This is a genomic window from Ferrimonas aestuarii, assembly GCF_005116665.1.
Lineage (GTDB): Bacteria > Pseudomonadota > Gammaproteobacteria > Enterobacterales > Shewanellaceae > Ferrimonas > Ferrimonas aestuarii.
Map to the genome: position 1 here is coordinate 56,588 of NZ_SWCJ01000005.1, position 115,343 is coordinate 171,930.

109 protein-coding genes, 1 tRNA gene and 1 other RNA gene (2 of these 111 running past the window's edge) are annotated in these 115,343 nt (G+C 51.7%); 77 read left to right on the forward strand and 34 right to left on the reverse strand.

All coding sequences use genetic code 11. The features are described from left to right. Positions 1-387, reverse strand: the 5' portion of a protein-coding gene (locus FCL42_RS09105) for a YqgE/AlgH family protein (protein WP_136863102.1). Its footprint begins 177 nt before the window's first position; only the first 387 of its 564 coding nucleotides appear in the window; the start codon lies at positions 385-387; the stop codon falls past the left edge of the window. A gap of 10 nt (positions 388-397) precedes the next feature. Further along, positions 398-727 carry a stress response translation initiation inhibitor YciH gene (gene yciH, locus FCL42_RS09110; RefSeq protein WP_205729246.1) on the reverse strand — a complete coding sequence of 110 codons (330 nt, stop codon included), beginning with the start codon at positions 725-727 and terminating at the stop codon, positions 398-400. 69 nt (positions 728-796) lie between these two features. Here yciH and FCL42_RS09115 point away from each other — a divergent pair, with 69 nt between their 5' ends. After that, positions 797-1,558, forward strand: a complete 762-nt coding sequence (locus FCL42_RS09115; RefSeq protein ID WP_136863103.1) for a sporulation protein — start codon at positions 797-799, stop codon at positions 1,556-1,558. Positions 1,559-1,657: 99 nt separating this feature from the next. On the opposite strand, the gene FCL42_RS09120 is transcribed toward FCL42_RS09115, so the two are convergent. After that, positions 1,658-2,194, reverse strand: coding sequence for a BPSL1445 family SYLF domain-containing lipoprotein (locus tag FCL42_RS09120; RefSeq protein ID WP_136863104.1), 537 nt, complete (start codon positions 2,192-2,194; stop codon positions 1,658-1,660). Between the two features lie 172 nt (positions 2,195-2,366). Between FCL42_RS09120 and FCL42_RS09125 the strand changes: the two genes are divergently transcribed. The 7 genes from FCL42_RS09125 to FCL42_RS09155 all read left to right on the forward strand — a co-directional run bounded on the left by FCL42_RS09125 (position 2,367) and on the right by FCL42_RS09155 (position 7,488). Further along, a complete protein-coding gene (locus FCL42_RS09125) occupies positions 2,367-2,936 on the forward strand; it encodes a DUF4136 domain-containing protein (RefSeq protein ID WP_136863105.1) in 570 nt (189 codons plus the stop codon). A gap of 189 nt (positions 2,937-3,125) precedes the next feature. Continuing rightward, on the forward strand, positions 3,126-3,731 hold the full coding sequence (locus FCL42_RS09130) for a DUF924 family protein (RefSeq protein ID WP_136863106.1): 606 nt from the start codon (positions 3,126-3,128) through the stop codon (positions 3,729-3,731). A gap of 17 nt (positions 3,732-3,748) precedes the next feature. After that, positions 3,749-4,342 carry an SOS response-associated peptidase gene (locus FCL42_RS09135; RefSeq protein ID WP_136863107.1) on the forward strand — a complete coding sequence of 198 codons (594 nt, stop codon included), beginning with the start codon at positions 3,749-3,751 and terminating at the stop codon, positions 4,340-4,342. A gap of 50 nt (positions 4,343-4,392) precedes the next feature. Next, the gene (locus FCL42_RS09140; protein ID WP_169308347.1) at positions 4,393-4,917 is read left to right on the forward strand and encodes an OmpA family protein; all 525 of its coding nucleotides are present in this window, start codon (positions 4,393-4,395) and stop codon (positions 4,915-4,917) included. Next, on the forward strand, positions 4,913-5,749 hold the full coding sequence (locus FCL42_RS09145; protein ID WP_136863109.1) for a mechanosensitive ion channel family protein: 837 nt from the start codon (positions 4,913-4,915) through the stop codon (positions 5,747-5,749). The genes FCL42_RS09140 and FCL42_RS09145 overlap by 5 nt, the downstream gene beginning before the upstream one ends. Before the next feature lie 120 nt (positions 5,750-5,869). Further along, positions 5,870-6,235: a glutaredoxin family protein gene (locus tag FCL42_RS09150; protein ID WP_136863110.1), complete on the forward strand. Its 366-nt coding sequence runs from the start codon at positions 5,870-5,872 to the stop codon at positions 6,233-6,235. A 77-nt stretch (positions 6,236-6,312) separates the two neighbouring features. Next, complete coding sequence (locus FCL42_RS09155; protein WP_136863111.1) at positions 6,313-7,488, forward strand: methyltransferase; 1,176 nt, start codon at positions 6,313-6,315, stop codon at positions 7,486-7,488. Between the two features lie 2 nt (positions 7,489-7,490). On the opposite strand, the gene FCL42_RS09160 is transcribed toward FCL42_RS09155, so the two are convergent. Next, entirely contained in the window at positions 7,491-7,742 is a 252-nt protein-coding gene (locus FCL42_RS09160) for a hypothetical protein (RefSeq protein WP_136863112.1), read from the reverse strand. 362 nt (positions 7,743-8,104) lie between these two features. Between FCL42_RS09160 and FCL42_RS09165 the strand changes: the two genes are divergently transcribed. Continuing rightward, a complete protein-coding gene (locus tag FCL42_RS09165; RefSeq protein WP_169308348.1) occupies positions 8,105-9,382 on the forward strand; it encodes a methyl-accepting chemotaxis protein in 1,278 nt (425 codons plus the stop codon). 530 nt (positions 9,383-9,912) lie between these two features. Here the strand turns inward: FCL42_RS09165 and FCL42_RS09170 are convergent. The 3 genes from FCL42_RS09170 to smpB form a co-directional block, all read right to left on the reverse strand. After that, entirely contained in the window at positions 9,913-10,140 is a 228-nt protein-coding gene (locus FCL42_RS09170) for a DUF2188 domain-containing protein (RefSeq protein ID WP_136863114.1), read from the reverse strand. 1,181 nt (positions 10,141-11,321) lie between these two features. Then, positions 11,322-11,687: a transfer-messenger RNA gene (gene ssrA, locus FCL42_RS09175) on the reverse strand. A gap of 65 nt (positions 11,688-11,752) precedes the next feature. After that, positions 11,753-12,241 (reverse strand): SsrA-binding protein SmpB, encoded by a 489-nt coding sequence (smpB, locus tag FCL42_RS09180; protein WP_136863115.1) that lies wholly within the window; start codon positions 12,239-12,241, stop codon positions 11,753-11,755. 95 nt (positions 12,242-12,336) lie between these two features. On the opposite strand from smpB, the gene FCL42_RS09185 reads away from it, so the two are divergent. Next, positions 12,337-12,771, forward strand: coding sequence for a type II toxin-antitoxin system RatA family toxin (locus FCL42_RS09185; protein WP_136863116.1), 435 nt, complete (start codon positions 12,337-12,339; stop codon positions 12,769-12,771). After that, positions 12,764-13,060 (forward strand): RnfH family protein, encoded by a 297-nt coding sequence (locus FCL42_RS09190; protein WP_324612875.1) that lies wholly within the window; start codon positions 12,764-12,766, stop codon positions 13,058-13,060. Before FCL42_RS09185 ends, FCL42_RS09190 begins: the two co-directional genes overlap by 8 nt. Before the next feature lie 59 nt (positions 13,061-13,119). On the opposite strand, the gene FCL42_RS09195 is transcribed toward FCL42_RS09190, so the two are convergent. The 3 genes from FCL42_RS09195 to recN all read right to left on the reverse strand — a co-directional run bounded on the left by FCL42_RS09195 (position 13,120) and on the right by recN (position 16,825). Further along, entirely contained in the window at positions 13,120-13,491 is a 372-nt protein-coding gene (locus FCL42_RS09195) for an outer membrane protein assembly factor BamE (RefSeq protein WP_136863117.1), read from the reverse strand. 187 nt (positions 13,492-13,678) lie between these two features. Next, positions 13,679-14,830, reverse strand: coding sequence for an L-threonine dehydrogenase (gene yiaY, locus FCL42_RS09200; protein ID WP_136863118.1), 1,152 nt, complete (start codon positions 14,828-14,830; stop codon positions 13,679-13,681). 333 nt (positions 14,831-15,163) lie between these two features. After that, complete coding sequence (gene recN / locus FCL42_RS09205; RefSeq protein WP_136863119.1) at positions 15,164-16,825, reverse strand: DNA repair protein RecN; 1,662 nt, start codon at positions 16,823-16,825, stop codon at positions 15,164-15,166. A 244-nt stretch (positions 16,826-17,069) separates the two neighbouring features. On the opposite strand from recN, the gene FCL42_RS09210 reads away from it, so the two are divergent. Continuing rightward, positions 17,070-17,762 (forward strand): SDR family NAD(P)-dependent oxidoreductase, encoded by a 693-nt coding sequence (locus tag FCL42_RS09210; RefSeq protein WP_136863120.1) that lies wholly within the window; start codon positions 17,070-17,072, stop codon positions 17,760-17,762. On the opposite strand, the gene nadK is transcribed toward FCL42_RS09210, so the two are convergent. Beyond that, positions 17,759-18,643 carry an NAD(+) kinase gene (gene nadK / locus FCL42_RS09215; protein WP_136863121.1) on the reverse strand — a complete coding sequence of 295 codons (885 nt, stop codon included), beginning with the start codon at positions 18,641-18,643 and terminating at the stop codon, positions 17,759-17,761. The two genes, FCL42_RS09210 and nadK, sit on opposite strands and share 4 nt — an antisense overlap. Before the next feature lie 172 nt (positions 18,644-18,815). Here nadK and grpE point away from each other — a divergent pair, with 172 nt between their 5' ends. Then, positions 18,816-19,406 (forward strand): nucleotide exchange factor GrpE, encoded by a 591-nt coding sequence (gene grpE, locus FCL42_RS09220; protein ID WP_136863122.1) that lies wholly within the window; start codon positions 18,816-18,818, stop codon positions 19,404-19,406. 94 nt (positions 19,407-19,500) lie between these two features. On the opposite strand, the gene FCL42_RS09225 is transcribed toward grpE, so the two are convergent. Beyond that, positions 19,501-20,223 (reverse strand): SDR family oxidoreductase, encoded by a 723-nt coding sequence (locus tag FCL42_RS09225; protein WP_136863123.1) that lies wholly within the window; start codon positions 20,221-20,223, stop codon positions 19,501-19,503. Positions 20,224-20,362: 139 nt separating this feature from the next. Here FCL42_RS09225 and FCL42_RS09230 point away from each other — a divergent pair, with 139 nt between their 5' ends. Then, positions 20,363-21,202, forward strand: a complete 840-nt coding sequence (locus FCL42_RS09230) for a LysR family transcriptional regulator (RefSeq protein WP_136863124.1) — start codon at positions 20,363-20,365, stop codon at positions 21,200-21,202. Between the two features lie 11 nt (positions 21,203-21,213). Here the strand turns inward: FCL42_RS09230 and FCL42_RS09235 are convergent, their stop codons facing one another. After that, positions 21,214-22,128, reverse strand: coding sequence for a DMT family transporter (locus tag FCL42_RS09235; protein ID WP_136863125.1), 915 nt, complete (start codon positions 22,126-22,128; stop codon positions 21,214-21,216). 246 nt (positions 22,129-22,374) lie between these two features. Here FCL42_RS09235 and dnaK point away from each other — a divergent pair, with 246 nt between their 5' ends. The 9 genes from dnaK to greA all read left to right on the forward strand — a co-directional run bounded on the left by dnaK (position 22,375) and on the right by greA (position 35,220). After that, the gene (gene dnaK, locus FCL42_RS09240) at positions 22,375-24,291 is read left to right on the forward strand and encodes a molecular chaperone DnaK (RefSeq protein ID WP_136863126.1); all 1,917 of its coding nucleotides are present in this window, start codon (positions 22,375-22,377) and stop codon (positions 24,289-24,291) included. 85 nt (positions 24,292-24,376) lie between these two features. Continuing rightward, positions 24,377-25,516, forward strand: coding sequence for a molecular chaperone DnaJ (gene dnaJ, locus FCL42_RS09245; RefSeq protein WP_136863127.1), 1,140 nt, complete (start codon positions 24,377-24,379; stop codon positions 25,514-25,516). Positions 25,517-25,604: 88 nt separating this feature from the next. Continuing rightward, the gene (locus FCL42_RS09250) at positions 25,605-27,545 is read left to right on the forward strand and encodes an alpha/beta hydrolase family protein (protein WP_136863128.1); all 1,941 of its coding nucleotides are present in this window, start codon (positions 25,605-25,607) and stop codon (positions 27,543-27,545) included. A gap of 63 nt (positions 27,546-27,608) precedes the next feature. Next, positions 27,609-28,406, forward strand: a complete 798-nt coding sequence (locus FCL42_RS09255) for a M48 family metallopeptidase (protein ID WP_205729247.1) — start codon at positions 27,609-27,611, stop codon at positions 28,404-28,406. Between the two features lie 96 nt (positions 28,407-28,502). Then, the gene (locus tag FCL42_RS09260; RefSeq protein ID WP_136863130.1) at positions 28,503-29,114 is read left to right on the forward strand and encodes an FKBP-type peptidyl-prolyl cis-trans isomerase; all 612 of its coding nucleotides are present in this window, start codon (positions 28,503-28,505) and stop codon (positions 29,112-29,114) included. A 79-nt stretch (positions 29,115-29,193) separates the two neighbouring features. Continuing rightward, a complete protein-coding gene (dapB, locus tag FCL42_RS09265) occupies positions 29,194-30,003 on the forward strand; it encodes a 4-hydroxy-tetrahydrodipicolinate reductase (protein ID WP_136863131.1) in 810 nt (269 codons plus the stop codon). Positions 30,004-30,207: 204 nt separating this feature from the next. Further along, positions 30,208-31,332 carry a glutamine-hydrolyzing carbamoyl-phosphate synthase small subunit gene (carA, locus tag FCL42_RS09270; RefSeq protein WP_136863305.1) on the forward strand — a complete coding sequence of 375 codons (1,125 nt, stop codon included), beginning with the start codon at positions 30,208-30,210 and terminating at the stop codon, positions 31,330-31,332. 22 nt (positions 31,333-31,354) lie between these two features. Then, on the forward strand, positions 31,355-34,576 hold the full coding sequence (gene carB, locus FCL42_RS09275) for a carbamoyl-phosphate synthase large subunit (protein WP_136863132.1): 3,222 nt from the start codon (positions 31,355-31,357) through the stop codon (positions 34,574-34,576). A 167-nt stretch (positions 34,577-34,743) separates the two neighbouring features. Further along, positions 34,744-35,220 carry a transcription elongation factor GreA gene (gene greA / locus FCL42_RS09280; RefSeq protein ID WP_136863133.1) on the forward strand — a complete coding sequence of 159 codons (477 nt, stop codon included), beginning with the start codon at positions 34,744-34,746 and terminating at the stop codon, positions 35,218-35,220. A gap of 131 nt (positions 35,221-35,351) precedes the next feature. Here greA and yhbY read toward each other — a convergent pair whose 3' ends face one another. Continuing rightward, on the reverse strand, positions 35,352-35,654 hold the full coding sequence (gene yhbY, locus FCL42_RS09285; protein WP_136863134.1) for a ribosome assembly RNA-binding protein YhbY: 303 nt from the start codon (positions 35,652-35,654) through the stop codon (positions 35,352-35,354). 132 nt (positions 35,655-35,786) lie between these two features. Here yhbY and rlmE point away from each other — a divergent pair, with 132 nt between their 5' ends. From rlmE to deoD, 23 genes are all read left to right on the forward strand, one after another. After that, positions 35,787-36,419 carry a 23S rRNA (uridine(2552)-2'-O)-methyltransferase RlmE gene (gene rlmE, locus FCL42_RS09290; protein WP_136863135.1) on the forward strand — a complete coding sequence of 211 codons (633 nt, stop codon included), beginning with the start codon at positions 35,787-35,789 and terminating at the stop codon, positions 36,417-36,419. A gap of 42 nt (positions 36,420-36,461) precedes the next feature. Next, positions 36,462-38,393, forward strand: coding sequence for an ATP-dependent zinc metalloprotease FtsH (ftsH, locus tag FCL42_RS09295; protein ID WP_136863136.1), 1,932 nt, complete (start codon positions 36,462-36,464; stop codon positions 38,391-38,393). A gap of 69 nt (positions 38,394-38,462) precedes the next feature. Continuing rightward, on the forward strand, positions 38,463-39,296 hold the full coding sequence (gene folP / locus FCL42_RS09300; protein WP_136863137.1) for a dihydropteroate synthase: 834 nt from the start codon (positions 38,463-38,465) through the stop codon (positions 39,294-39,296). Positions 39,297-39,467: 171 nt separating this feature from the next. After that, positions 39,468-40,250 (forward strand): triose-phosphate isomerase, encoded by a 783-nt coding sequence (tpiA, locus tag FCL42_RS09305; protein ID WP_136863138.1) that lies wholly within the window; start codon positions 39,468-39,470, stop codon positions 40,248-40,250. Positions 40,251-40,255: 5 nt separating this feature from the next. Next, positions 40,256-40,558: a preprotein translocase subunit SecG gene (secG, locus tag FCL42_RS09310; RefSeq protein ID WP_136863139.1), complete on the forward strand. Its 303-nt coding sequence runs from the start codon at positions 40,256-40,258 to the stop codon at positions 40,556-40,558. Positions 40,559-40,566: 8 nt separating this feature from the next. Next, positions 40,567-40,652: transfer RNA gene (locus FCL42_RS09315), tRNA-Leu, on the forward strand. Between the two features lie 484 nt (positions 40,653-41,136). Then, positions 41,137-41,592 carry a ribosome maturation factor RimP gene (gene rimP / locus FCL42_RS09320; RefSeq protein ID WP_136863140.1) on the forward strand — a complete coding sequence of 152 codons (456 nt, stop codon included), beginning with the start codon at positions 41,137-41,139 and terminating at the stop codon, positions 41,590-41,592. A 28-nt stretch (positions 41,593-41,620) separates the two neighbouring features. Further along, the gene (gene nusA, locus FCL42_RS09325) at positions 41,621-43,123 is read left to right on the forward strand and encodes a transcription termination factor NusA (RefSeq protein ID WP_136863141.1); all 1,503 of its coding nucleotides are present in this window, start codon (positions 41,621-41,623) and stop codon (positions 43,121-43,123) included. Positions 43,124-43,148: 25 nt separating this feature from the next. Next, entirely contained in the window at positions 43,149-45,797 is a 2,649-nt protein-coding gene (gene infB / locus FCL42_RS09330; protein ID WP_136863142.1) for a translation initiation factor IF-2, read from the forward strand. A gap of 38 nt (positions 45,798-45,835) precedes the next feature. Further along, the gene (rbfA, locus tag FCL42_RS09335; RefSeq protein WP_136863143.1) at positions 45,836-46,246 is read left to right on the forward strand and encodes a 30S ribosome-binding factor RbfA; all 411 of its coding nucleotides are present in this window, start codon (positions 45,836-45,838) and stop codon (positions 46,244-46,246) included. Continuing rightward, the gene (gene truB, locus FCL42_RS09340) at positions 46,246-47,190 is read left to right on the forward strand and encodes a tRNA pseudouridine(55) synthase TruB (RefSeq protein WP_136863144.1); all 945 of its coding nucleotides are present in this window, start codon (positions 46,246-46,248) and stop codon (positions 47,188-47,190) included. Before rbfA ends, truB begins: the two co-directional genes overlap by 1 nt. A 90-nt stretch (positions 47,191-47,280) precedes the next feature. Next, positions 47,281-47,550, forward strand: a complete 270-nt coding sequence (rpsO, locus tag FCL42_RS09345) for a 30S ribosomal protein S15 (protein WP_136863145.1) — start codon at positions 47,281-47,283, stop codon at positions 47,548-47,550. A 225-nt stretch (positions 47,551-47,775) separates the two neighbouring features. Beyond that, on the forward strand, positions 47,776-49,887 hold the full coding sequence (gene pnp, locus FCL42_RS09350) for a polyribonucleotide nucleotidyltransferase (RefSeq protein WP_136863146.1): 2,112 nt from the start codon (positions 47,776-47,778) through the stop codon (positions 49,885-49,887). Positions 49,888-50,087: 200 nt separating this feature from the next. Beyond that, entirely contained in the window at positions 50,088-50,987 is a 900-nt protein-coding gene (gene nlpI, locus FCL42_RS09355; RefSeq protein ID WP_136863147.1) for a lipoprotein NlpI, read from the forward strand. A 61-nt stretch (positions 50,988-51,048) separates the two neighbouring features. Continuing rightward, complete coding sequence (prfC, locus tag FCL42_RS09360) at positions 51,049-52,632, forward strand: peptide chain release factor 3 (protein WP_136863148.1); 1,584 nt, start codon at positions 51,049-51,051, stop codon at positions 52,630-52,632. A 71-nt stretch (positions 52,633-52,703) separates the two neighbouring features. Next, entirely contained in the window at positions 52,704-53,477 is a 774-nt protein-coding gene (locus tag FCL42_RS09365) for a TatD family hydrolase (protein ID WP_169308350.1), read from the forward strand. Between the two features lie 254 nt (positions 53,478-53,731). Further along, positions 53,732-54,973: a NupC/NupG family nucleoside CNT transporter gene (locus FCL42_RS09370; RefSeq protein ID WP_136863150.1), complete on the forward strand. Its 1,242-nt coding sequence runs from the start codon at positions 53,732-53,734 to the stop codon at positions 54,971-54,973. Positions 54,974-55,163: 190 nt separating this feature from the next. Beyond that, positions 55,164-55,967, forward strand: coding sequence for an outer membrane protein OmpK (locus FCL42_RS09375; RefSeq protein ID WP_136863151.1), 804 nt, complete (start codon positions 55,164-55,166; stop codon positions 55,965-55,967). A gap of 531 nt (positions 55,968-56,498) precedes the next feature. Continuing rightward, the gene (locus FCL42_RS09380; RefSeq protein ID WP_136863152.1) at positions 56,499-57,347 is read left to right on the forward strand and encodes a nucleoside-specific channel-forming Tsx family protein; all 849 of its coding nucleotides are present in this window, start codon (positions 56,499-56,501) and stop codon (positions 57,345-57,347) included. Between the two features lie 412 nt (positions 57,348-57,759). Next, positions 57,760-58,530 carry a deoxyribose-phosphate aldolase gene (gene deoC / locus FCL42_RS09385; RefSeq protein WP_136863153.1) on the forward strand — a complete coding sequence of 257 codons (771 nt, stop codon included), beginning with the start codon at positions 57,760-57,762 and terminating at the stop codon, positions 58,528-58,530. 163 nt (positions 58,531-58,693) lie between these two features. Next, the gene (gene deoA / locus FCL42_RS09390) at positions 58,694-60,019 is read left to right on the forward strand and encodes a thymidine phosphorylase (protein ID WP_136863154.1); all 1,326 of its coding nucleotides are present in this window, start codon (positions 58,694-58,696) and stop codon (positions 60,017-60,019) included. 8 nt (positions 60,020-60,027) lie between these two features. Beyond that, a complete protein-coding gene (locus FCL42_RS09395; protein WP_136863155.1) occupies positions 60,028-61,245 on the forward strand; it encodes a phosphopentomutase in 1,218 nt (405 codons plus the stop codon). Positions 61,246-61,272: 27 nt separating this feature from the next. After that, positions 61,273-61,977: a purine-nucleoside phosphorylase gene (gene deoD / locus FCL42_RS09400; protein ID WP_136863156.1), complete on the forward strand. Its 705-nt coding sequence runs from the start codon at positions 61,273-61,275 to the stop codon at positions 61,975-61,977. 51 nt (positions 61,978-62,028) lie between these two features. On the opposite strand, the gene FCL42_RS09405 is transcribed toward deoD, so the two are convergent. Then, entirely contained in the window at positions 62,029-62,649 is a 621-nt protein-coding gene (locus tag FCL42_RS09405; RefSeq protein ID WP_169308351.1) for an AhpA/YtjB family protein, read from the reverse strand. A 136-nt stretch (positions 62,650-62,785) separates the two neighbouring features. Between FCL42_RS09405 and serB the strand changes: the two genes are divergently transcribed. Continuing rightward, positions 62,786-63,631 carry a phosphoserine phosphatase SerB gene (gene serB / locus FCL42_RS09410; protein WP_205729249.1) on the forward strand — a complete coding sequence of 282 codons (846 nt, stop codon included), beginning with the start codon at positions 62,786-62,788 and terminating at the stop codon, positions 63,629-63,631. Between the two features lie 57 nt (positions 63,632-63,688). Further along, positions 63,689-64,633: an alpha/beta fold hydrolase gene (locus tag FCL42_RS09415; protein WP_136863159.1), complete on the forward strand. Its 945-nt coding sequence runs from the start codon at positions 63,689-63,691 to the stop codon at positions 64,631-64,633. On the opposite strand, the gene FCL42_RS09420 is transcribed toward FCL42_RS09415, so the two are convergent. Beyond that, positions 64,566-66,917, reverse strand: coding sequence for a PilZ domain-containing protein (locus tag FCL42_RS09420; RefSeq protein ID WP_136863160.1), 2,352 nt, complete (start codon positions 66,915-66,917; stop codon positions 64,566-64,568). The two genes, FCL42_RS09415 and FCL42_RS09420, sit on opposite strands and share 68 nt — an antisense overlap. Positions 66,918-67,068: 151 nt before the next feature. Between FCL42_RS09420 and radA the strand changes: the two genes are divergently transcribed. Further along, on the forward strand, positions 67,069-68,436 hold the full coding sequence (gene radA / locus FCL42_RS09425; protein ID WP_136863161.1) for a DNA repair protein RadA: 1,368 nt from the start codon (positions 67,069-67,071) through the stop codon (positions 68,434-68,436). Positions 68,437-68,458: 22 nt separating this feature from the next. Here the strand turns inward: radA and FCL42_RS09430 are convergent, their stop codons facing one another. Continuing rightward, a complete protein-coding gene (locus FCL42_RS09430) occupies positions 68,459-68,812 on the reverse strand; it encodes a PilZ domain-containing protein (RefSeq protein WP_136863162.1) in 354 nt (117 codons plus the stop codon). A gap of 130 nt (positions 68,813-68,942) precedes the next feature. Next, a complete protein-coding gene (gene ettA / locus FCL42_RS09435) occupies positions 68,943-70,607 on the reverse strand; it encodes an energy-dependent translational throttle protein EttA (protein ID WP_136863163.1) in 1,665 nt (554 codons plus the stop codon). A gap of 491 nt (positions 70,608-71,098) precedes the next feature. Between ettA and glyA the strand changes: the two genes are divergently transcribed. From glyA to yfcC, 12 genes are all read left to right on the forward strand, one after another. Next, positions 71,099-72,355 carry a serine hydroxymethyltransferase gene (gene glyA / locus FCL42_RS09440; RefSeq protein ID WP_136863164.1) on the forward strand — a complete coding sequence of 419 codons (1,257 nt, stop codon included), beginning with the start codon at positions 71,099-71,101 and terminating at the stop codon, positions 72,353-72,355. 198 nt (positions 72,356-72,553) lie between these two features. Beyond that, complete coding sequence (gene nrdR, locus FCL42_RS09445) at positions 72,554-73,003, forward strand: transcriptional regulator NrdR (protein WP_136863165.1); 450 nt, start codon at positions 72,554-72,556, stop codon at positions 73,001-73,003. A 3-nt stretch (positions 73,004-73,006) separates the two neighbouring features. Further along, positions 73,007-74,119, forward strand: a complete 1,113-nt coding sequence (gene ribD, locus FCL42_RS09450; protein WP_229359820.1) for a bifunctional diaminohydroxyphosphoribosylaminopyrimidine deaminase/5-amino-6-(5-phosphoribosylamino)uracil reductase RibD — start codon at positions 73,007-73,009, stop codon at positions 74,117-74,119. Beyond that, complete coding sequence (locus FCL42_RS09455) at positions 74,120-74,776, forward strand: riboflavin synthase (protein ID WP_136863166.1); 657 nt, start codon at positions 74,120-74,122, stop codon at positions 74,774-74,776. It begins immediately after the preceding gene. A gap of 13 nt (positions 74,777-74,789) precedes the next feature. Then, on the forward strand, positions 74,790-75,893 hold the full coding sequence (gene ribBA, locus FCL42_RS09460) for a bifunctional 3,4-dihydroxy-2-butanone-4-phosphate synthase/GTP cyclohydrolase II (RefSeq protein ID WP_136863167.1): 1,104 nt from the start codon (positions 74,790-74,792) through the stop codon (positions 75,891-75,893). Between the two features lie 165 nt (positions 75,894-76,058). Beyond that, positions 76,059-76,523, forward strand: a complete 465-nt coding sequence (gene ribH, locus FCL42_RS09465; protein ID WP_136863168.1) for a 6,7-dimethyl-8-ribityllumazine synthase — start codon at positions 76,059-76,061, stop codon at positions 76,521-76,523. 30 nt (positions 76,524-76,553) lie between these two features. Next, the gene (gene nusB / locus FCL42_RS09470; RefSeq protein WP_136863169.1) at positions 76,554-76,964 is read left to right on the forward strand and encodes a transcription antitermination factor NusB; all 411 of its coding nucleotides are present in this window, start codon (positions 76,554-76,556) and stop codon (positions 76,962-76,964) included. 235 nt (positions 76,965-77,199) lie between these two features. Continuing rightward, a complete protein-coding gene (gene thiL, locus FCL42_RS09475) occupies positions 77,200-78,165 on the forward strand; it encodes a thiamine-phosphate kinase (RefSeq protein WP_136863170.1) in 966 nt (321 codons plus the stop codon). Between the two features lie 9 nt (positions 78,166-78,174). Further along, complete coding sequence (locus tag FCL42_RS09480) at positions 78,175-78,657, forward strand: phosphatidylglycerophosphatase A family protein (RefSeq protein ID WP_136863171.1); 483 nt, start codon at positions 78,175-78,177, stop codon at positions 78,655-78,657. A 175-nt stretch (positions 78,658-78,832) separates the two neighbouring features. After that, on the forward strand, positions 78,833-79,894 hold the full coding sequence (arsB, locus tag FCL42_RS09485; protein ID WP_136863172.1) for an ACR3 family arsenite efflux transporter: 1,062 nt from the start codon (positions 78,833-78,835) through the stop codon (positions 79,892-79,894). 10 nt (positions 79,895-79,904) lie between these two features. Further along, positions 79,905-80,387, forward strand: a complete 483-nt coding sequence (locus FCL42_RS09490) for a phosphatase domain-containing putative toxin (RefSeq protein WP_136863173.1) — start codon at positions 79,905-79,907, stop codon at positions 80,385-80,387. Between the two features lie 192 nt (positions 80,388-80,579). Next, positions 80,580-82,109 (forward strand): putative basic amino acid antiporter YfcC, encoded by a 1,530-nt coding sequence (gene yfcC / locus FCL42_RS09495; protein WP_136863174.1) that lies wholly within the window; start codon positions 80,580-80,582, stop codon positions 82,107-82,109. A gap of 79 nt (positions 82,110-82,188) precedes the next feature. Here the strand turns inward: yfcC and FCL42_RS09500 are convergent, their stop codons facing one another. The 7 genes from FCL42_RS09500 to FCL42_RS09530 form a co-directional block, all read right to left on the reverse strand. Then, the gene (locus tag FCL42_RS09500; protein ID WP_136863175.1) at positions 82,189-82,560 is read right to left on the reverse strand and encodes a TIR domain-containing protein; all 372 of its coding nucleotides are present in this window, start codon (positions 82,558-82,560) and stop codon (positions 82,189-82,191) included. A gap of 60 nt (positions 82,561-82,620) precedes the next feature. After that, positions 82,621-83,322: an arsenate respiratory reductase iron-sulfur subunit ArrB gene (gene arrB / locus FCL42_RS09505; protein ID WP_136863176.1), complete on the reverse strand. Its 702-nt coding sequence runs from the start codon at positions 83,320-83,322 to the stop codon at positions 82,621-82,623. A 13-nt stretch (positions 83,323-83,335) separates the two neighbouring features. Continuing rightward, a complete protein-coding gene (arrA, locus tag FCL42_RS09510) occupies positions 83,336-85,906 on the reverse strand; it encodes an arsenate respiratory reductase molybdopterin-containing subunit ArrA (protein WP_136863177.1) in 2,571 nt (856 codons plus the stop codon). Between the two features lie 570 nt (positions 85,907-86,476). After that, a complete protein-coding gene (locus tag FCL42_RS09515) occupies positions 86,477-88,183 on the reverse strand; it encodes an aryl-sulfate sulfotransferase (protein ID WP_229359821.1) in 1,707 nt (568 codons plus the stop codon). Positions 88,184-88,213: 30 nt separating this feature from the next. Continuing rightward, on the reverse strand, positions 88,214-88,954 hold the full coding sequence (locus FCL42_RS09520) for a nucleoside-specific channel-forming Tsx family protein (RefSeq protein WP_136863178.1): 741 nt from the start codon (positions 88,952-88,954) through the stop codon (positions 88,214-88,216). Between the two features lie 50 nt (positions 88,955-89,004). Continuing rightward, entirely contained in the window at positions 89,005-89,619 is a 615-nt protein-coding gene (locus tag FCL42_RS09525) for a disulfide bond formation protein B (protein WP_136863179.1), read from the reverse strand. Between the two features lie 10 nt (positions 89,620-89,629). Further along, positions 89,630-90,241, reverse strand: coding sequence for a thiol:disulfide interchange protein DsbA/DsbL (locus FCL42_RS09530; protein WP_136863180.1), 612 nt, complete (start codon positions 90,239-90,241; stop codon positions 89,630-89,632). 237 nt (positions 90,242-90,478) lie between these two features. Between FCL42_RS09530 and FCL42_RS09535 the strand changes: the two genes are divergently transcribed. Then, a complete protein-coding gene (locus tag FCL42_RS09535; RefSeq protein WP_136863181.1) occupies positions 90,479-91,231 on the forward strand; it encodes a TetR/AcrR family transcriptional regulator in 753 nt (250 codons plus the stop codon). A gap of 60 nt (positions 91,232-91,291) precedes the next feature. Here FCL42_RS09535 and FCL42_RS09540 read toward each other — a convergent pair whose 3' ends face one another. After that, positions 91,292-91,885: a YjaG family protein gene (locus FCL42_RS09540; RefSeq protein ID WP_136863182.1), complete on the reverse strand. Its 594-nt coding sequence runs from the start codon at positions 91,883-91,885 to the stop codon at positions 91,292-91,294. 13 nt (positions 91,886-91,898) lie between these two features. Then, positions 91,899-94,700 carry a two-component sensor histidine kinase BarA gene (gene barA, locus FCL42_RS09545; RefSeq protein ID WP_136863183.1) on the reverse strand — a complete coding sequence of 934 codons (2,802 nt, stop codon included), beginning with the start codon at positions 94,698-94,700 and terminating at the stop codon, positions 91,899-91,901. Positions 94,701-94,829: 129 nt separating this feature from the next. Here barA and rlmD point away from each other — a divergent pair, with 129 nt between their 5' ends. The 14 genes from rlmD to rpoS all read left to right on the forward strand — a co-directional run bounded on the left by rlmD (position 94,830) and on the right by rpoS (position 109,024). Continuing rightward, positions 94,830-96,158 (forward strand): 23S rRNA (uracil(1939)-C(5))-methyltransferase RlmD, encoded by a 1,329-nt coding sequence (gene rlmD, locus FCL42_RS09550; RefSeq protein ID WP_136863184.1) that lies wholly within the window; start codon positions 94,830-94,832, stop codon positions 96,156-96,158. Positions 96,159-96,267: 109 nt separating this feature from the next. Further along, the gene (gene relA, locus FCL42_RS09555) at positions 96,268-98,475 is read left to right on the forward strand and encodes a GTP diphosphokinase (RefSeq protein ID WP_136863185.1); all 2,208 of its coding nucleotides are present in this window, start codon (positions 96,268-96,270) and stop codon (positions 98,473-98,475) included. Further along, positions 98,472-99,251 (forward strand): nucleoside triphosphate pyrophosphohydrolase, encoded by a 780-nt coding sequence (gene mazG / locus FCL42_RS09560; protein ID WP_136863186.1) that lies wholly within the window; start codon positions 98,472-98,474, stop codon positions 99,249-99,251. Before relA ends, mazG begins: the two co-directional genes overlap by 4 nt. 95 nt (positions 99,252-99,346) lie before the next feature. Further along, positions 99,347-100,984 (forward strand): CTP synthase, encoded by a 1,638-nt coding sequence (locus FCL42_RS09565; protein WP_136863187.1) that lies wholly within the window; start codon positions 99,347-99,349, stop codon positions 100,982-100,984. Positions 100,985-101,177: 193 nt separating this feature from the next. Next, positions 101,178-102,473 carry a phosphopyruvate hydratase gene (gene eno / locus FCL42_RS09570; RefSeq protein WP_136863188.1) on the forward strand — a complete coding sequence of 432 codons (1,296 nt, stop codon included), beginning with the start codon at positions 101,178-101,180 and terminating at the stop codon, positions 102,471-102,473. A gap of 190 nt (positions 102,474-102,663) precedes the next feature. Continuing rightward, on the forward strand, positions 102,664-102,954 hold the full coding sequence (ftsB, locus tag FCL42_RS09575; RefSeq protein ID WP_136863189.1) for a cell division protein FtsB: 291 nt from the start codon (positions 102,664-102,666) through the stop codon (positions 102,952-102,954). Positions 102,955-102,972: 18 nt separating this feature from the next. After that, entirely contained in the window at positions 102,973-103,662 is a 690-nt protein-coding gene (gene ispD, locus FCL42_RS09580; RefSeq protein WP_136863190.1) for a 2-C-methyl-D-erythritol 4-phosphate cytidylyltransferase, read from the forward strand. Continuing rightward, positions 103,659-104,135 carry a 2-C-methyl-D-erythritol 2,4-cyclodiphosphate synthase gene (ispF, locus tag FCL42_RS09585; protein WP_136863191.1) on the forward strand — a complete coding sequence of 159 codons (477 nt, stop codon included), beginning with the start codon at positions 103,659-103,661 and terminating at the stop codon, positions 104,133-104,135. Before ispD ends, ispF begins: the two co-directional genes overlap by 4 nt. After that, a complete protein-coding gene (locus FCL42_RS09590) occupies positions 104,128-105,180 on the forward strand; it encodes a tRNA pseudouridine(13) synthase TruD (RefSeq protein ID WP_136863192.1) in 1,053 nt (350 codons plus the stop codon). Before ispF ends, FCL42_RS09590 begins: the two co-directional genes overlap by 8 nt. A gap of 27 nt (positions 105,181-105,207) precedes the next feature. Continuing rightward, entirely contained in the window at positions 105,208-105,954 is a 747-nt protein-coding gene (gene surE, locus FCL42_RS09595) for a 5'/3'-nucleotidase SurE (protein ID WP_136863193.1), read from the forward strand. Beyond that, a complete protein-coding gene (locus tag FCL42_RS09600) occupies positions 105,954-106,592 on the forward strand; it encodes a protein-L-isoaspartate(D-aspartate) O-methyltransferase (protein WP_136863194.1) in 639 nt (212 codons plus the stop codon). Before surE ends, FCL42_RS09600 begins: the two co-directional genes overlap by 1 nt. Further along, positions 106,579-107,109, forward strand: a complete 531-nt coding sequence (locus tag FCL42_RS09605) for a YqaA family protein (RefSeq protein WP_136863195.1) — start codon at positions 106,579-106,581, stop codon at positions 107,107-107,109. Before FCL42_RS09600 ends, FCL42_RS09605 begins: the two co-directional genes overlap by 14 nt. Then, complete coding sequence (locus FCL42_RS09610) at positions 107,085-107,951, forward strand: peptidoglycan DD-metalloendopeptidase family protein (protein WP_136863196.1); 867 nt, start codon at positions 107,085-107,087, stop codon at positions 107,949-107,951. Before FCL42_RS09605 ends, FCL42_RS09610 begins: the two co-directional genes overlap by 25 nt. An 83-nt stretch (positions 107,952-108,034) precedes the next feature. Next, positions 108,035-109,024 carry an RNA polymerase sigma factor RpoS gene (rpoS, locus tag FCL42_RS09615; protein WP_205729250.1) on the forward strand — a complete coding sequence of 330 codons (990 nt, stop codon included), beginning with the start codon at positions 108,035-108,037 and terminating at the stop codon, positions 109,022-109,024. Positions 109,025-109,104: 80 nt separating this feature from the next. On the opposite strand, the gene FCL42_RS09620 is transcribed toward rpoS, so the two are convergent. Further along, a complete protein-coding gene (locus FCL42_RS09620; RefSeq protein ID WP_136863197.1) occupies positions 109,105-110,376 on the reverse strand; it encodes an O-acetylhomoserine aminocarboxypropyltransferase/cysteine synthase family protein in 1,272 nt (423 codons plus the stop codon). A 77-nt stretch (positions 110,377-110,453) separates the two neighbouring features. Next, complete coding sequence (locus FCL42_RS09625) at positions 110,454-110,681, reverse strand: DUF2798 domain-containing protein (RefSeq protein WP_136863198.1); 228 nt, start codon at positions 110,679-110,681, stop codon at positions 110,454-110,456. A gap of 84 nt (positions 110,682-110,765) precedes the next feature. Here FCL42_RS09625 and FCL42_RS09630 point away from each other — a divergent pair, with 84 nt between their 5' ends. Next, positions 110,766-111,647, forward strand: a complete 882-nt coding sequence (locus tag FCL42_RS09630) for a LysR family transcriptional regulator (protein WP_136863199.1) — start codon at positions 110,766-110,768, stop codon at positions 111,645-111,647. 42 nt (positions 111,648-111,689) lie between these two features. On the opposite strand, the gene FCL42_RS09635 is transcribed toward FCL42_RS09630, so the two are convergent. The 5 genes from FCL42_RS09635 to FCL42_RS09655 all read right to left on the reverse strand — a co-directional run. Further along, complete coding sequence (locus tag FCL42_RS09635; protein WP_136863200.1) at positions 111,690-112,592, reverse strand: manganese-dependent inorganic pyrophosphatase; 903 nt, start codon at positions 112,590-112,592, stop codon at positions 111,690-111,692. 119 nt (positions 112,593-112,711) lie between these two features. Next, positions 112,712-113,437: an LrgB family protein gene (locus FCL42_RS09640; protein WP_136863201.1), complete on the reverse strand. Its 726-nt coding sequence runs from the start codon at positions 113,435-113,437 to the stop codon at positions 112,712-112,714. Further along, complete coding sequence (locus FCL42_RS09645; protein ID WP_136863202.1) at positions 113,430-113,792, reverse strand: CidA/LrgA family protein; 363 nt, start codon at positions 113,790-113,792, stop codon at positions 113,430-113,432. The genes FCL42_RS09640 and FCL42_RS09645 overlap by 8 nt, the downstream gene beginning before the upstream one ends. A 251-nt stretch (positions 113,793-114,043) precedes the next feature. Continuing rightward, complete coding sequence (locus tag FCL42_RS09650) at positions 114,044-115,120, reverse strand: response regulator (RefSeq protein ID WP_136863203.1); 1,077 nt, start codon at positions 115,118-115,120, stop codon at positions 114,044-114,046. Between the two features lie 54 nt (positions 115,121-115,174). After that, positions 115,175-115,343, reverse strand: the final stretch of a protein-coding gene (locus FCL42_RS09655) for an MlaA family lipoprotein (RefSeq protein ID WP_205729251.1). 593 nt of this gene lie beyond the right edge of the window; only the last 169 of its 762 coding nucleotides appear in the window; the start codon falls outside the window, past its right edge; its stop codon occupies positions 115,175-115,177.

A 115,343-nucleotide genomic window follows, 5' to 3' on the forward strand; every position in this document is an offset into this window, starting at 1 on the left:
TCCCAAGGTGACGAGGTAATGCTCTGGGCTGTTGCCGTTGCCAAAGCTGTCTAACACGTCTTTGGAGCAGGTCACCACAATGTCATCGGTGATGTTACGACTGTTGGAGAAGTGCACCTCGCCGGAATGCAGCACAAAGCCGCGGTCCGGCGTTACTGGGCCACCCAATAGCACCTGATTGGCGATGGAGCTCGGCAGGACGAAATCGTCCTGCTGCAGCTTCATCTTTTTTAGTAGCTCATCCAGATCCAAACCCAGTGGGTGATTGATGATAAGCCCCATGGCGCCTTGGTCGTCGTGTTCACACAGGTAGATCACCGAACGCTTAAAAATCTTGTCCTGCAGTGAGGGCATGGCGATCAACAGGTGGTGTTTTAAACTTTCCATTATTGGGTTTCTAGCCTCCAGCCAGTTTTACTTTAAAGCCTTGCTGTTCCAGCAGTTGCTTCAGTTGGTCGCGCTTATCGCCTTGAATTTCAATATCGAATTCTTTTACGGCGCCGCCTACACCCATCTTTTTCTTCAGGGTTGCAGCCAACTTTTTCAGTTTTTTGTCTTCTAAGCCTAGTCCCTTAATCACCATCATACCCTTGCCCTTACGGCCTTTGCGGTCGAGGTGAATACGAACCCAGCCATCCCCTTCCGGTGGCTTGGCTTTTGTTTGTTCTTGGTCGATGCGACCTTGGTCGGTGCTATATACCAGTTGCGAGTCGTGATTAGAGATCATATCTTGCGGCTTATCAGGTTAGGGACCTGTCAGTTTAACAAATTCATATTTAAAAGGGATACGCTCTCTATGGCTTTGCTCAATCGCGCGTTAATGACTCTGGGGTTAGGTTCTTGTGAGGTGGATACTTTGCTGGAGAAAGAGCAGTTTTTGCCTGGAGAGCGCGTGTCGGCCTGGGTGAAGATTCAAGGGGGCAAAGTCGGACAAAAGGTGCGTGGTGTCTATTTCTCTCTGCACTGCAGTTATGAGCAGATGGAGGAGGGACAGATGCAGCAACAGCAGGTTGAGCTGGCTCATTTCCAGTTGCCACTGTCACTCACGGTCGATGCCGGAGAGCAGGTCAAGGTGCCCATTGAATTTGTCCTGCCGGAGTTTACGCCACTCACGCTAGGGAAAACCAAGGTGTGGTTGGCCACGGGGCTGGATATCAAGCAAGCCATCGACCCTAAAGATAACGATTATTTTGACGTGCTGCCTTCGCCTTTGGTAGCTAGCCTATTTGAGCGCCTGAAAGAGATAGGTTTTGATCAAAGCTGGGTACATACCGAAGCCATTTCGGTGACCGCCAAGGTGCATACTCCCTACCTGCAGATGTTCCACTATAAACCTAAGCAGGGCGAGTTTTTTGATCGCATCGAAGAGCTGGAGCTGGCTTTGGTGCCAACGGCCACCGGAATTTGCCTGCACACCGAAGTGACCCGGACTGGCAGAGGCATGGCGGCTGCGGTGAGCCGAATCATGGCGGACGGTGGCGAGCGGCAAAAGGCGCTGTTGACGCCGGAATTGGTGGAGCAGTTGCCGGATCGGTTACGAGAGTTGATTGTTGATTGATACCAATTCAACTAAAGATCTAGTCATTATTGCTTAATTGAATTGGTATGATACAAAAATGGGGCACCGTCTGGTGCCCCATTTTTTGTTGGCGTTTTTCTAACGATCCAGTTTAGTAAATTTGGATCCCTCAAAGGTGAGGTTATACATCAGGCCTTTGTTGGAAAAGATAAAGCCGATGATCGGCTGCTGCAGCGTGTTGCTGTCCAGAGCGCCACCGGCCCCCAGAGTTGCTAGAGCCACACTGCCATCCACACCCGCTTCCCAGCCGCCGCTGGACTTAAAGGCGTTTAAGGCATCAGCCGTCATGAACAGGATAACCTGACTCTTAATTTGCGCGCCCATTTGCAGCCCGATGGAAGCCGATGCTGTGGAGTAGTAGCCATCGGTACGGTTGTTGATGAGCAGCGCCCCTTCACCATACTCGCCACCGATACCAAAACCCGCTTTGATCACCTCTGGCATCACCAATACTCCATGAGAATTGGCGACGAGCTCTTTTGATGAGGGGATTTCGGTGTACAACTGCTTTAACGCGCCATTCACTTTGGCATCAATTTCGGCTTTAGACGCTGCCATTGCTGGTTGGAAAACGGTGCTGATTAAGAACAGTATGCTGAATATCGCCACTCTCATGGGGTATCTCCTGAAAAAGGGTTGTGGGTAATAAGTCTATAACGATAAGTCACATAGCACAGCATATTCCGTGAACCTGAACCGAAACTGTTCTCACTCTCGGAAAGGCTTAGGGAACTACTTAAGCTGTGATAAGGTCTGAAGTATCAAAGATGAACCCGTGGAGTTTGCTATGTGGAAGTACCTAGTAGGAGCCGTTGCTGCGCTGACATTGGCCGGTTGTGCCAGTGTTGATACCGATTACGACTATGACGAAAGTGCCGATTTCGCAGCGCTGAAAACTTGGGCCTGGATTGAGTCTCCAAAAGCCGAAGCTGGTGGCCAATATCAGCTGGATGGCCTCAATGACACCCGAATTCGAAACGCGTTGTCGTCACAACTGGCGTCACTAGGCATGAAGCAGGTTCCCGCTTCAGAGGCACAGGTGTTGGTCAACTATCTAACTCAGGTAGAGAAGAAGATTGACGTTGATACCTTCTACAGCGACTTTGGTTATTACCCTTACTCACGTTACCGTGGGCCCGCTTGGGGAGTCGGCGTACATGCAGACACTCGAGTACGTGAGTACAAAGAGGGTACCTTGATTGTGGACATCGTGGATGCTGGCAGTAAATCTTTGGTTTGGCGTGGAACTGGTACTGAGGTTCTGAAAAAGAATCAGACTCCAGCCGAGCGTACCGAGCGAGTGCAGCAGGTGGTTGGGGCCATTTTTGAAGGTTACCCACCTGGCAAGGTGAAGTAACATCTGATTACGTCAGGGTTGAATCATTAAGCGGGCCGAGTGCCCGCTTTTTGTTGCCTGATGAGCTGCTGAGGCGAGCTTTGGTCTGACGAGATGCGCCGAGGCGAAATTCTCACCATGAAAGGTGGTCAAGGGATAAGCAATTCGTGCTATAACAAGGTGTTGCTTTAAGTCGAAAGAGGATATGCCATGCACCCCGAGATCAGCCAAGTGCTCTACTTTTGGTTTGGAGAGCTAGAAAACGGCCTGCCGAAACAGCCTAAAGGCAAACTCTGGTTTGGTGCTGGCGAAGTGATTGATCAGGAGATTCGGACTCACTTTGGTCAGTTACATCAGCGCGCTGAGCGAGGGGAGCTAGACGATTGGGCTACCACTTCTCAAGGGCGATTGGCGCTGATTATCCTGCTGGATCAGTTCAGTCGTAATCTTCATCGCGGTGTGGCGCAGGCATTTGCTAATGATGACAAAGCCTTAGCGCTGTGTAAGCAGGGCATCGAGCAGGGCGATGACGCCGAACTGTCGATGTCAGAAAAACAGTTCTTCTATATGCCACTGCAACACTCTGAAAGCCTGGACGACCAACAGTTGGGCGTGCAGATGCTGACAAAGATGATGCAGGGATTAAGTGGACAAACCCTGAAAGAGGCTGAGGGAACACTGAAATTCCAGCAGCTACACCTTGAGATCATCGAACGTTTTGGTCGCTTCCCTCATCGAAACCAAGTGCTTGGCCGTAATAACAGCGCCGAGGAAGCTGAGTACCTGCAAGAGGGAGCGCCGAGATTCGGCCAATAGGCTGATAGGAGCTGTGGATGTGTGGTCGTTTTTTTAGTGAAGCCTGTGGTTACGACAGCCGCGAGCAAGTTGGTATGGATGGGCTTAGCTTTTCACTGCTGGCCGTTGAGCAAATTTACCCGACTCACCTTATTCAGGGGCTGAGCGTTCAGCAGGGGCAATTGGTGCTTTCAAGTTGGGAGTGGGGATTGTCTCACCCGAACTTGCCCAGACCGGTGATCAATGCCCGCATAGAAACGCTAGCCGATAAGCCGATGTTCAAACAGGCTTACCAATCTCGCCGTTGCATCATCCCCTGCTCAGGGTGGTATGAGTGGCGAAATGAAGGTCAACTAAAGCAGCCGTATCGCTTCCAAGGGGAGACGCCCATTGTCAATTTTGCAGGCTTGTATTGGCCGGCATCGGCTCAGGTGCCAAATGGCGCGGTGGTGTTGGTAACTCAAGCGGCTAGCAAACCTTTGAGCGCTTATCACCATCGAATGCCCCTATTGGTTCGAGGTGCTGGCGCTCGTGCGTGGCTAGAGCACGGGCACTCCTTTCCCCATGATGGCGAGTTTCGTATCTCCCCCTACTTTCGCTCAGATCAACCAAGACAGGGGCAACTGTTTTAGTTTGCTCATATTGGGCTATCTTTGATGTAGGTGGGCCTTGGGAGAATATGGTGAAAATTTTCAAACAGTTGTCATTCATTGCAATGATGATAGTCGCGTCGATATCCGTTCAGGCTCGAGATCGGGATGGCGACGGAGTGCCTGACGACAAAGACGCCTGCCCCAAGCAAGCGGGGGCGGTGACCAATGCCAATGGCTGCCCATCGGCGCATGCAGACAGTGAGCGAGTGCTGACCTTAAGGTTTGATACTGGCAAGTGGCAACTTACCTCAAAACAGATTGAGACGTTAACCGAGTGGGTAGGTTATTGGCACGGGCATCAACTGTTGGTGAAAGGCCATACCGACCCAAGGGGCGACAGTGAGCAAAACTTAGCGTTATCCCAAGCCCGTGCAAACAGTGTGGCGGAGACGTTAACGCTCAGGCTGAGCGTTGCACCCAATTTAATTACCGTGCATGCATTGGGGGAGTCCACGCCGTTACCTGGCGGCGATGATGACGCCAGTGATGCCATGAATCGGCGTGTTGAAGTGGTGGCACAGCCAATTGTTTTGCAATTAACTCAAGGAGATTGACTCGATGGAAGAGTGGCTAGCGAAATTACCAGATCTGGCAGTGACCTACGGGATGAGAGTGCTGGTTGCACTGCTGATCTTTATCATTGGTCGATGGCTGAGCAAGGTGATTGCCAAGGCGGTGGAAGCCTTAATGACCAAACGTGGGGTTGACCGTGCCGCCATTGGCTTTGTGGGAGGCCTAACCTCCGCCGGTATTATGGCCTTTACTCTGATTGCAGTATTGGCGCATTTGGGCGTACAGACCGCATCGCTGGTTGCGGTATTGGGTGCTGCAGGTTTGGCCGTCGGCTTGGCGCTGCAGGGCTCGTTGTCTAACTTTGCGGCTGGGGTGCTTCTGGTGGTGTTTCGCCCCATCAAGGCTGGCGACTACGTGGAAGCCGCCGGTGCAGCTGGCGTAGTTGAAGAGGTGTCTATCTTCTCCACTACCTTGATTACACCGGATAACAAAAAGATCATCGCTCCCAACGCGGCGGTGATCAATAGCGTTATTGTTAATTACAGTGCCAAAGACACGCGCCGAGTGGATCTGGTGATAGGTGTGTCCTATGACGCTGACTTGAAGCAAACTCGAGAGGTGTTGACCAAGGTGGTCACCGCATCAGATTATGTGCTCACCACGCCTGCACCAACCATTGAAGTATCGGAATTAGCGGACTCCAGCGTCAATTTTGTAGTGCGACCTTGGGTGAACAGTGCCGATTACTGGAACGCCTATTTCCAGTTGATGGCCAATATTAAAGTTGCATTGGATGAGGCGGGTATCGGCATTCCCTACCCACAGATGGACCTCCACGTCCAAAACTTACCGGAGCGTCCTCCGCAAAGTTAAACGTTAATGGAAGTGATGGCTAATTCAACCGGCGATAAACGCTCGATTTATCGCCGGATTGGTATCGGTTCTCAATCCAGTTACAATGTGGCCCTTGTTGTTTGACACTTGGAACTGTCTATGTTGGTAAAATTAGTTCGGGAAGGGCTGGGGCGCGTCATTATGTTGGGGAGCTGGTTAACCCGTCCGGCTCAAATGAAGCGCTCTCCCGAGCAGCAAGCTCAGATTGAGGACGAGCTTAAGTCTCTGTCTTTGTATCAATTTCAGGCTTGTCCTTTCTGCATCAAAGTGCGTAGAGCCTTACATCGTTTGAACCTACCGATGGAAACTCGCGACGTAAATCGCAACCCTGAATATCGCCAACAGTTGGAAACCAATGCCGGTAAGGTGATGGTGCCCTGTTTGCGCATTGATGGTGAGCAAGGCAGCCAATGGATGTTGGAGTCCAACGATATCATCGCCTATCTGGACCGCCGCTTCGGCTAATCATCGAACTGGCGAAACCTGACAATGGGCAGCGATATTGTTTACAATTCGCTGCCTTTTTTGTTTTGAGACCCGCCATGGATCATCGCCAGCAGTTCGAGCAGCTCAGTCGTTTGCTCATCGACCACAAAGCCTATTGGCAGTTTGTGCCCTTTGCAGAGATGGCGCTGCCTTGGCAAGGTGAGTTAGCCCAGTGGCTGGCGGCGCTCAGTGATGAGCAAGTGACTGTGCTTCGACAGGATGCGCAGGCGACTCAAATTGAGTTAGCTAAGATACTCCCCGTGGTTGAGGAGCTCGAAGCGCTATCCAAATTGACGCCAAGTGCAGCCTCACCAATGACCTATCCGTCACGATTGGACTGGCAGATCCCCGGTCGAAAGTGGCAACAGATTACTCAGTTTAATGAAGCGTTAACTGAGCGCCAGACCCCGTGGTTGGAATGGTGTGCTGGTAAAGGCCACCTGGGGCGTGCGCTGGCGGCTACCTCCAATCAGGGTGTAACCAGCTTAGAGTGGCAAGGCAAACTGTGTCAGCATGGGCAAGAGCTGGCGACTCGCTTTGATCTTGAAATGACCTTTGTGGAAGGGGATGCGTTTGCCCCAGACGCAGCTAACCATCTTTGCAGACATCAGCATGCGGTGGCCCTGCATGCCTGTGGCGATCTGCACGTCACCTTGATGCGCCATGGAGTCAGAGCCCAGACCGAACACCTGTCGATCTCCCCTTGCTGCTACCACCTGATTCAAGCTGAGTGTTACCAGCCCATCTCCTCATTGGGCCAGCAGTATGATTTGAACTTGTCCAAATTGGATCTGAAGTTGCCCCTTCAGGAGACGGTAACGGCGCCTAATCACGTTCAGGTGATGCGTCAGTTGGAGCTGAGTTTCCGATTGGGCTTTGACGTGTGGCAGCGTAGCCAACAGCTGTCGGATGATTATATGCCGGTTCCCAATGTGCCTAAATCGCTTCTAAAGCAAGGCTTTGAGGCATTTTGTCAGTGGGCGCTGGAGAAAAAAGGGTTATCGGCACCGTTGACAGGCTTAGATGAGGCGCTCAGGCAAGGGAAGCAGCGGGTACAGTTGGTGGAGCGCATGGAGTTAGTGCGGCAACCCTTTAGGCGTCCCCTTGAGCTGTGGTTGGTGCTGGATCGAGCCTGTTATCTGGAAGAGCAGGGCTATGACGTTCGTTTGTCGACTTTTTGTGACCGTGACATCACCCCTCGAAATATTTTGATTCAAGCCAGTCGCCGTTAGCGTTATTTCATTCTGACTTTGCCGCCGATGATCTTAATGGCGGCAGCGCCTCGGATTAGGGTTTGCCGACCAAATTGACTTTGGCAGCTGGGGCAGACTCCCACCTCCTCAGTGTAATCGGTACTGATGCGCTCAACGAAGCACTTCACAAGGGCACCCTTTCCCCCTTTTCGGTAGCGATAGAGCTGATGGCGGCAACGACTGCAGTAGATGTCCACAGAGCGCTGGGGTTGTTTGGGATTTGGTTTGGCCATGGTGAATTAACTAAGGTCTGTTTCTCTTTGGTGATGAAACTTTGGTCTAAGATAACAGCTTTTAATCAAGAAAAGCGATTGGTGGCATGGTGGTTCTACATTGAAATCGTTTGACTCAAAAATGAGCATGAAAGGTCAACAGACCCTAATTAGCTAGACGCTGAAGAGTAGCATGTTCTTCCATTAATCTTTGAACTTATCTGATCATATTGTATTTATTCTGCAGCTTCGCCATTGCTTGAAATTATCTCTGCTAACCTTGAATGACTGCCGGAGAACATATCATGGAAAGCCCGTTATGCAGTCGAGGCTTAGTTGAATGACTCCGGGGCCGAAGAATGATGTGGTTTGAGAGGGATCTCATGTTTAATCAAATTAGTATTCGCCAGCGCCTTGCGGTGATGGTGGCCTGTGTGTGTGGTATTCAGGTGATCACTGCTAGCCTGATCTTCATTAAGCTCGATAACCTAGATGCTCAATTATTGAGTTTGCTAGAGCAAGAGCTTCCGATACAAGCGCAGCAGCCGCTGCAGTTAATTGAATCCAATCTGGTTGGTTTAGAGTATTGGGCCATCGGCATGACGGCGCTGTCGTTACTGTTGGCCGTTGCCATTGCTGGTTGGTTTATTCGGGCGGTAATGAGGGGCATAGAAACCGGTCTTGATTCGTTGTCGTCGATGGCCAATGGTGATTTCAGTTGCCGCATTCCTCAAAACGAAGGGGGAGAGCTTGGACGCTTGCTGAAGTCGATGGAGGACACGCGAATTACCATTGCCAATCTATTGCTAGGCATTCGAACCTCTACTTTAGAGGTGACCACTGCGGCAACCATGCTTTCGGACAGTAGTGAGTGTGTGCAAACGAATGCCCAAACTCAGTCTGAAGAGGTGGTGCAGATGGCGACTGCGGCTCACCAAATGGCCACAACCGCTGACGAGGTAGCGCAAAGTGCGGCGTCAACTCAGATGGCGACCAGTGACGTGACCGAGCGCTCCCGCGAGAGCCAACAGGCCAATGAAGAGGCGATGGGGCACACCCAGAAGCTGGTGGATAGCCTCAGTCAGAGCAGCAATGCCATGGAGTCTCTGAATGAAAACAGTCGCAATATTGGTACCGTACTGGATGTAATTAAGGGCATAGCGGAACAAACCAATCTGCTGGCATTAAACGCGGCCATTGAAGCGGCGCGTGCTGGGGAGCAGGGACGAGGGTTTGCGGTGGTGGCCGATGAGGTTAGGCATCTGGCTCAGCGTACCCATGAATCCACCGAAGAGATTGAAACCATGATTGAGCAGTTTAGAAGCGGCGCTCGGGAGGCGGTGGTAACCATGCAGCACAGCTGTGAGCTTGGCGGCCACACTATTGAGCTGTCTGAGCGCTCCAACATGTTGATGGAAAAAGTTAATGAAGCCATCGCCAAGGTCAACGCCATGAACACCCACATCGCCAGCGCCGCAGAAGAGCAGCGCAGTGTGGTCAATGCACTGAATGACAATGTGGATAGAGTGAGTGGTGCCTCCGATTTGAGTCAGAGCCAGATTCAGCAGGTTTCCGCGTGCAGCACTCAGTTAACCGCGACCGCTACCATGTTGCAAAACGCCATTGATCACTTCCGGCTAGAAGAGATGCAAAGCGCTTAATAACATTAGCAAGTAAGGCGCGACAGCAACAAAAAAGGCTGACTTCTTTCGAAGTCAGCCTTTTACGATGTTTGGTGGAGTCGGGGGGAGATTCAAGTCTCAGTGGTAAAAATCACCCCATTTGTCTTGAAAAACATAATGTTACAACCAAACACCTATCTTAGGTGTACCCCAAGGTTGTAGCCCAGTTTTGCACTCCGCCAGCTATGTTAGCACTTATGACGATTTGATTGGAATCTTAAACATTCCACCGTTTCGTCGATAGATACGTTTACCCTTTATAGTGATATAAGGACGAAAGATAAAGTTGGTATCGTCTTCGTTAGAAGTAATCATAATTTACTTACCTAAATTAAGCTTAGGCAAGGCGTGCTGGATAAACGTCCACTATTGACCATCAAGTGTTCAAGTGTAAACTGAATTGGAGGGCTGCAACCTTCGAATTCATCCAGTGCCTTGCTGGTTGGGTTACAAGGGGAAGCTGCAACTTCCCCAAGAAATGCTTTCAGAGACCTGTGGTTTGCACAGGTCTATTTTTTGTCTCTAGGCGGGCATGGATCACCTCCGTGGCTTGCTGTTCGTTGAATCTTTCCATCTCGACCATGAATTAAGAATTCACTTTGTCGGCTGCGGCTCAGGTCTCTACCGATATCAACTGCATCGGATTTACGTTCCACTACTCGATGTGCTCTTTGAGAGCCTCCAGTCTTTACAGCCCATCCATCTGGGTGGGGTACTACGTGCGTTGTCTTACGCATTTGAATATCCTCAAATTAAGCAGGCTAATTCCTGCTCTATAAGTAGATAAAATAATCGGATGTAAGTCAACACCCGGAAAAATGATAAATGACACGAAGGCTGTTGATAATTGGATTTTTATCCACAAGCATGTGGTGGGGGCTCATCATGGTGATTAGGGGAGGAAATCAAAGTTCAATCATCTATTTTGGATGATTGTAATACATAGGTACTACATGTTGTGTCCGCTTGCCGCGTATTCATTGGTGATAAAAAAGTCAAGAACTTAACCTAAGAAGTTGCAGCTTCCTCATTTGACGTAATTCGACGTAAGTTGACGAAAATTGTGGATAAAATTCCGTTGTGATTTGCGGGTGATTTATCCACATGTTTATTCAGGAAATAAATAGATTATTTTTTGACAAACACTGATTCCTAAATTGAGAACAATCAAAAGATTGGTATTGGAAGGTTGCTATAGCTGTGGGGTCTTTTACGGTCGTATTTGAACCAGTCAGTCAGGCTCCTTAGGGTTGGCTCATAAACTAGCGCTGATACTCTTGGGCCTTAGCTCGATTCTCTCAGGCGTTTTTGAGCTTGCTCCTTCTTTTGCCGAGTCTCATCATTCGAGTAGACCGCAGAAAACCAAATCCAAGCCTTTAAAAACCACGGTTACGATGTGTTGTCTAGCAGAGTCGTTGAAGACACCATGTCTGGCTATGTAGAGGTTCGTAAGCGCATGGATTTTAATACCCAAATGACCATGAGCTAGAGGCTGTCGATGCGCTGGCGGTCCTTAAATTGGAGCATCTGTGGTTTGATAATATCGATGTACAGCAGAGCTAGAAAGAGGCGTGAAGATTCATTGCTTAGACTTATCCGTAACCACCTTGTCAGTGAGGAAGGAAATAGGGTGTTGCTGGTATTTTGCGCCTTTGCTGAATTTGAGCGTAACCACAGAAGAGCGCATATCAGATAGGGCTTAAAGAGAGCCAAGCCTCAAGGGAAGTGTAGGTGTTACAAGGCTTCGTGGGCAGGAATGGTTGGTATCAGGGTCTCGGCAGTATCAACAATCAATAGACAGCTCAATGTGAAAAGAGCGTAAAGTAATTTTTGAGCTTTCATAGTGCAATGGAACTAGCTATTTCGCGACAGCAACAAAAAAGGCTGACCTCTTTCGAAGTCAGCCTTTTACGATGTTTGGTGGAGTCGGGGGGAGTTGAACCCCCGTCCGAAAAACCTACATCCTTGGTACTACATGCTTAGCACACTCATTTAATTAACCCTTAGCAGCGCCGAGTGGCAGGCTATGTTAGGGCGAGCCAGATTGGTTTTAACGCTTCGTCTACTGGCGAAGACTCCACGCGATCCTACGAGGGTTGACTGTCAGGATCCTAGGCCAGTAGGCGGGGCCTTTGGTGACAGGCTCTCTTACTGCTTATTAGGCAGCGAGTGCGTAAGAATCGTCGTTTGCGATTACTTTAAAATGCGGCTTTTTTACGAGGCCAACCGCTCCTCGGCATGCACCTTGGGTTTCGAGAATCCCGTCGAATCCAAAATCGACCCCAGGAAACTGTAGTGTACACCCAATCTCGGTTGTCACCAAGCGTTGAGCGAACAAGGTTTACGCAGTTAGCGCTTGCCACCCTTCATTACGCGAGCTTTTTCGCGATCCCAATCACGCTGTTTGACGTCATCGCGCTTGTCGTGGGCTTTCTTACCCTTACCTAAGCCAAACTCCAGTTTCACCCACGCTTTCTTCCAGTACATGGCGGTGGGAATCAAACTGTAGCCTTGGCGCTCAACCTTACCAATGAGGCGGTCCAGTTCGCGGCGCTTAAGCAGCAGCTTTCGCAGACGCAAGGGATCCGCCACCACGTGAGTAGAGGCAGTATTAAGTGGAGTGATGGTGCAAGCGTGCAGGTAAGCTTCGCCATCTCTAATCTGAATAAATCCTTCGGTGAGGTTTACTTTACCCACTCGAAGGGCCTTCACTTCCCAACCCTGCAAGGAAAGACCCGCCTCAATCTTCTCCTCAATGTGATACTCATGACGCGCCTTTTTGTTCAGGGCGATGGTTGAGGAGGTGGACTGGGATTTCTTTGAATTTTTCTTAGCCATAGGCTTGGCATTATACCTAGCAATTACAGATTTGGTATGACCTTAAGCAAGGGATTGCTACAATGCCAGCAGTTTGTTTTAGGGAGAGTGTTTGAATGCCGCAGGTTAACCGCAGCGCCTTGGTTCGTTTTAGCGCTGGGCAGATGTTTGATTTGGTCAATGACGTGGCTGCGTACCCGCAGTTTTTGCCTGGCTGTACCGCCAGTGAAGTGCACAGTGAAGATGACACCCATATGGAAGCCACCGTGTGGGTGAAGAAGGCGGGCATCGCCCAAAGCTTTACCACTCGCAATACCCTAACGCAAAACGCCACCATCGAGATGAGTCTCAAGACAGGGCCGTTTAAATCTTTGGCGGGTACCTGGAAGTTCACTCCTTTGACTGACGCTGCCTGCAAAGTGGAGCTGAATCTGGACTTTGAATTTTCCAACCCAATGGTGCAAAAGGCGTTTGGTAAAGTGTTCAACGATCTGGCTCAGAACATGGTGATGGCGTTTTCCGACCGAGCTAAGGTGGTCTACCGTGATTGAAGTGTTTAAGTTAGACGTGGTCTACGCGCTGCCTGATTCCGCTACCGTGATTGCGGTGGAAGCGCAGGAGGGCGATACCATTGAACAGTTGGTTGAGCGCAGTGGCATTGTGCAGCGTCACCCAGAGATTGACCCAAAACAGAATAAAGTGGGCATCTTTAGTCGTCAGGTCAAATGGGACTATCAGATTCAAAAGGGCGATCGCATTGAGATCTATCGCCCTTTGATTGCCGACCCGAAAGAGGTGCGTAAGCGTCGAGCGGAGCAGGCAAAAGATAAGCGCAGTTAGTGGCGCCATTAGTAATAAAAAAGCCGGCTAAGCCGGCTTTTTTGATCTTGCTTTCGGGATTACTCGCCGGTGGTTTCCAGCGGAGTATTGAAATCTGCAGACAGCTCATAGTCGCCAGTAATCGAGGCAACTTTGCCCTGATCGAAATTAACGATCAGTTGCTTGTTGGTGAGCTCGTTGGTGCGGCCACTTTTGAACTGGTAGACGTAATACCAAGTGTTATCAGCAAAAGAATCTCGAACCACTGGGCGACCCAGAATGAACTCCACCTGCTCTTTGGTCATCTCAATCCGAAGTTTCTCAACTTGGTTTTGCTCGATAAAGTTACCCTGTGGGATGTCGATCTTGTACACCATCTTTTCCAGTACAGAACATCCGCTTAGGGTCACAGCAGCGACCGCTGCCAGTAACAAATATTGTAATTGCTTCATGCTAATGAGTAGAGTCCCCTGTAATTTGGCCTAGATGATACCTCAGCCCTAGCGACCAATCCACTGGCGCTCTCTAATTGCCGACAGTAAATCTCGATACTCTGTTCAAGACTCAAATGCCTTGAAAAAGTTCCATTAAAAAGGCCAGCGGATGCTGGCCTTAACTTAGTTAATCACATTTGGCGTGTTACAGAGCGCCTTTGAAGATTTCACAGATCTCTTCGTGAGTGGCTTGTTTAGGGTTAGTCAGGCCACAAGCGTCGTTCAGAGCATTGGTTGCCAGAGTCGGGATGTCTTCCTCTTTCACACCCAGCTCAGTCAGGTTGGCTGGGATACCGATGTCTTTAGACAGAGTGCGAATCGCATCCAGAGCGGCTTCAGCGCCTTGCTCGGCGGTCATGCCGCTGATGTCTACGCCCATGAACTTAGCGACTTGAGCCAGACGCTCTGGAACCACTTGGGCATTGTATGCCTGAACGTGTGGCAACAGAATCGCGTTACACACACCGTGTGGCAGGTCGTAGAAACCGCCCAACTGGTGCGCCATGGCGTGAACGTAACCTAGGCTGGCGTTGTTGAAGGCCATACCGGCTAGGAACTGAGCGTAAGCCATCTGGTCGCGAGCTTCGATGTTCTGGCCATCATTTACTGCGGTGCGCAGGTTGTCAGCGATCAAGGTAAAGGCTTTCTCAGCACATGCGTCGGTAATTGGGTTAGCCGCAATAGACACGTAAGCTTCAACCGCGTGAGTCAGCGCATCCATGCCGGTTGCTGCAGTCAAGCTTTTTGGCTTGCCCAGCATCAAGGTTGGATCGTTCACAGACAGCAGTGGTGTGGTGTTCTTGTCTACGATGGCCATCTTAATGTGACGCTCTTCATCGGTGATGATGCAGAAGCGAGTCATTTCAGAAGCGGTGCCAGCAGTGGTGTTGATCGCAACCAGAGGCAACTGAGGCTTAGGTGATTTGTCTACGCCTTCGTAGTCGCGGATGTCACCGCCATTGGCTGCAACTAGGGCGATGCCTTTTGCACAGTCGTGGGGGGAACCGCCACCTAGAGAGATAACGAAATCACACTGGTTCTCTTTCAGCAGAGCCAGACCGTCATTCACGTTACCTACGGTTGGGTTAGGCTGAGTACCATCAAAAATAACGGTCTCAAGTTTACGCTCGGCTAGCTTATCAACCACCTGAGAAACAACACCTACTTCAACTAGAACGCGGTCGGTAACTACCAAGGCGCGTTTGAAACCCAGTTGCTCAATGTCATCAATGGCGGCGTCTACAGCACCGGTGCCCAGAGTATTTACTGAAGGGATAAAAAACTTCGCTGCAGTCATGGGCTTTCTCCTTAAATAGAAATTAAATTCTGAAACTGAATTTAAAATAGATCTAACAAATCAAAAATTGTGTGAACTCTGCACACTTTTCGTAATTAAATTACGGGAAATTACCTTAACTGTACCTGGGTCAAAGACTGGGGAATTTGGTGAACTTGTTAACAAATGGCTTTCGAATGAGACTAGTAACAACCTTTTTGGTGCGATTTTTTGTGCGCCGACCCACGCAAAGGCTATAAAAACAACAGCTTGAGTTTGACTTGCACAATAAAAAGGGCGCCTTACTCGGCGCCCTCTAAGCTTAAAACCTGCGTTAGTTATTGTCTTTTATGGCTAATTTATCAGCAATTCTTTGGCGTTGGCTCGGGTAATGTCGGTAATGATGTCGCCCCCTAGTAACCGGGCCAGTTCATCCAAACGCGCTTCTTGGTTGAGTGCGATCATCTGGGTTTCTGTCTGTTTGCCTTTGCTGGTCTTACTTACAAACATCTGCTGGTGACCATTACCGGCGACTTGAGGTAGGTGGGTCACGCAGAATACCTGAGTGGCTTCCCCTAGCATGCGCAGCATTCGGCCTACGACCGCGGCGGTTGGGCCTGAAATACCCACGTCCACCTCATCAAAGATCAGCGTTGGTGTTGAGCATTTCTCGGCGGTAATCACTTGAATGGCCAAGCTGATTCGCGACAGTTCCCCGCCCGAGGCCACTTTACCTAGGGCTTGCAGAGGCTGACCTGGGTTTGTGGACACGGTGAACTGCAGTCGATCGCCACCATTGGGGGAGAGGCTGTCAGGGTTGAATTCGTTACTTATCTCAAATTTTGCATGGGGCAGAGCCAGTTGCCGCAGGTTGGCGGTGACCTTTTTCTCCAGTTCTTTGCTGTAGCGTTGACGGCTTTTACTGAGTTTCTGGGCGGCGGTGAGGTACTGCTGTTTGGCCTGCTCGAGTTCGTCAGCCAGCTCAGATTGGCGTTGATTGTTAGCACTAATGCCGGTGAGCTCTTGCGCCAGTTGTTGGTGTAGCTCGGCAAGATCTGCGGCTTTAACCTGATGCTTACGAGCCAAAGTCATCGCTTTGGACATTCGCTGTTCCAGCTCGTTAAAGCGCTCAGGATCCATCTCTAAGCTCTGGTGGTAGTTGGCCAGCTCTGATGCGCCCTCTTGAATTTGAATAAGCCCTTCGTGCAGCATCGCCAGAGTCGGTGCTAAGGCTTCGTCATCGGCGCCTAAACTTTCCACTTCACTGATGGCTTGCTGCAGCAGTGACAGGGCATTGGCTTCCTCCCCTTCGCTAAGCAGATAGCTGGCCCGTTGGCTCTGCTCCATTAAGGTGGTGCAGTTAGCCAAACGCTTGTGCTCCGCTTCAATCTGCTCAAACTCGCCCGGCTCTAGAGCAAACTCATCCAACTCCTGTACCTGATACTCCAATAGCTGTTTACGGGCTTGCTGCTGAAGCTGCAGCTCTTCCAGTTGCTTCAGTTCATTGGCCAGCTGTTTCCAGTGTTGGTAACTGCGGCCGCAGTTATTCAGCAGATTCTTGTGACTGGCGTATTGGTCGATCAATTGCAACTGAGTGGTGCTTTGCAACAGCCCTTGATGGGCGTGTTGCCCATGAATGGTCAGCAGCGTCTGCCCCAGCTGTTTGAGTTGAGTCAGGGGAACCGGATGGCCGTTGATCCATGCTTTAGAGCGGCCTTCGGCGCTGATGCTGCGGCGTAAAATGCACTCTTCGTTTTCGTACAGGTCGTTCTCTTTTAACCAGCTACGGGCAGCCTCAATGTTGCTGATCTCAAAGCAGGCGCTGATCTCGGCTCGTTCTGAGCCTGGGCGCACCATACTGGCTTCCCCTCGACTGCCTAGGCAGAGGGAGAGGGCATCAATGGCGATGGATTTACCGGCACCGGTTTCGCCGGTAATGGTGGTCATGCCGCCATGAAAATCCAGCTCGAGGAATTTAACGATGGCAAAATTTGAGACTGTCAGTTGAGTTAACATTATCCGTGACCTGTATGAATCGACATACTGTATGGGTAAACAGTATATGCGATTTTATTGTTCAGTAAAGCATCAGATAGCAAATTTGTGCGTACTCTCTATAGAGCGGCACAGGCACTAGAGATTTCAACCAGTAACGTAGGCGGTTATCGTAGTCGCTACGTTGTCGTGGAGGAATTCAAGCAGGATCAGTCATCTGTCCTAGGCTTGTAGTCAGGAAAATTGTTGGCGACGAGGTTTCACTATGTTGGCAGTGGTTACAGGCAGTAATCGGGGGCTTGGGTGGCACGTGGCGCACCAGTTGGCGGAGAAGGGATACCATGTGATTGCAGCAGCGAGGCAGCATCATCAAGCCCTCGAGGTGGCGCGCTCTATTCGGCAGCAAGGAGGCGATGCCAGCCCGTTTGCGCTGGATGTGGCCAACGGCGAGCAGATCATTGAGCTGGCCTCTTGGATCACCGAGCTGTTCGGGGGCGTTGAGGTGTTGGTAAATAACGCAGGCATCTTCGTGGATCAGGGGCAGTCGCTCACCGATATCGAACTTGAAGCGTGGAACAACACTTTAGCGGTGAATCTGACCGGTGCCATGCTGATGTGCAAATACATGTTGCCCTTGATGCGAAGCGGCGGTTATGGCCGCATTGTCAATGTGTCCTCTGGCTACGGCAGTCTGCAGGAAAGTGGCGGCCTACAGGCCGCGTATCGAGTGTCTAAAGCGGGCATGAATGGGTTGACTCGAGTGTTGGCTGCTGAGGTTGAGGGCGACAACATTAAGGTGAATTCGGTATGCCCAGGATGGGTGCGCACCGACATGGGCGGGAGCGAGGCCAGTCGTGACCCCGCAGAGTCAGCCCAGTGGATCACGTGGGCCGCCACCTTGGATGATGATGGCCCCAATGGCGAGTTTCTTAGAGACGGTAAGCCAATCCCGCTTTAGAACAGCTTACTGCCCCAGTCGAGCTTGCTTCGCAGCACTTCGAAGTAGTTGTAGCCTTTAGGGTGGATCAGGCGCAGGTTGTAGGGGGACTTATAGATGCGAATCTCGTCTCCCGGCAAGCAGGCTAGGGTGACTTGACTGTCGCAGCTTATCTCCAGCTCTGGTGAGGTGGAGTTGCAGGAAGCCCGCAGGGTGATTTCGCTGTCGCCGTCGACCACAATGGGTCGGCAAGACAGGGTGTGAGGAAACATTGGCACCAGAATGTTGGCATTGAGGTTTGGCGTTAAGATGGCGCCACCGGCCGACAGCGAATACGCAGTGGAGCCCGTAGGCGTGGCCACAATCATGCCGTCCGCTCGCTGGCTGTACATAAACTTGCCATCGATGTAGACCTCAAAGTCGATCATGTGCGCCACTTTACCGGCGTGCAGCACCGCTTCGTTAACCGCCACATTATGGCTTTTCAACTCGCCGTGACGATGCACCTCGGTGCGCAGTAGATATCGGCGCTCCGTTTCGTACTCGCCATCCAGCACTTTTTTCAAGCTGGTCTCATATTCATCTGGGTCGATGTCGGTCAAAAAGCCTAGGTTACCTCGGTTAACCCCGATAACCGCGATGTCAAAGCGTGCCAACACGCGAGCGGCCCCCAACATGTTACCGTCACCGCCCACCACAATGGCGAGGTCACAGCGCTTGCCGATGTCTTGAAGATCAACGGCTTCCGCTTTGGTGCAGCCTAACTCCTTGGCGATCCCTTTTTCGATCAGCACTTCAAATCCCTGTTTGTCCAACCAATAGAACAGTTGGGCAAGGGTTTGATTGGCGCCTTCATGACGAGGTTTGCCAATCAGGCCGATAGTAGAAAATGGCTTTTGCATGGTGATTCCATAGTGGGCGACGCGCAGATTGCGCCAGTTTTAACGTCAAGGAGAGCCAAGCGAGAATGGTAATCGACGCGAAAAGCTTGAACCTGAGGCCTTGAAGTCATAAATTCTGTCCCCATAATAGGCTCTGAGCCTTTGGGAATAAAGTATTTTAGCTGGAGTTAAAATGAGCGACGAGCAGCAAAAAGTGGAACAACCTGAACAGGTTGACGTGGAACAGCAACAAGCTGAGGTTGAGCAGGATCCACAAGCCGCCCGTATTGAGGAGCTGGAACAACAACTGGCTGCGGCCAATGCCACAGTCGAAGAGCAGAAAGACAGCGTGGTTCGTGCTCACGCTGAAATGGAAAACGTTCGCCGTCGTAGCGCACAGGAAGTTGAGAAAGCTCGCAAGTTTGCTTTGGAAAAATTCGCAGGTGAACTTCTGCCGGTTATCGACAACTTGGAGCGTGCCCTACAGGTTGCTGACACCGACAACGAGGCGGTGAAGCCATTGGCGGAAGGCGTTGAGTTGACTCAAAAGAGCTTCTTAGCCAGCGTTGAGAAGTTTGGCATTAAAGAGATTGACCCACAGGGCCAAGCCTTTAACCCAGACCAACATCAAGCCATGGGCATGCAGCCTAGTGACGAGTTCCCTGCCAATACCGTAATGGCGGTAATGCAGAAGGGCTATGAACTCAATGGTCGTCTACTGCGCCCAGCGATGGTGATGATCTCCAAAGGCTCTGAGCAGCCATCGGTAGATACCACCGCGTAATGGTTAAAATTAAGCCGCAAAAAAAGCCGCATTATGCGGCTTTTTTTGATCTTAAGAGGCAGATGAAGGGAGCTCTGACTCTTTCGGATTCGGTTTAGGCTGGCTGACGAGTAGTGGTCAGGGCAATCTCGCGAATGTGAACATTCTGAGGTTGGCCGTAGGCATATTCGATGGCGTTGGCCACATCTTGTGCCTTCAATACGCCGCCCATCTGCTCTTTCCAGTCGCCGTAGCCATCTTTGATGTCTTGACGAGTGGTGTGGCTTAGAAGTTCGGTTTCAACCGCTCCTGGGGAGATAACGATAACGCGCACGTCGTCACCACAAACCTCTTCACGCAGAGTTTCGGACAGACCGTGAACCGCGAACTTGGTGCCACAGTAGGCAACGTGGTTCGGGAAGGTCTTAAAGCCAGCGATGGAGCTGATGTTGATGATGGTGCCGCACTTGCGCTCACGCATGCCCGCCAGAACCAGGTGGATGCCGTTCAGCAAACCTTTTACGTTTACGTCCAGCATGGTGTTCCACTCAGCAGGGTCTTGAGTGTGCGCATCGCCCAGCAGCATCACGCCAGCGTTGTTGATCAGGCAATCCACTGGGCCAAATTTAGCTTCCGCTTCGGTGATTGCGCTTTCGAAAGTGGTGATGTCGGTAACGTCCACTTTACGGCACAGGGTGTTTGGCAGGTTCAGTGCTTCCAAACGATCAACGCGACGGGCCAACAGCAGCAGAGGGTGACCTTTGGCAGACAAGGTGCGAGCCGCTGCTTCGCCGATACCTGAGCTGGCGCCGGTGATTACAACTAAAGGCTTAGACATAATGGTTACTCCATAAAAACTGATATACAGGGTAGCAACGACGCTAGAAAAGCGTTGGCGTTTGCGATGGACGCTACTATAGTGGCGGCCTTTATAGTTCTAAAATACTAATTTTCTCTGTTAGACATAGGCTGAAGTTATGGATGTACGATTACTCAAGTGTTTTGTGGCGGTGTTTGAGGAACGCTCTATTACCAAAGCTGCCCAGCGGGTATTTGTGTCCCAGCCGTCACTGTCTTCCGCCATCAAACAGTTGGAGGCCGAACTGGGCGTGGCGCTGTTTGAGCGTCATAAACGTGGGGTGAACCTAACCGACGAAGCCCATCAGCTTTACCCGCTGGCCCTGCAGAGCTTAGGTCAGATGGAGAAGATGGCCAGATTGTTTGCCCATAAGGCATTAACGCTGCCTATTGCCCTTGGCAATTTCCATGATGTCAGCCCGTCGCTGTACGCTAAGTTTTTGGCCCACGCCAAAGCCGAAGACGCTGCACTGTCTTTCGAACTGCTGGATCACGAAGATAAGCTCTGCCAAGCCCGTTTGACTCTGGATGTGTTTAAGAAAGAGGACGAGCTGTTTGTGCCGTTGTGGGAGGAGGACTACGTGTTGTGCGTGCCGAAAAATCATCCTCTGGCAACCAAAGACAAGGTGGGAATTGCTGAGCTCAATGATTTTAACTTCATCGAGTGCGTGGTGTGTGAGGCTCACCAACAGACCCTGAGCCTGCTGGCCAGCGAGGGCTTTGCGGTTAACATCGTTGCCAAAGCTCAGCACAAAACCCAAGTGAGGCATCTGGTGAGCGCCGGAGTCGGCATCTCGTTTTTGCCTACCGGTGTGCTGGAAACCGCCGCCGATCTGGTTCAAGTGCGCTTGCAAGCGCCAAGAATGTTCCGCCGAATTGGTTTAACTTTGCCAGCGACCGACAGCACCAAAGCAGCACAGGCAGCGCTATTGGCTGCCTGTGCAAGTTGGAAAGGGTAACGCAGAAACCTCTAAGCTTCGGGAGACAGGGCTGGCTTTTCTCGAAGTTTTGGCCCCAGCTGCTGGCACAGCAATCCCATCACAATCAGTGCCAGCCCCATAAAGGTGGCTTTTTCGATGGACTCGCCCACAAAGGTGCTGATGAAAAACAGCGACAGGAAAGGGGATAGGAACACCATGTTGGTTATGGGGGCGGTGCGCTCGGCGGATTTCATTGCCTTAAGCCACAGCACAAAGGTAAAGCCCATCTCAAATAGACCCACGTAGGCGGCGCCTAATAGCCCTTCTGGACTGGGTAGCACGAGTCCATCTCGATACCAGCTGGTAGCAAAGATAAACGGTAAGGCGATCATAAAGCTCAGTAGCAAACTGACGGTGGCATCGCCCTTGTCTTTGGTATTCACAATCCAGTACAGCGACCACAGCAGCGTTGAAAGCAGCGCCAAGCCATATCCTAAGTAACTGCCCACCTCGAAATCCATCAACCTGCCACCGGTGGCGATCACCACCACGCCGCCATAGGCCAGCACCGCAGCGAGAATGTCCCAGCGTTTCAGCTTTTGCCCCAACATGGGAACGGCTAATAGGCTGAATAGAATCGCCCAGGTGTAATTCAGTGGTTGGGCTTGCTGAGCGGGCAGCAGGTCATAACAGGCAAACAACACCAGATAGTAAAGGAAGGGGTTAAGCAGGCCGCTTTGCAGATACATCCACGGCGTGGCTTGGAATTGCAGCCACAGTTTGTGGGTTTTTCGTTGAGACACCACGATTATCCCCAGAGCAACACAGGAGACAATGGCCGCATACAGCAGCAGTTGGCTGGGGCTTAGGTGTTGCAAAGAGAGCTTAAAGGCGGTGGCGACCGTCGACCACGCCAATACCGCCCCCATGCCATACAGCATGGCACGGCGTTGATTCTTAACCATTCGAGTACTACATCAAAAACACGAAACATCGGGATGGATATAATATTGTATACAATGTCGATTTTCTAAGCGTTAGATCATATTTTTTTCGATTTTCGATTGGTTTTTCTCTGCTTGTCCCCATATCCCTGACATCGGCGGGGAAATTTTTTTAATCATTCCCCTTGAAAGGCGTTAGAACCAACCCCAAATATGGGTTAACGCAATATTTTCGCATTAGAATTAAACGCATTTTGGAGGCTATCGATGGGCAAAATCATCGGCATCGACCTGGGTACCACTAACTCTTGCTTGGCTATCCTGGATGGCGACAAGCCAAAAGTAATTGAGAACGCAGAAGGCGATCGTACTACTCCTTCTATCATTGCTTACACCGATGATGAGACTTTGGTAGGTCAGCCGGCTAAGCGCCAGGCGGTAACTAACCCTCACAACACCCTGTTTGCAATCAAGCGTCTGATCGGTCGTCGTTTTAAAGACGAAGTGGTGCAGCGCGACATCGACATCATGCCGTTCAAAATTGTTGAAGCGGACAACGGTGACGCATGGGTTGAAGCCAAGGGTAAGAAGATGGCTGCGCCTCAGGTTTCTGCAGAAGTTCTGAAAAAGATGAAGAAAACTGCTGAAGATTACCTAGGTGAAGAAGTGACCGAAGCGGTAATTACCGTACCGGCTTACTTTAACGATTCTCAGCGTCAGGCAACTAAAGATGCCGGTCGCATTGCTGGCCTGGAAGTAAAACGTATCATCAACGAGCCAACTGCGGCTGCGCTGGCATACGGTCTGGACAAGAAAACTGGCGACAACATCATCGCTGTTTACGACTTAGGTGGTGGTACTTTCGATATCTCCATCATCGAAATTGACGACGTTGAAGGCGAAAAGACCTTCGAAGTACTGGCGACCAACGGTGACACTCACCTAGGTGGTGAAGACTTCGATAACCGCCTGATCAACTACTTGGTTGAAGAGTTCAACAAAGAGCAGGGCATCAACCTGAAGAACGATCCTCTGGCGATGCAGCGTCTGAAAGAAGCCGCTGAAAAAGCCAAGATTGAGCTGTCTTCTGCTCAGCAGACCGAAGTGAACCTGCCTTACGTAACTGCAGATGCTTCTGGTCCTAAGCACATGAACATCAAAGTAACCCGCGCTAAGCTGGAAGCTTTGGTAGAAGAGCTGGTTCAGCGCTCTCTGGAGCCGTTGAAAGTGGCTCTGCGTGATGCTGACCTGTCTGTATCTGACGTACAAGACGTGATTCTGGTTGGTGGTCAAACCCGTATGCCTATGGTGCAGAAAGCGGTAGCTGACTTCTTCGGTAAAGAGCCACGTAAAGACGTGAACCCTGACGAAGCGGTAGCCATGGGTGCTGCTGTTCAAGGTGGCGTACTGGCCGGTGACGTGAAAGACGTACTGCTGCTGGACGTAACTCCTCTGTCTCTGGGTATTGAGACCATGGGCGGCGTGATGACTTCTCTGATTGAGAAGAACACCACCATCCCAACTAAGAAGTCTCAGGTGTTCTCTACTGCGGAAGACAACCAGTCTGCGGTAACCATCCACGTACTTCAGGGTGAGCGTAAGCAAGCGGGCGCCAACAAGTCTCTGGGTAACTTCAACCTAGAAGGCATCCAAGCGGCTCCACGTGGTCTGCCACAAATCGAAGTGACCTTCGACATCGACGCTGACGGTATCTTGAACGTATCTGCGAAAGATAAAGGCACCGGTAAAGAACAGAAGATCACCATTCAGGCATCTTCCGGTCTGTCCGATGACGAGATCAACCAGATGGTGAACGACGCTGAAGCCAACGCTGAGGAAGACAAGAAGTTTGAAGAGCTGGTTCAGGCTCGCAACCAAGCTGACGGTCTGGCCCACGCCACTCGCAAGCAGATCGAAGAAGCGGGCGAAGCCCTGGCTGCTGACGAGAAAGAGAAGATCGAAGCGGCCATCGCAGCGGTTGAAGAATCGACCAAAGGCACCGATAAGGAAGCCATTGAAGCTAAGACCCAAGAGCTGATTCAAGCCTCTCAAAAGCTGATGGAGCTGGCTCAAGCCCAAGCTCAGCAAGCTCAAGGCGGCGCGGAAGCGGGCGAGCAGCAAGCTAAGCCACAGGATGACGTGGTTGACGCTGAATTCGAAGAAGTGAAAGACGACAAGAAGTAATTCTTAACGTCCTACTGAATTAAAGCAACGGGCGTTCGGTGAAACCGGCCGCCCGTTTTTTGCTAACAAACTATTGGCTAGAGATATGTCCAAACGCGATTTCTATGAAGTGCTTGGTGTGGCGAGGGATGCCAGCGAGCGAGATATCAAAAAGGCCTATAAGCGCCTAGCGATGAAGTATCACCCGGATCGCAACCCAGGTGATGCCAAGGCGGAAGAGTCCTTTAAAGAGGTTAAAGAAGCTTACGAGATTCTGACCGACTCCGAGAAGCGCGCCGCTTACGACCAATTTGGTCACGCCGGTGTCGATCCTAACCGAGGTGGTGGCGGTGGCTTCCATGGCGGTGGCGGTGACTTTGGAGACATCTTCGGTGATGTGTTTGGCGATATCTTTGGCGGTGGCCGTCGTGGCGGTGGTCGCCAAGGTCCATCCCGTGGTAACGACCTGCGTTACAACATGGAGCTAACCTTAGAAGAGGCGGTGAAAGGGGTTTCTAAAGAGATCCGCATTCCGGTTCTGACCAGCTGTGACAGCTGTGATGGCAGCGGCGCCAAGAAGGGCTCTAGCGCTCAAACTTGTGGTACTTGTCATGGCCAAGGCCAGGTACAGATGCGCCAAGGTTTCTTTGCGGTAAACCAGACCTGTCCTACCTGTCATGGTAAAGGTAAGGTGATCAAAGACCCTTGTAACAAGTGTCATGGTCAGGGCCGCGTTGAGAAGACCAAAACCCTGAATGTGAAGATCCCTGCAGGTGTTGATACCGGCGATCGCATTCGTCTGTCTGGTGAAGGTGAAGCGGGCGAGATGGGCGCACCTAGTGGCGACCTGTACGTTCAGGTGCACGTGAAAGACCACCCGATCTTTGAGCGTGATGGCAACAACTTGTATTGCGAAGTGCCAATTGGCTTCTCTACTGCCGCTTTGGGCGGAGAAATTGAAGTGCCGACCCTAGATGGCCGCGTTAACCTAAAGGTTTCTGCGGAAACTCAGACTGGGCGCATGTTCCGTCTGCGTGGCAAGGGCGTGAAGTCCGTGCGCAGCCATGCAGTGGGTGATCTGATTTGTAAGGTGATCATTGAAACCCCAGTGAATCTGACCGAGCGTCAGAAAGAGTTGCTGCGTGAATTCGATGAAACCATGGAAGGCGCTTCGAAGAAACACAGCCCTAAAGCCCAAGGCTTCTTCGACGGAGTTAAGAAGTTTTTCGACGACTTAACCAGCTAAGTCACTGAATACCATTTAAAAAAGCCGCTTTTTATAGCGGCTTTTTTTTGCTTTAATGGCGTTCACATTTTCTTATCAAGGATGAAACATGAGATGGGTTTTGCTGCTCGTCAGCCTTTTTGCCTTTCCTACCTTAGCGAAAACCCCCACCATTGACGACTTTGCTCGCCCTGACAAAGCTCAGTCAATTAAGATCTCTCCTGAAGGTGATTACCTTGCGATGGAGGTGATCATTAAAGGGAAAAAGCAAGTGGTGGTGCTTCGACGTAAAGACTTTAAACCTACCACCAGTATCCACTTTGGCGAGCGTGCTGAAGTGGGTGATTACTATTGGGCCAGCAACGAGCGCCTTGTGGTTACCAAGGTTTATAAGAAAGGGTGGACCGAAGAGCCTTTGTACTACGGTGAGATGATGTCCATCAACTATGATGGCAGCAAAGGTGCCTATATCTTTGGTCACAACATGGCCGGCGGCACGGGTACCAACCTGAAGCGCCATGGAACGCCACTGCGGGCTTGGGGCTACATGATTGACCCACTCCCAGAAGATGAAAAATACATCCTAATCAGCTCCGTGCCTATGGATAACAAAGGTGATAAGAAGGCGACGGTATTTAAGCTGAATGTGTTTAATGGTAAGCGTAAAAAGGTGGCCTTCTCTCCAGTTTCCTATGCCCAGTTTATGAGCGACCAAAATGGTGAAGTGCGTTTTGTCATTGGTGAGGATAAAAACGGCAAGCTGGCCATGCATTATCGCGAAAAGCGAGGAGATGACTGGAAGCTGTTTTATACCGAGGACGAATCAGATGGTAAGGTGATTCCGGTTTCTTTTGCCAGTGATGATGAGGTTTACATTCTCGACAACACTGAGGCCAGCACCTACGGTCTGATGAAGATGAACTTGAAAACCGGTGCTAAGAAACTTATCTATCGTGACAAGGTGGTTGACCCTCATAACATGTGGTTCAGTGCTGATGGTCGCTCTCTGTATGCGCTCGAAGTGGAGCCAGATTACCCAAGTTATGTGTTTGTTGACCCCAAGGCCAAAGAAAGTGCCAATTTAAAAGGGCTACTGCAGGCTTTCCCTGGTCATCAGGTGGCACTGGCGAGTCAGACCCTCGATGGTGATCTGTCGGTGGTTTACGCCTACAGCGATATCAATCCTGGCAGCTATTACTTGTACGATGCCAAAGCTCAGCAGGTCAGCAAGTTGCTGGGCAGTCGAGATTGGGTCGACCCTAAGCAATCCGCTACGGTTGAAGCGATTCAGTTTAAGGCGCGCGATGGCATGACCATCTACGGCTACCTCACGGTGCCTGCAGGTAAGGAGATGAAAGATCTGCCACTGCTGGTTAACCCCCATGGTGGGCCACACGGTCCTCGAGATTATTGGCAGTATGATCGCGAAACCCAGATGTTTGCCAGCCAAGGGGTGGCGGTACTGCAGGTGAATTTCCGCGGCTCTGGCGGCTATGGTCGCGAGTTTGAAGAGGCGGGATATCGTAACTGGGGCAGCAAGATTCAATACGACATCATCGATGCCACTCGTCACCTTATTGATAAAGGCATTGCTGATAAAGACAACATCTGCATCTACGGTGGCTCCTTCGGAGGGTACTCGGCGCTGCAATCTTCAATTTTGGCACCGGATCTTTATAAATGTGCCATCGGCTTTGCTGGAGTTTACGACCTGGAGTTGATGTACGACGTGGGTGACATCCCAACTCGTCGCTCTGGGCGGGAGTATTTAAAGACCGTTATTGGGGAAGATAACGCCAATATGAAAGCGTTTTCGCCGGTGTACAACATCGACAAACTCAAAGCGCCGGTCATGCTTATCCACGGTGGTAAAGATGAGCGGGTGCCCATTGAACACGCCGAAGATCTGCGTAAAGCGCTGAACCAGAATGACCACCCTTACGAGTGGATTGAGTTGGATAAAGAGGGCCACGGTTTCTTCAACTCAGAAAACCGCGCTGAAGTGTATAAAAATATGGTCAGCTTTTTGGAAAAACACCTAAATCTGTAAATTCAGTGTTGTAATCGATACTCTATAGGGACGCGCAGGCGTCCCTTTTTTATGGAGAAAATTATGAAGCGGTCTATCGCGATAGCACTGGGGTTACTGCTGACCTCCTGTGCGACTCATCAATCGCCAACTGGACGGAATCAGATGCTGTTATTCTCCGGTAGCGACATGGCGAAAATGGGCGATCAGTCTTTTGAGCAGATGAAGCAGCAACAGCCTATCTCCGAAGACAAAACCACCAATCAATATGTGCAGTGCGTTGCCGATGGCATTATCACTGCACTAGGCCAGCAGCCGAGCGATTGGGAGGTGGTGGTGTTTGATTCCGAGCAGGTTAATGCCTTTGCTCTTCCGGGTAACAACATCGGCGTGTATACCGGCCTACTTAATGTGGCGCAAAATCAGGATCAACTGGCAGCGGTCATGGGTCATGAGGTGGCGCATGTGCTGGCGAATCACAGCAATGAGCGGGTATCGCGCTCGCAGCTTTCCAATGCGGGTCTGGAGTTGGCCAGCGTATTGCTGTCAGGCAACGCCAATGCAGGGCTTTATCAGCAAGCTGCAGGCGCCTTTATTCAATATGGCGTATTGATGCCTTATGGCCGCATTCAGGAGAGTGAAGCCGATGTGGTCGGCGCGGATCTGATGGCACGAGCCGGCTTTGATCCAAACCAAGCCGTAGCGCTGTGGTACAACATGGCAGAAGCCTCTGGCGGCAGTGCGCCACCGGAGCTGTTGTCCACTCATCCCTCTCACAGCACTCGCATCAGCGATCTGAAGAATTTGCAGCCCAAAGTGCAGCCTCTATATAAGCAGGCGGTGCAACAAGGCAAGCGACGCAGCTGCAAACAACCAAGCTAATGACTGTGCCAGCTCCGATTAGCCCGAATTGCATTGGTATTAAGTGCATCGGCAGTGATACACTCCGTTGACATTTTTTGTAATGGACTTTGAATCATGAAGTTTGACTCAGTAGAGCAAAAAGCCAGTTATGGTGTTGGTCGTCAGATGGGCGAGCAGCTAGCAGCAAACAGCTTTGAAGGTATCGAGATCTCTGCCGTACAGCAGGGTCTGGCCGATGCGTTTGAAGGCAAAGCCAGTGCCGTTGAGATGGCCGACCTTCAGCAAGCGTTTGCGGTTATCTCCGAGCGTTTGAACGAGCAGCGCGAAGCGCAAGCCAAAGCCGCAGCAGCGGAAGGCGAAGCCTTCTTGGCTGACAACGCCAAGCGTGATGGCGTGACCACTACCGAGTCTGGCCTGCAGTTCGAAGTGCTGGTTGAAGGTAATGGTGACAAGCCAACTGCTGAGAGCACCGTTAGCTGTCACTACCACGGTACCTTTACTGATGGCAGCGTATTCGACAGCTCCGTAGAGCGTGGCCAACCTGCTGAATTCCCAGTGGGTGGCGTTATCGCTGGCTGGACCGAAGCACTGCAGATGATGGGCGTTGGCTCTAAGTGGAAACTGTACATCCCACACCACCTGGCCTACGGCGAGCGCGGTGCTGGCGGTGCCATTCCACCGTACGCAGCGTTGGTTTTCGAGGTTGAGTTGCTCGAAATCAAATAAAGATTAAGGGAAGCATTGGCTTCCCTTTTTTTTGGAGTAAAATTGACCAGTATCACAATTATTTAGGAGAAAAAAGGCGATGGATGCAATCCGCGTAGGAATCGTTGGGGCCAGTGGTCGTATGGGAAGAACCCTAATAGAAGCGGCATTAGCGCATCATCAAATTCGCCTTGGGGCGGCGGTGGAACGCCCGAACTCCAAACTGTTGGGTGTGGATGCCGGCGATCTCGTGGGTCATGGCAACATCGGCGTAACCCTAGTGGACAGTTTGGATTTGGTGGCTGAGGATTTTGACGTTCTGATCGATTTCACTAACCCAGAGTCGAGCATTGAACTGATTCAGTGGTGTTGTGAACATCAAAAGCCCATTGTGATTGGCACCACTGGCTTTAACAGTCATCAGAAAGAGCGCATCGGCGAATATGCGCAGGACCTACCTATTATGTTGGCGCCCAACATGTCCGTTGGCGTAAACCTGCTGTTTAAGTTGCTTGAGACTGCCGCCGAGGTGATGGGCAGTTACACCGACATCGAGATCATTGAAGGCCACCACCGCTATAAGAAAGACGCGCCGTCGGGCACCGCCTTGAAGATGGGTGAAGTGATTGCCGATACTTTAGGTCGCGATCTGGAGCAGTGTGCCATCTACGGTCGAGAGGGCATCAGTGGCGAACGAGAGCGTGACACCATCGCATTTTCCACCATTCGTGCCGGTGACATTGTTGGTGAGCACACGGCGCTATTCGCTGATATTGGCGAGCGGCTGGAGATAACCCACAAGGCGTCCAGCAGGATGACCTTCGCCAATGGCGCCATGAGGGCAAGCTTATGGTTGTCCGCTCAGCCGAACGGTTTGTTCGACATGCAGAATGTGCTGGGTTTGAAGTAGTTTGAAATAAAGAGAGGGCTTTTTGGCCCTTTTTTACTGCCTGGCTATATACAAATGTGATTTAGGTCTTTATAATCGCCGCAATTTGCCAAAAATCCAATTTTTGCGGTTTGGCGGGTTGAGGAATTACGTCTGTACTTTACGTAAAACAATAACTTATAAACAATCTGGTGGGAGGTCAAGTTGAAAAAAACTGCCCTATTAATGCTCCAGGACGGCACAGTTTTCTTAGGTACATCTATAGGTGCCGAAGGATCTGCTGTCGGAGAAGTCGTTTTTAACACTTCTATGACTGGCTATCAAGAAATACTGACTGATCCTTCCTATTCGCGTCAAATTGTTACCCTAACTTATCCTCATATAGGGAACACCGGAACCAACTCCGAAGACGTCGAATCCTCCTCTATTCACGCTACCGGCCTCATCATTCGCGATCTCCCCGCACTGGCCTCCAACTTCCGTAACCAATCTTCCCTTTCCGACTACTTAAAACAGCACAACATCGCAGGCATTGCCGATATCGATACCCGTAAGCTGACGCGAGTACTGCGAGAGAAAGGCGCTCAAGCGGGCTGCATCATGACCGGTATCGACTTAGACCAAGCTAAGGCACTGGAGATGGCACAAGCCTTCCCCGGCCTAAAAGGCATGGATCTGGCGAAAGAGGTAACGGTGAGCGAGTCCTACAGCTGGCGCAATGGCACTTGGAAGCTAAAAGGCGGCCTGCCAAGTGACACGCCTGAAGATGAGCTTAAGTTCAAAGTGGTGGCTTACGATTACGGCGTTAAGCAAAACATCCTGCGCATGCTGGTTGACCGTGGCTGTGATGTGACTGTAGTCCCGGCGCAAACTCCGGCCTCCGAAGTGCTGGCGATGAATCCCGATGGCATCTTCTTGTCAAATGGCCCAGGAGATCCAGAGCCATGCGACTACGCCATCGAAGCCATTCGCTCGATTCTGGAAACGGAAATTCCGGTGTTCGGCATCTGCTTAGGCCATCAGTTATTGGCGCTGGCGTCTGGCGCTCAGACCATCAAGATGAAGTTTGGCCACCATGGCGGCAACCACCCAGTGAAAGACCTGGAGTCTGGTAAGGTGATGATCACCGCTCAGAACCACGGCTTTGCCGTAGACGATGCTACCCTGCCAGCCAATCTGAAGGCGACCCACAGCAGCTTGTTTGATGGCTCTTTACAGGGCATCCATCGCACCGATAAGCCAGCGTTCTCCTTCCAGGGACACCCGGAAGCAAGCCCAGGCCCTCACGATGCGGCTCCGTTGTTCGATCACTTTATCGAACTGATGCAAACGCGCCAATCGGCACAATAATAGAGCGTGAAGAGATAGAACAATGCCAAAACGTACCGACTTAAAAAGCATTCTGATTTTAGGCGCTGGACCAATCGTTATTGGTCAAGCCTGTGAATTTGACTACTCTGGCGCTCAGGCGTGTAAGGCCCTGCGCGAAGAGGGTTACCGCGTTATCTTGGTGAACTCGAATCCGGCCACCATCATGACTGACCCAGAGATGGCCGATGCCACCTACATCGAGCCGATTCACTGGGAGGTGGTGCGCAACATCATCGCCAAAGAGCGTCCCTGCGCGGTACTGCCGACCATGGGAGGCCAGACGGCTCTGAACTGCGCACTGGATCTGGAGAAGCACGGCGTACTGGAAGAGTTTGGCGTTCAGATGATTGGCGCTACCGCCGATGCCATCGATAAAGCCGAAGACCGTGCCCGCTTCGATGTGGCCATGAAGTCCATCGGCCTAGAGACTCCACGCTCTGGCATCGCCCACAACATGGACGAGGCCAATGCGGTTCTTGAACAGGTTGGTTTCCCATGCATCATTCGTCCGTCCTTTACCATGGGCGGCAGCGGTGGCGGCATTGCCTACAACCGTGAAGAGTTCGAAGAGATCTGCACCAATGGTCTGGATCTGTCTCCGACCAATGAGCTGCTGATTGATGAAAGCCTGATTGGCTGGAAAGAGTATGAGATGGAAGTGGTGCGTGACCGTGCCGACAACTGCATCATCGTCTGCTCCATCGAAAACTTTGACCCAATGGGCATTCACACCGGTGACTCCATCACCGTTGCGCCGGCACAGACGCTGACCGACAAAGAGTACCAGCTGATGCGTACCGCTTCGATGAACGTACTGCGTGAGATTGGTGTGGAAACTGGCGGCTCCAACGTACAGTGGGCGGTCAACCCGAAAGATGGCCGTCTGGTTATCATCGAGATGAACCCTCGTGTATCTCGCTCCTCGGCGCTGGCCTCTAAGGCGACCGGTTTCCCGATTGCTAAGGTGGCGGCCAAGCTGGCGGTCGGTTACACCTTGGATGAGCTGCAAAACGACATCACTGGTGGCGCAACCCCAGCGTCGTTCGAGCCATCCATCGATTACGTGGTGACTAAGGTGCCGCGCTTTAACTTTGAGAAGTTTGCCGGTGCCAACGACCGCCTGACCACTCAGATGAAGTCGGTGGGTGAAGTGATGGCCATCGGCCGCACCTTCCAAGAGTCATTGCAAAAAGCCCTGCGCGGCCTAGAAACTGGCATGACTGGTTTTGACCCTGTGGTCAACCTGGATGACAACGACTCTCTGGCTAAGATTCGTTATGAGCTGCAAGAAGCGGGCTGTGACCGTATCTACTACGTGGCCGACGCTTTCCGTGCCGGGCTGTCCATGGAGGCCATTCACCGCCTGACCGGCATCGACAACTGGTTCCTAGTGCAGCTGGAAGAGCTGATTCGCCTTGAGGAAGAGGTGAAAGAGCGAGGCATTGCCGGTCTGGATTACGACTTTATGCGCAAGCTGAAGCGCAAAGGCTTCGCCGACGCCCGTTTGGCGAAACTGCTTGGCTGCGCTGCAGCTGAGATGCGCAAACTGCGCCAGCGTCTGGAGATCTTCCCGGTCTACAAGCGTGTGGATACCTGCGCCGCTGAGTTCTCCACCGATACCGCCTACATGTACTCCACCTATGAGGAGGAGTGCGAATCCCAGCCTTCCGACAAAGAGAAGATCATGGTGATTGGTGGTGGCCCTAACCGTATCGGCCAAGGCATCGAGTTTGACTACTGCTGTGTGCATGCGGCACTGGCGATGCGCGAAGATGGTTACGAGACCATCATGGTGAACTGTAACCCTGAAACCGTTTCTACCGACTACGACACCTCTGATCGCCTCTATTTTGAGCCGGTGACGCTGGAAGACGTACTGGAGATTGTGCGAGTCGAGCAGCCTAAAGGCGTGATTGTGCAGTACGGTGGCCAAACGCCACTGAAACTGGCTCGCGAACTGGAAGCGGCGGGCGTGCCAATCATTGGTACCAGCCCAGATGCCATCGACCGCGCTGAAGACCGCGAGCGTTTCCAACATGCCGTTGAGCGCCTTGGCCTTAAGCAACCAGAAAACAGCACAGTAACCAACATGGAGCAGGCGGTTATCGACGCCGAGCGCATCGGTTACCCGCTGGTGGTTCGTCCATCCTACGTCCTAGGTGGCCGTGCCATGGAGATTGTGTACGACGAGCAGGATCTGCGCCGCTACTTCAACGAAGCGGTATCGGTATCCAACGAGTCACCCGTTCTGCTGGACCGCTTCTTGGATGACGCCACCGAGGTTGATGTTGACGCCGTGTGCGACGGCCAAACCGTGGTGATTGGCGGCATCATGGAGCACATCGAGCAAGCAGGCGTTCACTCCGGTGATTCGGGTTGCTCCCTGCCTCCATATACGCTGAGCCCAGAGATTCAGAACCAGATGCGCGAACAGGTTCGCAAGCTGGCTCTGGAGCTGCAAGTAATCGGTCTGATGAACGTGCAGTTTGCGGTTAAGGACAACGAAATCTACCTGATTGAGGTGAACCCACGCGCTGCTCGTACCGTGCCATTTGTCTCTAAGGCGACCGGCGTTCAGCTGGCGAAAGTGGCCGCTCGAGTTATGGCTGGTAAATCTCTGGCGGAGCAAAACTTCACCGAAGAGGTGATTCCACCTTACTACTCGGTGAAAGAGGTGGTGCTGCCGTTTAACAAGTTCCCAGGTGTGGATCCACTGCTGGGGCCTGAGATGCGCTCTACCGGCGAGGTGATGGGCGTCGGTGATACCTTTGCCGAAGCTTATGCTAAGGCTCAGCTGGGTGCCATTAAGGATGTGCCTAAGTCTGGCCGTGCCCTGTTGTCAGTACGTCAGGGTGATAAAGCCCGAGTGGCTGACCTAGCTGCCAAGCTGATTGAACTGGGCTATGAGCTTGATGCCACCCACGGCACCGCAGTTGCGCTAGGGGAAGCCGGTATCAACCCGCGCTTGGTTAACAAAATTCACGAGGGTCGTCCTCACATCTTGGATCGCATCAAGAATGACGAGTACACCTACATTGTGAACACCACTGAAGGCCGCCAAGCGATTGAGGATTCTAAGCATCTTCGTCGCGGCGCACTGCAGCACAAGGTGAACTACACCACCACGCTTAATGCTGCCTTTGCTACCTGTTTGGCTCATACCGCCGACGACCGGGGCAATGTGAACTCAGTACAGGAGCTTCACCAGCGTAGTGTGAACTAAGCATCATCTTTCGTTGAACTAAAAGCGCCGATAGGGATGACCTATCGGCGTTTTCTTATTACAATCGGTCTATCAAACGATTGGTTACTCTCCCCCAAAATGACCTGAATTTGCCAAGCAAACCTTGGCCTAGAGGCGTTTTGGCTGGACAAATACGGAAAGAAAATATGTCTCAGGTTCCTATGACCGTTGTCGGTGCTCAGCAGCTACGTGAAGAGCTGGATCACTTGAAGCACACTAAGCGCCCAGCCATCTCCATCGCGATCGCCGAAGCTCGAGAGCTGGGTGATCTGAAAGAGAATGCCGAGTACCACGCGGCTCGCGAAGAGCAGGGCTTGTGTGAAGCGCGAGTTCGCGATATCGAAAGCAAGCTGTCTGTGGCTCAAATTATTGATGTGACTAAGATCCCTAACAATGGCCGAGTGATTTTCGGTGCCACCGTTAGCATCTTGAATGTAGAAACCGACGAAGAGGTGACTTACCGCATCGTGGGTGACGACGAAGCGGATCTGAAAGCCAACCTGATTTCGGTGAACTCTCCGATTGCTCGTGCCCTAGTTGGCAAAGAGTTGGACGACGTTGTGATCGTAAAAGCGCCAGGTGGTGACATTGAGTACGAGATCATCGAAGTCGAGTACAAGTAAAACCGAAGCGTTAAGCGAGTGGTTTTAGGTAAAATCACTCACTTACAAAAAAAGCCGCAATAAGTGCGGCTTTTTTAGTAACTTATGCTTCGACATTTCGCCGAAGCGGAATGTGAGACAAGCGTTATCGCTTAGCGAGCTTTAGGTAGCTCGATTTTGCGCTTTTCCGACTCGCGGTAAAGCACCAAAATGTGGCCGATCACTTGGACTTGGGCGGCAGCAGATTCACGAACGATGGCGTCCATAATGGCACGCTTTACTTCGCGGTCTTCGCTGGCGACCTTAACCTTGATCAGCTCATGGTGAGACAGGGCAACTTCAATTTCAGCCATCACCCCTTCGGTGAGGCCGTTGCCGCCCAACAGTACTACCGGCTTTAGGTTGTGGGCCAAACCCTTAAGGTACTGCTTCTGCTTGGTAGTTAATTGACTCATTAGGCCACTCATTTTTTGGTTGCGGGACTTGAAAAGCGCGTATTCTAACGCCATCTATAGCGTAATACTAATTCTTACCGAAGTGATACACTTCGATGTAAGACAAATTCGTCATCAACGGTCTGGAGAATTATGGCCGGTAAGAAAAAACGCAGCGCCAGTTCCACACGCTGGATGAAAGAGCACTTTGACGATCAATACGTTAAAGAAGCACAGAAAAAAGGTCTTCGATCTCGAGCCGCTTTTAAGATTGAAGAGATCCAAGGTAAAGATAAATTATTGAAGCCCGGCATGACCGTGGTGGATCTGGGGGCGGCCCCTGGCGGTTGGTCTCAGTACGCTGTGCAAGAGGTTGGCCTCGATGGCATGGTGATCGCTTGCGACATTTTATCGATGGACCCAATCGCAGGAGTCGATTTCCTGCAGGGGGACTTCCGTGAAGAAGCGGTGCTTAATGCGCTGCTTAAGAAGGTGGGCGATACTAAGGTTGATGTGGTGATGTCGGACATGGCACCGAACTTTTCCGGTTCGGCGGCGGTGGACCAACCTAGCTCCATGTACTTGGTAGAGCTGGCTTTCGACATGTGTCACCAAGTATTGGCGCCAAACGGTGCCTTCGTGGTGAAGGTGTTTCAGGGCGAAGGCTTTGATCAATACCTAGCGGAAGTACGTAAAGCTTTTAAAGTTGTAAAAATTCGTAAACCAGACTCCTCCCGAGCGCGCTCACGAGAGGTCTACATTGTGGCAAGCGGCTACAAGTTGTAAGCTTGTTTCAGATAAACCAAGGAATTTGCGGGGTTCTCTACCTTGAGTGATATGGCGAAAAATCTAATTTTGTGGTTGGTAATCGCTGTCGTATTGATGTCGGTCTTCAAAGGCGTAAACCCAGGGGGAACCCAGGGCAACGTCATCAGCTATACCGATTTCGTTGAAGCGTACAGCAATAGCCAAGTGCCTGCGGTTGAGTTCCAGGAGGATGGGATTACCATCTCTGGTAAGACCCGTAATGGTGACCAGTTTGTCACCTACATGCCAGCTTACGACGACAAACTTATTGATGACTTGATCACCAAAAACGTGGACATCAGTCGTCTGCCACCTGAGCAGCCAAGCGTGCTGGCTCAAATCTTTATCTCCTGGTTCCCAATGCTGCTGTTGGTTGCCGTGTGGATCTTCTTCATGCGTCAGATGCAAGGCGGTGGCGGGAAAGGCGCCATGTCCTTCGGCAAGAGCAAGGCACGCTTGATGGGTGAAGACCAGATTAAAACCACTTTCGCCGACGTGGCCGGTTGTGACGAAGCCAAAGAGGAAGTGGGCGAACTGGTGGATTACCTGCGTGACCCAACCAAGTTCCAGAAACTGGGCGGCCGAATCCCTACTGGCGTGTTGATGGTTGGTCCTCCAGGTACGGGTAAAACCTTGCTGGCGAAAGCCATTGCCGGTGAAGCTAAGGTACCGTTTTTTACCATTTCCGGTTCTGACTTTGTTGAGATGTTCGTGGGTGTGGGTGCTTCCCGTGTTCGTGACATGTTTGACCAAGCGAAAAAGTCTGCTCCTTGCATCATCTTTATCGATGAGATTGATGCCGTGGGTCGCCAACGTGGTGCCGGTTTAGGCGGTGGTCACGATGAGCGTGAGCAGACCTTGAACCAGATGCTGGTTGAGATGGACGGCTTTGAAGGTAACGAAGGCATTATCGTGATTGCCGCGACTAACCGTCCTGACGTACTGGACCCTGCGCTGCTGCGTCCTGGTCGTTTCGACCGTCAGGTAACTGTTGGTCTGCCAGACGTTCGTGGTCGTGAACAGATTCTGAAAGTGCACATGCGTAAAGTGCCGCTGGCAGAAGATGTGGCTGCGGATCTGATTGCCCGTGGTACCCCTGGGTTCTCCGGTGCCGACCTGGCGAACTTGGTGAACGAAGCGGCGCTGTTCGCGGCTCGTTCTGACCGTCGCCTGGTGTCGATGGAAGAGTTTGAAAAAGCCAAAGACAAGATCATGATGGGCGCAGAGCGTCGTTCCATGGTGATGACCGAGGAAGAGAAGAAGATGACCGCGTATCACGAAGCCGGTCACGCCATTGTGGGTCGGATGGTGCCTGAGCACGATCCGGTGTACAAGGTCTCTATTATTCCTCGCGGTCGAGCTTTGGGTGTGACCATGTATCTACCAGAGCAGGACCGCTGGAGTCACTCTAAGCAGCATCTGGAATCGATGATCTCAAGCTTGTATGGTGGCCGTATTGCCGAAGAGGTGATCTACGGTGCCGATAAGGTGACCACGGGGGCGAGTAACGACATTGAACGTGCGACCGACATCGCCCGTAAGATGGTAACCCAGTGGGGCTTGTCATCGCGTTTAGGTCCGATGAACTACGCCGAAGAAGATGGTGAGGTGTTCCTCGGTCGCTCCATGGCCAAGGCTAGCCACATGTCTGACGAAACGGCGAAGATGATCGACGAAGAAGTGAAGGACGTCATCGACCGTAACTATCAACGTGCCTTGAGCATCCTTGAGGACAACATGGACATCCTGCACTCCATGACCGATGCGCTGATGAAGTACGAGACCATTGATGCCAAGCAGATTGATGATCTGATGGAGCGCCGCGAAGTGCGTGAACCTGCGGATTGGACCTCTGGCAACGACAGCTCGGACGATACGCCTACCGGTGGCTCCAAGGTGGAGGAGGAAACCAAGCCTTCTGCCATCGATGGCAGCGAAGCGGAAGCGAAATAATCGCCCTCTGTTGGCCTAAGTAAGTTAATATTAAGTCCCGCAAATTGCGGGACTTTTTTTATGGAGACTATGATGAAACTCGATTGCGGTGGTCGCTTGTTGGATCTGAGTTCACCAGTGGTGATGGGGATCATCAATGTGACGCCTGATTCCTTTTCCGATGGTGGCAAGTTCAATCATTTAGATGCAGCGCTAGAGCAAGCTCGTCAGATGGTGAACGACGGAGCCAAAATTCTAGATATTGGCGGTGAGTCTACTCGGCCCGGTGCACCTGACGTGGCCTTGGAGGAGGAACTCAATCGAGTATTGCCAGTCATAGAAGCCATCAGTTCGGACCTGGATGTGGTGATCTCCATTGACACCAGTAAGGCTGAGGTGATGCGTGAGGCGGTAGCCTCCGGTGCCGGGCTTATCAATGATGTACGCGCTCTGCAGGAGCCCCATGCTTTGAGCACCGCGGCAGCGCTTCAGGTGCCAGTATGCTTGATGCACATGCAGGGGCAGCCTCGTACCATGCAGCACAGCCCAATCTATGATGATCTCATGGGAGACATTCGTGGATTCTTTGAAGCACGAATAGAAGCCTGCGTACAAGCAGGAATTCCCAGAGAGCAGTTGCTACTGGACCCAGGATTTGGCTTTGGCAAAACCTTAGAACACAACTATCAACTGTTGGCGCAACTGAGCGGTTTTACTGATTTAGGCTTGCCGCTATTAACGGGCTTAAGCCGAAAAAGCATGTTTGGTAATTTGCTGGGCCGAGATACTTCGGAGCGGCTTGCTGCCAGCTTGGCGGGAGCGCTACTCTGTGCACAGCAAGGGGCCAGCATTATCCGGGTTCACGATGTGCGTGAGACCCAAGATGTGCTTCGTGTATTGGAAGTGACTCAGGCTCAGAGGTAACTTAGCCTCTCTGGGAAGAGAGGACAGTGTTTCCTCGAAAGAATCAGATATTTAAAGCTGCTGGTACAAAATAGAAGCATTCAAACCAGCAAACTTGGAATTTGGCGGGTTCGGACTTGTAACTTATTTATGGGTTCGATATTATCTCGCCCGCTTTCACAGGAGAGATGTATGGCATTACGACGCCCTATGGTCGCAGGCAACTGGAAGATGAATGGATCTCGCCAGCTTGCTCAGGAACTGATGAAAAAATTCAGTCGCTTAAAAGACGACTCTGCCGAGGTGGTCATTTGCCCTCCTACGGTTTACTTGGAAAGCGCTTCACAGCTGCTGGAAAACAGTAAGCAGGAGCTTGATGGTCGCTTAGTGCGCTTAGGTGCACAGAATGTGAGTCATCACGAATTTGGTGCCTACACCGGTGAAGTTTCGGCTTCCATGCTGCGTGAATTTGGCTGCAAATACGTGATCATTGGTCACTCTGAACGTCGTCGTATGTATGGCGAGACTAGCGACATCGTTGCAAATAAATTTGAAATGGCACAGAAATTAGGGTTAACTCCCATTCTCTGTGTTGGTGAGTCCCTCGCCGCTCGAGAAGCCCGTCGCACCTTTGAGGTGATTGCAGGCGAACTGGATGCAGTGATCGAAAGAGTAGGGACAATGGCGTTTGATAATGCCATTATCGCTTACGAGCCGTTATGGGCTGTAGGCACGGGTAAAAGTGCTACCCCTGAACAAGCACAAGAAGTTCATGCCTTTATTAGGCAACGGTTATCTGAAGTGTCGCCCTTTATCGGCGAGAAAATTCGCATCCTTTACGGAGGCAGCGTGAAGCCCAGCAATGCGGCAGATCTATTTTCTCAGCCTGATGTGGACGGTGGTTTGATTGGCGGTGTTAGCCTCAATGCCAGTGAGTTTATGGCATTGTGTGACATCGCAATGAATGCGGAATAAGCAACATGCTTTATACGGTTTTGATGGTTTCATATCTGGTGGTTGCCTTGGCTATTATTGGCCTGGTACTTATCCAGCAAGGCAAAGGCGCAGATATGGGAGCCTCCTTCGGTGCTGGCGCATCTGGCACCCTGTTTGGCTCTGGTGGCTCAGGTAACTTCCTGACCCGCGCAACCGCCATCTGTGCCGTGTTGTTTTTTGTACTGAGCTTGTCTATCGGTAACATGTCGTCTCACAAGAGTGACAACGTTAGCGACTTCGAAACCATCGAAGTAGAGCAGCCGGTACAAGACGACCTGCCGCAGTAACAGTTTTAGCCGAGGTGGTGGAATTGGTAGACACGCTATCTTGAGGGGGTAGTGTCCTATGGACGTGCGGGTTCAAGTCCCGCTCTCGGCACCAAATAAAAAAGGTCGATTATTAAATCGGCCTTTTTTGCGTTTCAAGGACTTGTTGTGTTGCGCCCACTAGGGTGGGTCAGTATAATAAGCGCCATCGATTTTCAAGCAGATGCCACGCATTTCGGCTTGAATCAGCTACACTGACTAAGCTTTCGATAAAGCTTCGCAGTGAGCGGCGACACCCAGTGTCGCACCACTCTCCGTTATCAGCTTAGCCTGATAGTTGTTACCGAGAAGGCCGCGGCGGAGGCGGTGGGCTATTCCCTGTGAATGGTTCGATGATTTTCATCATCCCAAACAGGGTACAGCGCACTTTAAGCCCCGTTTTAGCTCGGGGCTTTTTGTTATCTGTCCGTTGGGATTGATAGAGCAGTTGAGTCGATTAAATAGAAGTAAATCAATGAATTACTCTATTGTTTGTATCGGCTTGAGTGCTATAGATAACAGGGCTTTATGCCCTTTTTTCGTTTGTAGGGAGAGGCGCAATGGCAACGCTAGAGCAACGCTTAACCGAAATGTTGCAGGAACCGGTTGAAGCCTTGGGCTTTGAGCTGGTTGGTATTCAGTTTGTACGTGCCGGTAGTCACTCAACACTGCGAGTGTTTATCGACCACGAGAATGGCATCACAGTAGATAACTGTGCAGAGGTTAGTCGTCAGGTTGGCGCAGTTCTGGATGTAGAAGATCCAATCAGCACCGAATACAACCTAGAGGTTTCCTCTCCAGGCATCGAACGTCCGTTGTTTTCAACGGCACACTATCAACGCTTTATCGGCGAAGAGGCGTTTGTGCTTCTGAACATGCCGGTTGAAGGCAAAAGAAAATTACAAGGTGAGATCAAGGCCGTAGAGGGCGAGATGATCACTTTGTCGGTAAAAGGTACCGATCAGGAAGTGGCTTTAGCGAACGTGCGCCAAGCCCACCTGGTTGCTAAGTTCTGATAGTTTCAGGGTGAAACGAGGCTGACCCATGAGCAAAGAAATTTTATTAGTCGCCGAAGCGGTAAGTAACGAAAAGGCACTGCCGCGCGAGAAGATCTTCGAGGCCCTTGAAACGGCCTTGGCGACCGCTACCAAGAAAAAGTACGAAATCGAAATCGAAGTTCGTGTTGAGATCGACCACAAGACCGGTGAGTTTGACACTTTCCGTCGTTGGTTGGTGCTGGAAGACGACGCTGAGATGGAAGAGCCAACCCGTGAGCTGTCTCTGTCCGCTGCGCGTGCCATGTACGAAGACGACACCATCGAAGCTGGCGATTACGTAGAAGAGCAGATTGAATCTGTGAAGTTTGACCGCATCACCACTCAGACCGCGAAGCAGGTTATCGTACAGAAGGTACGTGAAGCTGAGCGTGGCCTGATTGTTGACCAGTTCCGCGATAAGGAAGGTCAGCTGGTGACTGGTGTGGTTAAGAAAGTTAACCGTGATTCTGTGATTCTGGATCTGGGTAACAACGCCGACGCCATCCTGTACCGTGAAGAGATGCTCCCTCGCGAGAACTTCCGTCCAGGTGACCGTATTCGTGCGCTGCTGTACGCCGTACGTCCAGAGTCTCGTGGTGCTCAGCTGTTCCTGAGCCGCACCAAGCCTGAGATGCTGATCGAACTGTTCCGCATTGAGGTGCCAGAGATTGGCGAAGAGATGATCGAAATCATGGGCGCCGCTCGTGATCCAGGTTCTCGCGCCAAGATCGCCGTGAAGAGCAATGACAAGCGCATCGACCCAGTCGGCGCCTGTGTTGGTATGCGTGGTGCCCGTGTTCAAGCCGTTTCTGGCGAACTGGGCGGCGAGCGCATCGACATTGTGCTGTGGGACGACAACGTTGCTCAGTACGTGATCAAGGCGATGGCACCTGCCGATGTGGGCTCCATTGTGGTTGACGAAGATGCCAACAGCATGGACGTTGCCGTAGAACCAGATAGCTTGGCTCAAGCCATTGGCCGTAACGGTCAAAACGTACGTCTGGCGTCTCAGCTTACCGGCTGGGAACTGAACGTCATGACTACCGATGACATGGCTAAGAAGCACCAGGAAGAATCTGACCGCCTGATTAGCCTGTTCGTGGACAACCTAGACATCGACGATGAGTTCGCAGAAGTTCTGGTTGACGAAGGCTTTACCAGCCTAGAAGAGATCGCCTATGTGCCAATCAGCGAACTTCTCGACATCGATGGCTTTGAAGAAGACATGGTTGAAGAGCTGCGTGAGCGTGCTAAAGCAGCACTGACCACCAAAGCACTGGCTGATGAAGAAGCCCTAGACGGCGCCGAGCCAGCAGAAGACCTGCTGAATCTGGAAGGTCTGGAGCGTCACCTAGCATTTGTTCTGGCTTCTCGCGGTGTTATCACCCTAGAAGATCTGGCCGAGCAAGGTGTGGATGACCTGAGCGAAATCGAAGAGCTGACCGAAGAGAAAGCCGGTGAGCTGATCATGGCGGCACGTAATATTTGCTGGTTTAGCGACGAAGCCTAAGCCGGAAATCGGAGGATTCGAATAGATGGCAGATTTAACCGTAGAAAAACTCGCCAGTGAAGTAGGGAAACCGGTAGATCGTCTGGTTTCTCAATTCGCGGAAGCGGGAATTAAGAAAAGCGCGACTGACCCAGTGACTGAGCAGGAAAAACAAACTCTGCTTAATCACTTGGCTGGTCAGCACGGCGGGAGCAATGAACCGACCCGCATGACTCTACAACGTAAGAAGCGTTCAACTTTGAGCGTGAGTGCGGGTGGAGGCAAATCAAAGGACGTTCAAGTGGAAGTGCGCAAGAAGCGCACTTACGTGAAGCGTAGTGCCGTTGAAGAGCAGCAGCGTCAGGAAGAAGAAGCCCGTCAGGCCGCAGAAGAAGCGGCACGCCGAGAGGCAGAGGAACTGGCTAAACGTGAAGCCGAAGAACAAGCCAAGCGCGACGCGGAACAGAAAGCCAAACGTGAAGCTGAAGAGAAGGCGAAGCGTCAGGCAGCAGAAAAAGCCAAGCGCGAGGAGCAAGAGAAGTTAATGGCGAAAGAAAAGGCCGGTGAAGATATCGCACGTCAAGAAGCTGAAAAGTTAAAAGCGGCTCAAGAAGCCGAAGCGGCGCGTAAAGCCGAAGAAGAAGCCAAAGCGAAAGCAGAAGAAGCTAAGCGTTTGGCTGAAGAGAATGCAAAACGTTGGGAAAAAGAGGAAGCTGAGCGTAAAGCGCGCGAGCAAGCCGATTACCACGTAACCACTTCGACCGCTGCTCGTGCCGCGGAAGATGCGTCCGACGCTCAAGCAGAGCGTGGCCGTCGTCGTAAGAAGAAGAAAGCAGCAGACTCTCAGGATCGTAACGCCCGTGGCCCACGCGGTCGTGGTCGCGGTCGTGGTAAGACTCCTAGCTCCATGCAGCAGGGCTTCCAGAAGCCAGTTGAGAAAGTCGTTCGCGACGTTGAGCTGGGCGAAACCATCACCGTTGGTGACCTAGCCAACAAGATGGCCGTTAAAGCCACCGAAGTGATCAAGGTAATGATGAAGATGGGTGCCATGGCAACCATCAACCAAGTTATCGATCAGGAAACCGCCACTCTGGTGTGTGAAGAGATGGGCCACAAGGTTATCCTTCGCAACGAAAACGAGCTGGAAGATTCCATCCTGGAAGATCGTGATACCGAAGCTGCTTCTGAGCCACGCGCTCCAGTCGTGACCATCATGGGTCACGTTGACCACGGTAAGACCTCGCTGCTGGATTACATCCGCCGCGCCAAGGTTGCCGATGGCGAAGCCGGTGGTATTACTCAGCACATCGGTGCATACCACGTAGAAACCGACAACGGCATGATCACTTTCCTGGATACTCCAGGACACGCAGCGTTTACCTCCATGCGTGCTCGTGGTGCACAAGCCACTGACTTGGTAGTCCTGGTTGTTGCCGCCGATGACGGCGTAATGCCTCAAACCATCGAAGCGATTCAGCACTCTAAAGCGGCCGGTGTGCCTCTGGTGATTGCGGTGAACAAGATGGATAAAGAGACTGCCGATCCAGATCGCGTTAAGACCGAACTGTCTCAGCACGAAGTGATTCCAGAGGACTGGGGTGGCGAGCACATGTTCGTTCACGTATCCGCTAAGTCCGGTATGGGTATCGACGAGCTGCTGGAAGGCATCTTGCTGCAATCCGAAGTTCTTGAGCTAACTGCCCGTAAAGAGGGTATGGCTCGCGGCGTTGTGATTGAATCCCGCCTAGATAAAGGTCGTGGTCCTATCGCTTCCGTACTGGTACAGGAAGGTACTCTGAACCAGGGCGACATCGTTCTGTGTGGTCTAGAGTATGGCCGTGTTCGTGCAATGCGCGATGAAAACGGTAAAGAGATCAAGACTGCCGGTCCTTCTATCCCTGTAGAGATTCTGGGTCTGTCTGGCGTACCTGCAGCCGGTGATGAAGCCACTGTAGTACGTGACGAGAAGAAAGCCCGTGAAGTGGCGCTGCACCGTCAAGGTAAGTTCCGCGAAGTTAAGCTGGCACGTCAGCAGAAGGCCAAGTTGGAGAACATGTTCACCAACATGACCGAAGGCGACGTATCCGAGCTGAACGTGGTACTGAAAGCCGACGTACAGGGTTCCCTGGAAGCCATCGCCGACTCACTGATGAAACTGTCTACCGACGAAGTGAAGGTAAACATCATCGGTCGTGGTGTGGGTGGTATCACCGAGACCGACGCCTCTCTGGCAGCGGCGTCCAACGCCATCATGGTTGGCTTTAACGTTCGTGCCGATGCCGTTGCGCGTCGCACCGTTGAAACCGAGAACCTGGATCTGCGTTACTACAGCGTAATCTACGACCTGATCGACGAAGTGAAAGCAGCGATGAGCGGTATGCTTGCCCCTGAATTCAAACAGGAGATCATCGGTCTGGCTGAAGTACGTGACGTATTTAAGTCGCCTAAGATCGGTGCGGTTGCCGGTTGTATGGTTACCGAAGGTATCGTGAAGCGTAGCGCTCCAATCCGCGTACTGCGTGAAAACGTTGTAATCTACGAAGGTGAGCTAGAGTCTCTACGCCGCTTCAAAGACGACGTTGCCGAAGTTCGTAACGGCATGGAGTGTGGTATCGGCGTTAAGAACTACAATGACGTGAAGGTCGGTGACCAGATCGAAGTATTCGAAACCGTCGAAGTTAAGCGTACTCTGTAATTAAGAGCTGGGGAGGGGCAACCCTCCCCAGAAGTTTTATGGCTAGAGAATTCAGTCGTACTCAACGTGTCAATCAACAGATTCAGCGCGAGCTGGCGATGATTATGATGCGTGAGATTCGAGATCCCCGTTTGGGCATGGTTACCATCAATGACGTGGAAACCTCCCGGGATCTCAACTACGCCAAAGTGTTCGTTACCTTCTTAGATAACGAGCCTGAGCAGGTTAAAGCTCAAATGGATGCGTTGCTGGAACTTGCTCCTTACATTCGCTCTTTGTTGGCTTCCAGTCTGCGCACCATGCGCGCCATCCCAGAACTGCGTTTTACCTACGACAGCTCTTTGGTGGAAGGCATTCGCATGACCAATGTGGTTAACAAAGTGGTTGCCGATGATAAGGCGAAAGCCGAAAAGCACGGCACTGATGAGTCCGAAGAGGGTCAAGAGTAATGGGTAGACGCCGTTTTCGCGGTCGCTTAGTCGACGGCATTGTGCTGTTGGATAAGCCGGAAGGCATCACCTCCAATGACGCGCTGCAGCGTGTTAAGCGTATCTATAACGCCGCTAAAGCCGGCCACACCGGTGCCTTGGATCCCCTGGCGACCGGTATGCTGCCGCTGTGCTTTGGTGAAGCCACCAAGTTTTCTCAATACCTGCTGGAAGCCGACAAGCGTTATCGCGTTGTGGCCAAGCTGGGTGTGCGTACCACCACCTCTGACGCCGATGGCGACGTAGTGAGTGAGCGCCCAGTGAACACCAGCCTAGGTGAAATTAAGAAAGCCATTGAGCACTTCCGTGGTGAATCCATGCAGGTGCCAAGCATGTTCTCGGCACTGAAATATCAGGGTGAGCCTCTGTATAAGTACGCTCGCCAAGGTATTGAAGTTCCTCGTGAAGCTCGTCCAATCAACGTCTACGAAGCGGAGCTGATTCGCTTTGATAACGACGAAGTTGAGATGGAGCTGCACGTATCCAAAGGCACCTACATCCGTACCATCGTTGATGACATGGGTGAGTTGCTGGGCTGCGGTGCTCACGTTACCGTGCTGCGTCGCACTCAAGTTGCCGGTTACCCATACGAGCGTATGGTGTCGCTAGAGCAACTAGAGAACTTGCTGCAGCAAGCGTTGGATCAGGGCCGCAAACCTAGTGAGCTATTGGATCCACTGCTGTTGCCGATGGACACCGCGGTAATGACCTTGCCAGAGGTGAACATGACCGAAGTGGTGGCAAGCTACATCATGCATGGTCAGCCAGTTCAGGTGTCACGAGCACCTGAAGAGGGCACGGTTCGCCTGACAGTCGGTGAGCAGCGGGTGTTTGTAGGACTGGGTGAAATCGATGACGATGGCCTAGTTGCACCAAAACGCCTGATTAACGTCAGTCAGGGTTGAGTCTGACGGCGGAGATCGCTAGAATACCCCGTCCCGCTGGAGCTGAATTAGTGATTGGCTCCGGCATTATTTGTATATCGGAGATAGATTATGTCACTAAGCACTGAAGCTAAAGCAAAGATTCTGGCTGAATTCGGCCGTGGTGAGAAAGATTCTGGTAGCCCAGAAGTACAGGTTGCGCTGCTGACCGCTCAGATTAACCATCTGCAAGGTCACTTCAAAAAGCACATCCACGATCACCACAGCCGTCGCGGCCTGCTGCGCATGGTTTCTCAGCGTCGTAAACTGCTTGACTACCTGAAGCGCAAAAACAACGCTTCTTACGTTGAGCTGATTGCTAAGCTGGGCCTGCGTCGCTAATAGATGCAATTCCGGTGAAAGGGGACCCAATAGGGTCCCCTTTTTCGTTGCCGCATAGAAATTTAGATGCCCTCAGTGGGGCTTTCGAGTGAGTTAGGCCAGGCCAGTTTGCTCGATGAGTGCAAATTTAAGGCTTTTACCACTTGACTCCTGTCATTCCCCATCTATTGCAGTATACTAGTGCGCGAAATTTAAGATTAAAAACACAGTTAAGGAACACATAACGTGAATCCCGTCATTAAGAGTTTTGAGTACGGCCGTCACACGGTCACTCTGGAGACTGGCGTAATCGCCCGTCAAGCCGATGCCGCCGTTCTGGCCAGCATGGGCGACACCACCGTTCTGGTATCCGTAGTAGGTAAGAAACAAGCGGATCCAGGTCGTGACTTTTTCCCTCTGACGGTTAACTATCAGGAAAAAACTTACGCTGCCGGTAAGATCCCAGGTGGGTTCTTTAAGCGTGAAGGTCGTCCTTCTGAAGGCGAAACCCTGACTGCGCGTCTGATCGACCGCCCAATCCGCCCACTATTCCCGAATGGCTTCAAGAACGAAGTGCAGGTAGTGGCGACCGTGGTTTCTGTTGACCCAGAAATTCAGCCTGACGTAGTTGCCATGATCGGTACCTCTGCGGCGCTGGCGATCTCCGGTATCCCATTTGAAGGTCCAATCGGCTGTGCCCGCGTTGGTTACCAGAATGGCGAGTACCTGTTGAACCCATCCATGACCGAGCTGGAAGAGAGCGATCTGGACTTGGTGGTTGCTGGTACTTCTGAAGCGGTACTGATGGTTGAATCCGAAGCCAACATGCTGTCTGAGTCTGTGATGCTGGGTGCGGTAGTATTCGGTCACACCGAACAGCAGAAAGTGATCAATGCCATCAACGAGTTTAAAGCCGAAGCTGGTAAGCCAGTTTGGGATTGGACTGCGCCTGCGAAGAACGAAGATCTGATCGCTAAGGTTGCCGCCATTGCTGAAACCGAAATGGGCGACGCGTACCGCATTACCGACAAGATGGAGCGTAAAGACGCTGTTGACGCCCTAAAAGCGAAAACCGTTGAAGCCCTGACTGCCGAAGACGAAGCTCTGGACCCACAAGAGATTGCTGGCGTTCTGGGTAGCCTGGAGAAGACCGTAGTTCGCGGTCGCGTTCTGGCTGGCGAGCCTCGCATCGATGGCCGTAACACCAAGATGATCCGTGCGCTGTCTGTTGCACCAGGTGTCCTGCCACGTACCCACGGTTCTGCCCTGTTCACCCGTGGTGAGACTCAGGCTCTGGTTGCCGCCACTCTGGGTACCGAGCGTGACGCTCAGATGATCGACGAGCTGACCGGCGTTCGTACCGACCGCTTCATGCTGCACTACAACTTCCCTCCATACTGTGTGGGCGAAACCGGCATGATCGGTTCTCCTAAGCGCCGCGAAATCGGCCACGGTAAGCTGGCCAAGCGTGGTGTGATGGCAGTAATGCCTACCGCTGAAGAGTTCCCATACTCCGTACGTGTAGTAAGTGAGATCACCGAATCTAACGGTTCTTCTTCTATGGCGTCTGTATGTGGTACCTCTCTGGCTCTGATGGACGCTGGTGTGCCAATCAAGGCTTCCGTTGCCGGTATCGCAATGGGTCTGGTTAAAGAAGGCGACAACTACGTGGTTCTGTCTGACATTCTGGGTGACGAAGACCACCTGGGTGACATGGACTTTAAAGTTGCTGGTAGCCGTGATGGTATTACCGCGCTGCAGATGGACATCAAGATCTCCGGTATTACTCAAGAGATCATGCAGACCGCTCTGAAGCAGGCTTATGAAGCCCGTATTCACATCCTGAACGTAATGGATGAGTCTCTGCCAAGCGCTCGTACCGAGCTGTCTGAGCACGCGCCTCGCATCACCACCATCAAGATCCACCCTGATAAGATCCGTGACGTAATCGGTAAAGGCGGCGCCAACATCCGTGCGCTGACCGAAGAGACCGGCACCACCATCGAAATCGAAGATGATGGCACCGTGAAAATTGCTTCTACCGATGGCGCAGCTTCTGCTGAAGCCGTACGTCGCATCGAAGCGATCACCGCTGACGTTGAAGAGGGTCGCATCTACCAAGGTAAGGTTGTTCGTATCGTCGATTTCGGTGCGTTCGTAAACATCCTGCCTGGTAAAGATGGTCTGGTACACATCTCTCAGATCACCGCTGAGCGTGTAAACAACGTTGCTGACCACCTGAAGATCGGCCAAGAGGTTGATGTGAAGGTTGTGGAAGTTGACCGTCAGGGTCGTATCCGTCTGTCCATCAAAGAAGCCCAAGCGGCTAAAGAGGGCGACGCACCTAAAGCGGAATAAGCTCTAGTGTGATTGGGCACTGAAATGCCCGCAGAAAAGGAAGCCAACTGGCTTCCTTTTTTTATGCCTTGGAACTTTGGCTCGATCCATTAATCAAATATGAGACAAATAGTTAATGCGTTTGTGACATGGCACCACTACAATGGCTAGACGCATGATTTACCGGCGACAGTCTAATGGCCGGTCAAAAGGATACTCGAATGAAGAAAACTAGAGCTTGGTTGGTGATGGCAGCCGTATGCATGGGGTTAACGGGTTGCGCATCTACGTCCAGCGAAGCTCCCACCGGGCATAGCGGGCAGATGGTGTTAGTTACGCCGTTGCAGCCGGACGCAAACTTAGAGGTGGCGCTGGCGAAAATCAGCGAACTGCTGATCTCTGCCGAGCTGACCGAAGATCAACGTGCCCGTTTTCTTTATGACCGAGGCGTACTGTATGACAGCGTTGGCCTGCGTACCCTCGCCCGTATCGATTTTACCCGTGCGCTGAAACTTCGCCCTGATCTGGCTGATGCTTATAACTTTATGGGCATCTATCTGACTCAGGCGATGGAGTTTGATCAAGCCTATGAAGCGTTCGATGCGGTGCTCGAGTTAGACCCCAATTACGATTTTGCTTACCTTAATCGTGGCATTGCCCTCTATTACGGTAGCCGACCTCAGCTGGCGAGCGAAGATCTGACCGAATTCTATAACCTTGACCCCAACGACGCTTACCGCCTACTTTGGTTGTATTTGGCCGAGCGTGAGAGCCAGCCAGAGCAAGCGGTTGCTGATCTTAAGCGTCGCAGTAACAACATAGAGGACGGCTGGGGCAAAGCACTGGTGGCTTACTACGCCAAGGAGATCGATCAGGATCAACTGTTGGCGGCTGCCAGACAGGGCTTGAAGCACCAAAAGCAGCTGGCCGAGCGCTTGTGTGAAGCCTACTTCTATATGGGTAAACAGGCACGAATGGACGGCAACGACCGTCAGGCGATGAATCTGTTCAAGCTGTCGCTGGCCACCAACGTCTATGAGTTTGTTGAGCATCGCTATGCCATTATGGAGATGCGCCAGATTGCCACTTCACTACTTGAAGAACAGCCTATCGAGCCATAATTACAGCGCTCAATGCTTTTGCTATAATGCCCGCCTTTGAATTTTCACTGGCGGGTTTTTCATGTCTACGCACCAGCAGGAAGTGGCCAAACGGCGCACCTTCGCGATCATCTCTCACCCGGATGCGGGTAAGACCACCATCACTGAGAAAGTGATGCTTTACGGTAATCTGATTCAGAAGGCCGGTACTGTGAAAGGGCGCGGGTCAGGCCAGCATGCAAAATCTGACTGGATGGAGATGGAAAAAGAGCGTGGCATCTCGGTAACCACATCGGTGATGCAGTTCCCATACGGCGATAGCTTGGTGAACCTGCTGGATACTCCTGGTCACGAAGACTTCTCTGAAGATACCTACCGTACTTTGACCGCAGTGGATTCCTGTTTGATGGTGATCGATGCCGCCAAAGGTGTTGAGGACCGTACCCGTAAGTTGATGGAAGTTACCCGTCTGCGTGATACGCCGATTGTCACCTTCATGAACAAATTGGACCGCGACATTCGTGACCCAATGGAGCTGATGGATGAAGTTGAGACTGAACTCAACATCATGTGCGCCCCTATTACCTGGCCAATTGGTTGTGGTAAAGAGTTCAAAGGGGTATACCACATCCATCGTCAAGAGGCGATTTTGTACCAAAGCGGCCATGGCCACACCATTCAGGATCTGGATATCGTTAAAGGTTTGGATAACCCTGAACTGGACGAAAAGATCGGTTCTGAGCTGGCAGAGCTGTTGCGTGAAGAGTTGGAACTGGTGTTGGGTGCTTCCAACGAGTTTGACCAAGAGCTGTTTAGCACCGGTGAACTGACGCCAGTGTTCTTCGGTACCGCTCTGGGTAACTTCGGTGTTGACCACATGCTAGATGGACTGACTGCTTGGGCTCCAGCCCCTCAGCCTCGTGCCACTGACGCTCGTGACGTGACCGCAGATGAAGAGAAGTTCTCTGGTTTTGTGTTTAAGATTCAGGCCAACATGGATCCTAAGCACCGTGACCGCATCGCCTTTATGCGCATCTGCTCTGGCAAGTACAGCAAGGGCATGAAGATGCGCCATGTGCGTATTAAGAAGGATGTGGCCATCTCTGATGCCGTAACCTTTATGGCTGGCGACCGTAGCCATGCCGATGAGGCCTACCCTGGTGACATCATCGGTTTGCATAACCACGGTACCATTCAGATTGGCGATACCTTCACCCAAGGTGAAGAGATGAAGTTCACCGGCATTCCTAACTTCGCCCCTGAGATGTTCCGCCGCATTCGTCTGCGGGATCCATTGAAGCAGAAGCAGTTACTTAAAGGCTTAGTTCAATTATCGGAAGAGGGCGCAGTACAAGTATTTCGCCCAATCGACAGCAACGACTTGATCGTGGGCGCCGTCGGTGTGCTGCAGTTTGATGTGGTCGTGGCTCGCCTGAAAGCGGAATACAAAGTGGATGCGCTGTATGAGGCGGTTAACGTGGCGACGGCGCGCTGGGTTGATTGTGAAGATGGTAAGAAGCTGGATGAGTTCCGCCGTAAAGCCTCTGCCAACTTGGCACTGGACGGCGGTGATAACCTCACCTACATCGCACCGACCATGGTGAACCTAAATCTGACCATGGAGCGTTACCCTGACGTGACCTTTCATAAAACTCGCGAGCATTAACCTCTCGGGTTTAGATATACTGATAAGGGCAGCGTTGGCTGCCCTTTGTTTTGTTAGTTAGGAACTCAATGGTGTTAACCGACAGCCACTGCCATCTGGATTTTGCGGCGTTTGATGACGACCGTGACGAGGTCATTGGCCGCGCTAAGGCGGTGGGCGTGACCAAGATGGTGATTCCGTCGGTATGCCATCGAAGCTTGGATAGACTACACCAGCTGTGTCAATCTCACTCTGAGCTGTTCTATGGCGTGGGCATTCATCCTCGGTTCGCCGAACCGAATTTTGAGGATGCTCTGGGTACATTGGCTCAGTTTCTCGAATCCAAGCCTGATAAGTGCGTTGCCATTGGCGAGTGTGGCATCGACATGGTGAGTTCCCCTTTATCTCTCGAGCAACAGATGACGCTGTTTGAAGGCCATTGCCGGTTAGCAACGCAACATCAATTGCCGCTGCTGATTCATAGCCGTAAAGCTCACCACCATCTACTTCCCCTGTTGGATAAATACCCATTGCCCGCCAAAGGGGTGATTCACGGATTCAGTGGCAGCGCCCAAATGGCGAAAGAGTTCGTCAAGCGAGGCTTCTATTTAGGCGTTGGCGGCGTGGTGACCTACGAACGCGCCCAAAAAACGCGTCAGGCCATCGCCGAAGTGGATAGGAATTTCCTATTACTGGAGACCGATTCACCGGATATGCCAGTCAGTGGCTTTCAAGGGATGCGAAATGAGCCCTGTCGAATTCAACTGGTGTTGCAAGCTGTTACAGAGCTTCTAGACTTACCTTGTTCTGAGGTGAGTTCACTATTTTCCGAGAACTCCTATCGGTTTTTCAATCGCTTAGTTTGATTGTAAGTGAAGGTCAATTTTGAGTGTCACTTTCAAATTTTTCACAGTGCTGTGACCTGGTTTGAAATTTTGACGTCAGAAATTTACGTGCTTTACTTACTGTAATGTAAGAGAAAATTGCTAAAAGCTGAATTATTGGTCGAAAACTTTGATCTGATCGGCGATTTTTGACAGAGAGCGCAGTATAATTCCGCCCGGATGATAAGTTGTTTTACGACAAAATTTATAAAACTTAACAAGAGGATGATGGGTTCATGGGTATACTGATGAGCTTAGTAGGGGTGGCTACCCTAATCGGAATCGCTGTACTGCTGTCTACCGACCGCAAAGCGATTAACTTACGCACCGTTGGTGGTGCATTTGGTATTCAGGCTGCATTGGGTGCGTTCGTACTGTACGTTCCAATCGGTAAAGATATCCTAGGTGGTATCTCATCTGCAGTATCAAACGTAATCTCTTACGCCAATGACGGTATTGGCTTCCTGTTCGGCGATCTGGCCAAGTTCAAAGTTGGCTTTATCTTCGCCATCAACGTTCTGCCAATCATTGTGTTCTTCTCTGCACTGATTGCCGTTCTTTACTACATGGGCATCATGCAGTGGGTTATCCGTATTATCGGTGGCGGCCTGCAGAAAGCTCTGGGTACTTCTCGTCCTGAGGCGATGTCTGCAACTGCAAACATCTTCGTTGGTCAAACTGAAGCACCTCTGGTAGTTCGTCCATTCATCCCAACCATGACTCAGTCTGAATTGTTCGCAATCATGACTGGTGGTCTGGCGTCAGTAGCCGGTTCTGTACTGGCTGGTTACGCAGGTCTGGGTGTGCCTCTAGAGTACCTGATTGCTGCATCCTTCATGGCGGCACCTGGTGGTCTGTTGATGGCGAAGCTGATGCATCCTGAAACTGAAGAAGCTCGTCAGGACATCGATGAAATCGGTGAAGCAGATGAAAAACCAGCGAACGTACTGGACGCAGCAGCTGCTGGTGCATCCTCTGGTATGCAACTGGCTCTGAACGTTGGTGCAATGCTGTTGGCCTTCATCGGTCTGATTGCCATGATCAACGGCATCATCGGTGGTATCGGTGGCTGGTTCGGTTACGGTGACCTGTCTCTGGAAATCATCCTGGGTTACGTATTCGCTCCGCTGGCGTTCCTGATTGGTGTGCCATGGGAAGAAGCTCTGGTAGCAGGTTCCTTCATTGGTCAGAAGATCGTTGTTAACGAATTCGTTGCATACATCAACTTTGCCCCTTACCTGAGCGGTGAAGCCCTGATTAACGGTGTAGAGATGAGCAAGCACACCCAAGCGATTATCTCCTTCGCTCTGTGTGGTTTTGCTAACCTGTCTTCTATCGCAATTCTGCTGGGTGGTCTGGGTGCTATGGCGCCTAACCGTCGCGGCGATTTGGCTCGTCTGGGTATGCGTGCGGTTATCGCAGGCTCCATGTCGAACCTGATGAGTGCTACTTTGGCTGGCTTGTTCCTGTCACTGTAAACTCTCCTAGGCCGGGCAATTGCCCGGCCTTTTTGTATTATCCGATGTCGGTTTCGATGAAGTCGCACATTACCGAAGTGGTTAAAGGGTAATTCCAACAGATCGACCTTAGGTCGATTTTGCCGTATTGGAGGCACTTCATCCTAGCCAGGGATAGCTGGTTATAACTCTATGGATCTTGGAGTGGATGATGAAACACACAGTAAAATTGACTTTAGCGGCTGCGCTTTTCTGCCAACCTGTGATGGCGGAGCAGTACTACGGCTTTATGGATGTGTCCCTGAACTATCTGGACTGGACCGATAAAGCGGAAGACCGCACTAACCCTAATAAAGGGGGACGAGGCGGTGCTAAAGAAGATTTCTTCTATCTCGAGCTTGAAGGTGGTGCCGGTTTTGACTGGGGCGACGTATATGGCTTTGTAGACTTTGAAAACCCCACCAATTCTAACGACGGTCAGTTCTCTGACGAGGCCTTTGCCACCGACGGTTTCCGCATCGCCGCAAAAGGCACCTTTGCTTACAACCTCGGTAAGTCGAACTGGAACTTCTATGGTCACATCTACAGTTTCACCGAATCCTCCTCTGGATTTTTTGATCAAAACGTGGTGGTAGGTGTTAGCTATGACATCTTTACTGACTACGGTTTGTGGATGAAACCTTTCATCGGTGGCCACTATGAGAACCAGGGAGCGGCAGGCTCAGGGTGGAATGGCGGTATGCTTGGTTGGGTTTTGGGATACGACTTTCAGGTCGGCAAACAGAAGTTTTCCATTACCAATTGGCATGAAACCGAGTTTGCTCGGGATGATCAATTCCGCAGTAACGGCACGCAGTTTAAGCTTAACTCCGTCGGCTGGAATGGTGCTGTAGCCCTTTGGTGGCACCTGTCGAATAACTTTACCGGTGGATTCCAGTACCGTTATGCAGACCATAAACTGGGTACGGCAGCCTATCACGATGCGTTGATCTACACATTGAAATACAACTTCTAAAAATTAACGCTGAGTTTCTCGTAAGCCCACACTTCAATGTGGGCTTTTTTGAGGCGATTATTTGAACAAAATATGCTGTCATCATTTTGAAATTAACCTGTATTAAAGTGTTGTTATTGTTCTCAGAGATGATCTGAGTGTTTTTTATTCACTTCCTTTGAGTGCCTTTAGACGTCAATTTACTTTCTACCTGAAAGCTTGGTTTGTAATTTTATTACAAAAAAGATCTGAATATTTCTTGATTGATATCGTTAAACACCAAAAAACGACCTTCATACAGATTAATTTTCGCTATTGATACAGAGCTGTATTTTCTTGATCCTTACCGGCAAAAATGAGCCAGAATCGGGAAAAGTCTATGAAATTGGCATCAATCTGCGAGCAAGATCACAACCCTGGCAATTTTCACTTTATTTCTACTCGAAACCGGTCACAGCCGATTGTTCCAAAAATCGCTTTCGATAAAATGCGCCGTGCTTAAAGGATGTTGGAATCCAATTTTAATAATCTGTATTTATACAGGGGTTGATGATGAAAAAAATTCTAGCCGGTGCAGCTCTAGCTGCTCTATCCATGAACGCTTTCGCTGCTGATTACTCTGACGGCGACATTCACAAGAACGACTACGCTTGGTCACAGTTCAACCTGATGTGGGCTGATAACCAGCTGCCTCAGCAAAACTCTGATCACTCTGGTCACGATTACATGGAGATGGAATTCGGCGGTCGTTCCGGCGTATGGTCTCTGTACGGTTACGTTGACGTATTCAACCTGACCAACTCCGATTCTCAAGATATCGGTGATGGCGGCGAGAAGATGTTCATGAAGTTCGCTCCACGTCTGTCTCTGGACGCGCTGACTGGCATCGACATGTCTTACGGCCCAATCAAAGAAGTTTACTTCTCTACTCTGTTTAACTGGGGTGGCGGTAACGTAGACGTTGATGGTAGCGGCGACGGTACTGTAAACAACTCTTTCTGGGGTATCGGTGCTGACGTTGACGTTGCATGGCTAGGTACCGTTGGTATGAACGTATATGGTCTATACGATATCAACGCTAAGAAGTGGGATGGTTATCAGTTCTCTGCTAACTGGTTCAAGCCTTTCTACTTCTTCGAAAACAAGAGCTTCCTGTCTTTCCAAGGTTATGTTGATTACCAGTGGGGCATCGACGAAGTATCTTTCGGTGAAGGCAAAGCAAACCAGCTGAAAACTGACAAAGGTGGCGCTGCATTCTTCGGTCTGTACTGGCACTCTAACCGCTACGCGATCGGTTACGGCCTGAAAGGCTTCAAAGACGTATACGGCCTGCAAGATGGCGGTGTAGTTGGCGAAACTACCGGCTGGGCAAACTACCTGTCCGTTACCTACAAGTTCTAAGCTAAACGCTTAAGACTAAAAGCCTCGATGCGATGCATCGGGGCTTTGTTGCTTTTAGGGGTGTTGTAAAAGTTCGGTTCGAACTTCCCGTAGCCCTTAAGCGACGTTTTGTTAGTAATTTTTCAACATTTAGTGTCCCGTGCGGTTGTATTCTTCATTTACTGCTGCCATGATGCTGGTCGTTGACAAATAGTTACTGCGGGAAAATGGAATTTTCGCTGGACGGGTGTTTCGTCCCTGTTTCTTCAAGGAACCAAGTCCGCGTCACGGCATGTGAGCGGTGACCTCCTGAGCTAAATAGTTATGATTTTTTTTAGCCTGCCATTAATAGGTTTTGATTCTAAAAGCCACGTGCGAGTGACCAATCTTTTTCTATACTGCTTTTAGTTAAATTTAGATCTGGAGACTCCCAATGAGTGATATCAAAGCGGTTGCACAACGTGCACTACAACTGATGGACCTAACTACCCTGAATGACGATGATACCGATCAGAAAGTCATTGAGTTATGTCACAATGCCAAAACCGCTGCCGGCACCACCGCCGCCATCTGTATCTACCCTCGCTTCATTCCTATTGCACGCAAGACTTTGCGTGAAATTGGTGCTGAGCAGGTTCAAATTGCCACTGTAACCAACTTCCCTCACGGTAACGACGACATCGATATCGCTGTTGCTGAAACCAAAGCTGCTATTGCTTATGGTGCCGATGAAGTGGATGTGGTTTTCCCGTACCGTGCCCTGATGGCTGGTAACGAGCAAGTGGGTTTTGACCTGGTTAAAGCCTGTAAAGAAGCCTGTGGTGATGTACTGCTGAAAGTGATCATCGAAACCGGTGAACTGAAAGAGGAAGCGTTGATCCGTAAGGCGTCTGAAATCTCCATCGATGCCGGTGCTGACTTCATCAAAACCTCTACCGGTAAAGTGCCTGTAAACGCGACTCTGGAATCTGCCAAGATCATGATGACCGTAATCAGCGAGAAAGACACCAACGTTGGCTTTAAGCCTGCTGGTGGCGTTCGTAACGCTGAGCAAGCCGGTGAATACCTGGATCTGGCTGCCTCCATCCTAGGCAAAGACTGGGTTAGCCCTAAGTCATTCCGCTTCGGTGCTTCCAGCCTGCTGGCTAGCCTGCTGCATACTCTAGAACTGGCAGACGCTCCTGCTGATTCTAAAGGATATTAATTACATCTGAGTTCCAATTTGTGATCTGGGTCTCCGGAAATTAGCGAAAGCTTGTCTACTATCAGTACATATTTCGTAAATTTACGACAACCCAGTTTCCTATTTTAACTTAGATGGTGCCGATTCCTGTTAATCGGGAATCGGCCGGCACTGGAGGCAAAGGATGTTTCTACCACAAGAGATTATCCGCAAGAAACGCAATGGTGAATCCCTGTCCGAGGAAGAGATTCGCTTCTTTGTAAAAGGGATCACCGACAACAGCGTCAGTGAAGGTCAAATCGCCGCATTTGCCATGGCGATCTACTTCAACGACATGCCGATGGATGAGCGCATTGCGCTGACCAAGGCGATGCGTGATTCAGGAATGGTACTGAACTGGGATGGTTACGGCTTTGATGGCCCAATCATCGATAAACATTCCACTGGCGGTGTTGGTGACGGCGTTTCACTGATGCTTGGTCCAATGATTGCCGCATGCGGCGGTTTTGTTCCTATGATCTCCGGTCGTGGCCTTGGCCATACCGGCGGTACCCTAGATAAGTTGGAGTCAATCCCTGGCTACAACATCACCCCTACTAACGACGTATTTGCCAAAGTAGTCAAAGAAGCTGGCGTAGCGATTATCGGTCAAACCGGTGATCTGGCTCCTGCTGATAAGCGCTTCTACGGCATTCGTGATGTGACCGCGACCGTCGAGTCCATTGCCACCATCACGGCGTCTATCCTGTCTAAAAAGCTGGCCTGCGGCCTAGATGCTTTGGTGATGGACGTGAAAGCCGGTAGCGGCGCATTCATGCCAACCTACGAAGCTTCCAAAGAGCTGGCTAAAAGCATCGTTGATGTGTCTAACGGCGCTGGCGTTGCCACTTCGGCATTGATCACCGACATGAACCAAACTCTGGCTAAGAGCGCGGGTAATGCGGTAGAGATTCGCGATGCGGTTAACTACCTGACCGGTGCGCACCGAGACCCACGCTTGCACGAAGTGACCATGTCACTGTCTGCTGAGCTATTGGTTCTGGGTAAACTGGCTGCCAATGTTGATGAAGCCCGTAGCAAGCTTCAAGAGGCACTGGACAGCGGCCGTGCTGCCGAGATCTTCGCCAAAATGGTGTTCGGTTTGGGTGGTCCAGTAGACTTCATCGATAAGATGGACATCTACCTGCCTAAGGCTGAGATTATCCGTCCTGTTTACGCTGATCAATCCGGCATCATTACCGCGATGGACACCCGTGCTATGGGTCTGTCAGTCGTTGGTCTGGGTGGCGGCCGCCGCGTACCAACCGATGGTATCGATTACGCTGTGGGTCTGACCGACATCATCGGTCTGGGTCAGAAAGCCGACGCGGAACTGCCTTTGGCAACCGTTCACGCTCAGAACGAAGCTCAATTCGAAGAAGCTGCCGCCGCCGTGCGCAAAGCAGTGACCTTTGGCGACAGCTACCAAGCCACCGCAGATGTGTACGAAACCATCCGTAGCGGTGAGTAGGAGGAAGAATGAAACGCGTATTTATTCTGATGATGGACTCTTTCGGCATCGGCGCAGCTGGTGACGCAGAGCAGTTCGGAGATGTTGGTGCTGACACTTTTGGCCACATCGCCAAAGAGTGTGCTGATGGCAACGCAGAAGTGGGTCGCAGCGGCGCGCTACAACTGCCTAACTTGACCTCTTGGGGGCTAGTAAACGCAGCTCACGAGAGTACTGGTTCGGTTCCAGCTGGCATGAACGTCAATGCTGAAATTACCGGTGCTTACGGTCACGCGGCAGAGCTTTCATCCGGTAAAGACACCCCAAGTGGTCACTGGGAGATGGCTGGGGTTCCTGTACTGTTTGAGTGGGGCTACTTCCACGACAAGCAGAACTCGTTCCCGAAAGAGCTGACGGACAAGATTCTAGCCCGCGCGGGTATTGAAGGTTTCTTGGGTAACTGTCATGCATCCGGTACTGCGATTTTAGAGCAGTTGGGTGAAAAGCACATGCAAACCGGCTGGCCAATCTTCTACACTTCTGCAGACAGTGTATTCCAGATTGCCTGTCACGAAGAGACCTTTGGTCTGGAGCGCCTGTATGAGCTGTGTAAGATCGCTCGTGAAGAGCTTGAGCCTTACACCATCGGTCGTGTCATCGCTCGCCCATTTGTGGGTGCAGGAGCGGCGGACTTTGCTCGTACCGGCAACCGCGCTGACTACGCCATTGAGCCACCAGCACCAACAGTGCTGGACAAGCTTAAAGACGCTGGCGGTCAGGTGGTGTCTGTAGGTAAAATTGCAGATATCTACGCTAACTGTGGCATCACTAAGAAAGTGAAAGGCACAGGTTTGGAAGCGCTTTGGGATCGTACCCTCGAGCAGGTTGATGAAGCCGGTGATAACACCATCGTATTCACCAACTTTGTCGACTTCGATTCTTCGTTCGGCCACCGTCGTGACGTAAATGGTTACGCCAATGCGCTAGAATACTTTGATAAGCGTCTTCCTGAGCTTATGGAAAAATTAGGCGACGACGATGTGGTTATCGTTACCGCCGACCACGGTTGTGATCCTACCTGGACTGGTACCGACCACACCCGTGAGTACGTTCCTGTGCTGGTTTACGGCAAAAACGTTAAGCCTGGTTCCCTAGGCAAGCGTGAATCTTTTGCTGATATCGGCCAGTCCATTGCTTCCTATTTTGGCTTAGAAGCGATGGACTACGGAAAATCTTTTTTGAATTAACTGATGAAATAAAAAGGGGTCATACAGATGGCAACTCCGCACATTAATGCACCAGCAGGCGCTTTCGCTGAAACCGTACTTTTCCCAGGCGATCCGCTGCGCGCTAAGTACATTGCTGAAACTTTCCTAGAGAACGTTGATCAGGTTACCGACGTACGTAACATGCTGGGCTTCACCGGTACCTACAAAGGCAAAAAAGTGTCTGTAATGGGTTCTGGTATGGGCATCCCATCTTGCTCCATCTACGCGAAAGAGCTGATCACCGAGTACGGTGTGAAGAACATCATCCGTGTAGGTAGCTGTGGCGCAGTAAGCACCGACGTTAAAGTTCGTGATGTAATCATCGGCATGGGTGCTTGCACCGATTCCGGCGTAAACCGCACTCGTTTCAAAGGCTACGATTTCGCTGCTATCGCCGATTACGGCCTGCTGGCTGGCGTTGTTAAGTCTGCTGAAGCGGCTAATATCCCAGTGAAAGTAGGTAACGTTTACTCTGCTGACCTGTTTTACACTCCAGATCCAGAAATGTTCGACGTGATGGAAAAGATGAACGTACTGGGCGTAGAGATGGAAGCGGCTGGCCTATACGGTGTTGCTGCTGAGTACGGCGCGAACGCTCTGTGCGTAGTAACCGTATCTGACCACATCCGTACTGGTGAAGCGACTACCTCTGAAGAGCGTCAAAACACCTTCAACGACATGATCGTAATGACTCTGGACTCTCTGGTTTAATTACCGGTAAGGTCGAGTATTACGAATAAGCCGGTCTTTGACCGGCTTTTTTTATGCCTGCTTTTTTTGCTGCCGTTTCAATGCGCTCTGTTTAGCTCGTTTCAGAGACAGTGCCCGGGTTAGCAGAAATCCCACAAATCCTGCCAACACAAACAGCAGCGGTTGCTGCTTTTGCTGCTCTCTATCCAGTTGTCGACTGTCTTTAAAGAACAGTTGAGTGTTCATTCTCAGGCGGATAAAGCCGATGTTTTTTTGTTGATAATCGACAGAGGCTATAAATGGCTCAAAACGACTGAGGGCTTGCTGCAGTTCATCGTCTTCCGGTTGCATGTTCTCAGGGAACAGACTCTGCGCCTGGCTGATGCGACGACCTTTATCGTCAAAGGCACTGGCGGACAGCACTCGTGGATCTAAGTTGAGCTGCATCATCAACCAGTCCAATTGTTCGTCATCTTGCTTGGCCATCGCCGGAGCGGCAGCAATCGCGGCGAGCTGCACCATCTGATCGGCCAGCTGTTTCGATTGCTGGTCTAACTGCTCAAGGCTTTGCCGTTGCTGCAGTTGCCAAAGGTTAAAGATGATTGCGACCAGCAATAGGGCGGTGAGAATCTTGGCCACACGGGCCAAAATCCTAAATGGGTTATTGGTTGGTAGGATTTCCTTATCTTGCACTCGGTTACCCTTGCTCCAGGCTATCGCTTCTGTGATCCTAAATCCTAACCAATTGAAATATACCAAATCAACTCATGGTCTAAAGCCGTAGTGCGGGATCGGAATGAGCAGTTACAAACGGGATAAGGATTGTTGGATGAACTCTGGGCAAAGTATGGATTTGGTCTGCGTGGCGCGCAAGAGCGCCGAGCAGCAGGTGGTCGCCATGATATCGACCTTGGCCCTACCTGAACCTCAAAAAGGGGTATGGGGCCAATATGTGTGGTTTTGTTGGCCTCAAACTCAACACGTTGGCGGCAGCGATGCAGATAACTGGCAGTGGTTTCGCTTGCCGGTGGAGCGGCCTAGGTTAGATCAACCAGGGGTCTTGCTGATGGACATGGACTCCACCGCCATCGACATTGAATGCATCGATGAGATTGCCAGAGCCGCTGGGGTGTATGAACAGGTCAGTGAGGTCACCGAAGCCGCCATGCGGGGTGAGCTGGATTTCACTCAAAGCCTCAGGCAGCGGGTGGCGACGCTTAAGGGCACCTCGGTGGATGTGCTGGACCAGATTGCGGCCAATCTGCCGGTGAATCCAGGATTGGTTGAGCTGATTGCCGATCTCAAGCAAGCGGGATGGGTGGTAGCATTGGCCTCGGGGGGCTTTAACCGCATCGCCTCGAGTTTGGCCGAACAGCTGGGACTGGATCACTTTGAAGCCAATGAGCTGGTGGTTGAGCAAGGGCGATTAACAGGGGAGCTTGAGGGCGCCATCGTTGATGCAGAAGCAAAGGCGAGAATTTTGCGCACCCTCGGGGAGCAATATGGCATCGAGCAATCACAGTGGATCGCCTTAGGGGATGGCTCTAACGATCTGGTCATGATGGCGGCAGCAGGGTTGGGAATTGGCTATCGTGCTAAGCCTGCGGTAGCGGCACAAGCGGATTGTCATCTGAGCCATTTAGATCTAGACGCCATCGCCACTTTGTTGATTTAGATCACAAAAATCGGTTTAATCAGGGCTCTGATTCAACGTTGTCGGGAAAGGAGCCCCATGAATCACCAGCAGCAATCTGAATATCTGGATTATCGAAATGGCCAACTTCACTTAAAGCGCCTTACTCCCAATGGTGCCGCGAAGGGAACGGTGTTGATGGTACACGGTGCCATGAGCAATGGCCGAGTGTTTTACAGTGATTCCGGCAAAGGCTTAGGCTGCTTTTTAGCCGATCAGGGCTTTGAGGTGTATATCCTAGATTGTTATGGCCACGGGGAGTCCTCTCCGCCTCTGTCCGCCAAAGAGCGCCACGGCCAGTATGAGGTGATTAAAGAGCAGTTGCCTCTAGTGCACGATACGCTACAGGCTCGCCATGGCCACCCTGTGCATTGGGTTGGCCACTCCTGGGGCGGGGTGTTGATGATCGCGGCTCTGGCGCGTTTTCCGAAACTTCTGCCCCAAGTGGGAACGCTTACCTTGTTTGCTTCAAAGCGTACCGTACGCAGTTACAGTTATGAGCGGCTGATTAAAATTGAGCTGGCGTGGAAGCGTTTGTTTCCCTGGCTCGGTAAAAAAATTGGTTACTTGCCCCTGCAGAAGTGGCGTGTGGGCATGGACGATCAGTCCACTCAGTTTTTGATGGACTCCTTGCCATGGATCGCCACCGAACGTTGGCTCGATGAGGTGGATGGTTTCGATTATGCTGCGGCGGCTCAGCGATGGGTTCGAGAACAGAAGTGGCCGGCAACCTGGTTTTTGGCCGGGGCCGGCGATAAGGCCTTAGGGAACCCAAAAGATGTGTTTGACCTGATGCAGGAGTGCGGTCTTAGCGGCCAAGCCACCTATCAGGTGCTGGGCAAGCGCCAAGGCTGGCTTCAGGACTACGACCATGCGGGCATCCTAACCCACAAAGATGCGGCAACTGAGCTCTACCCTAATGTGCTGCAGTGGCTGGACCTGTTTCAACCACTTCCAGATACTGCTGTAGATACTCAGGGGTGATGTCTCTGATCTCCGCAACCACCTCTATCTGCCATAACATCTGCTCCAGCTCTTTGGCTCGGTGCAGGGCGTGGGTACTGATGGCGGCGAGCTCTGCTTGTAAATAATCCAGATCCGGTCGCTTCGCTTTATCCAGCTGGATGCTCAGCACTTTCAGATGACCCGTGGCGTACAGCTGCTCCATCTTGTGGCGCAGCTGTTGGCTGTCGGCAAATTGAGACAATTCCCACACCTGGCGCTGCTCTCGGTCTTGTGGCCAGTAAACGATTAGAGTGCCAAACCATGCTGGTGAGTCGTGTTTCTGTTTGGCCAGCTCTTCATAGCGCTGCTTGATGTCAGCGTGATCAAAGATGGCATCCAGATCTAGGCCATCCATGTCCACCAGTGATTGATAGCAGCTGCTGGGGACAAGGCTGTTGCCCGCGAGGTTAGCCACAAATTTGGGCCCCTCTTTATGGATAAAGACCGGCAGAGAGTAGAGGCGCTTTAGCACCAAATTCTTCATTCCTTCAAACAGCTGTCGGTGCTGCATCTTGCTGCCAACCTGAGTCATCTTATCTCGGTTTTGGTGCAATAAGTGGGACAGGAACACCACCCCAGAGTGGTTCTGCTCGGTGCTGACTTTAAGGTGCAGCACCACGCCTTTCTGATGGCGTACCAGCTGGTAATCCAGGTTTTTAAGTTTGAGTTTTCCTGCCAAAGGTTGCAGGTCAGGGAACGCCAGTTTCAGTTGGCTGCCGGGAGCGATGTTGATGCTCTCTTCCAGTTGCACCCGTAGGCCTCGAGGAGACACATCCAGGGTTCTTCCGGTGATCTCAACGCCCTGTACCTCAATTTGAACCTTGGTTTGCAATGCAAATCGCGGCTCACGGCGCAGCTCTTGCTGCTCACAAGGGATGGCGCGAGGCTCAGCGCCAGAGACTCGAAGCTGGCCAAACTGCCTAAGCTGATTGACGTGTTGATCGCTATACAGCGCTTGGTAGATTTCGGGGCGTTCAGGCCGGTGTGATTCCATGTGAATCAGTAACGACACCCCATTGAGCTGTTGGTTGACCAAGGCTTGGCTTTGGCGACCATTTACCGGAGAGTGGGTGGCCCATTGGCGGTCCCGTTCACCGATGCTGTGCATCTGCAGGTGATGTACGCGAAACTCATCTTTGCCTGCGGCATGCTTGAGGAAGCAGTTCAGTAGCTCCTGCTGCTGAAGCTCAAACAGCGTGGCGGAGAAAAACAGTTTGTGGTCGCCGTGATAGTGCACAAAGCTGTACATCAGTTGATGACTGCTTTCTTTGGGCTGTTTGAGAATTCGAGCAATGCGCTTGTCGGTTAGGGCACTGCTCAGCTGGCTGGCGCCACGCTCATCCAGCCAGTAATCGATCTGTGCTGAATTGGTTGGGGTTTGCAACACCATCGAGGGCTGCAGTTTGCCACCCTTAAGGCTCATCGCAACCGGAACCGAAGCCAATCTCGGAAGATACTGCCGTTCATAACCGCGACTGCGGGCGGTTTTGATCAGATGGTTGAGCTCAGGGCGAGTTCGCAAACGACTGACGCTTAAGATGCGTTCGAAGGTGTTATCCAGCTTATCGTCGTCATCGGTGCGCTTTAGTCGAAATTGAGCGCCATCTTTGCGCTCTTCCCGTTCGACAAGCTCATAGCTGACCCCTTGTTTGAGCTCTGGCACGGTAAACTCTTTGGCAATGTCGGTATAGCTGACAAAGATTGGCTTGGTTGGCTCAGGAAACCAAGGGGTGCGACAGCGCAGTTTGACGCCTCGAGGGGACAGATCCAAGGTGCGTCCTTCTACGGGGGCACCATCTTGTTGCCACAGGGTGACGTTGGAGGTGAAGCTGTGGCGGGTTTCTCGGCGGCGGATGTAATACCCCATGGGCAAGGTTGCCATGTTGAAGGGGCGTAATGCTTCGGGCTCCTCATCGGCGCCTAACTCTGGTTCAGGTTCCGGTTTTAGGCTGTCCATCAGGGCTTCATAGGCACCGACGGTGTAACGGCCACCATAGAGTTCGAGCTGCTGCCTCAGTGTGTGTTCCGCTTCTGCGGTAATCCGATGTTCAAGACCGTCTAGTTCAACCCAGTCGCAGCGTTCGGACTGGTTGCTCATGTCGATGCGGCGCTGACAGTTTTGATTGAGGCGACGCATCTCCATCCGCACCAGAAAGCGATCGGAGTCGCTTAAGTGGCTGGTGGATTGGTCGAGGAGACTGTCGAAGTTCTCATCTTGTAATAGAGGAGTCAGTTGCTGTATCAGCTCGCTGTGGTTTTGCATCGTCTTTAATTTTCGGAATATGACTCATTGAGTGTAACGGTAATTGGTGCTGCCGTATATAATCGGCCTTTACCAACCAAGGAGTTATATCGGCTGACGTTCCGATTCTTTGAGGCCGATTTGACATAGCGGTAACAGACAGAGAGAGATTATGGCCAAAGTAAAAACCGCGTACGTGTGTAATGACTGCGGTGCGGACCACCCAAGGTGGCAGGGGCAATGCAATGCCTGCGGGGCGTGGAATACCCTGACCGAGGTTCGCCTAGGGGCGGCAACTAAAGGCCGTGGCGACCGTTTTAGTGGCTACGCCGGTGACGCCAACAGTGCCGAAGTGCAGCTATTGAACGAGATTGATCTGCAGGAGTTACCTCGTTTTTCCAGCGGTTTCAGCGAGCTGGACCGGGTGTTGGGGGGCGGCATCGTGCCGGGTTCTGCCATTTTGATTGGCGGTAACCCAGGTGCGGGTAAATCCACCTTACTGCTGCAAACCATGTGTAAGTTGTCTCAGTCGATGAACGCCCTCTATGTTACCGGTGAGGAGTCGTTGCAGCAGGTGGCGATGCGGGCCAATCGTTTGGGGCTACCAACGGATAAGCTCAAGATGTTGTCGGAGACCTCCGTTGAGCGCATTTGCCATATCGCCGAGAAAGAGAAGCCGTCACTGATGGTGATCGACTCCATCCAGGTAATGCACATGGCGGACGTGCAATCGGCGCCGGGGAGTGTGGCTCAGGTTCGCGAAACCGCAGCCTATTTAACCCGCTTTGCTAAGCAAAACAACGTGGCGATGTTTTTAGTTGGCCACGTGACCAAAGATGGCTCCCTCGCTGGCCCTAAAGTGCTTGAGCACGCCATCGATTGTTCCATCTTGTTAGATGGCGATGGTGACTCACGTTTTCGTACCATGCGCAGCCACAAAAACCGTTTTGGCGCCGTGAATGAACTGGGCGTATTTGCCATGACCGGCCAAGGACTTAAGGAGGTGGCCAACCCGTCGGCCATTTTCCTATCCCGAGGAGAGGAGCAATCTCCAGGCTCAGTGGTATTGGTGATCTGGGAGGGCACTCGGCCGCTGCTGGTTGAGCTTCAGGCTCTGGTGGATCACAGTCAGTTAGGCAATCCACGGCGCATTGCGGTAGGGCTAGAGCAGAACCGCTTGGCGATGCTGTTGGCGGTGCTGCATCGCCACGGTGGTCTGCAGATGTCGGATCAAGACGTCTTTGCCAACGTGGTGGGTGGCGTTAAAGTCACCGAGACTGGGGCCGATTTGGCGCTGCTGCTCTCCATGGTGTCCAGCTTTCGCGATCACGCACTGCCTCGGGATCTGGTGGTATTCGGTGAGGTGGGGCTGTCCGGCGAGATTCGCCCGGTGCCCAACGGCGGTGAGCGATTGAATGAAGCGGCTAAGCACGGCTTTAAGCGCGCCATTGTGCCGAAAGGGAATGTGCCAAGGCAGCCCATCGAGGGGATGGAGATCATCGGCGTTACCAAACTGTCTCAAGCGCTGGAAGCGATATAATCCCCCCTACCTAACTCCGCGCTCACATCTCTTGCCACAGCTCCTCTAGCTCTTTATTCAGGCTATGGGGGCTGTGGAGCTCCACCAGCCGGCGCAGATGAATGAGGCTTTCCACGTCGATGTTATGCCACACCAGCCCCAGCGAGATGGCGTTGATGCGCTGCACTTCGGCCTGCATCTGAATATCCACATCGTCACTTAAAGGGATGGTCAACTTCAGTGACTGCCCCATGGTGGGGGTAAACTCTTCCGGCATCGCCAGCAAAATGCCGTGCAGGCTGATGTCCCACACGCGGCTTGAGATGCGTTTGTTGTCGATGTCTATTTGGGCGGGAGCGATAAATTGCACCCGAGTAAAATGTCGGCGTTCGTCCATGTCCTACTCAAAATTGCGCATTGTTTACCCTCGAGTATAGACCGCTTCTTATCACTAAGGGGTGGGGAGGGTCACAGAAAAAGGCCAGCATTTCTGCTGGCCTTTGAGGTTCTTGCGATGGCAGTCGACGTTAATCGATGCGCTTGTACTTGATGCGGTGAGGCTCAAGGGCGTCGGCGCCGTGAGTCTGTTTCATCCAGTCGCGGTATTCGCTGTAGTTGCCTTCGAAGAAGTTAACCTGACCTTCGTCGCGGTAATCCAGAATGTGGGTGGCGATGCGGTCTAGGAACCAACGGTCGTGGGAGATCACCATGGCACAACCTGGGAACTCCAGCAGGGCGTTTTCCAGGGCGCGCAGAGTTTCGATGTCCAGATCGTTGGTTGGCTCATCGAGCAGCAGCATGTTGCCACCGGCTTGCAGCAGTTTGGCTAGGTGCAGACGGCCACGTTCACCCCCAGAGAGTTCGCCAACGCGCTTCTGTTGGTCGGTGCCTTTGAAGTTAAAGCGAGACACGTAGGCGCGAGAGGCGATCTCGAAGTTACCAATTTTCAGCACATCCTGACCGTTGGAAACCTCTTGGAACACGGTCTTGCTGTCGTCCATGTCATCACGGAACTGATCCACCGAGGCGATCTTCACGGTTTCGCCAACGTCGATGGTGCCGCTGTCCGGTTGCTCAGCACCGCTTAGCATGCGGAATAGGGTCGATTTACCGGCACCGTTAGCGCCGATGATGCCAACGATGGCGCCTTTTGGCACCGAGAACGACAGGTCGTTGATCAGGACGCGGCCATCGTAGGATTTGGTCAGGTTATTCACCTCCAGCACCTTGTCACCCAAACGCTCACCCGGCGGGATGAACAGCTCGTTGGTTTCGTTACGGCGCTGGTAATCGGTGGTGTTCAGCTCTTCGAAGCGGTTCAGACGGGCTTTGCTCTTGGCTTGGCGACCCTTTGGATTCTGACGAACCCACTCCAGTTCTTTCTGGATAGACTTCATGCGAGCCTTCTCCTGAGCAGCTTCCTGCTCCAGACGGGCTTCTTTCTGTTCTAGCCAAGAGGAGTAGTTGCCCTCCCACGGAATGCCTTCACCACGGTCAAGTTCCAGAATCCAGCCTGCGGCGTTATCTAGGAAGTAACGGTCGTGGGTAATGGCGACCACGGTACCTGGGTACTCTTCTAGGAAGCGCTCCAACCAAGCAACGGATTCGGCATCCAGGTGGTTAGTCGGTTCGTCCAGCAGCAGCATGTCTGGCTTTTCCAAAAGCAGGCGAGCCAGTGCGACACGACGGCGCTCACCACCGGAGAGTACCTTAACCTTGGCATCCCACTCAGGAAGGCGCATGGCGTCGGCGGCACGCTCCAAGGCGTTGTCTAAGTTGTGGCCGTCTTTGGAGTCAATGAGAGCTTCCAGTTCACCCTGCTCTTTGGCTAGGGCGTCGAAGTCTGCACCCTCTTGGGCGTACTCATCGTAAACCTGATTAAGACGCTCGATGGCGCCAGCAACGTCGCTTACCGCTTCCATTACCACTTCGCGAACGGTTTTTTCCATGTCCATCTGTGGTTCCTGAGGCAGGTAACCCACATTGATGCCTGGCATCGGGCGAGCTTCCCCTTCGAACTCGGTGTCCACACCGGCCATGATGCGCAGCAGGGTTGATTTACCCGCACCGTTGAGACCCAAGACACCAATTTTGGCACCAGGGAAGAAGGAGAGGGAGATGTCTTTAAGAATGTGGCGTTTAGGCGGAACCACCTTGCCCACTCGAAGCATGGAGTAGATAAACTGAGCCATGAAAATTCCTGTTCAATCATTGTAAATCAGGTCAGGGGTTGGCTGACCGGACTAGAGTCCGCCCTTTAGGGTAGTCGAGCCGATAGAAACCTGCTCTGAGGCGGAAACGGTATTTTGGCGCCTATGATACTGTCTCCATCGGTGGATGCCAGTGCATTTGTTGGCTTTTAGTATGAAAAACAACCGCAAACCACATAGGTCTGTTATGACGGCATAGGAATTTTTTCTGAGCCTAGCTCATTGGACTTGGGATCATTGCAGCAGCGGAGTAGACTATGGCCTGTTTACTTTTCGTGCTGAATTCAGCGATGAGTTGCTGACCCTGCTGGTACCGGTTTTAGTCTCGGTTTTGCTTTGGTTCGTAGAAGGGCTTATGGGCAACGGTTTGGCTCCGGCTAGAGCAGGTTTTCGCACAAGCGCAACTTGAACGGCAAAGGTAAACGGGCCCCAGAGCCGCTTAAAAAAATAACCCCCTACACCAGGAGACATGGATGCTGGACAAAAACATGAACATCGCCGACTTTGACCCCGAGTTGTGGCAGGCGATGGAGGCAGAACGTTGCCGTCAGGAAGAGCACATTGAACTGATCGCATCAGAGAACTACACCAGCCCTCGTGTTTTACAAGCGCAAGGGTCACAACTGACCAACAAGTATGCCGAAGGCTATCCTGAGAAGCGCTACTACGGTGGCTGTGAGTACGTCGACGTGTCAGAGCAACTGGCCATCGACCGTGCCAACGAACTGTTTGGCTCACAATACGCCAACGTGCAGCCACACTCTGGCTCGCAAGCGAACGCCGCCGTATTCATGGCGCTACTGCAGCCAGGCGATACCGTATTGGGCATGAGCCTTGCCCACGGTGGCCACCTGACTCACGGTGCCAGCGTGTCGTTCTCGGGCAAAATTTACAATGCGGTTCAGTACGGCATTACCCCTGAAACTGGCGAAATCGATTACGAAGAGGTGTTGGCGCTGGCCAAAGAGCATCAGCCGAAGATGATCATCGCTGGTTTCTCCGCATACTCTGGCGTGATTGACTGGGCTAAATTCCGCGAAATCGCCGATGAAGTGGGTGCGTACCTATTCGTGGACATGGCTCACGTGGCTGGCCTGATTGCCGCTGGCGTATATCCGAACCCTGTGCCTCACGCCCACGTCGTGACCACTACCACCCACAAGACCTTAGCCGGCCCTCGCGGCGGTTTGATCTTGTCTAGCTGTGGTGATGAGACCATCTACAAAAAGCTCAACTCTGCCGTATTCCCAGGTGGCCAAGGCGGTCCTCTGTGTCACGTAATCGCGGCGAAAGCGGTGGCGTTCAAAGAAGCGCTGCAGCCAGAGTTCAAGACCTATCAGCAACAAGTGGTGAAAAACGCTCAGGCGATGGCCGAGGTGTTTATCTCTCGCGGTTACAACATCGTTTCCGGCGGCACTCAAAATCACCTGTTCCTGCTGGATCTTATCGACAAAGACATCACCGGTAAGGATGCGGACGCTGCCCTAGGCCGCGCCAACATCACCGTGAATAAGAACTCGGTTCCTAATGACCCACGTAGCCCGTTCGTAACCTCTGGTCTGCGTATTGGTACTCCAGCGCTGACTCGCCGTGGCATCGATGAGTCCGAAGCCCGTGAGTTGACCGGTTGGATCTGTGACATTCTGGATGACTTTGGCAACGAAGAGGTGGTTCAGCGTGTTAAGCAGCAGGTGACGGCTCTGTGTGCCAGCAAACCGGTATACCGCTAATAGCGAATTACTGACGGATAACTGACTAAAAGCCCATCAATCGATGGGCTTTTTTTATCATTTAGTGCCTAACACCACAGAAATGAGCCTCAGGTTGGGCCATTGTTTTCCGTTAAAGGTGTTGATTGTTAACCTAATGCCCGAAATCCGTTATTCTAAGCGGCATAGTTTCCGTTTATTGGCTGCTTTGGAGGCACCATGCACTGTCCTTTTTGTTCGGCAAACGACACCAAGGTGATCGATTCTCGATTGGTGGCTGAGGGCCATCAGGTTCGTCGTCGTCGAGAGTGTTTGACCTGCAAAGAGCGATACACCACTTTCGAAAGTGCTGAGCTGGTGATGCCTAGAGTGATCAAACAAGATGGTACTCGAGAGCCTTTTGACGAAGAGAAACTGCGCCGTGGCATCCTGCGTGCGGTGGAGAAACGCCCTGTCTCTGCGGAGTCTATCGAGCAATCGCTCACCAAAATCAAGTCGGCGCTACGAGCCACTGGCGAGCGTGAAGTGGGCTCAGATATGGTGGGCAATCTGGTGATGGAACAGCTGATTGGCCTAGATAAAGTGGCTTACATTCGCTTCGCCTCCGTATACCGTGCCTTTGAAGATCTATCGCAGTTTGGTGAAGCCATCGCCAAGTTGGAAAAATAAGCCGTGAATTGGACCCAAACAGACATTCGCTCAATGGCTCGAGCCCTTGAGCTGGCCCGACGTGGCCAATACAGTACCCATCCAAACCCTGCCGTGGGTTGCGTCATCGTTAAAGACGGCGAGGTGGTCGGCGAGGGTTTTCATCCTAAAGCCGGTGAACCTCACGCCGAGGTGTTTGCCTTGCGTCAAGCAGGCTATAAAGCTATTGGCGCAACCGCTTACGTTACCTTAGAGCCTTGCTCTCATTATGGCCGCACGCCCCCCTGTGCCGAAGCGCTGATCAACTTGGGCGTCTCCCGAGTGGTGGCTGCCATGGTGGATCCCAATCCACAGGTTGCAGGTCGAGGCATGCGCATGCTTCAAGAGGCCGGCATTAAGGCCCAATCTGGGCTGATGGAGGCGGAATCCCGAGCCATTAACCCAGGTTTCATTAAACGAATGGAATCTGGACGGCCGCTGATTCGCATCAAGCTGGCGGCCAGTATCGATGGCGGCACGGCGCTGGCGAATGGCCAATCTCAATGGATCACCGGTCCCGAGGCGCGCGCCGATGTGCAGCGTTTAAGGCTTGAGTCAGGGGCGGTGATCACCGGTGCCGACAGTGTACTGATGGATAACCCCAGCATGAACGTGCGCCCCTCCCAGTTGCCGACACATATTGAACTGCCGGATAACTGGCATCACCCGCTGCGGGTGGTGGTGGATGGTCAGGGGCGATTGAGCCCAGATCTGAAGCTGTTCCAAATTGAGCAGCCCATTCTACTGGCCAGTCACCAACCGTCTCGTCATAACTGGCCCGCCCATGTGGATTGCTGGCAAGGTCCAAAACTGAGTGACAAGCTAGACCTTAATGCAATAGTCGCTGAGCTGGCCGAGCGTCAAGTGAATTCGGTGTTGGTGGAGTCTGGAGCTCGGCTGGCGGGCGCTTTTATTGCTGCCGGTTTGTGGGATGAGCTAATAGTGTATCAAGCACCTAAGATGATGGGAGACAGCAGCCGTGGTTTGGTCCACCTGCCCGAGTTTTCCACCATGTCTGAGGTGCCAGAGTTTAAATTTAAAGACGTGCGCCGAGTTGGTCAGGATCTTCGATTGACCTTGGTGCGCGCGGAGTCATAGATGTTTACAGGCATTATTGAAGCTGTGGGTCAACTGCGACAACTAGAGCGTCGTGGCGAAGACCTGCGATTAACCGTGGCCAGTGGTAAATTGCCCCTGGAGGATGTGCAGCTTGGCGACAGCATCGCCACTAACGGCGTCTGCCTGACGGTAGTGGAAAAACTGAGCGATGGCTACGTTGCTGACGTTTCCGGTGAAACCCTAGCCCGAACCAATTTTGCTCACTATCAGGTTGGCCAAGCGGTCAACCTAGAGCGTGCGGTTACGCCGAATACCCGCTTGGGCGGTCACATGGTCAGCGGCCACGTGGATGGCCTCGCCAGCGTGGAATCGATCACCCCTCGGGGCCGAGCCATCGATTTTTGGCTGCGCGCTCCTAACGGTCTTGGCCGCTACATCCCTGAGAAAGGTTCGGTGACCATCGACGGCATTAGCCTAACGGTCAACGAAGTGGATGGCGGGCGTTTTCGCCTAACCATCGTACCCCATACCCTACAAGAGACTACCCTTGGCCAGTTGAGCCCCGGTTCAACCGTTAACCTTGAGGTGGATCTTATCGCCCGATACTTAGAGCGTTTGATGAAACCGGCAGAGGAGACTGAGTCTTCATCCGGGATCACCATGGAGATGCTCGCTAAGTCTGGATTTTTAAAATAATAAGGTTCGCAAGATGGCACTGAATAGCATTAACGAGATCATCGAGGATATCCGTCAAGGCAAGATGGTGATCCTGATGGACGATGAAGACCGTGAAAACGAAGGGGATCTGATCATGGCTGCGGAAGCCGTGACCCCTGAAGCGATCAACTTTATGGCCAAATATGGCCGTGGCCTCATCTGCATGCCGATGAGCGGCGAGCGCTGTGATCGTCTTGGTTTGAACCCTATGGTGTCTCGCCATACCGAGCAATACGGTACCGCCTTTACCGTTTCCATTGAAGCGGCGCAAGGGGTGACCACCGGTATTTCGGCTGCGGACCGTGCGGTAACCATTCAGGCCGCCGTTGCCAAAGACGCTAAGCCAACCGATCTGGTGCAGCCGGGTCACGTGTTCCCGCTGCGAGCTCGTGAAGGTGGGGTACTGACCCGCGCCGGTCACACCGAAGCCTCAGTAGACTTGGCCCGTTTGGGCGGCTACGAGTCAGCAGCGGTAATCGTTGAGATTCTCAATGAAGACGGCACCATGGCTCGCCGTCCGCAGCTAGAGGTGTTTGCCGAAGAGCATGGCATCAAGATTGGCACCATCGCCGATCTGATTGAGTACCGTAACCACAACGAAACCACCATCGTTCGTGAAGCCCGCTGCCAGTGGCCTACCCGCTATGGTGATTTTGAGTTGGTGAGCTTCCGCGACACCATCGACGGCGAAGCGCACTTTGCACTGGTCAAAGGGGATGTGACCAATAACCCATTAGTGCGAGTTCACTTGCACGATGGCTTTAACGATCTGCTGTTTAGCCAGCGCGGCGGCAACACCACTTGGGACTTGGACAGCGCCATGCGTCGCCTGAGCGATGAGGGTGGAGTGCTAGTGCTACTGGGGCGTCACCAAAGCAGTGAAGAGATGCTCGAGCAGATCAAGCGTCTGGCCGATGAAGATGCAGGTGCCGTGGTGCCGATGCGCAAACCTTTTGGCACTTCCCGTACCGTGGGAGTGGGCTCGCAGATTTTGGCTGAGCTGGGCGTGACTAAGATGCGCTTGCTATCGGGTCAGAAGCGTTATCATGCATTGTCTGGTTTCGGTCTGGAAGTTACTGAGTACATCAGCGAGTAATTTTATTCATTGTCGGTCTGAGGATGCCTTTGCGGATTTTCAAGGCCGTTATTTTTTGTGTACAGCTGGCGTTAAAGTTTTGCAGTTGGCTGTGCTATCATTACGCCACTTTTCGCCCCGTGGCCACCTTGGGGCGTCTACCAATCTGTTTTTTGGATATAAATAATGAATGTCATCGAAGGAAACATTGAAGCCAAAGGCGCCAAAATTGCCTTGGTTGTAGGCCGTTTCAACAGCTTTATTGTTGAAAGCCTGGTAGAAGGCGCTATCGATACCCTGAAGCGTCTGGGTCAAGTTAATGACGATGATATCACCATCGTTCGTGCACCTGGTGCATTTGAGCTGCCTTTGGTTGCTCGCAAACTGGCTAAGCAAGGTCAGTTTGATGCCATCATCGCACTGGGCGCGGTGATTCGTGGTGGCACACCACACTTTGATTTCGTTGCTGGCGAGTGCAACAAGGGACTGGCACAAGTGATGCTGGAGTCTGATACTCCAGTTGCGTTCGGCGTCCTTACTACCGATACCATCGAACAGGCCATTGAGCGTGCTGGCACCAAAGCTGGCAACAAGGGTCATGAGGCCGCAATGAGCGCCTTGGAGATGGTTAACGTCCTTAAGCAGCTGTAAGCTTAAGAACGGATTTAGCAGGAGAATTACGTGAAGCCTTCAGAGCGTCGCAAGGCCCGCAGTTTAGCGGTGCAAGCCATTTATTCATGGCAAATTAGTGGAAATGATGTTGCTAACGTGGAGCATCACTTCCTCACTGAGCAAGAGACCGACGGCGTTGATGTGGCCTATTTCCGTGAGCTGTTGGTTGGGGTAACCAGCCACAAGTCTCAACTGGATGAGAAGTGCAAGCCTTACTTGGCTCGTTTGTTGGAAGAGGTTGATCCCATCGAGCTGGCGGTATTGCGCTTGGGCGCTTACGAGCTGCTGTATCGTGATGATGTGCCATACAAGGTGGCCATCAACGAAGCGATTGAGTTGGCGAAGGTGTTCGCATCCGATGACAGCCATAAGTTTGTCAACGGTGTGTTGGACAAACTGGCTAACGCTCAGAACCGCTAATCACGATGAGCTTCATCGGTCTGGAATCTCCAGCAAAAGCATAAATGGAACGGCCACACTGATGTGGCCGTTTTTCTATTATGATACCTAGTGAATTAAGTGATTGATCTGTAGAGCTATTAAGCAAAATTCTTGCGGTGACCATGAAAAAAAAGCCGTTAGAGCCAACGTCACATGCAAGCGATGATTGATCCAAACGCTTGATTTAAAGGGTACACAAAACTGAATTTAGGCAATGACTGAATTTGAACTGATCGAACGTTACTTTCGCGACGGTTGTCAGCGTGGTAGCAAACGAAAAGACGTGTTGTTTGGCATTGGCGACGACGCAGCCATCCTTCGGGCGCCGGACAACAACCAGTTGGTCGTCACCACAGATACCCTAGTTGAGGGCATCCACTTCCTAAAGGACATAGATCCTAAGGTACTGGCGTACAAGTCGGTGGCCGTTAACCTGTCTGACTTAGCCGCCATGGGAGCCGATCCGGCGTGGCTAACCTTGGCGTTAACCTTACCCAAGAGCGACGAAGCTTGGTTGGCGGGCTTTGCCGAAGGCTTAAACCAGATCTGTGAATATTATGGCATCGCCTTGGTTGGCGGTGACACCACCCGAGGCCCATTGACCATTACCCTGACCGCCATGGGGCACGTGCCATCGGATCGAGGTATCTATCGTCATGGTGCCAATCCGGGCGACTGGATCTTTGTGACTGGCACCTTAGGTGATTCGGCGGCAGGCTTAAAGCTGTTGACCGGCGATCTGAGCTGCGATGAAGACTTAAAAGAGTTTTTGGTTACCAAGCACCTGCGTCCGGTTCCTCGAGTGTTGGCTGGCCGCTCTTTGCGTGGCATCGCCAGTGCGTGCATGGATCTCTCCGACGGTTTAGCCGGTGACATTAAGCACATCTGCAAGGCGTCAGAAGTCTCTGCCCACATCAACATCGAGCAGTTGCCGCTGTCCAGTGCACTGCAGCAAGCGCTCGGGGAAGCCAATGCTCAAAGCTTGGCGATCGTGGGGGGCGAAGATTACGAGTTGCTGTTCACGGTGCCAGAGAATCGCAAAGGCGCACTGATGACCGCCCTTGGCGAAGCGGGGGTAAACCACAGCTGCATCGGCCAGATGCGGGGTGGCTCCGGTGTGCATTTCTATCGAGATGGTGAACTGGTGACCGATCTGGTTGACAGCTTCCAGCACTTTTAAGGAAATAAGATGTCTCGATTTCCGACTTTAAGTTTGAAAAATCCAGTGCATTTTCTGGGATTGGGAGGTGGCCTCGGCTTGGCTCCTAAGGCGCCGGGCACCTTTGGCACGCTGGCGGCATTTCCGCTCTATTTCTTGATGCAGGACTTAAGCCTGTTCCCCTATTTGATGTTGGTGATCTTGTTTGCCGCGGTGGGGATCTACATTTGTGGCAAGACCGCAGAGGACATGGGCGAGCACGACCACCCTGCCATTGTGTGGGACGAGGTGGTGGGTATGTTGATTACCTTGATTGCAGCCCCGGCAGGTTGGATCTGGTTGGTCATTGGATTTGCGCTGTTTCGTCTGTTTGATATCTGGAAACCTTGGCCGATTCGTTTCTTCGATAAGCAGATGGAAGGGGGGTTGGGGATCATGATGGACGACATTCTTGCTGGCGTGTTTGCCCTAGTGTGGCTGCAGGCGCTGGCCAAGGTGTTCCCTGGACTTTAGTTGATTCAACTCTGCCATCCTGAACTCGAATCGTGGGTCACTTCTCAAAGTGACCCATTTTTTTTCGTTTATGTTTTGCATATATGGAATGGTGAATATATCATAAGGCATATATTTCCATGACGGTCGAAATGTGGCGGTCAGTTTAGTTTGTGCCGAGAGGCTGGAGTAAAAGATGGGTATCTTCGAGCGGTATCTGAGCGTATGGGTAGCGATGAGCATCGCTGCGGGTGTGGCCTTGGGACAATGGTTCCCACAGGCGTTTGAGATGTTAGCTGGCTGGCAGTTTGCCCAGATTAACGGGGTGATTGCGGTTCTTATCTGGGTGATGATCTACCCGATGATGGTGCAGGTGGATTTTGAGTCCATTAAAGAGGTGCGCCGTCAGCCACAAGGTTTGGGCCTAACTCTGGCCATCAACTGGTTGATTAAGCCGTTTTCCATGGCGGCCATCGGTTGGCTATTCTTCCACGTCGTGTTTGCGGATCTGGTGTCGGCTGAAGACGCCAGCCAGTACATTGCTGGTATGATTTTGCTGGGCGTGGCACCTTGTACCGCCATGGTCTTTGTGTGGAGTCAGTTGACTAAAGGCAACGCCGCTTACACGCTGGTTCAAGTGTCCATTAACGATCTGATCATGGTGGTGGCCTTTGCACCGATTGCCGCTTTCCTATTGGGCGTGTCTGACATCACCGTGCCATGGGAAACCCTGTTGCTGTCGACGCTACTTTATGTGGTGCTGCCTCTGGCTGCGGGCATCTTAACTCGTCGTTACCTAGTCTCTAAAGGTAAGGGGACGGTTGAAGCCTTTACCGCTAAGCTCAAGCCGCTGTCGATTGTGGGCCTGCTTGCCACTGTGGTGATTCTGTTTGGTATTCAGGCGCCAACTTTGGTGGCGGATCCGATGGTGATTGGCCTGATTGCCATTCCTCTATTGATTCAAACCTACGGCATCTTCGCCATTGCTTACTTTGGTGCCAAAACCATGAAGCTGCCTCACAATGTGGCCGCACCGGCGGCGATGATCGGCACCTCTAACTTCTTTGAGTTAGCGGTTGCGGTCGCCATTGCCCTATTTGGATTGCACTCTGGTGCGGCGCTGGCTACGGTGGTGGGTGTACTGGTGGAAGTGCCGGTGATGCTGTCTCTGGTGGCTTTTGCCAACCGTACTCGTCATTGGTTCCCTGCGGCTGACTTCGAAGGGGCCAACGCCTCCGTGGCCACATCCACAAAATAGGAGAACAACAATGAGTTTTGCACTGGCGTTAATTGAAGTTGATGGCTTTACAATGGCACTGCATTCGGCTCCTGGAATTCATACGCCACTGGAGCAGGATCTCAGTGCGCTGAAACAGGCAGGCGTCACTACGGTGGTGACGACCCTGACCGAGCCTGAGATGCAGGAGCACCATATTTCGGAGTTGCCGCAACGTTGCCAAGCTTTGGGAATGGAGTGGGTACATCTGCCAATTGAAGATAATGTGCTACCTGCCTCTGAGTTTGATGTGGCTTGGTCTGAGAATGCTGACGCCTTGGTGGCAAAACTCAAACAGGGACAGCGCCTGTCGGTGCATTGCCGAGGTGGCGTCGGCCGAACTGGGCTTACGTCGGCGAAGTTGCTGATGCGAGCAGGTGTTCCGTTCGATGCCTTGGCGCCCATTGTTCGCAAGGCTCGCCCAGGCGCTCTAAAACTGCAGGAGCAGTTCGATTACTTAGGTGTTAAAGGCTAAACCGAGCCGTCGTGAGACGATGACAAAAGGAGCCGCTGGCTCCTTTTTTCTCTACAAGGTTGTTAATTATGCGCATTAATTGACTATTAATGCGTTTTAATCACGATTTTATCCGTTAAAGGGTGTTCATCGACACCAATTGCTCTATCATCGCTGCCAATAATTCGAACAATGACGCCACAGCGATATTTTATGAGCAAAACCACCTCCGCTGCGCCAAGCTCGGCCAGCAAAACCTGGCAGATGCCAGACACTCTGATTCTGATCTTGTTGATTGGAGCTTTGGCGGCTCTTGCCACCTACTTTATTCCGGCAGGCAACTTTGAAACCCAAACCGCCACCTATCTGATGGATGGGGTTGAAAAGACCCGCACCGTCATCGACCCTGCATCTTTCGCTTATGCGACCGACGCCAATGGCGAGATTGTGTATAACAGCGTGAGCTTGTTTGAGGGCGGCGGCGGGGTGGGCCTGCTCAATTTCGTGTTTGAAGGATTAACCTCCGGTTCGAAATGGGGCAGTGCTATCGGCGTTATCATGTTTATGCTGATCATTGGCGGCGCTTTCGGCATCGTGATGCGCACTGGCACCATCGACAATGGCATCCTGCGCATTATTGGCAAGACCAAGGGCAATGAGGCACTGTTTATTCCGGTGATGTTTGCGCTGTTCTCCCTAGGTGGTGCGGTATTTGGCATGGGTGAGGAAGCGGTGGCCTTTGCCATTATCATTGCGCCGCTGATGATTCGCCTTGGCTACGATGGCATTACCACGGTAATGGTGACCTACGTGGCGACTCAGGTTGGCTTTGCCGCGTCGTGGATGAATCCGTTTTCGGTGGCCATTGCTCAAGGGGTCAGTGGGGTACCTGTGCTTTCCGGTGCCGATTTACGGATGGCCCTGTGGGTTGGTTTCACTCTACTAGGCATCGCGTTCACCATGTGGTACGCCAAAGGAGTAAAGGCCGATCCGAGCCGCTCCTATAGCTTTGCTTCGGACAAACCACTGCGAGATGCGCCTCAGGTGGATCTTAAAGACAGCCGCTGGAATTTAGGCGACACCTTAGTGATGCTCACCGTCGTGGCTACCGTAGTCTGGGTGATTTGGGGTGTGGTGGCTCACGCTTGGTACATCCCAGAGATTGCGTCGCAGTTTTTTACCATGGGTGTGGTAACCGCCATCATTGCGGTGGCCTTTAGACTCAATAGCATGACCATGAACGACGCTGCCGATGCTTTTAAAGAGGGCGCCGGATTGATGCTGCCACCGGCACTGCTGGTGGGCGCCGCCAAGGGGATCTTACTGCTACTTGGTGGTAGCGACCCGGCGCAAGCATCGGTGCTTAATTCAATTTTGAATAGCGCTGGCAATGCCATCGGCGGCATGCCTGAGATGCTGTCGGCGTGGTTTATGCTGGTGTTCCAGTCGGTGTTCAATTTCTTTGTGACCTCTGGTTCTGGCCAAGCGGCGTTGACCATGCCGTTGATGGCGCCTCTTGCTGACATTGTTGGCGTCAGCCGTCAGGTGGCGGTTTTGGCGTTCCAGCTTGGAGACGGTTTTACCAATATTCTGGTACCGACGTCGGCCTCGTTGATGGCGACCCTAGGTGTGTGTCGTATCGATTGGGTGGATTGGCTTCGATTTGTGTGGCGCTTTATGCTGATGCTGTTTGGGATCTCCAGTGTGGTGGTGGTAGCGGCACAGGCCATGGGATACGTTTAATTTCCTAATCTCTTAACCTCCGGACAATAAAAAAGAGCCCATAGCGGGCTCTTTTTGTTAGGGGCTAACGCCAAAATGGCTATCCAAACAACTGAATCTGATCGCAGCGTTGATACTCAATGATGCGATTGACCAGCGCCGCCACCGATGAGGTGGCACTGGCCAGTAGCGACTCTTGTTTACGGCGAAGCCCTATCACTGGTTTGCCGATGGCTACCGCGTAGCCGATGCAGATGGCGATGCTGTTCGCTTGGCTGTTGGTATCCACCACCACCAGATCACTTTGGCTTATCTGCTCGAACTGATCTTGCATCTGCATTCGAAGTTGAAGACCGTCCTGTTGGTGCTGATCTGCTTGCCAATGATTCAGCTCACCGCTTTGACCCGCAAGAGTGTGCAGTAAACGAGGGCTAACTTGGCTATCGGAGAGGAGACAAAGTGTGGGTTTCATAGCAATCCCAAAACAAGAGGTCTGGGTAGCGCGGTGCGCCGCCCAGATTCAGAAGCCAGATTACCCTTGGCGAATACCGAAGCTACGGATGTAATAGACGTTCGGTTTGGTGCCTGCTTCAGGTTTGAGTACCTGGGCGTTATGCAGCTTGATCAAACGGCTCACTTCGCTGTTTGGGTCGCTGATGTCACCAATCACGCGGGCGCCGGATGGGCAAGATTCAACACAAGCTGGCTGTAAGCCTTGGGCTTGGCGGTGGTCACAGCCAGTGCACTTCTCAACGGTACGGCGAGGGCGGGCAACTGGGTAGGTGTCGCCACGTTCAGGGTTCTCATGGGGAGAGCTGGTGGCGCCAGTGGCTTTGAGTACGCCCAGCGGTGAAGAGGTACCTTTGGCCACCAAAGCGGTGTCGTCTTGCCATTTGCGGTGTGGCTTGCTCTTGTTAAAGCTGATCACGCCGTAAGGGCAGGCTCGCATACAGCGCTTACACCCAATGCACTTGTCATTGTCGTGCAGAGTTAACCCGTTTTCCGCCTTATGCATGGCTCCTTTAGGGCACACTTTAACGCAAGCGGCGTTATCGCAGTGGTTACACAGAGTAGGGATGTAGCTGTAGTTCACATTCGGGAACTTACCGGTGGTCTCGGTTTTATGATGCGACCAGTGGATGCCGTCGGGCGTGTTGTTTTCTGTTTTACAACCTAAGTCACAGCCGCCGCAGCCAACGCACTTCTGTAGGTCGATTACCATTCCAAATTTCATAATGCTTTACCTTTTAAACCTTCTCAATGCGGATACGGATGTGACCGTAGAATGCTGAGGCGCCACTGAAGCGATCAAAACGGTTAGGAATAATGGTGTTGTTATTGCCACCACGAGCCTGTTTACCAAACTCTTTCGATGCGGCACGACCATAAGCCCAGTGGCCTTGACCGTAACACTTAGCAACTGAGCCCGGACGGATGCCTTCCCACAACGCTACTGTGCACTCGATGCTGCCAACGGTGCTGACTAAGCGGATCTTATCGCCGGTTTTCAGTCCCAGTTTTTCGCCATCGATGGGGTTGATCTTGGCGGTGTCTTCATCGGCCAGATCCCCGGGGTCGACATCTTTAAACTCGTAGTACCACGGTGAGTTGGCGCTGCGGCCCTCTAGGTTTAGGCGCGATTTCTGGTCAACCAGCAAGAGTGGGAACGCTTTGGCATCACCATCACGAACTGGTGCTTGGTAGTTCGGTACGAACGCAACCTGGTCGTAACCGGTGTATTCACAGGCTTCGATCACCTCGTTGACGTCAACATGATGCTTTTTAGCGTGTTTACCCAAGGCCTTTTCCAAGGTTTTGGAGTAAAACTCAAACTTGTGGGTTTCGGTTTTGAACTTGCTCCAGCGAGCTTTGGGTTTGTACTCGTGGGAGTTCCACACGCCTTTCTGTTTTAGCTCGTCCCATCCTGATAATTGGTCACCGTACTTGCCGCCGTCTTTGCCCCACAGTGGTGCGGTGACGTATTTAGCCAATAGCTCAGGGAACTCATCGATGTTGGCAGCTGGTTTGCCGGTTTCAGGATCCAGCAACTGTTCATTGATGTAGCGCCAAGGCAAGTCGAAGCCTTTCTCCGCCAGTTTCTGGGCCAGCAGGTAAGGCACTTCGCTTTCGTCTTGGCGAGTGTCATACAAACGCTCGATGGATGGCTTCTGCAGTGATATGTGGCTGACGCCGTTGCCAGCCGCATTGAGCACGCCCCATTTTTCAAACATGTGATGATTGGCGGGCAGCAGCAGATCGGCAAACCAGCTGAACTCACTGATGTTGGTAGTGATGTGTGCCATAAAGCCCACTTTCGACAGCGCCTGTTCCCACTGCTTGGTGTCTGGAGCAGAGAAAGCGAAGTTGTTGAAGTAAGCCAGCATTACTTCGATTTCGTACGGATCGGCAGCGTTAATGGAAGACGCGACGTTGGCAGTGACTACGCCTTTGCCGGATTTTCCCTTTTTCATTGCTGGCAACTCTAAGCGGCCACGCTGGTCGATTTTCTCGTGTTTCTTACCCTTTTTGGCGATGGCATCCATGTAGTCGGAGGCATCAGGGAAGTTTTTGTTCAGAGGGGTTTTGTTGTAGGGGAATACGCCACCTTCGTTGTCGACACCACCAAACAAACCGTTTAGGGCATGACAGGCCATGGAGGTATAGGTACCGCGGGTCTGCATTACGGCGCCACGGGCGGTCCACACCTGCACCGCTGGGGCTGCGGCGCCCATCTCTTCGGCGATTTGACGGATGTCATTGGCATTTAAGCCGGCAACGTCTGCTGCCCACTCTGGGGTATAGTCTTTCAGTGCTAGGTTCCACCACTTAACCAACCCGTAGGCATGGGCATCGGTAAAGGTGCTTGGATCCACCTCTTTACCAGCAACGAAGCGGTTCTTGCCATCGCTGAAATCGCCAACGAACGGCTTGTGCCACAGGCCTTTTACTAGGGCGTGATGAGCAATCGCCAGCGCCAGTGCGCTGTCTGTTCCGGTTTCAATTGGGATCCATTTGTGGGCTTTGGCAGCGGATGCGGACAGGCGTGGGTCAACGACGACGACCTTAGCGCGATCCAGAGTGTTACCCCATTCACTGGAGTAGAAGCTCACTTGACGGTTAGATGCAATAGGATCGGCACCGAAGCTCAAGATGTACTTGGTGTTTTTCACATCGTATTGCATGTAGCCCCAGTTGCCATCCATGTAGTACGGCCCCATTTTATGGGCTTCGGCACAGATGGAGGAGTGGGAGATGTTGTTTGGCGAGCCGATCATGGCGGTCATCTTGCTGTACAGCAGATCGTTACACAGTGAGTAGCGGCCACGCAGCAAGGCGTATTTATGGGTTTCGTTTTTCTCACGCAGTGCCATGATCTTATCGGCCAACAGATCCATCGCCTTATCCCAGCTGATTGGCTGGAACTGCGGATCTTGATCGTGACCTTTGTTGGGATTGGTTCGGATCATTGGGGTTTTCAACCGGTCTGGATCGTACACTTGCTGAAGATTCAGATGCTGGCGAGGACAGCTGGCGGTATCATGAATCTTAGAGTGGTGGTTACCACGAACCTTGATGGCGCGCCCATCCATGACGTAAACCTGCTTGGCGCACCATGAGGTACAGCCCTGACAGGTGGTTGGGTGCCAGCTTCCAGTGCCCGTGCGAAGATCCACACTCGGCAGCTCGGCGGCAATGGCATCAATCATTGGGTTAAGGGCAAAGGTGCCCGTAACGCCAGTGGCGATGGCTCCGGTAGCGGAGGCCTTTAGCAGTGAGCGACGACGGGTGTCGACGCCTTGCTTGTTAGTATTGTTCATCACTCTCAATCCTGTATATGCGTATTTACAGATATATTTATATTATATTTGCATGGCAGGATTGATATGAGCGAAATCACATTCTGGGAGTTACCCCAAAAGAGATAGATGAAAAGGATAGGGCAGATCTCACTTTTACTAGGGGCTGTTTATCTTTGGCGGTGAAATTTTGGTCTAGAATAACGGCTTTTAATCAAGAAAAACGATTGAATGCATAGTGGCTCTACGTCGAAATCGTTTGACGCAGAGTAGAAGCCGTTAATCAGATCCCGAAGGGCGCCCTGAAATTTCTATCTTCTATCTAAATCACACAAGTTGTTGAATCCAAGCCGAAAAGGCCAACTCATCACGCAAAAACAAGCGCAAAGGGTCAACAGCCCCTATCTAGGTGATCACAATTGCATTATTGAGAGTTTGGTGATCATTTAGACAAAATGTGTCGATAAAAAAGGCTACGAATACCGCGGCCTAGTCTCTGTTGAGGCAAACAATGAGAAATTAGATGACGAATTGAATTGGGAACTTAAGTTGCCGCCCCAAACTGAGGCGGCAACTTGGTTACAGCAAGATTTAAAACAGCTTAGCTGGGTCGACAATCAGAGCACGGTAGGATGGCTCAGTTTTGGCCATGGAGTTAACGGTCAGCTCTACTTTAACCTTGCCTGATTCAGTCACTTCGTTAATGAAGTGCTTACCTGGCTCACCAGTAAATAGACCGGCAGAGGCGGAGTACATGAAGAAGGTATCTTTATCGCCACGCCATTGGATGTTGGAGGTGATTGGCGAGTACCACTCGTAGCCACGCTCTTTGCCGTATTCGAAGGTCTGCTGAACCGTCATCTTCTCTTCGTCAATTTTGTACTCAACCCCGCGGGAATACTTCATGGTTGGCATGGCTGGCTGCTCAAAGTAGCGACCATCGCCATTGTCGAAGGAGACCAGAGTTCCTCGGCTGGTTAGCCATGAGGTGTGCTGCGTCCATGGGAAGTCGAAGTCGGTGTTTTGGCAGCGACCATTTTGGTCACAATCCAGTGGCTTGCCTTTGGCATCCACAGGCGTCAACACTTTGTCAGACAGTTCGCCCCAGCCCTTATTGGCGGCCAGAATCCAAACCACGTCGCCATTACGATCGACCTTGGCGGTACCTTGGTGGCGCATGGAGACGATGATGGTGTCGTCGCTGGCATCGTAATCGATGGAGTTGATGTGTGCCCAGTTACGGCCTGCGGCTACCCCTGGGAGGTCGCCAAATGGGGCATCGGGTTCGATGTCCATGGTTTCACCAGCGTGGGACTCATCTACGTTTAGGCAGACAGCGCCGGAGTCGAGACCTTTGAGTAGATCATCACGCATGTTGTTGAAGATCTTGTTGAAGTCCCAAATCTGCACCACATTACCGGTTTGGTCTACTTCCACGACGTGGTCGCGAACGGTGTCAACGCGCTTACCGTCTTCGCGCAGGTACTTCTCTTTGGCTACACGCAATAGGTAGTGGCCGTTTGGCATCTCCAGCATGGCGTGGGAGAAGCCGGTGAAGCCTCGAGGCATGTCGCGCTTAAAGACTTTACGACCCAGCATGTCATAACGGGCATAGTAGTGATCCTGGCCCCAGTACAGCTCACCATTGTCCGCAAGGTGGAAACCCATGGAGATCCCTTTGGTAGTCTCCTGATCGTAGACTTTGTCCCAATCCATGTACCAACGGATCTCACCCGCAGTATCGGTGACAAATACGATTGGGTAATTGTCCCAGCCAACGGTATTTTCATCGGCGCCTAGGTGATTCACAAGGTAGAGGCGATCTTTGAATTTGTTATCAACGGTAACCGGCTTTACCTCTGGGAAGGAGCGAGTTTGACCATCAAATAGCAGCTGTTTTACTGGGGCGGTTTTGATCTTGTAGGTCTCTTTGATCCGCTTGCCATCTTTCACGTACTCAACGGCAACGGTGTTGTTGTAGTCTGCATACAGGCCAAATACTGGAATACCGTTATGGGTGTTGATTGCCACCTGATCGACTGGGTATTCAACTGCAACCCCACCTTTTTTCGGTTCTACTTTGACGGAAACATCGGAGATGGAGTAGCCGTTAAGATCGATGATGGCGGTCAGTGGGGCAAAGTCATAAGGGTTTACCTTAACGATGCCGATCTCCCCTTGAGTTGCTACCGTAGTCAGGTACTTGTCTGCCCAATCATCGCCACCTGCGATAGCAGTGCCTTGAACGCCCAGTAAACCGATAGCCAGAGCGCTTGCGATAAGTGATTTTTTCATCATGAGTGTAATCCTTGTGTCGAAATTTTATGGTTAGAAGTTGTACTGCAGGGCGTAGAACAGGCCATCATGGAAGCCCTGTTTGCCAAGGTTGTTGTCGGCGTATTTGTAGGTCAGATTGGCAGACAGTTGCTCGCCAAGGTGCCATTGCAAGATGGCGGAGCCATTGAAGCCAAAATCGCTGCCGTCGCCGGAGAGCTCAAGATAGAGGTCATCGCGGCCGAAGTAGTGTTCTTGCCACCAGATGGCGGTAAAGGATTGACCCCAAAGTTCAAAGGGCTTAATTAGAGCCAGGTAGTTGTAGCCGCCGTTAAATCCGCCTTTAAAATCGGAATCGAAGTGCTTGTAGTCGGCCGTTACTACATGGCCACCGAAGGCGACTTGAGCATAGAGTCCGTTATCGAAGCTCTTGTCCCAGCTGATGCCCAGCAGGGTGTTGGTTTCCGACCAGACTGGCTTTTGCTTATTGAAGACTTGGCCATACCAGTTCCAATCAGAGTCGCCGATATTGATCTGACCGATGAGATTGATCTCAGAGCCGATCATCTCGGAGTCTTCGATATCTTCTAACTGTAGGTGAGCGTAGATATCGCCGAAGGCGTTGCCCGTTGCCCCTTTGATTTTGACGAAGCTGTTCTCGCTTTTGCCTTCACCAAAGTGCTGCTCTGCATTGCTGCCCCAGTCCATGACACCGGCTTCGACGGCCAACATCCCGGCTTGAGTGCTGGCTGACATAGCCAGCAAGGAGGCAAGCGCTATTGAGTTAATTTTCATCACTATTTCCTTGGAAGGGGTGCCCGCAAGGGGCACCTAAAGTTTTGGTATTATTTTTTGATTAGGCTGCGTACCCACCCGTAAGTCACAGCACCTAACGCACTGATAAAGCAGCCGTAGGCGATGATGCAGTACTGCGCCATGTTCAGACCCAGTAGGCTCCAATCGTCTTCACCACAGATGCCTGAAGGTTGGAATTCGTAGGGAAACCAGATGTGCATCGGCAGCCCCAGAGGGAATTTCGGCTCAGTGGAGCAGGCACCGCCGCCGCCACCTGCTGCAAATAGGTCGCCACCTTCGGCCATGACGTTATCTAGGACATGAGAGGCATCGTGCAAGACAGCCAATTCGATGGACCAGGCCATGCCTTGAATGACGGCATACCATGCCAGGGCCATGCCGATGACTTTCAGCGTTAAGTTGTTGGGCTTGATGGCAATAATGAGGCCAGAAATTAATATGCAAACTTGACTGAATCGGATGTAAACGCATATTTCGCATGGATCCATCTCTAAGAACCACTGGAAATAACCCATGGCAGAAAGAATAAGAAACAGCGCTGCTCCGCTCATTAAAAACCAAATCCAGCGTTGGTTTTGCCATTCAATTAATGTCTGAGTTGGATTGCTTTTTAAATTAGACCATTGCATGGTTAGGCTAGACATGTTTACCACCTTATTTATTTAGAAGTTCAGCAGTAAGTTCATCTAACATTTTCATGCTAGTAATACTTTGGGTGTTAATTAGGTACTTACCATTGATCACAATGGCTGGAATACCTTTGATTTTTGCTACCTCAACACCCTGGTCCCATTTCTTAAGAAGTTTTGTTACCTCAGGACTATTTTTAAGTTTGTTGAATTCAGCTTTAGTTATATCTAATTTATCTAATCCGAACTCAATGGTTTCATCTGCGGACTTAAATTTGATTTTCTTGTCATGAATCTGGCTGTAGTAGGCCATTTTAACGCTTTGGTATTGCTGAACTCCCAGTTGCTTAGCAACGGCAACTACCGTGGCTTTCTCTTTGCCGAAGGGTGGCTTAGTGGTGATGTGGTAAGCATCGTAGCTGACGTTATCAGGCAGATTCTTGATATAGGAAGGGATAACCGCTTTCTCATACTTGTAGCAGAAAGGGCAGTTGGTTGAGTAAATCTTTACAACTTGATTGGGGGCATTAAATGCGGCGTCGGTTAATTCCTCGTAGTGTTTCCCTTGCTCAAATTTAGCGGCAAACGTTGAGAAGGATAATAGTGATGCAATGGCGATGGTGAGTGTTTTTTTCATTAGATATTCCCTGCGTGAATTAGAGATTAATTTTGATGGGATAAGTCTAGATTTTGACACTCATAAGGACTGTGATAACAACAGGGATTGTTTTGGGGAATTATTTAACTTTTATGAAAACTTCCGTGACGTGGCACCCAGTTCTATTGACCACTAGGCAGACTGTGCCCTAGTTAACATTAATTATTGAGTTTTTGATGAATAATTTTCTCATATTTTTTGTGAACTGGAGCACAGATGAAACGGCAGCAACTAAAAAGCAAACGAATCTCCAATATTCTCGATAATGCCGAGAGTGCCATTATTGAGCATGGCTTGTTCTCACTGAGTCTATTGGAGCTAGCTCGCCAATCCGACTGCCCGGTAAATACCTTATATAACTATTTCTCCAGTCGGGAGGATGTGGCGGTTGGGCTGTTCAACCGTATGATCACTAAGTGGGGCGTTAAGGCGACGCAGGAGCTCACTATGGTGGATTGCGGTACCTTTCAAGAGCGCTTTTTAGCGATGCAGCTGGTCTGGGTGATCCGTGCTCGAGCAGAGGAGGATCGAGGCGGCATTCAGTTTGTTGCGGCGATGCCCTGTGTTTGGCAACACGCCTCGCACAAGCGCATAGCGACAACTCGTAATCTATTGGCTCAGTGGTATCAGCTGAATGAACAATTTCTGATGATGGCGCGCAGCCAGGGAATTTTGGAGGCGGATGATGAAGCTCTTCATCACAGCATCAATTTGGTGACCTGTGTTGAAAGAGGGTTCTCGCTGTTCTCAAATAATCATAATTTTCGTGACGAGATGCTGCAGTTGCCGGTGGCGTCGGTGTTAAAGGTGATGATTGCCAGTACGCAAGAGCTTAAGTGGCAATCGCCCCATGTTAATGTTGAGCGGGTTATTGAGTTGTGTGAGACGGTGATTACCACTTTGGAGAGCGCAGATGTAGATGAGTTTATTGCCAAGACAGAGGAGTCTTTGACGGACTCGGTATATTAGTGGCTCGAATGGTGAAGTGCTGATAAAAATGGGCATGATAAAGACCACGCCCACTCAATATTAGTCTAGGCTGACACCAATATTGGAGACGCCTGCATCGCGAATCTCGCGGCGCATCTCTTTGATGTCGTCGATGTTGGGCTCTGACTCGACCCATTCCAACAGTTGCCCCTGGATCGATTTCTCCTCCTGCATCATTTCGTGAGCAAAGATGAAATCGTCTAGGGCGCGACCTTCCAGTTCGGGCATCTCGGTCACCTCGATGTAGTTGGTGACGGTGGAGCTGGAGAGCTTGGAGACGTTGATCAGATCTTCTTCCACTTTCTGCTGCATGGCGATAAAGATGGTGGAAACGGCCACCACCGCGTCCATCGCTGGGTAGACGCCATACATATCGTGCTCGTCTGGATCTGGGGTGATGCCCTCTAGCTTTTCAATTTGCAGTTCGTAGTTCAGTTTCAGGCGGCGGCTGAAACTGCTTTCCCACAACAGGTCGAGGCAAGATTGAAGCTGAGCGGCGTCCTCGCTCTCGGTTGCGGCACAAAACAGTTGGAAGTTCGGCAGCATGCGCTCCGCCAGTGCGGTGGCGAACAGCTGCTTTTGATCCGCTGAGAGGGCCTTAATACGGCTAAAAAAGCCTGGTTGTTTGCTCATGTATGGATCCTAATTAAGCTGCCAATATGGGTTCGGCAGCGGATTCTACCTTGTTGAGTTCATCTAGCAACTCAAGAATTTCGGGTTCGACGTCAGCCACTTCCAGCCCTTGCTTTAGCTGTGACTCCACTTGAGCACACAGTTTTTGCAGATCGGGCACACCAGAGTAACAGGTGGCACCATGCAGCTTGTGCACGGTTTGCAGCAGTGCTTTACGGTCTCCCAATTGTAATTGGTCGTGAATTTGTTGCCGGTTTTCTGCCAAGCTGGCCACCAGCATGGTGAGCATCTCTTTGGCGAGATCTTCGTTGCCCCCTGATTGGGTCAGGGCCAGCTCCCAGTCGATGGCAGTGTTGACCTGAGGCTTCACCGTTTGTGTCCAGCGGCTGAGCATCTTCGCTAAGCTGGTTTCGTCGATGGGCTTGGTCAGAATGTCATCAACGCCACTGGCCAAGACTTGATCGCGCTCTTCACCCAGTAGGTGGGCGGTCACCGCCACAATGGGCGTTCGAGCATTGGGGCCACCTTCTCGGATACGCTCCGTCGCCTGAATGCCGTCGATGTCTGGCATCTGTATGTCCATGAAGATGATGTCGTATTCCTGCAGGCTGGCTCGCTCAATGGCAGCGGTGCCTGAAGATTGGATGTCGACGTCGGTCACCAACTCCTGCAGCAGGGTATCGATCAGCTTAAGGTTGGCGCGATTGTCATCCACCGCCAGTGTCTTCAATGGCTTTTTCGCAGCGGGCAGGGTTACTTCTGGGCTAGGTGCCGGCAGGTGTTGCGGTGCTTGATTGGTCAAGCTGGCATGCAGGCGGCGATGGCTCAGAGGTAACGTCAGGCTGTGATCGATGCCAAGCGCCCCGGTTTGGTTGGCCACTTCACTGTTATCACTGTCCAGTAGCAGCACCACGTTGTCACTGTGCTGGCGAACGCTGTCTAGGGTTTGCAGCATCTCCGCAGTGGGATCCGGTCGGCGCCATGCAATGAAGGCGTGGTCGTAGTGGCGGTCTTTCAGTAAGTTTCGAAGCTGAGGAGTGGAGCCACAGGAGAGGGTATCCATCTGCCAGCGTTTTAACTGTTGTACCAGATTATTGCGAGTCAGCAGGCGGGGCTCAAACACCAGAACGCGCTGGCGAGCCAGACTTTGAACTGGCAAGGGGTCGGAGATGGTGAACGGGCTTTTTTCCACACTTAAGGTAAACCAGAAGGTAGAGCCTTGGCCTTCGGTGCTGCTAAAGCCAATTTGACCATCCATGTGATTGACCAATCGTTTGGTGATCACCAATCCTAAGCCGGTGCCCCCAAAGCGGCGGCTGATGGAGCTGTCAGCCTGCCCGAAGGCTTGGAACAGCAGTGATTGCTGATCTTTACTGATGCCGATGCCGGTATCGGTCACTTCGCCGCGGATCAGCACCCGTTCTGGGGTCTCTTTGGCGCAATCCAACTGCAAGCGTACGCTGCCTTTGTCGGTAAACTTAATGGCATTATTGACTAAGTTGGTCAGAATTTGCTGCAGACGCATAACATCGCCATTTAAGCTGTCTGGGATGTTTTCGTCGATGTCGATAACCAGTTCCAACTGCTTTTCTGCGGCCACGGTGGACAGCAGTGACATGGTGTCATCAATGGCTTCTCGAAGGGCAAAAGGCATCTTTTCCAGCACCATTCTTCCCGCTTCCAATTTCGAAAAGTCGAGAATGTCGTTGATGATAGACAGTAGATTGCTGGCGCTTTTTTCGATGGTATTTAGGTAGTCTCGCTGGTTATCGTGCAGTGGGGTCTTGAGCAATTGGCGTGTAAAACCGATCACCCCATTGAGAGGGGTTCGCAGCTCGTGACTCATGTTGGCCATAAATTCCGATTTGACTCGACTAGCTTCCAAGGCGCGCTTCTTGGCGATGTCCAACTCGACGTTCTGAATCTCAATCTGCTCGAGGGTTTCTCGCAGATCTGAGGTGGCTTGGTCGATGTTCTGCTGCATCTCATTGTGGTACTCCCCAAGGGAGGAAGCCATGGCATTGATGCCCCGTTTGAGGTCGTCAAGCTCCCCAATCAGTTCACCTTGTAGGCGCAGATCCAGTTTGCCTTCACGAATTTTTGCCACCGCTTTTACCATGTCGGTGATGGGGCGGGTGACGTTTTTCATCAGGCGGAAGGTGAACAGCAGATTTAGTTGTACGCCAATCAGTACAATCACAAAGGCCCAAACGGCACCGCGGTACTGCTTTACTAGCGCTTCATGTTTGTTGATCTGAACCACCGCATAGCCTAACTGAGGCCGAGGTGGCACAACGCTGGTATTGGCATCCTCGTCGTTAGCGTTTTTCGAGGTGGCTGCGGCGGTGTTGTTGTTTGCTTGTGCTTGTTTTTTATCGTCGTCAGGGTGGGGCAGGTCATAGACTGGTGCCCGCATGATAACGTGATCGCCCACGTGCTCGACGTCCATCCCCTTGGTCAAATCGCGGTTGATGGGCAGCTTCACCATATCGAAATTTTGACGATATTGGCTGGTGGCAAACACTTGGTTTTCATTATCGAAGATCGCCACAAGCTGAACCATCATGGAGTTCTGCTTGTGGATCATGTCGATAAGCTTTTGGGCGTAGTCGCGGTTATTGGTGGACAGGCCGAAACTGGCCGCCATCGCCAACGGATTGATGATGTTGTGACCTCGAGTCATCAACGCATCGTCCAGTTCGGCGAAGCGGGTTAGGGTAAAGAAGCTGCCAAGCAGCACACCAATGAGAATGGTGGGAGCCAGTGCTAACACTAGAACCCAGCTTCTAAGGCTATATTTGTTGGCCCCGTTCATCTGTGGGACAATGCTCCCCTATTTATTCGCTATGTTTACCCTTGTATAGGGCGCTGTTGCCGTTCTAAGGCCTCAGGCGATCTCAGCGTAAGCCAATTGATCCCCCTATTGTAATCAACGGACCTTTCTATGGCACAGTTTTTTACCGCTAAGTCCAACAAACTTAAGAAGTTGTCAAAAAAAATCCGCCTCCAGCCTATCCGATTGGATCATAAAGGCCAAGGGGTGGCGGAACATCAGGGCAAAGTGGTGTTTATCCCTGGGCTTTTGCCAGGAGAGTTAGCAGAAGTTCAGTTGACCGAGCAAAAGAAGCGTTTTTCCCTAGGCAAAGTGGTTAAGCGCTTAACTCATGCCGAGGAGCGCATTGCTCCCCACTGCCAGCATTTTGGTCGCTGTGGCGGCTGCCAGATGCAGCATCTGGCAATTGATGACCAGCGCAGCTACAAGCAGAAAACCCTGCTGGATCTGCTGAAAAAGGTCGGCGGTGTTGAGCCCGAGCTGGTGGCGCCGACTCTCGTTGGAACACCGTGGCACTATCGTCGCCGAGCGCGTTTGGCGGTTAAGTTTGATAAGGGCTCGCTTCAGCTTGGTTTCCGTCAAGAGGGCAGTAACGACATTGAAGCCATTGAGCGCTGTCCCGTGCTGGTGTCAGCGTTCTCCGATTTAGTGGCGTTGCTGCCAGCTCTGGTGACAAGTTTGAAAGCCAAGCGCAATATCGGTCACATTGAACTGATTGAGCTGGATGACGCTAATCTAATGGTACTGCGCGTCACCAAGGCGTTGACTGCAGACGATAAACTTACCGTCAGTACTTTTGCTACCAAGCATCAGCTGACGCCACTGCTAGATAGCGGTGATGGCATCACCGAACTGGATGGTACCCCAACCACGCCGATGGCATTTCAAAGTGGCGACCAGTGGCAGCCACTAGACTATCTGCCTGGGGATTTTATTCAGGTTAATGACCAGGTAAACCGTCAAATGGTGGCGCAGGCGATGGAATGGCTCGCACCAACGAAAACCGATACCGTACTTGAGCTGTTTGCCGGAATTGGCAATTTCAGTGTGCCTTTGGCCGGTAGCGCCAAGTCGGTATTGGCCATCGAAGGGGTGGAGACCATGGTGGCTCGAGGCAATGCCATGGCGGCGAAACAGGGGCTTGATAACCTGCGCTTTTGCCAAGGCGATCTGAACGGCGACACCTTAGAGGCGGCGTGGTTAAAACCGGTGGATCTGATGCTGCTGGATCCCGCGCGAGCCGGGGCCAGTGGTGCGTTGGAACACCTTGACAAATGGAGTCCTAAGCGAGTGCTGTACGTCTCCTGCAACCCGAGCAGCTTAGCTCGTGATGCAAAACTGCTCACTAATCAAAAATATCGCCTCACTAGGGTTGGACTGGTGGATATGTTCCCGCATACTCAGCACCTAGAGTCGATGGCGCTATTTGAACGTGATTGATGCCAACTTCCTCTGATGGAGTGGCTCCACAGTGGGGTTGGCAGCTGTTTATGACAGAAAGTTAGCTTGAGGAAAGAGGGCCTTAGGGCAAGTAAGGAGGAGAGAGTCGATGGTATCGGTACGTCAGATCCATTTTGGGGAGCAACGCGTTGAATTGACCCAGTGGTTAGCACAGTTAGGCATGACAGAGGCCCTGACTGAGCAGCTTCACGACTGTTTCCGATATTGCACCGGCCTATCTGATGTCGATGACAAACAGCTGGAAGCCGCATTAGAGCGCGCTCGAGAGATGGTTGAGATATTGATGCCTCTGAACATGGACATCGATACCCTCGAAGCCTCAGTGCTGTTTATCTGCCTGGATGATGGTTTGTTGTCGCTGGAGCAACTGGAAGAGAGCGATTATGGCGAGCGCTTGCTGGGGCTCATCAAGAGTGTCCAGGTGATGGACGCCATTCGTACCCTGCAAACCGGCAATGGCATCAAAGCCTCCGAAAGCCAGATCGATAACCTGCGCCGCATGCTGTTGGCGATGGTGGAAGACGTTCGCGCCGTGGTGATCAAGCTGGCGGAAGGGGTGGTCATGCTGCGTGAGGTGAAAAACGCCGACGAGGAGACTCGAGTGGTGTTGGCCCGTGAAGTCCGTGACATCTACGCCCCATTAGCCAATCGTTTGGGGATTGGGCAACTGAAATGGGAGCTGGAAGATCTCAGCTTCCGTTATCTGCATCCAGATACCTACAAGCAGATCGCCAAGCTGCTTGATGAGAAGCGCATCGACCGTCAAAACTACATCGAGCAGTTTGTCTCTGGTCTTCAAGGGCAACTCGACACCGATGGCATTCGTGCCGAGGTCTATGGTCGACCTAAGCACATCTTTAGCATCTGGAAGAAGATGCAAAAGAAGAACCTAGCCTTTGATGAGTTGTTTGACGTGCGCGCCGTGCGCATCATCGCTGAGCGCTTGCAAGACTGCTATGCCGCTCTTGGGGTAGTGCATACCCAATGGCGTCACCTGCCTAACGAATTCGATGACTACGTGGCCACACCTAAGCCCAACGGCTACCAGTCGATACACACCGTGGTGCTTGGCCCTGAGGCGAAAAGCGTTGAGATTCAGATCCGCACCGAGCAGATGCACCAAGATGCGGAGCTTGGGGTAGCGGCCCACTGGAAATACAAAGAGGGTGGTGGCTCCGGCAAGTCCAGCGGCTTTGAGGATAAGATCAATTGGCTACGTAAGATTCTGCAGTGGCAGGAGGACGTGGTTGAAAGCGGCAACCTCATCGATGAGGTGCGCAGCCAGGTATTCGAAGACCGGGTGTACGTATTCACCCCCCGTGGCGATGTGATTGATATGCCTGCGGGCAGCACCGTACTGGATTTTGCCTATTACATCCACTCGGTGGTGGGGCATCGCTGCATCGGTGCCAAGATTGGCGGTCGCATCGTACCATTCACCACCTTGGTGGAGACTGGCCAGCAGGTGGAGATCATCACTGCCAAGCAGCCTAACCCGAAGCGCGACTGGCTGAATCCAAACCTAGGCTACATCAAAACCAGCCGTGCTCGGGCTAAGATCGCTCACTTCTTCCGCCTGCAGGATAAAGACAAAAACGCGGTGGCTGGCAAGGAGATGCTGGAAGCGGAGTTAGCTCGTCATGGTTTGACTCTGGATGATATCGACAGCGCCGTTAGTCGCTTTAATATGCATGCTAAAGAGGATCTGCTGGCGGCCATCGGTGCGGGTGACATTCGCCTGAATCAGGTGGTCAACCATATCCAGAGCCGTGCTAAGCGAGAGCATGACAGCGACGAAGAGGCGGTTGCTGAGTTAGTGACTCGCCCACCGACTAAGCCTCGGGCTAACAAAGGTCAAATCGAGGTCAATGGCGTGGGCAATCTGATGACTCACATCGCCAAGTGCTGCCAGCCTCTGCCGGGGGATCCCATCTATGGCTACATCACTCAAGGTCGCGGCGTGTCCGTGCATCGAGAGGAATGTGAGCAGTTAAAGGACTTGGTGGAACGTAACCCTGAGCGGGGCGTGGACGTGGTTTGGGGCGAAAGCGCCGCCGGCGGCTACACCGTCAGCATTCGGGTGATCGCCAATGACCGTAATGGTTTGCTGCGGGACGTTACTACGCTGTTGGCCAACGAAAAATCCAATGTACTGGAGATGCGCAGCCACAGCGATGCCAAGCAGAATACGGCGGCCATTGAGCTGAAATTGGAGCTGTTTAACATGGAGTCTTTGAGCCGTTTGATGTCGCGCTTTAGCCAGATTCAAGGTGTGATCGAGGTTAATCGGTTATGAGTGAGATGCAGCGCCTGCTGGATATCATGGCTAAGCTGCGAGACCCCGAGGGCGGTTGCCCTTGGGATCTCAAGCAAGACTTTGCCTCCATCGTGCCTCACACCTTGGAGGAAGCCTACGAGGTGGCTGACACCATCGAGCAGCAGCAGTGGCAAGCGCTTCCCGGTGAGCTTGGCGATCTGTTGTTTCAAGTGGTGTTCTACGCACAGCTTGGGAAAGAGCGGGACTGGTTCGATTTTGAGCAAGTGGCTAAAACCATCTGCGATAAGCTCGAGCGTCGTCATCCCCATGTGTTTACCCAGAGAAACATTCCAGAGTCTGAACTAAAGGCCAATTGGGAAGCGACCAAAGTACAGGAGCGTGCTGACAAAGGTGAGCACTCACTTTTGGACGACCTTCCTAAGGCGCTACCTGCGTTGTCGCGAGCCCAGAAGATTCAAAAACGGGTGGCAAGTGTCGGCTTTGATTGGGCTGAGCTACCTCCTGTGGTAGAAAAAATCTACGAAGAGGTGGATGAGGTGATGGCGGAAGTGGAAGGGGGCGACCCGGCCAGGCTTGAAGATGAAATTGGCGATCTGCTGTTTGCGGTGACAAACTTGGCTCGCCATCTAAAAGTTGACCCAGAGCAGGCCCTGCGCGGTGCAAACGATAAGTTTGAGCGCCGCTTTCGCGGAGTGGAAACCTTGGCCGCTGCCAGTGGTAAATCGATGCAACAACATGATCTCGATGAGTTAGAAAGCTACTGGCAACAGATAAAACAGCAGGAATTGCCGTAATCTGTAATTGTTCTGGTTTTGAGCCTCTGTTATACTGTTATCCCGTCCTAATAGTGAACTCCCACTAGTACGTATCATCTAATCTCAGGTTCAGCATGACTACAAATTATATCTTCGTGACGGGCGGGGTGGTTTCCTCGTTGGGTAAAGGCATTGCCGCAGCCTCTCTGGCGGCCATTCTTGAAGCCCGTGGTTTAAACGTAACCATTCTTAAACTGGATCCTTACATCAACGTCGATCCAGGTACTATGAGCCCAACTCAGCACGGCGAAGTATTCGTTACCGAAGACGGTGCCGAAACCGACCTGGACTTGGGCCACTATGAGCGCTTCATCCGTACCAAGATGAACCAGCGCAACAACTTCACCTCCGGCCGTGTTTACGCCGACGTACTTCGCAAAGAGCGTCGTGGCGACTATTTGGGCGCGACCATTCAGGTGATTCCTCACATCACTAACGCCATTAAAGAGCGTGTTATCTCCGGCGCTGAAGGTCATGACGTGGCCATCGTGGAAGTGGGCGGTACCGTAGGTGACATCGAGTCCCTGCCGTTCCTAGAAGCCCTGCGTCAGTTGAATGTTGAACTGGGCCGTGACCGTGCCATGTTCATGCACCTGACCTTGGTTCCTTATCTGTCTGCTGCGGGTGAAGTGAAAACCAAACCGACTCAACACTCAGTAAAAGAGCTGCTGTCCATCGGTATTCAGCCTGATATCTTGATCTGCCGTAGCGATCGCTTGGTTCCTGCCAACGAGCGCCGTAAGATCGCTCTGTTCTGCAACGTAGAAGAGAAGGCGGTTATCAACCTGAAAGACGTAGACAGCATCTATAAGATCCCTGCGCTACTGAAATCTCAAGGTTTGGATCAACTGGTCACCAAACGTTTTGGTCTTGAGTGCCCAGAAGCGGATCTGTCTGAGTGGGAACGCGTTATCTATGAAGAGGCGAATCCGACTGCAGAAGTGACCATTGGCATGGTTGGTAAGTACGTTGAGCTACCGGATGCTTATAAATCAGTCAATGAAGCCCTAAAACATGGTGGTTTGAAAAACCGCTTGTCTGTTACTATCAAGTACGTTGATTCACAAGACGTTGAAGCGAAAGGCACCAGCATTTTGGAAGGCCTTGATGGCATTTTGGTTCCTGGTGGTTTCGGTGAGCGCGGTGTGGAAGGCAAGATCATGGCCGCACGCTATGCTCGTGAGAACAAGGTTCCTTACCTGGGCATCTGTCTAGGCATGCAAGTGGCGTTGATCGAGTTTGCTCGTAACGTTGCTGGATTGAAGGACGCTCACTCTTCTGAATTTATGAAGCAAACTCCGCATCCAGTTGTGGGCTTGATCACAGAATGGGTTGACGAAGAAGGTAATGTAGAAGAGCGCAGTGAAGATGCAGACCTTGGTGGAACCATGCGTCTGGGTGCTCAACTGTGTCACCTGAAACCAGGTTCAAAAGTTGCAGAGCTGTATGGCGGCGAAACGTGCGTTGAACGTCATCGTCACCGTTATGAAGTTAACAATAACTATCGTAAACAACTTGAGGAAGCGGGTCTGTCTTTCGCAGGCTTGTCGACCGATAAGAAGTTGGTGGAAATCATTGAGATCCCGCAGCACCCTTGGTTTGTTGCAGGTCAGTTCCACCCTGAGTTTACTTCGACCCCTCGTGATGGACACCCTCTGTTCGCTGGATTTATCAAAGCGGCAGGTGAGTTCCAGAAGGGCGAGCTAAACTAACAGCGTATTGATGTGAGCGGCCGGTCTTGGCTGGCCGCTAATATTGACTTGATGAAGTAAGTGGGCAGTAACCAAGCACTTTTTCAAGTTGGTGTTAATAGCAATCCCATTAGTTATTTGGTGTGTTGTAGGGATTGCGAGCCAGATACCTAATGAGATTGTTAATTTAAACTCTGTATAGGAAATTTGTGTAATGGCAAAGATCATTAAGATTGTCGGCCGCGAGGTTATGGATTCTCGTGGTAACCCAACCGTAGAAGCAGAAGTGCATCTGGAAGGTGGGTTTATGGGTATGGCGTGTGCGCCATCCGGTGCTTCTACCGGTACCCGTGAAGCGCTAGAACTGCGTGATGGCGACAAGTCTCGTTACATGGGCAAAGGCGTACTGAAAGCCGTTGCTAACGTAAATGACATCATTGCTCCTGCTCTGGTAGATTTTGATGCCAAAGACCAGCGTGGCCTGGATCAGAAGATGATCGAGCTGGACGGTACCGAGAACAAAGACAAGCTGGGCGCCAATGCGATTCTGGCGGTTTCTCTGGCTGCTGCTAAAGCGGCGGCTGCGGCTAAAGGTCTGCCTCTGTACGCTCACATTGCTGAGCTGAACGGCACTCCTGGTCAGTACTCCATGCCTCTGCCGATGATGAACATCCTGAACGGTGGTGAGCACGCGGACAACAACGTTGATATCCAAGAGTTCATGGTTCAGCCAGTAGGTGCGCCAAGCTTCCGTGAAGCCCTGCGCATGGGTGCTGAGATCTTCCACAACCTGAAGAAAGTTCTGAGTGCCAAGGGCATGAACACTGCCGTTGGTGACGAAGGTGGTTTCGCTCCTAACTTGGCTTCTAACGCTGACGCTCTGGCGATCATCAAAGAAGCGGTTGAAGCGGCTGGCTACAAGCTGGGTACCGATGTGACTCTGGCACTGGATTGTGCGGCTTCTGAGTTCTACAAAGACGGTCAGTACGTACTGAGCGGCGAAGGTAAGAGCTTTGATTCTAACGGTTTCTCTGACTACCTGGCTAAGCTGACCGAAGAGTACCCAATCGTTTCTATCGAAGACGGTCTGGACGAGTCTGACTGGGATGGCTGGGCATACCAGACTCAAATCCTAGGTGACAAGATCCAGCTGGTTGGTGATGACCTGTTCGTAACCAACACCAAGATCCTGAAGCGCGGTATCGACAACAAGATCGGTAACTCCATCCTGATCAAGTTCAACCAGATCGGTTCTCTGTCTGAAACTCTGGACGCCATCAAGATGGCCAAAGACGCTGGCTTTACTGCGGTTATCTCTCACCGCTCCGGTGAAACCGAAGATGCAACCATCGCTGATCTGGCGGTAGGTACTGCAGCTGGCCAGATTAAGACCGGTTCTCTGTGCCGCTCTGACCGTGTTGCTAAGTACAACCAGCTGCTGCGTATTGAAGAGCAACTGGCTGGCAACGCGCCATTCCGTGGTTTGAAAGAGGTAAACGGCCAAGGTTAATTCCTAGCCCGAAACTCTGTTAAAAAAGTCGCCCTCGAGGCGACTTTTTTGTTGGTCATTTAAAACCATTCTTAGATTTTCGTTATTTGCCGTTTTAGCGCTTTTATTTTTGCTGAGCTTAGGTCAAGATCGTCGGCTTGAACTACTTTGGTATAACTTCGGCTTTCTTTTTCAAACCTATGGATGAGTGATGCGATTACTGTTACTGATTCTTACTCTAGCGCTAGGCCTGCTCCAATATCGCTTGTGGTTTGGGAATAATGGCTATGCGGAGATCACTCGTCTTGAGGTGCAGATTAAAGAGCAGCAACTGAGTAACCAGCAGTTGGCTGAGCGTAATCAGTTGCTTAAGCAAGAAATTTCCGACCTCAGAGATGGGCTGGAGTCCGTTGAAGAGCGTGCTCGCAATGAGCTGGGAATGGTCGGTGAAAATGAACAGTTCTTTAGGGTAATCAAACGGCCTAAAGCAAATAACAACTAAGCCGTTTATGGAGTCACAATGACGTTTCAATTGGGGCCTGTCGTTGCCGTGGTGCCCGCTGCTGGCATTGGCAAGCGCATGGGGGCGACGATGCCCAAGCAGTACCTACCTTTGGTAGGCAAACCCATTTTATCCCACACCTTGTCGCTGCTGTTATCTCACCCTCGAGTGGATCGCGTGGTGGTGGCCATCAATCCCGATGATGAGGTTTTTGCTTCGCTGCCGGAGGCGAACCACCCCAAGTTGTCGGCGGTGGTCGGCGGGGGAGAACGGGCTGATTCGGTGCTGTCAGCGCTCAATAGTATCGAGGATGAGCAAGCGTGGGCCATGGTACATGATGCGGCGCGGCCCTGTTTGAGCCATGCTGATATCGATGCGTTGATTGAGCAGGTCGGCGCTCAAGGGGCGATATTGGCAGCCAAGGTGCGAGACACCATGAAGCGCGGCGATGCCAATGGCAACATTGATCATACTGTAGAACGAGAGGCGCTATGGCATGCATTAACGCCACAACTGTTTCCGGTTAAAGCGCTTCGAGATGCGCTGGTTGATGGTTTGGCGCAGGGCGCGGCCATCACCGATGAAGCCTCGGCCATGGAGCGTTTAGGTTGGAAACCAAAGCTGGTTGAAGGCCAAATTTCCAACCTTAAAGTTACCCACCCGAGCGATCTTAAGATGGCAGAATTACTGATTCAGGAGACCCTATGATCCGCATTGGTCATGGATTTGATGTCCACAAGTTTGGTGGTGAGGGGCCTGTTACCCTCGCCGGCGTGAAAGTTCCTTATGAGCAAGGTCTGCTGGCTCACTCCGATGGTGACGTGGTGCTGCATGCTATCAGCGATGCACTATTAGGTGCCCTGGCACTGGGAGATATTGGTCATCACTTCCCAGATACCGACCCTGAATTTAAAGGTGCCGACAGTCGAGTGCTACTGCGTCACTGTTTCAGTTTGGTGCGTGAGCGTGGCTTTAAATTGGGTAACTTAGACGTCACCATCATTGCTCAGGCTCCCAAGATGGCTCCGCACATCGAAGCGATGCGACGCAATGTTGCTGACGACCTTGAAGCTGAACTGTCTCAGGTCAATGTGAAAGCCACCACCACCGAAAAGCTTGGCTTTACTGGGCGCGCCGAAGGCATCGCTGTTGAAGCGGTGGTATTGGTTACCCATGAGTGAGTATCAACTGCCGACTTGGCATTACCTCCATGGTAAACCCAGTGCCACAGCTCAGCTGAGAACCTTGCCGGAAGACTTTCAAGTTGATGAACTGATTCCTTTTAGTGCCGATGGCCAGGGTGAACATCACCTTATCCACATTAAAAAGCGACTGCTGACCACTCATCAGGTTGCTAAGCAGCTGGCAGCCTTTGCTGGGGTGAAGTCGATGGACGTCTCCTGGGCAGGGCTAAAAGATAAGTACGGCGTCACCACCCAGTGGTTTAGCGTGCGCATTCCCGGTAAGGAAACGCCGGATTGGCATAGCCTAAATGATGAAAATCTGCAGGTGCTTGAGGCACTTCGCCACAGTCGAAAATTGCGTACCGGTGCCCTGTCTGGCAACCGTTTTACCTTAACGCTGCGCGAGGTGAGTGATCGGGAGTCCGTTGATGCTCGTCTTGAACGGATCGCCGAACAGGGAGTGCCAAACTATTTCGGTGAACAGCGCTTCGGTCATGGCGGCCGCAATGTTGAGCGTGCTGCCGAGATGTTCGGTGGCCGCCGGGTGAAAGATCGCAACAAGCGCAGTATCTATCTGTCTGCGGCTCGAAGTTTTCTGTTTAATCAGATCGCCTCCATGCGTCTTGAGCAGCATGGTACGGCGCTGCTACCTGGCGATACCCTGATGTTTGCTACGGGCAACAGCCAGTTTAAGTCTGAGGTCGATGATGCCAGTATTCTGGCGCGTTATCAGGCAGGTGAGCTCAGGTTAACCGCGCCGCTGGCGGGCAGCTATCAGAGTCAGGGCGATGCGGCGGATGAATTTGAGCAAAATGGGTTGTCTCAGTGGCCTGAGCTGGTTTCTGGCCTAGCAAATGCTCGCATAGCTCAAGAGCGCCGCTCACTGCTGCTGAAACCACAAGGGCTTAAGTGGCACTGGCAAGACAATCACTTAGTGCTTAGCTTTTTGTTGCCTCCAGGCAGTTATGCAACCGCAGTACTGAGAGAGCTGCTCGACTATAAAGATATGCAAGCCTTTGAAAATCAAAGCATTGAAAAATAAACCGCGAACGGATAAAAATAGCCAACTATGAAGATCTTAATTAGTAATGATGATGGTGTGCACGCACCAGGCATCAAAGCCCTGACGGATGCATTGAGCGAGTTGACCGACGTGATGACGGTGGCACCAGACCGCAATTGCTCTGGAGCCAGTAATTCGTTAACACTGACCAACCCCCTTCGTGTGCAACAAGTGGAGAATGGCTATTACTCCGTGAACGGCACGCCAACGGATTGTGTGCATCTGGCCATTCGAGAGCTAATGGATACGGAGCCGTGCCTAGTGGTCTCAGGCATCAATGCTGGCGCCAATTTAGGTGACGACACTCTGTATTCAGGTACCGTGGCCGCAGCCATGGAGGGCCGTCACCTAGGGCTACCTACGATTGCCGTGTCTTTGGTTGGTCGAGAGCTTACGCATTACCAAACCGCTGCTAACTTTACGCGTACTCTAGTGGAAGGCCTACTAAAGAACCCCCTGCCATCCCATAAGATTTTAAATATCAATGTACCAGACCTGCCTGAAGCGGAGATTCAAGGGGTAAAGGTGACTCGACTGGGGGCGCGTCATAAGGCGGAGGGGATGATTAAAACTCAAGATCCCGCCGGACGTGATATTTATTGGTTGGGGCCTCCGGGTCAACAGCAGGATGCGGGAGAGGGCACCGACTTTCATGCGGTGGCCAATGGCTATATCTCAATTACCCCGCTCACGGTTGATTTGACCGCCCACGAGCAGCTGGCATCCCTAACTCAATGGGTGGACAAGCTCTAATGGTGAAAAATGGCGCTGCTTACGGGCAGCGATTGGCTCAGCAGCTGGCGCAGTCCGGGATCTGTGATCAACAGGTACTGACGGCCATTGCCAATACCCCTCGTCAGCTGTTTGTTTCTGGTGCGTTAACATCAAGAGCTTTTGAAAATACTGCTTTGCCCATCGGTCAGGGACAAACCATCTCTCAGCCCTATATTGTGGCTCGGATGACCGAAGTGCTTTTGAGGGATCTTCAGAGTGGGCCTGTGCTTGAAATTGGTACTGGCTCTGGTTATCAGTCGGCCATTTTGGCTCAATTACTGCCGCAGCTGTGCACGGTAGAGCGCATTAAAGCTTTGCAAATTGAAGCGCGTAGGCGATTGAAAAAGCTCGATCTTCACAATATTGCCTTTAAGTATGGCGATGGTTGGAAAGGCTGGGAGGCCAAAGGCCCGTTTTCAGGTATTATCGTTACTGCTGCTGCCGCTGAGATCCCTCAGGATCTGCTTTTGCAGTTGGCAGACGGTGGCCGTATGGTGATTCCCATTGGCGAACAGGAGCAGGTGTTGCATCTTATCACTCGCCATGGAGACCGTTTTATGAGTGAAGTACTCGAATCCGTGCGTTTTGTCCCTTTGGTGGCGGGTGAAACTCAGTAGACTAAACAAACAGCGCTCCGTGTTAGCGCTGTTTGCTTTTGGGGAGGGGCTGATTTTGCCCCTACCTCTGGAATTGATGCTTGCGCCTCTGTGTAGGCTTTACCCCAAACACGCTTGGGGGTTTGCATGGGTTGCTACTGTGTTTACCTCTTTGGGAGGCTTGGTGGCCTATGGAGCCGCTTGGTTTGCCGCTGAGCAATGGGTATGGCCTTTGGTTGAGCGTTGGGGCTATGAGTCGGCTCTGAATGAGATGCTGGAACTGGTACGCTCATACGGTCCTTGGGTGTTGGCGGTAACGGGGTTGACGCCACTGCCCTTTAAACTGGGCACGTTGGCCTGTGGGTTATCAGGTGTTGGGCTAATTCCGGTGCTATTAGCCGCATTAGTAAGCAGGGTCAGTCGCTATCTGTTGGTGGCATGGATCGCAACCAAGTCAGGGCAACTGCCTTGGGGCGGGCGATACTTTGGTTGGTTTGTTTTAGGGCTATTTTTGTGCGTAATGTTGTTGTTTCTTTAATTACAATCACCGTACTTCTTGGGGTGAGTGGCTGCTCATTTCAAGCGAATACCCCTGCGCCAGTGGAAACGTTATACACAGGCAAAACCTACAAAGACAAAATGAAGGGCAGCCTTAAACAAAGTCGCTATCAAGTTCAGAGTGGGGATACTTTATATTCTATCGCATGGGCGTCTGGACGTGATTTTAAAACGCTGGCTAAACTCAACAATTTACATTCGCCATATACCATTCAGCCTGGGCAAACCCTTAACTTGTCTGGCCAGTTGCCAAAGCCGCGGCCTGTAAGGCCTAGCACAAAACCGAATAAAATATCGAAAGTTCCAAAGCCAGCGCAATCTCAAACTGTCACCAAAACAAAACAAAAAGAAAATGCTAAATCTGTTGATCCCAAAAAGTCTCAAGGGTATGCTTCAACAACGAATTCACAATTTACTAACAATAAATCCACTTTTGATGGCTCAGGCAAAATCAGTCGTTGGAGCTGGCCCACTAAGGGAAAAGTGATTGCCAGTTTTTCGTCGACGGCTCAAGGCAGGCAAGGGTTGGATATTGTTGCGAGAGAAGGTTCTCCAATTGTGGCTTCGGCTGCAGGCAAGGTGGTTTATGCTGGCAGCGCATTACGGGGTTATGGTCAACTAGTGATCATCAAGCACAACGATGAATTTCTTAGTGCTTATGCCCATAATAAAAAGATATTTGTTAAAGAAAAACAGGAAGTTAAATTAGGTCAAAAGATTGCAGAGATGGGCAGTAGCGACAGCGACAGAGTGAAGCTTCACTTCGAGATTCGTTATCGAGGCAAACCCGTTGACCCAATGAGATATCTTCCAAAGCTGTAAGCTTTTTAAAGGGACGTCAAGGTACATGGAGGCTTTACCGTGAAGTAAACAATCTGGTTTGGGACAAATTGGGAGACTGGCCAATGAGTCGGAATAGCAAGCGATACAATAGTGCTGTAGCCGTAGCGATCGATAAGGATGAGATGGTTTTGGGGACTGACTCTTCCGCAGCAACGACTAAGACAAACAGCAAACAAGACGAGTCCGTAGATCAACTGGTTCAAGACGATCTGCAGAAGAACCTAGACGCCACTCAGCTCTACCTGAGTGAGATCGGATTTTCTCCTCTGCTTACCGCAGAAGAGGAGGTCTATTACGCCCGCCGCGCGCAGAAAGACTGCGCCAAATCTCGCAATCGTATGATTGAGAGTAACCTTCGCCTAGTCGTTAAAATAGCCCGCCGATATAACAATCGAGGTCTGCAGCTGCTTGATCTGATTGAAGAGGGCAACCTAGGACTGATTCGTGCCGTGGAGAAGTTCGACCCAGAACGAGGTTTCCGTTTTTCAACATACGCCACGTGGTGGATTCGACAGACCATCGAGCGCGCCATCATGAACCAGACACGAACCATTCGTCTGCCGATTCATGTGGTCAAAGAGCTCAATGTTTATCTGCGAACGGCACGAGAGCTGGCACACAGCCTGGACCATGAGCCAACTGCTGATGAGATCGCGGCTAAGCTGGATAAGCCTGTGGAAGACGTCAGCAAGATGTTGAAGCTGAATGAAAAGATCAGCTCTGTGGATACGCCGATCGGTGGTGACTCTGACAAAGCGCTGCTGGACATCATCGCGGACGATGACGGAGCCAGCCCGGAAGTTCAGGTGCAGGAAGACGACATCCAAGACTCAGTAGTGAAATGGTTGGATGAATTGAACTCCAAGCAGCGGGAAGTACTGGCGCGTCGATTCGGGTTGTTGGGCTACGAGCCTTCCACGCTTGAGGACGTAGGGCGTGAGATCGGTTTGACCCGTGAGCGGGTTCGCCAAATCCAGGTGGAAGCGCTACGTCGTCTTAAAGATCTGCTGGGCTCTCAGGGCCTTAATAGCGAAGCGCTGTTCCGACAGTAAACTTGACGTAACTGAATTAAAAAACGCGGCATCTAGCCGCGTTTTTGTGTTTTTAGGCCGCTATTGCACCCCTTAATCAGCTAAACAGCATCGAGAGCCTGAGAGACATCGGCAATGATGTCGTCGATATGCTCAATTCCCACCGAGAGGCGCACAAGATCTTCACTGACACCTGCTTTGGCTAACTCTTCAGCGTTGAGCTGGCGGTGTGTGGTAGTAGCGGGATGACAAGCTAGGGATTTGGCATCACCAATGTTCACCAGCCTAAGCACCATCTTCAGGTCATCGATAAATTGGCCTCCTGCTTGACGGCCGCCTTTGATGCCAAAGCTCAAGATACCGGATGCGTTACCTTGGCATAGCCGCAGGCAGCTCTCGTGATAGGGACTATCTGTAAGTCCGGCGTAGTTTACCCACTCCACCTTTGGATGCTGCTGTAAAAACTCAGCAAGTTTCACAGCATTATCGCAGTGGCGCTCCATGCGAAGGGATAAGGTTTCTAGTCCCTGTAAGATAAGAAATGCATTGTGGGGTGATATGGCGGCACCGGTGTTGCGAAGAGGTACGACTCGGCAGCGGCCGATGAAGGCTGCAGGGCCCAAAGCGTCGGTGTAAACGACGCCATGGTAGGAGGGATCCGGTTGATTCAAAATAGGAAAGCGTTCTTTATTGGCAACCCAGTCAAACTTACCTGAGTCGACGATGATGCCTCCGACAGCCGTACCGTGACCACCAATGTATTTGGTCAGAGAGTGGATAACGATATGGGCACCGTGTTCAAAGGGGCGACAAAGCACCGGAGTGGCCACTGTGTTGTCCACCATCAGAGGAACGCCGTGGCGCTCGGCAATTTCGGCCAGACGAGCTAGGTCGACCACATTACCCGCAGGATTACCAATTGACTCACAGAAGATCGCTTTGGTGTTTCCATCTATGGCGGACTCGAAGCCATCAAAATCGTTGGCATCGACCATGCGAACTTCGATGCCCTGTTTCGGTAGGGTATGAGCAAATAGGTTGTAGGTGCCGCCATAAAGTTGGCTGGTGCTAACAATGTTGTCCCCCACTTCACATAGGCACTGAATGGCGTAAGTGATGGCAGCCATGCCAGAGGCCAACGCCAAGGCACCAATTCCGCCCTCCATTGCGGCAACACGCTGCTCTAGCACATCGGTGGTGGGGTTCATGATGCGGGTATAGATGTTGCCCGGAACCTTAAGGTCGAACAAATCGGCGCCGTGTTGGGTGTCGTCGAAGGTGTAAGAGGTGGTTTGATAGATGGGAACGGCTGCCGCTTTGGTGGTGGGTTCAGAGGTATAGCCGTGATGCAGTGCAATAGATTCCAGTTTCATAGTGCTTCCCTGTTGTGGCATTCATCGTTTGAATTTCGCACAACAGGGGCAATAACCCAAGGGCTTATTGCGCAAAATTAGGCGGCAAGTTTGAATAGTTTGGCGTTTATGCTGCGAACTTTGGGCATCACCAATAGGTTTAGGCTAAAAGCTATCGGCCAAGCGATAACAAAACTGCGTAGCCAGCGATGGAGGAACTCGGCATCGAAACCGGTGTTGATGGCGCAGATCACCAGGGACATGGTGCAGGCCATTACGATGCTAGGGAGCAAAGTACCCAGTAGGTGGGTTTTGATTCTTGTCATGATATGGCTCCCGATTCGTTGCGTTCCAAAGTGGAGATAGTTTAAGTTAAATCATTATTGGAATTAATGGCGATAAATTGAAGTATGAGTTCCATATTTGGAAATCTCGACGATCTTTTTCTGTTTTGTCTCGTGGTTAAGTTTGGCTCCATGCAATCGGCGTCCGAGCGCTTATCCCTTCCTATTGCAACCGCATCCAGGCGGCTTACGCAGTTAGAGAAGCGTTTGTCACTGAAGCTTCTAGAGCGTCAGGGCAGAGTATTGCAGCCAACGCCATCGGGGCTAGCGCTTTATGAGCGGCTGCAGCCCCAATTTGAGGGCAGTGAGCTTCATCTGCAGGAGGTGCTGGACAGCCAGCATCAAGTCTCCGGCTCACTATCACTTTATGTGCCAATTGCGTTTTATTCCGGTCACTTAGCCCCTGTGATCGAGCACTTTCTATTGTGCTACCCAGATGTGAGGCTGCAGGTGCACCTCGCTAAGGAGAATCACATTCCTCAGCATGAAAGGGAGTTGGTGGTGGGCTTTGTGGAGCCTAAAATGGGGGATTACATCGCCAAGCCCTATTTTTTCTCCGACAACGGCCTTTATGCCAGTCGTGGTTATTTAGTGGAATATGGAACGCCGACGACGCCAGAAGCGCTCTATCAACACCATTGGCTCACCCATGATGGCTCACGTAGCTTGAGTTTGAGTGTTGGCGACCAAGCGGTTGAGCTGCAGCTTCAACCGCGCATGGAGGTCAATGACATCACTTCTTTAGTACAGAGCCTCAAGCGTGGATTAGGAATTGGAGAGTTGCCTAGGCATCGAGCCGACAGTGAGCCTGAATTGGTGGAAGTCTTGGGTGAGTATCGCCACGGTGGTCGTCAAGCGTATTTAAGTTACAAACGACGTCAATACCAGCCTAAAGCGATGACACTTCTGATTGAGGCGTTATTGGCGGCACAAAAAAGCCCGCATTAAATGAGATTAAGCGGGCCCAGTGTGGCTTGGGTTCATCCTAATTTAGGACAGAACTTCGGTAACCCAAGGTAGCATCTGCTTTTTACGGCTTAAGAAGCCTTCGAAGGTGAGGCTGTCGCCGTTAGCGGCCTTGATGGTGTCAGCCAGAGGGCCAGCTACCAGTAGGCGAGTCTCTTCCGAGCGGATGTTGGTCAGCATCAGTGCGGCCAGATCCAAACCTTTGTCGGCAACACGCTGCTCCATAACGGCCTGCATGTTCGCCAGTTCGTGCTTAACTTGACCATAATCGGCCAGCTCAAGCTGACCCAGAGTGGTGCTTTTGCCTGAGATTTCGTAGTTTTTCACGTCTTTGTCGAGTAGGGCTTCAGTTGACAGACCTTCAACGTTGGTTTTGGCTGCCAGCAGATCAGCCAGGAAGCTCTCCACTTCAACGCCGGCCAGAGGCGCCAGCAGATCAACCAGCTCTACATCACGCTCAGTGGTGGTTGGCGACTTAAGGCCTACGGTATCGCTTAGCAGTGCACCCAGCATTAGGCGGGCGATTGGCTGAGGAATCTCAACATTATGAATGCCGAATAGCTCAAACAGCACGGATGCTGAAGAGCCTAGAGGCATCAACCAAGCTTCCAGTGGCGCAGAGCTGGTTAGTGTGCCCAGACGGTGGTGATCGACGATACCAACCAGGTCCGCTTCGTTAATGTCGTCTGGTGCTTGTTCAGCTTCACTGAAGTCTACTAGGTAAACTTTCTCACCTTTCAGTGGCTTGTCCAGCATCGGCGGCAGTTCAACACCTGCGAAATCAAAGATGAATTGAGTCTCGCGGCTAACTTCGCCTAGGCGAAATGGGGTGGCGTCTTTACCACGGGCGTTTAGCCAGTGTGTAGCGATAACGGCGGAGCTTACGCAATCGCTATCTGGGCTCTTATGGCCAAATACGTTGATCATTGGGGTTCCTTAACATTACGGCAGGGCTTCATAGCGCCCAGTTTCGGAAGAAAAGGCGCTTACTATACACCCAAATGCAAGGGGCAAACAGTGGCCGCAGAGCTCAAGGCTCAGTTTGGTTAAAATAGCGTCACAAGCTGGGCGATAATTGGCAAAAGTACGCTACTGATTATTGCAGACAATGCCATAGCTAGTGCGGAGAAACTGCCCGCCGTTACGCTAATTCCGAAGCTTCTGGCGGTACCGATGCCATGAGCGCTAATGCCCATGGCAATTCCGATAACGCGATCGTCCCGATAACCCAGCCGGTACAGGTAGCCGGGGCCAATAACGGCTCCCAAAATGCCGGTGGTGATAACGATAAATGCCGTCAGAGGAGGAATTCCGCCAATGTGTTCGGCGATGCCCATGGCAACCGGTGTCGTAATCGAAAGGGGTAATATGGATAACAGTAGTGGATGGCCAGCGCCCGTAAGCCAACCGATAGCCAGCGTACAGAGCGCCGAGACCGATAAGCCTAGTAACAAGGTCGTGGCAATGGCAACACCAAGCCCCTTAAGTTTATTTAGTTGCTGATATAGAGGGATCGCCAGGGCAACGGTAGCTGGTCCCAAAAACAGGTCGATGACTTGAGCCCCATTAAAATAGAGCTCGTAGGGGATTTCTAGAAACCAAAGCAGGGTAATCAGCACTGTAGCGGATAAGGCCACTGGGTTAAGTAGAGCGGGCTGCCCTAACTTTTGAAAGCCGGCATTCATCAGCTGATATAGGCCGATGGTGGCCACTAACCAAAACCATGGCTGATGAATAAGCCAAGAGCCAAAGCCCATTAAGGCGTCACTCATGGTTGCCGCCCTCTTTTCGTTTTAACCATCGATTCATCACCGCAGCGCTTGCCCATAAGGTCACTAGAGTGCTGGTTAAAATTGATATCAATAGCACTAAGCCGTTTTCTTGAACCAGAGAGGCGTGGTTTATGACACCTACCGCTGCGGGGACAAATAGCAAAGGAAGGTAGCGCAGTAGAGCGGTGGCAGCTGGTGCGAGAGTGTGATCCAGTCCGCGCTTTAAAAGCAGTGCCAGCAACAGCAAAATCATGCCCGCCACAGGGCCGGGCAGCGGCAGCCCGGTGACATGAACAAGGGCCTCTCCAAGCAGTTGAAACAGAATAATCAGGCACAAGCCTATAAGGGTTGGCATTGATGGCTACCGAGTTGTAAGTCTTATGGTGTGATTACTTTAACTCTGCTCAGGAACCTTAAGCAAAGTATGAATGCATTCGATGGGCTTAAGACCACCTAAGGTTGGCCTGAAGAGTTGTCTGAGTGGCTATTGGGGTTGCACTTTTGGTAAGGCCGTGTGAGTGGTATCCCCCACGGCCGTTGTTGGTCTAATCAACTGCATTTTACCGGTATTCGCTGTGAAAACGTTGCTGGGGGAGAGACAAGAGCTCAGTGACATGATAACTGGAGGAAGCCGCCTTGGTATCTAGACTCGATAAAACCTTCGAATTTGTCCTGCAACAATCGCTCTTTTAGCTCTGGTTCTCCACCAAATAGCACAAATTGGTCATCGGGGCTTAGGGTTTTGGTAATGGCGGCACACATGAGCGGCTCTTCAATTAACGAGGTTGCTGAGCGCAACATCATTGGGGTTAGTTGTTGATCGTGTCTCAGGTAACCTCTTATATGACTACCCACAATGCTGATGGAGAGCTTTTTGCTATCACCATCAAAGATAAAAAAGCCAATTTCAACCTGGATGTCGAGGCCGGACAATCTAACCTCTTTCGCAAGCTTTTGTAACAGCAATTCAGGTTGCAAGGTTTCAGGTGGGTCTTCTTTTCGTCGTCGCCGCAGACGGTTGAGGTTGGCTTGGAGTACCGCACTGATCACCGCCGCTCGATGATCAGAGACTGGGGAGAATGCCAAAAAGCCGGCAGTGTGTCGCTGAGTGATGGCGGCGTGACTGACAAACCAAGGTGACAATAGGTTGCGGCTGTAAATTGAATAATCCAGCTGACATTGGTAGAGCCTGCTACTGGGCTTTTGATACATCAACTGTTGTGAAATTTCCGCAACACCGCTCTCTGCAAACTCATCGATGTCGAGCTGAGTTAACTCTTTGGGAGACCAGCGGCGCTCTGTATTTGGCAATACCGTGTGAGCGATCAGTTTAGAGAGTTGTTCAAGTGAGTGGTCACTGGAGAGGTTATCGATGCTTGCGACCACAAAGCTATAGCGTTCAACAACCTGCTGCATGAATATCGATGGCGGGGTAATCAAGATCACTGGAATTGGCGATCGAGATTCGTTGAGACTGCGAAGCAGCGTGATGGCGCCTTCGCCGGCGCATTGCATGTTGAGGATGATCAGTTCGATAGAGTGCGTAGTCAATCTCTGTAACACATCCTGACATTGGTCAACCTCATGACATTCCAAGTCAAATTGGTTGACCACCTCAGTTGCCCTTTGGCGATTTTGTTGTTCGCCATCAATAATCAAAATGGCTGGCTTAGCTGATCTCATTTTTATAATTTCCTACCCAATAAGCCCCCATCGACCACTCACTACAAGGGAAGCTTAGTCAAGCTCATCAAGATACTCTTCGAGTAACTCCTCGTCATCTTCTTGTATAGGCGGATTTCCATCGTAAATACTGTAGGCCACATATTGATAATATCCCTCTTTAACAAAAGAGTATGGATCGAGGGAGTTATCCAAAATGGCTTCTTGGCCAATCAGTTTGGAG

Bases quoted from the DNA above. Each gene is read 5' to 3' on its own strand.
- yciH (WP_205729246.1), bottom strand. From the start codon at position 727: ATGATCTCTAATCACGACTCGCAACTGGTATATAGCACCGACCAAGGT.
- FCL42_RS09115 (WP_136863103.1), top strand. From the start codon at position 797: ATGGCTTTGCTCAATCGCGCGTTAATGACTCTGGGGTTAGGTTCTTGT.
- FCL42_RS09120 (WP_136863104.1), bottom strand. From the start codon at position 2,194: ATGAGAGTGGCGATATTCAGCATACTGTTCTTAATCAGCACCGTTTTC.
- FCL42_RS09125 (WP_136863105.1), top strand. From the start codon at position 2,367: ATGTGGAAGTACCTAGTAGGAGCCGTTGCTGCGCTGACATTGGCCGGT.
- FCL42_RS09130 (WP_136863106.1), top strand. From the start codon at position 3,126: ATGCACCCCGAGATCAGCCAAGTGCTCTACTTTTGGTTTGGAGAGCTA.
- FCL42_RS09135 (WP_136863107.1), top strand. From the start codon at position 3,749: ATGTGTGGTCGTTTTTTTAGTGAAGCCTGTGGTTACGACAGCCGCGAG.
- FCL42_RS09150 (WP_136863110.1), top strand. From the start codon at position 5,870: ATGTTGGTAAAATTAGTTCGGGAAGGGCTGGGGCGCGTCATTATGTTG.
- FCL42_RS09155 (WP_136863111.1), top strand. From the start codon at position 6,313: ATGGATCATCGCCAGCAGTTCGAGCAGCTCAGTCGTTTGCTCATCGAC.
- FCL42_RS09160 (WP_136863112.1), bottom strand. From the start codon at position 7,742: ATGGCCAAACCAAATCCCAAACAACCCCAGCGCTCTGTGGACATCTAC.
- FCL42_RS09165 (WP_169308348.1), top strand. From the start codon at position 8,105: ATGTTTAATCAAATTAGTATTCGCCAGCGCCTTGCGGTGATGGTGGCC.
- FCL42_RS09170 (WP_136863114.1), bottom strand. From the start codon at position 10,140: ATGCGTAAGACAACGCACGTAGTACCCCACCCAGATGGATGGGCTGTA.
- smpB (WP_136863115.1), bottom strand. From the start codon at position 12,241: ATGGCTAAGAAAAATTCAAAGAAATCCCAGTCCACCTCCTCAACCATC.
- FCL42_RS09185 (WP_136863116.1), top strand. From the start codon at position 12,337: ATGCCGCAGGTTAACCGCAGCGCCTTGGTTCGTTTTAGCGCTGGGCAG.
- FCL42_RS09195 (WP_136863117.1), bottom strand. From the start codon at position 13,491: ATGAAGCAATTACAATATTTGTTACTGGCAGCGGTCGCTGCTGTGACC.
- yiaY (WP_136863118.1), bottom strand. From the start codon at position 14,830: ATGACTGCAGCGAAGTTTTTTATCCCTTCAGTAAATACTCTGGGCACC.
- recN (WP_136863119.1), bottom strand. From the start codon at position 16,825: ATGTTAACTCAACTGACAGTCTCAAATTTTGCCATCGTTAAATTCCTC.
- FCL42_RS09210 (WP_136863120.1), top strand. From the start codon at position 17,070: ATGTTGGCAGTGGTTACAGGCAGTAATCGGGGGCTTGGGTGGCACGTG.
- nadK (WP_136863121.1), bottom strand. From the start codon at position 18,643: ATGCAAAAGCCATTTTCTACTATCGGCCTGATTGGCAAACCTCGTCAT.
- grpE (WP_136863122.1), top strand. From the start codon at position 18,816: ATGAGCGACGAGCAGCAAAAAGTGGAACAACCTGAACAGGTTGACGTG.
- FCL42_RS09225 (WP_136863123.1), bottom strand. From the start codon at position 20,223: ATGTCTAAGCCTTTAGTTGTAATCACCGGCGCCAGCTCAGGTATCGGC.
- FCL42_RS09230 (WP_136863124.1), top strand. From the start codon at position 20,363: ATGGATGTACGATTACTCAAGTGTTTTGTGGCGGTGTTTGAGGAACGC.
- FCL42_RS09235 (WP_136863125.1), bottom strand. From the start codon at position 22,128: ATGGTTAAGAATCAACGCCGTGCCATGCTGTATGGCATGGGGGCGGTA.
- dnaK (WP_136863126.1), top strand. From the start codon at position 22,375: ATGGGCAAAATCATCGGCATCGACCTGGGTACCACTAACTCTTGCTTG.
- dnaJ (WP_136863127.1), top strand. From the start codon at position 24,377: ATGTCCAAACGCGATTTCTATGAAGTGCTTGGTGTGGCGAGGGATGCC.
- FCL42_RS09250 (WP_136863128.1), top strand. From the start codon at position 25,605: ATGAGATGGGTTTTGCTGCTCGTCAGCCTTTTTGCCTTTCCTACCTTA.
- FCL42_RS09255 (WP_205729247.1), top strand. From the start codon at position 27,609: ATGAAGCGGTCTATCGCGATAGCACTGGGGTTACTGCTGACCTCCTGT.
- FCL42_RS09260 (WP_136863130.1), top strand. From the start codon at position 28,503: ATGAAGTTTGACTCAGTAGAGCAAAAAGCCAGTTATGGTGTTGGTCGT.
- dapB (WP_136863131.1), top strand. From the start codon at position 29,194: ATGGATGCAATCCGCGTAGGAATCGTTGGGGCCAGTGGTCGTATGGGA.
- carA (WP_136863305.1), top strand. From the start codon at position 30,208: ATGCTCCAGGACGGCACAGTTTTCTTAGGTACATCTATAGGTGCCGAA.
- carB (WP_136863132.1), top strand. From the start codon at position 31,355: ATGCCAAAACGTACCGACTTAAAAAGCATTCTGATTTTAGGCGCTGGA.
- greA (WP_136863133.1), top strand. From the start codon at position 34,744: ATGTCTCAGGTTCCTATGACCGTTGTCGGTGCTCAGCAGCTACGTGAA.
- yhbY (WP_136863134.1), bottom strand. From the start codon at position 35,654: ATGAGTCAATTAACTACCAAGCAGAAGCAGTACCTTAAGGGTTTGGCC.
- rlmE (WP_136863135.1), top strand. From the start codon at position 35,787: ATGGCCGGTAAGAAAAAACGCAGCGCCAGTTCCACACGCTGGATGAAA.
- folP (WP_136863137.1), top strand. From the start codon at position 38,463: ATGATGAAACTCGATTGCGGTGGTCGCTTGTTGGATCTGAGTTCACCA.
- tpiA (WP_136863138.1), top strand. From the start codon at position 39,468: ATGGCATTACGACGCCCTATGGTCGCAGGCAACTGGAAGATGAATGGA.
- secG (WP_136863139.1), top strand. From the start codon at position 40,256: ATGCTTTATACGGTTTTGATGGTTTCATATCTGGTGGTTGCCTTGGCT.
- rimP (WP_136863140.1), top strand. From the start codon at position 41,137: ATGGCAACGCTAGAGCAACGCTTAACCGAAATGTTGCAGGAACCGGTT.
- nusA (WP_136863141.1), top strand. From the start codon at position 41,621: ATGAGCAAAGAAATTTTATTAGTCGCCGAAGCGGTAAGTAACGAAAAG.
- infB (WP_136863142.1), top strand. From the start codon at position 43,149: ATGGCAGATTTAACCGTAGAAAAACTCGCCAGTGAAGTAGGGAAACCG.
- rbfA (WP_136863143.1), top strand. From the start codon at position 45,836: ATGGCTAGAGAATTCAGTCGTACTCAACGTGTCAATCAACAGATTCAG.
- truB (WP_136863144.1), top strand. From the start codon at position 46,246: ATGGGTAGACGCCGTTTTCGCGGTCGCTTAGTCGACGGCATTGTGCTG.
- rpsO (WP_136863145.1), top strand. From the start codon at position 47,281: ATGTCACTAAGCACTGAAGCTAAAGCAAAGATTCTGGCTGAATTCGGC.
- nlpI (WP_136863147.1), top strand. From the start codon at position 50,088: ATGAAGAAAACTAGAGCTTGGTTGGTGATGGCAGCCGTATGCATGGGG.
- prfC (WP_136863148.1), top strand. From the start codon at position 51,049: ATGTCTACGCACCAGCAGGAAGTGGCCAAACGGCGCACCTTCGCGATC.
- FCL42_RS09370 (WP_136863150.1), top strand. From the start codon at position 53,732: ATGGGTATACTGATGAGCTTAGTAGGGGTGGCTACCCTAATCGGAATC.
- FCL42_RS09375 (WP_136863151.1), top strand. From the start codon at position 55,164: ATGAAACACACAGTAAAATTGACTTTAGCGGCTGCGCTTTTCTGCCAA.
- FCL42_RS09380 (WP_136863152.1), top strand. From the start codon at position 56,499: ATGAAAAAAATTCTAGCCGGTGCAGCTCTAGCTGCTCTATCCATGAAC.
- deoC (WP_136863153.1), top strand. From the start codon at position 57,760: ATGAGTGATATCAAAGCGGTTGCACAACGTGCACTACAACTGATGGAC.
- deoA (WP_136863154.1), top strand. From the start codon at position 58,694: ATGTTTCTACCACAAGAGATTATCCGCAAGAAACGCAATGGTGAATCC.
- FCL42_RS09395 (WP_136863155.1), top strand. From the start codon at position 60,028: ATGAAACGCGTATTTATTCTGATGATGGACTCTTTCGGCATCGGCGCA.
- deoD (WP_136863156.1), top strand. From the start codon at position 61,273: ATGGCAACTCCGCACATTAATGCACCAGCAGGCGCTTTCGCTGAAACC.
- serB (WP_205729249.1), top strand. From the start codon at position 62,786: ATGAACTCTGGGCAAAGTATGGATTTGGTCTGCGTGGCGCGCAAGAGC.
- FCL42_RS09415 (WP_136863159.1), top strand. From the start codon at position 63,689: ATGAATCACCAGCAGCAATCTGAATATCTGGATTATCGAAATGGCCAA.
- FCL42_RS09420 (WP_136863160.1), bottom strand. From the start codon at position 66,917: ATGCAAAACCACAGCGAGCTGATACAGCAACTGACTCCTCTATTACAA.
- radA (WP_136863161.1), top strand. From the start codon at position 67,069: ATGGCCAAAGTAAAAACCGCGTACGTGTGTAATGACTGCGGTGCGGAC.
- FCL42_RS09430 (WP_136863162.1), bottom strand. From the start codon at position 68,812: ATGGACGAACGCCGACATTTTACTCGGGTGCAATTTATCGCTCCCGCC.
- ettA (WP_136863163.1), bottom strand. From the start codon at position 70,607: ATGGCTCAGTTTATCTACTCCATGCTTCGAGTGGGCAAGGTGGTTCCG.
- glyA (WP_136863164.1), top strand. From the start codon at position 71,099: ATGCTGGACAAAAACATGAACATCGCCGACTTTGACCCCGAGTTGTGG.
- nrdR (WP_136863165.1), top strand. From the start codon at position 72,554: ATGCACTGTCCTTTTTGTTCGGCAAACGACACCAAGGTGATCGATTCT.
- FCL42_RS09455 (WP_136863166.1), top strand. From the start codon at position 74,120: ATGTTTACAGGCATTATTGAAGCTGTGGGTCAACTGCGACAACTAGAG.
- ribBA (WP_136863167.1), top strand. From the start codon at position 74,790: ATGGCACTGAATAGCATTAACGAGATCATCGAGGATATCCGTCAAGGC.
- ribH (WP_136863168.1), top strand. From the start codon at position 76,059: ATGAATGTCATCGAAGGAAACATTGAAGCCAAAGGCGCCAAAATTGCC.
- thiL (WP_136863170.1), top strand. From the start codon at position 77,200: ATGACTGAATTTGAACTGATCGAACGTTACTTTCGCGACGGTTGTCAG.
- FCL42_RS09480 (WP_136863171.1), top strand. From the start codon at position 78,175: ATGTCTCGATTTCCGACTTTAAGTTTGAAAAATCCAGTGCATTTTCTG.
- arsB (WP_136863172.1), top strand. From the start codon at position 78,833: ATGGGTATCTTCGAGCGGTATCTGAGCGTATGGGTAGCGATGAGCATC.
- FCL42_RS09490 (WP_136863173.1), top strand. From the start codon at position 79,905: ATGAGTTTTGCACTGGCGTTAATTGAAGTTGATGGCTTTACAATGGCA.
- yfcC (WP_136863174.1), top strand. From the start codon at position 80,580: ATGAGCAAAACCACCTCCGCTGCGCCAAGCTCGGCCAGCAAAACCTGG.
- FCL42_RS09500 (WP_136863175.1), bottom strand. From the start codon at position 82,560: ATGAAACCCACACTTTGTCTCCTCTCCGATAGCCAAGTTAGCCCTCGT.
- arrB (WP_136863176.1), bottom strand. From the start codon at position 83,322: ATGAAATTTGGAATGGTAATCGACCTACAGAAGTGCGTTGGCTGCGGC.
- arrA (WP_136863177.1), bottom strand. From the start codon at position 85,906: ATGAACAATACTAACAAGCAAGGCGTCGACACCCGTCGTCGCTCACTG.
- FCL42_RS09515 (WP_229359821.1), bottom strand. From the start codon at position 88,183: ATGATGAAAAAATCACTTATCGCAAGCGCTCTGGCTATCGGTTTACTG.
- FCL42_RS09520 (WP_136863178.1), bottom strand. From the start codon at position 88,954: ATGAAAATTAACTCAATAGCGCTTGCCTCCTTGCTGGCTATGTCAGCC.
- FCL42_RS09525 (WP_136863179.1), bottom strand. From the start codon at position 89,619: ATGTCTAGCCTAACCATGCAATGGTCTAATTTAAAAAGCAATCCAACT.
- FCL42_RS09530 (WP_136863180.1), bottom strand. From the start codon at position 90,241: ATGAAAAAAACACTCACCATCGCCATTGCATCACTATTATCCTTCTCA.
- FCL42_RS09535 (WP_136863181.1), top strand. From the start codon at position 90,479: ATGAAACGGCAGCAACTAAAAAGCAAACGAATCTCCAATATTCTCGAT.
- FCL42_RS09540 (WP_136863182.1), bottom strand. From the start codon at position 91,885: ATGAGCAAACAACCAGGCTTTTTTAGCCGTATTAAGGCCCTCTCAGCG.
- barA (WP_136863183.1), bottom strand. From the start codon at position 94,700: ATGAACGGGGCCAACAAATATAGCCTTAGAAGCTGGGTTCTAGTGTTA.
- rlmD (WP_136863184.1), top strand. From the start codon at position 94,830: ATGGCACAGTTTTTTACCGCTAAGTCCAACAAACTTAAGAAGTTGTCA.
- relA (WP_136863185.1), top strand. From the start codon at position 96,268: ATGGTATCGGTACGTCAGATCCATTTTGGGGAGCAACGCGTTGAATTG.
- mazG (WP_136863186.1), top strand. From the start codon at position 98,472: ATGAGTGAGATGCAGCGCCTGCTGGATATCATGGCTAAGCTGCGAGAC.
- FCL42_RS09565 (WP_136863187.1), top strand. From the start codon at position 99,347: ATGACTACAAATTATATCTTCGTGACGGGCGGGGTGGTTTCCTCGTTG.
- eno (WP_136863188.1), top strand. From the start codon at position 101,178: ATGGCAAAGATCATTAAGATTGTCGGCCGCGAGGTTATGGATTCTCGT.
- ftsB (WP_136863189.1), top strand. From the start codon at position 102,664: ATGCGATTACTGTTACTGATTCTTACTCTAGCGCTAGGCCTGCTCCAA.
- ispD (WP_136863190.1), top strand. From the start codon at position 102,973: ATGACGTTTCAATTGGGGCCTGTCGTTGCCGTGGTGCCCGCTGCTGGC.
- ispF (WP_136863191.1), top strand. From the start codon at position 103,659: ATGATCCGCATTGGTCATGGATTTGATGTCCACAAGTTTGGTGGTGAG.
- FCL42_RS09590 (WP_136863192.1), top strand. From the start codon at position 104,128: ATGAGTGAGTATCAACTGCCGACTTGGCATTACCTCCATGGTAAACCC.
- surE (WP_136863193.1), top strand. From the start codon at position 105,208: ATGAAGATCTTAATTAGTAATGATGATGGTGTGCACGCACCAGGCATC.
- FCL42_RS09600 (WP_136863194.1), top strand. From the start codon at position 105,954: ATGGTGAAAAATGGCGCTGCTTACGGGCAGCGATTGGCTCAGCAGCTG.
- rpoS (WP_205729250.1), top strand. From the start codon at position 108,035: ATGAGTCGGAATAGCAAGCGATACAATAGTGCTGTAGCCGTAGCGATC.
- FCL42_RS09620 (WP_136863197.1), bottom strand. From the start codon at position 110,376: ATGAAACTGGAATCTATTGCACTGCATCACGGCTATACCTCTGAACCC.
- FCL42_RS09625 (WP_136863198.1), bottom strand. From the start codon at position 110,681: ATGACAAGAATCAAAACCCACCTACTGGGTACTTTGCTCCCTAGCATC.
- FCL42_RS09630 (WP_136863199.1), top strand. From the start codon at position 110,766: ATGAGTTCCATATTTGGAAATCTCGACGATCTTTTTCTGTTTTGTCTC.
- FCL42_RS09635 (WP_136863200.1), bottom strand. From the start codon at position 112,592: ATGATCAACGTATTTGGCCATAAGAGCCCAGATAGCGATTGCGTAAGC.
- FCL42_RS09640 (WP_136863201.1), bottom strand. From the start codon at position 113,437: ATGAGTGACGCCTTAATGGGCTTTGGCTCTTGGCTTATTCATCAGCCA.
- FCL42_RS09645 (WP_136863202.1), bottom strand. From the start codon at position 113,792: ATGCCAACCCTTATAGGCTTGTGCCTGATTATTCTGTTTCAACTGCTT.
- FCL42_RS09650 (WP_136863203.1), bottom strand. From the start codon at position 115,120: ATGAGATCAGCTAAGCCAGCCATTTTGATTATTGATGGCGAACAACAA.